This window comes from Pseudonocardia hierapolitana (assembly GCF_007994075.1).
Taxonomy (GTDB): domain Bacteria; phylum Actinomycetota; class Actinomycetes; order Mycobacteriales; family Pseudonocardiaceae; genus Pseudonocardia; species Pseudonocardia hierapolitana.
This window is the reverse complement of sequence record NZ_VIWU01000001.1, coordinates 7,274,669-7,388,608: the sequence shown is the minus strand read 5'-3', so window position 1 is coordinate 7,388,608 and position 113,940 is coordinate 7,274,669. Positions and strand designations below refer to the sequence as shown.

Annotated in this window: 107 protein-coding genes and 3 pseudogenes (1 of these 110 running past the window's edge); 40 read left to right on the top strand and 70 right to left on the bottom strand. The window is 73.3% G+C overall.

The window, feature by feature from the left end; all coding sequences use genetic code 11:
* On the bottom strand, positions 1–202 hold the start of the coding sequence (locus tag FHX44_RS34890; RefSeq protein ID WP_425469164.1) for a deoxyguanosinetriphosphate triphosphohydrolase family protein. It extends 1,340 nt beyond the left edge of the window; 202 of the gene's 1,542 nt are visible here — the first part of the coding sequence; the start codon lies at positions 200–202; the stop codon falls past the left edge of the window.
* Between the two features lie 140 nt (positions 203–342).
* Between FHX44_RS34890 and FHX44_RS34885 the strand changes: the two genes are divergently transcribed.
* The 3 genes from FHX44_RS34885 (at position 343) to FHX44_RS34875 (ending at position 3,043) form a co-directional block, all read left to right on the top strand.
* Positions 343–1,542, top strand: coding sequence for a lycopene cyclase family protein (locus tag FHX44_RS34885; RefSeq protein WP_246170752.1), 1,200 nt, complete (start codon positions 343–345; stop codon positions 1,540–1,542).
* A gap of 69 nt (positions 1,543–1,611) precedes the next feature.
* A complete protein-coding gene (locus tag FHX44_RS34880; protein ID WP_147259669.1) occupies positions 1,612–2,061 on the top strand; it encodes a universal stress protein in 450 nt (149 codons plus the stop codon).
* Between the two features lies 1 nt (position 2,062).
* Positions 2,063–3,043, top strand: a complete 981-nt coding sequence (locus FHX44_RS34875; protein WP_147259668.1) for an adenylate/guanylate cyclase domain-containing protein — start codon at positions 2,063–2,065, stop codon at positions 3,041–3,043.
* On the opposite strand, the gene FHX44_RS34870 is transcribed toward FHX44_RS34875, so the two are convergent.
* The gene (locus FHX44_RS34870; protein ID WP_147259667.1) at positions 3,027–3,761 is read right to left on the bottom strand and encodes a glycoside hydrolase family 16 protein; all 735 of its coding nucleotides are present in this window, start codon (positions 3,759–3,761) and stop codon (positions 3,027–3,029) included. The two genes, FHX44_RS34875 and FHX44_RS34870, sit on opposite strands and share 17 nt — an antisense overlap.
* Positions 3,758–4,267 (bottom strand): VOC family protein, encoded by a 510-nt coding sequence (locus tag FHX44_RS34865; RefSeq protein ID WP_147259666.1) that lies wholly within the window; start codon positions 4,265–4,267, stop codon positions 3,758–3,760. The genes FHX44_RS34870 and FHX44_RS34865 overlap by 4 nt, the downstream gene beginning before the upstream one ends.
* Before the next feature lie 62 nt (positions 4,268–4,329).
* Here FHX44_RS34865 and FHX44_RS34860 point away from each other — a divergent pair.
* Positions 4,330–5,320: pseudogene (locus FHX44_RS34860) on the top strand (helix-turn-helix transcriptional regulator).
* Here FHX44_RS34860 and FHX44_RS34855 read toward each other — a convergent pair.
* Complete coding sequence (locus FHX44_RS34855; protein ID WP_147259665.1) at positions 5,246–6,472, bottom strand: GntR family transcriptional regulator; 1,227 nt, start codon at positions 6,470–6,472, stop codon at positions 5,246–5,248. The pseudogene FHX44_RS34860 and the gene FHX44_RS34855 sit on opposite strands and share 75 nt — an antisense overlap.
* Before the next feature lie 110 nt (positions 6,473–6,582).
* Between FHX44_RS34855 and FHX44_RS34850 the strand changes: the two genes are divergently transcribed.
* From FHX44_RS34850 to FHX44_RS34835, 4 genes are all read left to right on the top strand, one after another.
* Positions 6,583–9,615: an alpha-mannosidase gene (locus FHX44_RS34850; protein ID WP_147259664.1), complete on the top strand. Its 3,033-nt coding sequence runs from the start codon at positions 6,583–6,585 to the stop codon at positions 9,613–9,615.
* A 61-nt stretch (positions 9,616–9,676) separates the two neighbouring features.
* A complete protein-coding gene (locus FHX44_RS34845; RefSeq protein ID WP_212612786.1) occupies positions 9,677–11,050 on the top strand; it encodes an extracellular solute-binding protein in 1,374 nt (457 codons plus the stop codon).
* Positions 11,047–11,979, top strand: a complete 933-nt coding sequence (locus tag FHX44_RS34840) for a carbohydrate ABC transporter permease (protein WP_147259663.1) — start codon at positions 11,047–11,049, stop codon at positions 11,977–11,979. Before FHX44_RS34845 ends, FHX44_RS34840 begins: the two co-directional genes overlap by 4 nt.
* Positions 11,976–12,881, top strand: a complete 906-nt coding sequence (locus tag FHX44_RS34835; protein ID WP_147259662.1) for a carbohydrate ABC transporter permease — start codon at positions 11,976–11,978, stop codon at positions 12,879–12,881. The genes FHX44_RS34840 and FHX44_RS34835 overlap by 4 nt, the downstream gene beginning before the upstream one ends.
* A 31-nt stretch (positions 12,882–12,912) precedes the next feature.
* On the opposite strand, the gene FHX44_RS34830 is transcribed toward FHX44_RS34835, so the two are convergent.
* Positions 12,913–13,818, bottom strand: a complete 906-nt coding sequence (locus FHX44_RS34830; protein WP_147259661.1) for a LysR family transcriptional regulator — start codon at positions 13,816–13,818, stop codon at positions 12,913–12,915.
* A 77-nt stretch (positions 13,819–13,895) separates the two neighbouring features.
* Between FHX44_RS34830 and FHX44_RS34825 the strand changes: the two genes are divergently transcribed.
* On the top strand, positions 13,896–14,645 hold the full coding sequence (locus FHX44_RS34825; protein ID WP_147259660.1) for an aspartate/glutamate racemase family protein: 750 nt from the start codon (positions 13,896–13,898) through the stop codon (positions 14,643–14,645).
* 73 nt (positions 14,646–14,718) lie between these two features.
* Here the strand turns inward: FHX44_RS34825 and FHX44_RS34820 are convergent, their stop codons facing one another.
* Positions 14,719–15,705 (bottom strand): AraC family transcriptional regulator, encoded by a 987-nt coding sequence (locus FHX44_RS34820; RefSeq protein WP_147259659.1) that lies wholly within the window; start codon positions 15,703–15,705, stop codon positions 14,719–14,721.
* A 112-nt stretch (positions 15,706–15,817) separates the two neighbouring features.
* Between FHX44_RS34820 and FHX44_RS34815 the strand changes: the two genes are divergently transcribed.
* The gene (locus FHX44_RS34815) at positions 15,818–16,222 is read left to right on the top strand and encodes a VOC family protein (protein ID WP_147259658.1); all 405 of its coding nucleotides are present in this window, start codon (positions 15,818–15,820) and stop codon (positions 16,220–16,222) included.
* Positions 16,223–16,588: 366 nt separating this feature from the next.
* On the opposite strand, the gene FHX44_RS34810 is transcribed toward FHX44_RS34815, so the two are convergent.
* Genes FHX44_RS34810 through FHX44_RS34780 form a run of 7 tightly spaced genes read right to left on the bottom strand, consistent with a single transcriptional unit; the run spans position 16,589 to position 22,891 of the window.
* Entirely contained in the window at positions 16,589–16,972 is a 384-nt protein-coding gene (locus FHX44_RS34810; RefSeq protein WP_147259657.1) for a metal-sulfur cluster assembly factor, read from the bottom strand.
* Positions 16,969–17,454: a Fe-S cluster assembly sulfur transfer protein SufU gene (sufU, locus tag FHX44_RS34805; protein ID WP_147259656.1), complete on the bottom strand. Its 486-nt coding sequence runs from the start codon at positions 17,452–17,454 to the stop codon at positions 16,969–16,971. Before sufU ends, FHX44_RS34810 begins: the two co-directional genes overlap by 4 nt.
* A complete protein-coding gene (locus FHX44_RS34800; RefSeq protein ID WP_147259655.1) occupies positions 17,454–18,746 on the bottom strand; it encodes a cysteine desulfurase in 1,293 nt (430 codons plus the stop codon). The genes sufU and FHX44_RS34800 overlap by 1 nt, the downstream gene beginning before the upstream one ends.
* Positions 18,746–19,516: a Fe-S cluster assembly ATPase SufC gene (gene sufC, locus FHX44_RS34795; protein WP_147259654.1), complete on the bottom strand. Its 771-nt coding sequence runs from the start codon at positions 19,514–19,516 to the stop codon at positions 18,746–18,748. The genes FHX44_RS34800 and sufC overlap by 1 nt, the downstream gene beginning before the upstream one ends.
* Positions 19,517–19,545: 29 nt before the next feature.
* Positions 19,546–20,724, bottom strand: coding sequence for a Fe-S cluster assembly protein SufD (sufD, locus tag FHX44_RS34790; RefSeq protein WP_147259653.1), 1,179 nt, complete (start codon positions 20,722–20,724; stop codon positions 19,546–19,548).
* A complete protein-coding gene (gene sufB, locus FHX44_RS34785; protein WP_147259652.1) occupies positions 20,721–22,148 on the bottom strand; it encodes a Fe-S cluster assembly protein SufB in 1,428 nt (475 codons plus the stop codon). Before sufB ends, sufD begins: the two co-directional genes overlap by 4 nt.
* Positions 22,145–22,891 (bottom strand): helix-turn-helix transcriptional regulator, encoded by a 747-nt coding sequence (locus FHX44_RS34780; protein WP_212612785.1) that lies wholly within the window; start codon positions 22,889–22,891, stop codon positions 22,145–22,147. Before FHX44_RS34780 ends, sufB begins: the two co-directional genes overlap by 4 nt.
* A 309-nt stretch (positions 22,892–23,200) precedes the next feature.
* Here FHX44_RS34780 and mptB point away from each other — a divergent pair, with 309 nt between their 5' ends.
* From mptB to FHX44_RS34765, 3 genes are all read left to right on the top strand, one after another.
* The gene (gene mptB, locus FHX44_RS34775) at positions 23,201–24,787 is read left to right on the top strand and encodes a polyprenol phosphomannose-dependent alpha 1,6 mannosyltransferase MptB (RefSeq protein ID WP_170309158.1); all 1,587 of its coding nucleotides are present in this window, start codon (positions 23,201–23,203) and stop codon (positions 24,785–24,787) included.
* Positions 24,788–24,851: 64 nt separating this feature from the next.
* Positions 24,852–25,757 carry an ABC transporter ATP-binding protein gene (locus tag FHX44_RS34770; protein WP_147261699.1) on the top strand — a complete coding sequence of 302 codons (906 nt, stop codon included), beginning with the start codon at positions 24,852–24,854 and terminating at the stop codon, positions 25,755–25,757.
* On the top strand, positions 25,754–26,536 hold the full coding sequence (locus FHX44_RS34765) for an ABC transporter permease (RefSeq protein ID WP_147259651.1): 783 nt from the start codon (positions 25,754–25,756) through the stop codon (positions 26,534–26,536). Before FHX44_RS34770 ends, FHX44_RS34765 begins: the two co-directional genes overlap by 4 nt.
* Positions 26,537–26,584: 48 nt before the next feature.
* Here FHX44_RS34765 and FHX44_RS34760 read toward each other — a convergent pair whose 3' ends face one another.
* A complete protein-coding gene (locus FHX44_RS34760) occupies positions 26,585–28,051 on the bottom strand; it encodes an amidohydrolase family protein (protein WP_147259650.1) in 1,467 nt (488 codons plus the stop codon).
* A complete protein-coding gene (locus FHX44_RS34755; protein WP_246170751.1) occupies positions 28,051–29,367 on the bottom strand; it encodes an MFS transporter in 1,317 nt (438 codons plus the stop codon). The genes FHX44_RS34760 and FHX44_RS34755 overlap by 1 nt, the downstream gene beginning before the upstream one ends.
* A gap of 173 nt (positions 29,368–29,540) precedes the next feature.
* Here FHX44_RS34755 and FHX44_RS34750 point away from each other — a divergent pair, with 173 nt between their 5' ends.
* Together FHX44_RS34750 and FHX44_RS34745 are read left to right on the top strand one after the other, a co-directional pair.
* Positions 29,541–31,172 carry a PucR family transcriptional regulator gene (locus FHX44_RS34750; protein ID WP_147259649.1) on the top strand — a complete coding sequence of 544 codons (1,632 nt, stop codon included), beginning with the start codon at positions 29,541–29,543 and terminating at the stop codon, positions 31,170–31,172.
* A 1-nt stretch (position 31,173) separates the two neighbouring features.
* Entirely contained in the window at positions 31,174–32,439 is a 1,266-nt protein-coding gene (locus tag FHX44_RS34745) for an NAD(P)/FAD-dependent oxidoreductase (RefSeq protein WP_147259648.1), read from the top strand.
* A 9-nt stretch (positions 32,440–32,448) separates the two neighbouring features.
* Here FHX44_RS34745 and ctaD read toward each other — a convergent pair whose 3' ends face one another.
* Positions 32,449–34,197, bottom strand: coding sequence for an aa3-type cytochrome oxidase subunit I (ctaD, locus tag FHX44_RS34740; protein ID WP_147259647.1), 1,749 nt, complete (start codon positions 34,195–34,197; stop codon positions 32,449–32,451).
* Between the two features lie 131 nt (positions 34,198–34,328).
* On the opposite strand from ctaD, the gene FHX44_RS34735 reads away from it, so the two are divergent.
* From FHX44_RS34735 to fdhA, 3 genes are all read left to right on the top strand, one after another.
* A complete protein-coding gene (locus tag FHX44_RS34735) occupies positions 34,329–35,294 on the top strand; it encodes a COX15/CtaA family protein (RefSeq protein ID WP_147259646.1) in 966 nt (321 codons plus the stop codon).
* Positions 35,295–35,301: 7 nt separating this feature from the next.
* On the top strand, positions 35,302–36,273 hold the full coding sequence (locus FHX44_RS34730; RefSeq protein WP_147259645.1) for a quinone oxidoreductase family protein: 972 nt from the start codon (positions 35,302–35,304) through the stop codon (positions 36,271–36,273).
* 202 nt (positions 36,274–36,475) lie between these two features.
* A complete protein-coding gene (gene fdhA / locus FHX44_RS34725) occupies positions 36,476–37,696 on the top strand; it encodes a formaldehyde dehydrogenase, glutathione-independent (protein ID WP_147259644.1) in 1,221 nt (406 codons plus the stop codon).
* 287 nt (positions 37,697–37,983) lie between these two features.
* Here fdhA and FHX44_RS34720 read toward each other — a convergent pair whose 3' ends face one another.
* Complete coding sequence (locus tag FHX44_RS34720) at positions 37,984–38,937, bottom strand: heme o synthase (protein ID WP_425469210.1); 954 nt, start codon at positions 38,935–38,937, stop codon at positions 37,984–37,986.
* Positions 38,938–39,189: 252 nt separating this feature from the next.
* On the opposite strand from FHX44_RS34720, the gene tkt reads away from it, so the two are divergent.
* The 7 genes from tkt to FHX44_RS34685 are packed head-to-tail and all read left to right on the top strand — an operon-like array spanning position 39,190 to position 47,741.
* Complete coding sequence (gene tkt / locus FHX44_RS34715) at positions 39,190–41,277, top strand: transketolase (RefSeq protein ID WP_147259643.1); 2,088 nt, start codon at positions 39,190–39,192, stop codon at positions 41,275–41,277.
* Positions 41,278–41,302: 25 nt separating this feature from the next.
* Positions 41,303–42,412, top strand: a complete 1,110-nt coding sequence (gene tal / locus FHX44_RS34710) for a transaldolase (RefSeq protein WP_147259642.1) — start codon at positions 41,303–41,305, stop codon at positions 42,410–42,412.
* Between the two features lie 28 nt (positions 42,413–42,440).
* Entirely contained in the window at positions 42,441–43,943 is a 1,503-nt protein-coding gene (locus tag FHX44_RS34705) for a glucose-6-phosphate isomerase (RefSeq protein ID WP_147259641.1), read from the top strand.
* Between the two features lie 58 nt (positions 43,944–44,001).
* The gene (gene zwf, locus FHX44_RS34700) at positions 44,002–45,552 is read left to right on the top strand and encodes a glucose-6-phosphate dehydrogenase (RefSeq protein ID WP_147259640.1); all 1,551 of its coding nucleotides are present in this window, start codon (positions 44,002–44,004) and stop codon (positions 45,550–45,552) included.
* 27 nt (positions 45,553–45,579) lie between these two features.
* Positions 45,580–46,542, top strand: coding sequence for a glucose-6-phosphate dehydrogenase assembly protein OpcA (opcA, locus tag FHX44_RS34695; protein ID WP_147259639.1), 963 nt, complete (start codon positions 45,580–45,582; stop codon positions 46,540–46,542).
* Positions 46,542–47,321 (top strand): 6-phosphogluconolactonase, encoded by a 780-nt coding sequence (pgl, locus tag FHX44_RS34690; protein ID WP_147259638.1) that lies wholly within the window; start codon positions 46,542–46,544, stop codon positions 47,319–47,321. Before opcA ends, pgl begins: the two co-directional genes overlap by 1 nt.
* Positions 47,322–47,327: 6 nt before the next feature.
* A complete protein-coding gene (locus FHX44_RS34685; RefSeq protein ID WP_246170750.1) occupies positions 47,328–47,741 on the top strand; it encodes a hypothetical protein in 414 nt (137 codons plus the stop codon).
* Positions 47,742–47,756: 15 nt separating this feature from the next.
* On the opposite strand, the gene FHX44_RS34680 is transcribed toward FHX44_RS34685, so the two are convergent.
* Positions 47,757–48,254 (bottom strand): Lrp/AsnC family transcriptional regulator, encoded by a 498-nt coding sequence (locus tag FHX44_RS34680; RefSeq protein ID WP_147259636.1) that lies wholly within the window; start codon positions 48,252–48,254, stop codon positions 47,757–47,759.
* 62 nt (positions 48,255–48,316) lie between these two features.
* Between FHX44_RS34680 and FHX44_RS34675 the strand changes: the two genes are divergently transcribed.
* Positions 48,317–48,742: a rhodanese-like domain-containing protein gene (locus FHX44_RS34675; RefSeq protein ID WP_147259635.1), complete on the top strand. Its 426-nt coding sequence runs from the start codon at positions 48,317–48,319 to the stop codon at positions 48,740–48,742.
* A gap of 45 nt (positions 48,743–48,787) precedes the next feature.
* Here FHX44_RS34675 and FHX44_RS34670 read toward each other — a convergent pair whose 3' ends face one another.
* Entirely contained in the window at positions 48,788–50,047 is a 1,260-nt protein-coding gene (locus FHX44_RS34670) for a TrpB-like pyridoxal phosphate-dependent enzyme (protein WP_147259634.1), read from the bottom strand.
* Between the two features lie 79 nt (positions 50,048–50,126).
* Here FHX44_RS34670 and FHX44_RS34665 point away from each other — a divergent pair, with 79 nt between their 5' ends.
* Positions 50,127–50,621 carry a hypothetical protein gene (locus FHX44_RS34665; protein WP_147259633.1) on the top strand — a complete coding sequence of 165 codons (495 nt, stop codon included), beginning with the start codon at positions 50,127–50,129 and terminating at the stop codon, positions 50,619–50,621.
* Between the two features lie 161 nt (positions 50,622–50,782).
* Here the strand turns inward: FHX44_RS34665 and FHX44_RS34660 are convergent, their stop codons facing one another.
* The 6 genes from FHX44_RS34660 to FHX44_RS34635 form a co-directional block, all read right to left on the bottom strand.
* A complete protein-coding gene (locus tag FHX44_RS34660) occupies positions 50,783–51,127 on the bottom strand; it encodes an RNA polymerase-binding protein RbpA (protein WP_142101529.1) in 345 nt (114 codons plus the stop codon).
* Between the two features lie 13 nt (positions 51,128–51,140).
* Complete coding sequence (gene secG, locus FHX44_RS34655; RefSeq protein WP_147259632.1) at positions 51,141–51,377, bottom strand: preprotein translocase subunit SecG; 237 nt, start codon at positions 51,375–51,377, stop codon at positions 51,141–51,143.
* A gap of 140 nt (positions 51,378–51,517) precedes the next feature.
* Positions 51,518–52,306 carry a triose-phosphate isomerase gene (gene tpiA, locus FHX44_RS34650; RefSeq protein ID WP_147259631.1) on the bottom strand — a complete coding sequence of 263 codons (789 nt, stop codon included), beginning with the start codon at positions 52,304–52,306 and terminating at the stop codon, positions 51,518–51,520.
* A complete protein-coding gene (locus FHX44_RS34645) occupies positions 52,307–53,491 on the bottom strand; it encodes a phosphoglycerate kinase (protein WP_147259630.1) in 1,185 nt (394 codons plus the stop codon).
* Positions 53,488–54,504, bottom strand: a complete 1,017-nt coding sequence (gap, locus tag FHX44_RS34640; RefSeq protein WP_147259629.1) for a type I glyceraldehyde-3-phosphate dehydrogenase — start codon at positions 54,502–54,504, stop codon at positions 53,488–53,490. Before gap ends, FHX44_RS34645 begins: the two co-directional genes overlap by 4 nt.
* 116 nt (positions 54,505–54,620) lie before the next feature.
* Positions 54,621–55,202: an O-methyltransferase gene (locus FHX44_RS34635; protein WP_212612784.1), complete on the bottom strand. Its 582-nt coding sequence runs from the start codon at positions 55,200–55,202 to the stop codon at positions 54,621–54,623.
* A 66-nt stretch (positions 55,203–55,268) separates the two neighbouring features.
* On the opposite strand from FHX44_RS34635, the gene FHX44_RS34630 reads away from it, so the two are divergent.
* The 4 genes from FHX44_RS34630 to FHX44_RS34615 all read left to right on the top strand — a co-directional run bounded on the left by FHX44_RS34630 (position 55,269) and on the right by FHX44_RS34615 (position 58,966).
* Positions 55,269–56,132 carry a helix-turn-helix domain-containing protein gene (locus FHX44_RS34630; RefSeq protein ID WP_147259628.1) on the top strand — a complete coding sequence of 288 codons (864 nt, stop codon included), beginning with the start codon at positions 55,269–55,271 and terminating at the stop codon, positions 56,130–56,132.
* 10 nt (positions 56,133–56,142) lie between these two features.
* Positions 56,143–57,489: an FAD-binding oxidoreductase gene (locus FHX44_RS34625; RefSeq protein WP_147259627.1), complete on the top strand. Its 1,347-nt coding sequence runs from the start codon at positions 56,143–56,145 to the stop codon at positions 57,487–57,489.
* Complete coding sequence (locus FHX44_RS34620; RefSeq protein WP_147259626.1) at positions 57,486–58,085, top strand: dihydrofolate reductase family protein; 600 nt, start codon at positions 57,486–57,488, stop codon at positions 58,083–58,085. Before FHX44_RS34625 ends, FHX44_RS34620 begins: the two co-directional genes overlap by 4 nt.
* Positions 58,086–58,162: 77 nt before the next feature.
* Complete coding sequence (locus FHX44_RS34615) at positions 58,163–58,966, top strand: methyltransferase domain-containing protein (RefSeq protein ID WP_147259625.1); 804 nt, start codon at positions 58,163–58,165, stop codon at positions 58,964–58,966.
* Here FHX44_RS34615 and whiA read toward each other — a convergent pair.
* The 4 genes and pseudogenes from whiA to uvrC all read right to left on the bottom strand — a co-directional run bounded on the left by whiA (position 58,938) and on the right by uvrC (position 64,049).
* Positions 58,938–59,921: a DNA-binding protein WhiA gene (gene whiA / locus FHX44_RS34610; RefSeq protein ID WP_147259624.1), complete on the bottom strand. Its 984-nt coding sequence runs from the start codon at positions 59,919–59,921 to the stop codon at positions 58,938–58,940. The genes FHX44_RS34615 and whiA overlap by 29 nt on opposite strands.
* Positions 59,922–60,115: 194 nt before the next feature.
* A pseudogene (locus FHX44_RS34605) lies at positions 60,116–61,063 on the bottom strand (gluconeogenesis factor YvcK family protein); the annotation flags it as partial.
* Positions 61,060–61,944, bottom strand: a complete 885-nt coding sequence (gene rapZ, locus FHX44_RS34600) for an RNase adapter RapZ (protein ID WP_147261695.1) — start codon at positions 61,942–61,944, stop codon at positions 61,060–61,062. The gene rapZ and the pseudogene FHX44_RS34605, both read right to left, overlap by 4 nt.
* 68 nt (positions 61,945–62,012) lie before the next feature.
* Positions 62,013–64,049 (bottom strand): excinuclease ABC subunit UvrC, encoded by a 2,037-nt coding sequence (gene uvrC / locus FHX44_RS34595; RefSeq protein WP_147259622.1) that lies wholly within the window; start codon positions 64,047–64,049, stop codon positions 62,013–62,015.
* 152 nt (positions 64,050–64,201) lie between these two features.
* Here uvrC and FHX44_RS34590 point away from each other — a divergent pair, with 152 nt between their 5' ends.
* The gene (locus FHX44_RS34590; protein WP_147259621.1) at positions 64,202–64,933 is read left to right on the top strand and encodes a DUF2786 domain-containing protein; all 732 of its coding nucleotides are present in this window, start codon (positions 64,202–64,204) and stop codon (positions 64,931–64,933) included.
* A gap of 169 nt (positions 64,934–65,102) precedes the next feature.
* On the opposite strand, the gene FHX44_RS34585 is transcribed toward FHX44_RS34590, so the two are convergent.
* The 13 genes from FHX44_RS34585 to metK all read right to left on the bottom strand — a co-directional run bounded on the left by FHX44_RS34585 (position 65,103) and on the right by metK (position 78,226).
* The gene (locus FHX44_RS34585) at positions 65,103–65,819 is read right to left on the bottom strand and encodes an HAD-IA family hydrolase (protein ID WP_147259620.1); all 717 of its coding nucleotides are present in this window, start codon (positions 65,817–65,819) and stop codon (positions 65,103–65,105) included.
* A 59-nt stretch (positions 65,820–65,878) separates the two neighbouring features.
* Positions 65,879–66,904 (bottom strand): beta/alpha barrel domain-containing protein, encoded by a 1,026-nt coding sequence (locus tag FHX44_RS34580; RefSeq protein ID WP_246170749.1) that lies wholly within the window; start codon positions 66,902–66,904, stop codon positions 65,879–65,881.
* 59 nt (positions 66,905–66,963) lie between these two features.
* Complete coding sequence (locus FHX44_RS34575; RefSeq protein ID WP_425469209.1) at positions 66,964–67,422, bottom strand: PH domain-containing protein; 459 nt, start codon at positions 67,420–67,422, stop codon at positions 66,964–66,966.
* Positions 67,423–67,472: 50 nt separating this feature from the next.
* The gene (gene ribH / locus FHX44_RS34570) at positions 67,473–67,952 is read right to left on the bottom strand and encodes a 6,7-dimethyl-8-ribityllumazine synthase (RefSeq protein WP_147259619.1); all 480 of its coding nucleotides are present in this window, start codon (positions 67,950–67,952) and stop codon (positions 67,473–67,475) included.
* Between the two features lie 13 nt (positions 67,953–67,965).
* Positions 67,966–69,279, bottom strand: coding sequence for a bifunctional 3,4-dihydroxy-2-butanone-4-phosphate synthase/GTP cyclohydrolase II (locus tag FHX44_RS34565; protein ID WP_246170748.1), 1,314 nt, complete (start codon positions 69,277–69,279; stop codon positions 67,966–67,968).
* Entirely contained in the window at positions 69,276–69,926 is a 651-nt protein-coding gene (locus FHX44_RS34560; RefSeq protein WP_147259618.1) for a riboflavin synthase, read from the bottom strand. The genes FHX44_RS34565 and FHX44_RS34560 overlap by 4 nt, the downstream gene beginning before the upstream one ends.
* 71 nt (positions 69,927–69,997) lie before the next feature.
* Positions 69,998–70,681 (bottom strand): ribulose-phosphate 3-epimerase, encoded by a 684-nt coding sequence (gene rpe / locus FHX44_RS34555; protein WP_147261691.1) that lies wholly within the window; start codon positions 70,679–70,681, stop codon positions 69,998–70,000.
* A gap of 74 nt (positions 70,682–70,755) precedes the next feature.
* On the bottom strand, positions 70,756–71,799 hold the full coding sequence (locus FHX44_RS34550; protein ID WP_147259617.1) for a CobW family GTP-binding protein: 1,044 nt from the start codon (positions 71,797–71,799) through the stop codon (positions 70,756–70,758).
* Positions 71,800–71,835: 36 nt separating this feature from the next.
* On the bottom strand, positions 71,836–73,311 hold the full coding sequence (locus FHX44_RS34545) for an RsmB/NOP family class I SAM-dependent RNA methyltransferase (RefSeq protein ID WP_147259616.1): 1,476 nt from the start codon (positions 73,309–73,311) through the stop codon (positions 71,836–71,838).
* On the bottom strand, positions 73,308–74,237 hold the full coding sequence (gene fmt, locus FHX44_RS34540) for a methionyl-tRNA formyltransferase (RefSeq protein ID WP_147259615.1): 930 nt from the start codon (positions 74,235–74,237) through the stop codon (positions 73,308–73,310). Before fmt ends, FHX44_RS34545 begins: the two co-directional genes overlap by 4 nt.
* Positions 74,237–74,785 (bottom strand): peptide deformylase, encoded by a 549-nt coding sequence (gene def / locus FHX44_RS34535; protein WP_147259614.1) that lies wholly within the window; start codon positions 74,783–74,785, stop codon positions 74,237–74,239. The genes fmt and def overlap by 1 nt, the downstream gene beginning before the upstream one ends.
* Before the next feature lie 118 nt (positions 74,786–74,903).
* Entirely contained in the window at positions 74,904–76,940 is a 2,037-nt protein-coding gene (locus tag FHX44_RS34530) for a primosomal protein N' (protein WP_147259613.1), read from the bottom strand.
* Between the two features lie 65 nt (positions 76,941–77,005).
* Positions 77,006–78,226, bottom strand: a complete 1,221-nt coding sequence (gene metK / locus FHX44_RS34525; RefSeq protein WP_170309157.1) for a methionine adenosyltransferase — start codon at positions 78,224–78,226, stop codon at positions 77,006–77,008.
* A 237-nt stretch (positions 78,227–78,463) separates the two neighbouring features.
* Here metK and FHX44_RS34520 point away from each other — a divergent pair, with 237 nt between their 5' ends.
* Positions 78,464–79,102: an SH3 domain-containing protein gene (locus FHX44_RS34520; protein WP_147259611.1), complete on the top strand. Its 639-nt coding sequence runs from the start codon at positions 78,464–78,466 to the stop codon at positions 79,100–79,102.
* Positions 79,103–80,228: 1,126 nt separating this feature from the next.
* Here FHX44_RS34520 and coaBC read toward each other — a convergent pair.
* The 10 genes from coaBC to pyrR form a co-directional block, all read right to left on the bottom strand.
* Positions 80,229–81,443 (bottom strand): bifunctional phosphopantothenoylcysteine decarboxylase/phosphopantothenate--cysteine ligase CoaBC, encoded by a 1,215-nt coding sequence (coaBC, locus tag FHX44_RS34515; RefSeq protein ID WP_212612783.1) that lies wholly within the window; start codon positions 81,441–81,443, stop codon positions 80,229–80,231.
* Between the two features lie 2 nt (positions 81,444–81,445).
* Complete coding sequence (rpoZ, locus tag FHX44_RS34510) at positions 81,446–81,721, bottom strand: DNA-directed RNA polymerase subunit omega (RefSeq protein WP_147261689.1); 276 nt, start codon at positions 81,719–81,721, stop codon at positions 81,446–81,448.
* A gap of 2 nt (positions 81,722–81,723) precedes the next feature.
* Positions 81,724–82,338 (bottom strand): guanylate kinase, encoded by a 615-nt coding sequence (gene gmk / locus FHX44_RS34505; protein WP_246170747.1) that lies wholly within the window; start codon positions 82,336–82,338, stop codon positions 81,724–81,726.
* 38 nt (positions 82,339–82,376) lie between these two features.
* Positions 82,377–82,691 carry an integration host factor, actinobacterial type gene (gene mihF / locus FHX44_RS34500; RefSeq protein ID WP_142101581.1) on the bottom strand — a complete coding sequence of 105 codons (315 nt, stop codon included), beginning with the start codon at positions 82,689–82,691 and terminating at the stop codon, positions 82,377–82,379.
* A gap of 518 nt (positions 82,692–83,209) precedes the next feature.
* The gene (pyrF, locus tag FHX44_RS34495; RefSeq protein ID WP_147259610.1) at positions 83,210–84,046 is read right to left on the bottom strand and encodes an orotidine-5'-phosphate decarboxylase; all 837 of its coding nucleotides are present in this window, start codon (positions 84,044–84,046) and stop codon (positions 83,210–83,212) included.
* A complete protein-coding gene (gene carB / locus FHX44_RS34490; protein WP_147259609.1) occupies positions 84,043–87,330 on the bottom strand; it encodes a carbamoyl-phosphate synthase large subunit in 3,288 nt (1,095 codons plus the stop codon). The genes pyrF and carB overlap by 4 nt, the downstream gene beginning before the upstream one ends.
* Positions 87,330–88,439 (bottom strand): glutamine-hydrolyzing carbamoyl-phosphate synthase small subunit, encoded by a 1,110-nt coding sequence (gene carA / locus FHX44_RS34485; RefSeq protein WP_147259608.1) that lies wholly within the window; start codon positions 88,437–88,439, stop codon positions 87,330–87,332. Before carA ends, carB begins: the two co-directional genes overlap by 1 nt.
* Positions 88,436–89,728, bottom strand: a complete 1,293-nt coding sequence (locus FHX44_RS34480) for a dihydroorotase (protein ID WP_147259607.1) — start codon at positions 89,726–89,728, stop codon at positions 88,436–88,438. The genes carA and FHX44_RS34480 overlap by 4 nt, the downstream gene beginning before the upstream one ends.
* Before the next feature lie 148 nt (positions 89,729–89,876).
* A complete protein-coding gene (locus tag FHX44_RS34475; protein ID WP_147259606.1) occupies positions 89,877–90,821 on the bottom strand; it encodes an aspartate carbamoyltransferase catalytic subunit in 945 nt (314 codons plus the stop codon).
* The gene (gene pyrR, locus FHX44_RS34470) at positions 90,818–91,411 is read right to left on the bottom strand and encodes a bifunctional pyr operon transcriptional regulator/uracil phosphoribosyltransferase PyrR (RefSeq protein ID WP_147259605.1); all 594 of its coding nucleotides are present in this window, start codon (positions 91,409–91,411) and stop codon (positions 90,818–90,820) included. Before pyrR ends, FHX44_RS34475 begins: the two co-directional genes overlap by 4 nt.
* A 476-nt stretch (positions 91,412–91,887) precedes the next feature.
* Between pyrR and bldD the strand changes: the two genes are divergently transcribed.
* Positions 91,888–92,370, top strand: a complete 483-nt coding sequence (bldD, locus tag FHX44_RS34465) for a transcriptional regulator BldD (RefSeq protein ID WP_075952821.1) — start codon at positions 91,888–91,890, stop codon at positions 92,368–92,370.
* A gap of 86 nt (positions 92,371–92,456) precedes the next feature.
* Here the strand turns inward: bldD and FHX44_RS34460 are convergent, their stop codons facing one another.
* The 8 genes and pseudogenes from FHX44_RS34460 to FHX44_RS34430 form a co-directional block, all read right to left on the bottom strand.
* Positions 92,457–93,209: an SDR family NAD(P)-dependent oxidoreductase gene (locus tag FHX44_RS34460; protein ID WP_147259604.1), complete on the bottom strand. Its 753-nt coding sequence runs from the start codon at positions 93,207–93,209 to the stop codon at positions 92,457–92,459.
* The gene (locus tag FHX44_RS34455; RefSeq protein WP_147259603.1) at positions 93,209–94,246 is read right to left on the bottom strand and encodes an alcohol dehydrogenase catalytic domain-containing protein; all 1,038 of its coding nucleotides are present in this window, start codon (positions 94,244–94,246) and stop codon (positions 93,209–93,211) included. The genes FHX44_RS34460 and FHX44_RS34455 overlap by 1 nt, the downstream gene beginning before the upstream one ends.
* A complete protein-coding gene (locus tag FHX44_RS34450) occupies positions 94,246–95,295 on the bottom strand; it encodes a branched-chain amino acid ABC transporter permease (protein ID WP_147259602.1) in 1,050 nt (349 codons plus the stop codon). Before FHX44_RS34450 ends, FHX44_RS34455 begins: the two co-directional genes overlap by 1 nt.
* On the bottom strand, positions 95,292–96,152 hold the full coding sequence (locus FHX44_RS34445; RefSeq protein ID WP_147259601.1) for a branched-chain amino acid ABC transporter permease: 861 nt from the start codon (positions 96,150–96,152) through the stop codon (positions 95,292–95,294). Before FHX44_RS34445 ends, FHX44_RS34450 begins: the two co-directional genes overlap by 4 nt.
* On the bottom strand, positions 96,149–96,862 hold the full coding sequence (locus FHX44_RS34440; protein WP_212612782.1) for an ABC transporter ATP-binding protein: 714 nt from the start codon (positions 96,860–96,862) through the stop codon (positions 96,149–96,151). The genes FHX44_RS34445 and FHX44_RS34440 overlap by 4 nt, the downstream gene beginning before the upstream one ends.
* Positions 96,859–96,984, bottom strand: a complete 126-nt coding sequence (locus FHX44_RS44355) for an ABC transporter ATP-binding protein C-terminal domain-containing protein (protein WP_425469208.1) — start codon at positions 96,982–96,984, stop codon at positions 96,859–96,861. The genes FHX44_RS34440 and FHX44_RS44355 overlap by 4 nt, the downstream gene beginning before the upstream one ends.
* A gap of 129 nt (positions 96,985–97,113) precedes the next feature.
* Positions 97,114–97,524 (bottom strand): annotated as a pseudogene (locus tag FHX44_RS44350) (ATP-binding cassette domain-containing protein); the annotation flags it as partial.
* A 68-nt stretch (positions 97,525–97,592) separates the two neighbouring features.
* On the bottom strand, positions 97,593–98,924 hold the full coding sequence (locus tag FHX44_RS34430; RefSeq protein ID WP_147259599.1) for an ABC transporter substrate-binding protein: 1,332 nt from the start codon (positions 98,922–98,924) through the stop codon (positions 97,593–97,595).
* Positions 98,925–99,184: 260 nt separating this feature from the next.
* Between FHX44_RS34430 and FHX44_RS34425 the strand changes: the two genes are divergently transcribed.
* From FHX44_RS34425 to FHX44_RS34415, 3 genes are all read left to right on the top strand, one after another.
* The gene (locus FHX44_RS34425) at positions 99,185–100,240 is read left to right on the top strand and encodes an AraC-like ligand-binding domain-containing protein (protein WP_170309156.1); all 1,056 of its coding nucleotides are present in this window, start codon (positions 99,185–99,187) and stop codon (positions 100,238–100,240) included.
* Positions 100,237–100,755 (top strand): 2,4'-dihydroxyacetophenone dioxygenase family protein, encoded by a 519-nt coding sequence (locus FHX44_RS34420; protein WP_147259597.1) that lies wholly within the window; start codon positions 100,237–100,239, stop codon positions 100,753–100,755. Before FHX44_RS34425 ends, FHX44_RS34420 begins: the two co-directional genes overlap by 4 nt.
* Before the next feature lie 134 nt (positions 100,756–100,889).
* Positions 100,890–101,909 (top strand): prenyltransferase, encoded by a 1,020-nt coding sequence (locus FHX44_RS34415; RefSeq protein ID WP_147259596.1) that lies wholly within the window; start codon positions 100,890–100,892, stop codon positions 101,907–101,909.
* Here FHX44_RS34415 and nusB read toward each other — a convergent pair.
* From nusB to FHX44_RS34400, 3 genes are all read right to left on the bottom strand, one after another.
* Complete coding sequence (gene nusB / locus FHX44_RS34410) at positions 101,906–102,340, bottom strand: transcription antitermination factor NusB (RefSeq protein ID WP_147259595.1); 435 nt, start codon at positions 102,338–102,340, stop codon at positions 101,906–101,908. The genes FHX44_RS34415 and nusB overlap by 4 nt on opposite strands.
* Positions 102,340–102,903: an elongation factor P gene (gene efp, locus FHX44_RS34405; protein ID WP_147259594.1), complete on the bottom strand. Its 564-nt coding sequence runs from the start codon at positions 102,901–102,903 to the stop codon at positions 102,340–102,342. The genes nusB and efp overlap by 1 nt, the downstream gene beginning before the upstream one ends.
* Positions 102,904–103,026: 123 nt before the next feature.
* The gene (locus tag FHX44_RS34400) at positions 103,027–104,109 is read right to left on the bottom strand and encodes a M24 family metallopeptidase (protein WP_147259593.1); all 1,083 of its coding nucleotides are present in this window, start codon (positions 104,107–104,109) and stop codon (positions 103,027–103,029) included.
* Positions 104,110–104,157: 48 nt separating this feature from the next.
* Between FHX44_RS34400 and FHX44_RS34395 the strand changes: the two genes are divergently transcribed.
* A complete protein-coding gene (locus FHX44_RS34395; protein WP_147259592.1) occupies positions 104,158–104,388 on the top strand; it encodes a DUF6458 family protein in 231 nt (76 codons plus the stop codon).
* A 490-nt stretch (positions 104,389–104,878) separates the two neighbouring features.
* Here FHX44_RS34395 and FHX44_RS34390 read toward each other — a convergent pair whose 3' ends face one another.
* The 4 genes from FHX44_RS34390 to FHX44_RS34375 all read right to left on the bottom strand — a co-directional run bounded on the left by FHX44_RS34390 (position 104,879) and on the right by FHX44_RS34375 (position 108,681).
* Positions 104,879–105,922 (bottom strand): IS110 family RNA-guided transposase, encoded by a 1,044-nt coding sequence (locus tag FHX44_RS34390; RefSeq protein WP_147259591.1) that lies wholly within the window; start codon positions 105,920–105,922, stop codon positions 104,879–104,881.
* Between the two features lie 590 nt (positions 105,923–106,512).
* A complete protein-coding gene (gene aroQ, locus FHX44_RS34385; protein ID WP_147259590.1) occupies positions 106,513–106,956 on the bottom strand; it encodes a type II 3-dehydroquinate dehydratase in 444 nt (147 codons plus the stop codon).
* On the bottom strand, positions 106,953–108,035 hold the full coding sequence (gene aroB, locus FHX44_RS34380) for a 3-dehydroquinate synthase (RefSeq protein ID WP_147259589.1): 1,083 nt from the start codon (positions 108,033–108,035) through the stop codon (positions 106,953–106,955). Before aroB ends, aroQ begins: the two co-directional genes overlap by 4 nt.
* 25 nt (positions 108,036–108,060) lie before the next feature.
* Complete coding sequence (locus FHX44_RS34375; RefSeq protein WP_281287933.1) at positions 108,061–108,681, bottom strand: shikimate kinase; 621 nt, start codon at positions 108,679–108,681, stop codon at positions 108,061–108,063.
* 166 nt (positions 108,682–108,847) lie between these two features.
* On the opposite strand from FHX44_RS34375, the gene FHX44_RS34370 reads away from it, so the two are divergent.
* The gene (locus FHX44_RS34370) at positions 108,848–109,138 is read left to right on the top strand and encodes a hypothetical protein (RefSeq protein WP_147259587.1); all 291 of its coding nucleotides are present in this window, start codon (positions 108,848–108,850) and stop codon (positions 109,136–109,138) included.
* 117 nt (positions 109,139–109,255) lie between these two features.
* Here the strand turns inward: FHX44_RS34370 and aroC are convergent, their stop codons facing one another.
* Positions 109,256–110,425, bottom strand: a complete 1,170-nt coding sequence (aroC, locus tag FHX44_RS34365; RefSeq protein ID WP_147259586.1) for a chorismate synthase — start codon at positions 110,423–110,425, stop codon at positions 109,256–109,258.
* Positions 110,426–110,450: 25 nt separating this feature from the next.
* Positions 110,451–111,236 carry a prepilin peptidase gene (locus tag FHX44_RS34360; RefSeq protein ID WP_246170746.1) on the bottom strand — a complete coding sequence of 262 codons (786 nt, stop codon included), beginning with the start codon at positions 111,234–111,236 and terminating at the stop codon, positions 110,451–110,453.
* A gap of 199 nt (positions 111,237–111,435) precedes the next feature.
* Between FHX44_RS34360 and FHX44_RS34355 the strand changes: the two genes are divergently transcribed.
* On the top strand, positions 111,436–112,299 hold the full coding sequence (locus tag FHX44_RS34355) for a spermidine synthase (protein ID WP_147259585.1): 864 nt from the start codon (positions 111,436–111,438) through the stop codon (positions 112,297–112,299).
* Positions 112,300–112,329: 30 nt separating this feature from the next.
* Here FHX44_RS34355 and FHX44_RS34350 read toward each other — a convergent pair whose 3' ends face one another.
* Entirely contained in the window at positions 112,330–113,751 is a 1,422-nt protein-coding gene (locus FHX44_RS34350; protein ID WP_246170745.1) for an endolytic transglycosylase MltG, read from the bottom strand.
* Between the last annotated feature and the right edge of the window lie 189 nt (positions 113,752–113,940).

Below are 113,940 nucleotides of genomic sequence, written 5' to 3'. Positions count from 1 at the left end.
GCAGCAGCAGACCGTTGCCGGTCGGGCTCACCACCTGCGTGACGCCGGCGAGGCGGGCGAAGTACGGCGACGCCGCGATCCGGTCCCGGTCGACCCGGAACGGGCTCGCGGCCAGGCCCACCCCGCTCTCCCCCACGCCCGACCGCCGGGCCGCCCGCGCGGACGGGCGGACGGGTTGGTCGAGCACGGAGCGATCCGCCACGCACGCAGGCTAATGCGCGCGGCGACGCGTGCTGCGGAGCGACCCGGGAAGTTCAGGAAGGCCACATTCCGGAACGTGCAGGACAGCAATGTGGCTTTCCTGAACGTCGCCGGACGGCCTCGGCGGGCAGGATGCTGGGCGTGTTCCGCGACCCCGACGTGCTCGTCGTCGGCGGCGGGCCCGCCGGGAGGGCACTCGCCGCCGCCACCGCCGAGCGCGGGTTGCGCACCACGCTGGTCGATCCGGCACCGGAGGCGCCGTGGCGGGCCACCTACGGCTGCTGGGCCGACGAACTGCCGGACGACCTGCCACCGTCGGTGATCGCGGCCCGGGCCACGGGACGGGCGATCGCGCTCTCCGAGCACCGGCTCGGCTGGGAGTACGCCGTCCTGGACGTCCCCGCCCTGCGCGCCCACCTCGACGGCGAGCTCGCCCGCCGCGGGGTGCAGGTCCGCGCGGGCCGCGCGGCCGCCTGGGCATCCGGCGCCGTCCACCTCAGCGGTGCCGAGGAGCTGCGGGCCGCGGTCGTCGTGGACGCGGGCGGCCACCGCCAGCCGCTGCGCGCCGCGCCCCGGCGCCGGCCGTCCGCCGAGCAGACGGCGGCGGGCGTGGTCGTCGACGAGGCGATCGCCGCGCCGCTCGTCGCGCCCGGTGAGGCGCTGTTCATGGACTGGCGGCCCGACCACGGCGAGCCGGGCTGGCCCACCTTCCTCTACGGCGTCCCGCTCGGCGGCGGCGCCGTGCTGCTGGAGGAGACCTCGCTCGCCCGCCGCCCCGGCCTGCCGCTGCCGGTGCTGCGCAGGCGGCTGCGCGCACGGCTCGCCCGGCACGGCATCACCCCTCCCCCGGACGCCGCCACCGAGGCCGTCCGCTTCCCGGTCGACTCCCCGCGCCACCGCACCCCCGGTGTCCTCGCCTTCGGCGCCGCGGCCCCGCTCGTGCACCCGGCGAGCGGGTTCTCGGTGGCCACGTCGCTGCGGCTCGCGCCGGCGGTCGCCGACGCGATCGCCGCCGGGCCCGACCGGGCCCTCGCCGCAGCGCACGCGGTGGTCTGGCCGCGCGGAGCGGGTGCCGTGCACCGGTTCCGCCGGATCGGGCTCGAGGCGCTGCTGCGGATGCCGCCCGCCGAGGTCCCGGCGTTCTTCGAGACGTTCTTCGCGCTGCCGCCGCGGCACCGCTGGTGCTACCTGGTGGGGCGCGCCGACGTGCGCGGCACCGCGGCCACCATGCGCGCCCTGTGGGCAGGCGCAGGCTGGCGCATGCGCGCCCGGCTGATCGCACCCGCGGTGCTCCCACCCGCTGTGCTCCCACCGACCGTCCTTCCGCCCACGGGGGTGTGACGGCGTGCGCGGCTCGATTCCTACCAGCGGTAACCTGCCCCTCACGTTCCCCGATGCCGGAGGCTTCCGATGTCCGCCTACCGCACGATCGTCGTCGGCACCGACGGCTCCGCCACGTCGTTCAACGCCGTCGACCGCGCCGCAGCCGTCGCCGCCGACAGCGACGCCGAGCTCGTCATCGTCTGCGCCTTCACGCCCCCGTCCCGGGAGGACACCGCCGAGGCAGAGGACGCGCTCAAGGACGAGGCCTACCTCGTGGTCGGCTGGACGCCTGCCGAGGAGACCCTGCGCAGCGCCGAGGAGCGCGCCGCGGCCGCGGGGGCGCGCACGATCCGGACGCTCGCCGTCGACGGCCCGCCCGTCGACGTGCTGCGCAAGGCGGTGCGGGACACCGGCGCCGACCTGCTCGTCGTCGGCAACCGGGGCCTCAACACGCTCAGCGGGCGGCTGCTCGGCTCGGTGCCGTCCGACGTGGCGCGCCGCGCCGGGATCGACGTCCTGATCGTCCACACGACCTGACGTGACCACACCGGAGGACGCCCTCGAAGAGCTCATCCTCGGTGCCCCGCGGCGCTACACGCGTCAGCAGATCGCCGAGACAGCCGGGCTCGACCTCGAGACCGGTCGCCGGCTGTGGCGCGCCCTCGGGTTCGCCGAGACGGCCGACGACGAGGTCCTCTTCACCGAGCGCGACCTCGACGCCGTGCGCCTGATGACCCGCCTCACCGACGCCGGGGTGCTCGCCCCCGACGTGCGCGAGGCCGTGGCGCGGGCGATGGCCCAGTCGCTGTCGCGGCTCGCGGAGTGGCAGGTCGGGATGCTCATCCGCGTGATCGAGGACCAGGGCGGCGAGGTCACACCGCAAGGTTCGCGCGAGATCGCCGCCGCCGTCCTGCCCGCGCTGGAGGACCTGCAGAGCTACGTCTGGCGCCGGCATGTGGCCGCGGCCGTCCGCCGGATGGTCGTGACGGCGGGCCCCGGCGACGAGCCCGGAACCTGGCCGCTCGTCGTCGGCTTCGCCGACATGGTCGGCTTCACGCGCACCACGAGGCGCCGCTCCACCGCCGAGCTGAGCGAGATGATCGAGCGCTTCGGCTCGACGACCACCGAGGTGATCGCGGACGGGCACGGGCGGATCGTCAAGACGGTCGGGGACGAGGTGCTCTTCGTCGCCGACGACGTCGCCGATGGCGCGGGCATCGCGCTCGCGCTGCAGGACCGCGTGCGGGCCGAGCCCGCGCTGCCCGAGCTGCGCATCGGCCTGGCCGCGGGCCCGGTGCTGGTGCGCTACGGCGACGTCTACGGCGAGGTCGTCAACATCGCCGCGCGGCTCACGGCGCACGCCCGGCCGGGCAGCGTGCTGGCCGACCGCGGGGTGGCCGACGCGCTGGCGGGCGACCCGCGCTTCGCCCTGCGTCCGCTTCGCTCGGTGGCCGTGCGCGGCTACCGCCACCTGCACCCGTGGCTGCTGGAACGAGCCCGAGTCAGGGCCGACCGGTGACGTGCGAGACCACCAGCTCCGGCACCGGCTCGTCGGCGCCGGTCGCCTTCGCGGGGAAGTCGAAGACACCGATCATCAGCTGCATCGGGTAGGACGGGCTCTGCCGCACCCGCCGCACCACGGTGCCATCGATCGAGAACGTGAGCCCGTCCGGGCGCCAGTCGACCCCGTACCGGTGGAACTCGCTGACGTCGAGGTCGAACCGCTCGGCCGAGAACTCCTCGACCAGCTCCGGGTCGCGGAAGCGGTGCAGCCCGATGCCCACCGCCGCCCCTTCGCCGTCGACGGTGTCGCCGAACACCTCGGCCACGCAGATCTCCCCGCTGCGCCGCGGCTCGTCCTCGATGCCCGACATCCAGAACGCGAACATCGACCGCGGCGAGACGGTGGCCCGCATCCGCACCTCCACCGCCCCGTAGCAGGGGGTGTAGCCCCAGAACGTGGGCTGCTCCTCGCGCACCACCAGGCCGTCGGCGAACGGCTGCTGCCCGGTGAGGCTCCCCGTCTGCACGCAGGACACGCGCAGCGGCTCCGGGTGCAGGTCGGGGCACCACAGCGGCTGATCCGGCGGGATGGTCAGGTGCAGCGCACTGTCGCGCACCTCCCACGTGGCCGCGGACTCCGCGCGCGAGCTCCAGTGCGGCAGGTAGTAGGGGAACCAGACCGACCGGTCCAGGTCGTGGCCCGGGAACCGCTCGTCGAGGTGGGTCCGCGTCACGCCGGGATCGTATGCGCGCCGACGACCAGCTCCCCGCTCTGCATGTACTCCATCGCCGCCACGAACTCCGGCGCCACCATCCGGCGCGCGATCTCGTCCGGCTCCAGCTCGGCCACCCGGGTCTGGATCCAGTAGACGTTGCCGAACGGGTCACGGACGCGGCCCACGCGGTCGCCCCAGAACATCTCCGTCATCCGGTGCAGAGGTGTAGCACCCGCGTCCACGGCCCGCTGGTGGGCCGCGTCGCCGTCGGGCAGGTAGAGCCGCAGGAAGCACGGGGTGTACGGCCAGTCGGGGTTGAGCACGTCGAACATCATCACGACGGCGTCCCCGATCCGGACCTCCGCGTGGCCGATGCCGGGACCGTCGGGGTTCTCCACCCGCGCCAGCTCCTCTGCGCCGAACGCCCGCGTCAGGAAGTCGATGAGGCCCGCGGTGTCCTTCGAGATCATCCAGGGCGTCACCGTGGTGTAGCCGTCGGGCACAGGCTTGATCGTCTGCGTCATGACGGAAACGCTACGGCGGATGTAGGTCGGCTCCTGGCACACATCGCTGGCATTCTTCCGTCGTGACCGACACGCCTGCCCGCCTGCTCACGCTGCTCTCCCTGCTGCAGACGCCCCGCGAGTGGCCGGGGAGCGAGCTCGCCCGGCGGCTCGGCGTGAGCCTGCGGACGGTGCGGCGCGACGTCGACCGGCTGCGCGATCTCGGTTACCCCGTCGAGGCCACCATGGGCGCCCTCGGCGGGTACCGCCTCGTCGCGGGCACGGCGATGCCACCGCTCCTGCTCGACGACGAGGAGGCGGTCGCCATCGCCGTCGGGCTCCGGACGGCGGCCGGGCAGGCCGTCACCGGCATCGACGAGGCCGCCGTCCGCGCGCTGGCGAAGCTGGAGCAGGTGCTGCCGTCCCGGCTGCGCTACCGGGTGAGCGCGCTCGGCGCCGCCACCGTGCCCGCACCGGACGCCTACGCCACCCCCGTCGACCCCGCGCACCTCACCGCGCTCGCCGCCGCGATCGCGAACCGCGAGCGGGTGCGGCTGCGCTACACCGCGGCCGACGGCAGCGGGTCGCGGCGGCACGTGGAGCCGCATCGGCTCGTCCCCGCCGGGCGGCGCTGGTACCTGGTGGCCTACGACCTCGACCGCGACGGCTGGCGGATCTTCCGCGTCGACCGCATCGACGCGCCGCAGCCGACCGGTGCACGAGTGGCACCCCGCGAGCTGCCCGCCCCCGACGCCGCCGCGTACGTCACCGACAAGCTGTACTCGGGTGTGCCCGTCCACACGGCGGTGGCCTACGCTGCGCGCCCCCGTCGAGCGGGTGCGCGGCCGGATCGGGGACGGGCCCGCCGATCTGGAGCCGATCGACGACGAGACCTGCCGCCTGCGCAGCCACACCGACACCCTCGAGTGGCTGGCCTTCGCGCTGCTGCGGCTGGGGTGCGAGTTCGAGGTGCACGAGCCGCCGGAGCTGCGCGAGCACCTACGCACGCTGGCCGGACGCCTCGGTCGGGCTGTCGGCGCTGTCGGCGTTGTCGGCGCTGTCGGCACCGAGTGACGTGCGCACGCGGTGCATGGCGTCGTCCGCGCCGCTGACCACGAGGGTGTTCCGCCCCGGCGCCGCCACCTGCACCTCGGCCGGCAGCACCACGTGGCGGGCCGGCTCCGCCGAGCCCTGCAGGCGCTCGTGCACGAGCCGCGCCGCCCGCCTGCCCATCTCCCGGGTCGGCAGCCGGGCCGAGACGACGGACAGCGGCCCGTTGCCGTCCGGACTGGACTGGTCCATGCTCGCCAGCTCCACCGAGCCCGGGAAGCCGACGTCCATGGCCAGCAGGTCCGACACGGCCTGCCCGAGCGTGGGGGCGTTGCCGAAGAGGAGCGCGGTGAGCGGGTCGTCGGACGTCAGCAGGGCACGCAGCCTGCGCTGGCGCGCGGCGGGGTCGAGACCGGTGAAGGGCCGCAGCGCCGACCGCTCGGGGAGCTCGGGCAGCCCGCGGTCGCGCAGCGCCCGGCGATGGCCGGCGAGCCGGTCCCGCACGCTCGTCACGTCGGTCTCGCTCCAGAGCACGGCCATGGAGCGGTGCCCGCGGTCGATCATCGCGGTGGTGACGTCGTACCCGACGGCGAAGTCGTCGAAGAGCACCGCGTCGGTGGGGAGGCCGGGGAGGTACCGGTCGACCAGCACCGTCACGACGCCGGCGAGCCGCAGTTCCTCCACCACGCCCGCGGCGGTGGACCGGTCGTGCGCGAAGAGCACCACGGCCTGCGCCCAGCCGGCCGCGACGGTGCGCAGCACCTGCTCCTCGTGCGCCGTGCTCCGGGTGTGCGCGACGGTGAGCTGGTACCCGAGCGCCTCCGTCTCGACGGAGAGCCCGGCGAGCAGATCGGAGTCGTGCATGCCCGCCCGCCGGTCCGGGCTGACGTAGGCGATGACGGGGGGACCGGACGGTGTCACCGGGCGGGCGGTGGCGCGTTCGGCGACGAAGGTGCCCCGGCCGCGTCGCCGCACGACCACTCCGTCGGCGACCAGCTCGTTCAACGCCCGAACGGCGGTGGTCGTGGAGACCCCGAAGCGTTCGACTATCTCGCGCTGCGTGACGAACGGCTCGTCGGGGGAGAACTCGCCGCGGGCGATGGAGTCGAGCAGCTCCTGCTTGACCCACGCGAACAACGCGACGCCGGAAGGCGGTCCGTCCGTCCCAGATGCCATCCCTTGCACGTCCTCCTCGTCGCCCGCCGCTCCAGTATTGACGCATTAAAGCGTTGAATCTAGGTTCCTCATCCAAACGATGGACTAAAGGCTCGCCGAGGAGTCCCTGCATGCACGACGACCGCGTCCTGATCGAGCAGCGCATCGAGCGCATCCTGCGCGAGCGGCTACGACCGGCGGTCCACGGCGCGAACGTCCCCCTCGCCGTCGAGGTCTGGCACACCCCGGGCGAGCCGGTCGCCGTCGCCGACGCGCTGCAGGCGCCCTACCGGCCGGCGCGGGCGGGCGAGGCGTGGGGCCCGGCCTGGGGCACGAGCTGGTTCCACCTCACCGGGTCGGTCCCGGCGGCGTGGGCCGGCCACCCGGTGGAGGCCGTGATCGACCTCGGCTTCGCCACCGACCGCCCCGGGTTCTCCGCCGAGGCGCTCGTCCACCGGCCCGACGGCACGGCCGTCAAAGGGCTCAACCCGATGAACACGTGGTTGCGCATCGCCGACAGCGCCGCGGGCGGCGAGCCCGTCGACCTCTACGTCGAGGCGGCGGCCAACCCGCTCGTCCACGGGGTGGGCACGCCGCTGGGCGAGGTGCACACGGCCGGGAGGGACCCGCTCTACCACGTGCGCCGGGTCGTCCTCGCGGTGTTCGACGAGCCGGTGTGGGAGCTCGTGCAGGACGTCGAGGTGCTCACCGAGCTCATGCACGAGCTGTCCGTCGGCGACCCCCGGCGCTGGAACATCCTGCGCACCCTCCAGCGCGCCTTCGACGTGCTCGACCTCCAGGACGTCGCCGGCAGCGCGGCCGCGGTCCGCGCGGCGCTGGCGCCCGCCCTCGCCGTCCCGGCGACCGCGAGCGCACACCGGGTGAGCGCGATCGGGCACGCCCACATCGACTCCGCGTGGCTGTGGCCGCTGCGCGAGACGGTCCGCAAGGTGGCGCGCACGGCGTCGAACGTCCTGACGCTGATGGACGACGACCCCGACTTCGTCTTCGCGATGTCTTCGGCCCAGCAGTGGGCCTGGATGGAGGAGCACCGCCCCGACGTGTGGGAGCGGATGCGCAAGAAGGTGGCGGAGGGCCAGCTCGTGCCGGTGGGCGGCATGTGGGTGGAGTCCGACACCAACATGCCCGGCGGGGAGGCGCTCGCCCGCCAGTTCGTGCACGGCAAGCGGTTCTTCCTCGACAAGCTCGGTGTGGAGACCGAGGAGGTGTGGCTGCCCGACTCCTTCGGCTACACCGCGGCACTCCCCCAGCTCGTGCGCCTCTCGGGCTCCCGCTGGTTCCTCACCCAGAAGATCTCGTGGAGCCAGTTCAACCGGTTCCCCCACCACACCTTCCGGTGGGAGGGCCTCGACGGGACCCAGGTCTTCACCCACTTCCCGCCGGTCGACACCTACAACGCGACGCTCTCCGGCGCCGAGATGGCCCACCTCGTGCGCAACTTCTCCGACAAGGGCGTGGCCAACCGCTCCCTCGTGCCGTTCGGGCACGGCGACGGGGGCGGCGGACCCACCCGCGAGATGCTGGCCAGGGCCGCGCGGCTGCGCGACCTGGAGGGCTCGCCGCGGGTCGAGGTCGAGCCACCCGCCCGGTTCTTCGCGAAGGCGTTCGCGGACTACCCGCAACCGCCGGTGTGGGTCGGCGAGCTGTACCTGGAGACCCACCGCGGCACCTACACCAGCCAGGCGGGGAACAAGCAGGGCAACCGGCGCAGCGAGCACCTGCTGTACGAGGCCGAGCTGTGGGCGGCCACCGCGGCCGTGCGCGCCGGGCACCCGTACCCGTACGAGGACCTGGACCGCATCTGGAAGTCGGTGCTCCTGCACCAGTTCCACGACATCCTGCCCGGGTCCTCGATCGCCTGGGTGCACCGCGAGAGCCGCGAGACCTACGCGCGGCTGACCGCCGAGCTCGAGGTGATCATCGCGGCGGCGCAGCGGGCGCTCGCCGGCGACGCCGGGTCCGGCGGTGAGGTCGTGTTCAACGCGGCCCCGCACGCGCGCGACGGCGTCCCCGCCCGCGGGGCGACACGTGCGCCCGCACCGCCCGCTCCCGCCACCCGCACCGCGGCGGACGGCGGCGGGTACGTGCTGGACAACGGCCTGGTCCGGGCCACCGTCGACCCGCTGGGCCTGCTCGTGTCGGTCGTCGACCTGGCCACCGGGCGCGAGGCCATCGCCCCCGGCAGCCCCGCCAACCTGCTGCAGCTGCACCCGGACCTGCCCGCGCACTACGACGCGTGGGACGTCGACCACGCGTACCGCCGCACCGTGACCGACGTGACCGACGTCGAGACGCTGGAGCCGGCAGCGGACTCGGCCGTGCGGGTGGTGCGACGGTTCGGCCGTTCCCGGGTGACCCAGGTGATCTCCCTTCCGCCCGGAGCGGGACGCGTGGACATCGCCACCGAGGTCGACTGGCACGAGACCGAGACGTTCCTCAAGGCGGCCTTCCCCCTCGACGTGCGGGCGGAACGCTCCGCGGCGGAGACCCAGTTCGGCTACGTCCACCGGGCGACCGACACCAACACGAGCTGGGAGGCCGCCAAGTACGAGATCTGCGCCCACCGCTACCTGCACGTCACCGAGCCCGGCTTCGGCGTCGCGCTCGTCAACGACTCGACCTACGGCCACGACGTCACCCGCGCCGTGCGTCCCGCCACGAACGGCTGCGCAGGCGGCACGACCACCACGGTGCGCCTGTCGCTGTTGCGCGCGCCGCGGTTCCCGGACCCGGAGACCGACCAGGGCGTGCACCGGATGCGCTTCGCGCTCGTGCCGGGGGCCGACCTCGCCGACGCCACGCGCGAGGGCTACCGGCTCAACGTGCCCGAGCGGCGGGTGCCGGGTGACGCCGAGGTGGAGCCGCTCGTGCGGACCGATCACGACGGGGTCGTGATCTCGGCGGTGAAGCTCGCCGACGACGGTTCGGGCGACGTGGTCGTGCGCCTGTACGAGGCCATCGGGGCGCGGGCGGCAGTACGGCTGGAGCTCGGCTTCCCCGCCACCTCCTGCAGCGAGACGGACCTGCTCGAGCGGCCGCTCGCCGGGGATCACCCGCTCGACGAGGGCGAGCTCGCACTCACCCTGCGACCGTTCCAGGTCGTGACCCTGAGGTTCTCCCACCCGGGCGGGGATCAGCAGTGACGCCCGGACACGCAGTAGGCGAAACCACGTCACCAACGGCGGGAAGACGGAGGTAGCTCCAGTGGCAACGAGTGCAGGGCAGCGATGGCGGAGGGCGGGCGCGGTCGCCGCGGCGGGACTGATGGCGGTCAGCCTCGCGGCGTGCGGCGGCGGTGACGAGGGCGACGGGTCGACCGTGACGGTCACCTTCCGGCAGTTCGGCAACGACCGCGTGATGGAGAACTTCCTCAAGGACGCCAAGGGCGAGTTCGAGCAGGCGCACCCGGGCACCACGATCGACCTCCAGCCCATCGTGGCGGCCAACGACGACTACACGACGAAGCTGCAACTGCAGATGCGCAGCCCGCGCACGTCCCCGGACCTCGTCTACGAGGACACCTTCCTCATCAACTCCGACATCGAGGCCGGCTACCTGCGTCCGCTGGACGAGTACATCGCCGGGTGGCCCGATTGGAACCAGTTCGCGGAAACCGCCAAGGGTGCCGGGCGGGCCCTCGACGGGAAGACCTACGGCATCCCGACCGGCACCGACACCCGCGGCATCTGGTTCAACAAGGAGATCCTCGCCCAGGCGGGACTGCCCGCCGAGTGGCAGCCCACCACGTGGAACGACCTGCTCACCGCCGCCCGGGCGATCAAGGCGGCCGTGCCCGGGGTCATCCCGTTCAGCATCTACGCCGGCACGCCGCTGGGTGAGGCCGCGTCGATGCAGGGCTTCGAGATGCTGCTCTACGGCACGGGCGACACGCTCTACGACCACGCCACGCAGAAGTGGCAGGTCGGCACCCAGGGCTTCCGCGACGCCCTGCAGTTCCTCCAGACCGTGTACTCGGAGGGCCTGAGCGCGACCCCGCAGCAGGTGTTGAGCCCGAACTGGAACGACACGGTCGCCCAGGAGCTCATCCCGCAGGGCAAGGTCGCGATCGCCGTCGAGGGCTCGTGGCTGTCGAACAACTGGCTGGACAGCGGCGCGAACCCGTGGCCGCAGTGGAGCAGCGTCATGGGCTGGACCGGCATGCCGACGCAATCGGGCCAGGCGCCCGGGAAGGTGAGCATGTCCGGCGGCTGGACGTGGGCGATCCCGCAGAACGCCGACAACCCCGACATGGCGTGGGAGTTCAGCAAGCTGCTGAACGACAAGGAGCACCAGCTGAAGTTCGCGATCGACGAGGTGCAGATCCCCGTGCGCACGGACGTCGCCGACGACCCCAGCTACGCCCAGGCCAACCCGTCGAACGAGTTCTTCGCCTCGCTCGTGCCGATCACGAACTACCGGCCCGCGTACTCGGTGTACCCGCGCATCTCCAACGAGATCCAGGTCGCCACGGAGTCGGTGATCACGGGCTCGGCCGACGTCGCGGCGGCGGCGACGAACTTCGACAACCAGGTCCGGACCATCGCGGGCGACGCGGACGTCGCCGCAGCGGGGTCATGAGCACGCTCGCAGTGGGCCCGGGGCGCGGCGGTTCCCGCCGTGCCCCGGGCCCGCCCGGCTCGATCAGCAGGGGCCTGCTGCGCGGTCTGCCGCTGGCGCCCGCCGTCGTCCTGCTCGGGGTGTTCCTCGCATGGCCGGTCGTCTACTGCGTGTGGGCTGCGTTCACGGACATGGCCCTGACCGGGGCGTCCGGGGCGGACTTCGTCGGGTTCGAGAACTTCACACGCGCGTTCACGAGCGCCGAGTTCCACCGGTCGGTGTTCCTGACCGTGGTCTTCACGGTGCTGTCGGCGATCATCGGCCAGAACGTGCTCGGGATGGTGCTCGCCCTGCTCATGCGGTCGGGGCACCAGGTGGTGCGCGCCGTCGTCAGCGCGATCGTGATCGGCGCGTGGGTGCTGCCCGAGGTGGTGGCCGGCTACCTCTGGTCGGCGTACCTCGGCGACGGCGGATCGCTCAACGTGGCGCTCGCCGCGGTGGGCCTGCCGGCGCAGAACTGGCTCTACACCGCACCGATCCTCGCGGTGGCGATCGCGAACGTCTGGCGGGGCACGGCGTTCTCGATGCTCGTGTACTCGGCCGCACTGTCGGAGGTACCGAAGGAGATCGAGGAGGCCGCCACCGTCGACGGGGCCGGCACCTGGCGCAGGCTGTTCTCGGTGACCCTGCCGATGGTGCGCCGGTCGATCGCGACGAACCTCATGCTCATCACGCTGCAGACGCTCTCGGTGTTCGGCCTGATCTGGACGATGACCCGAGGCGGCCCGAGCGGCCAGAGCGCCACGCTGCCCGTCTACGCCTACCAGCAGGCCTTCCAGTTCTCCGACCTCGGCTACGGCACCGCGCTGGCGCTGGTCCTGCTGCTCATCGGTGGGATCTTCTCGTTGATCTACCTTCGTGCCCTGCGACTCGGGGAGACCATGTCATGAGCGCGGAAGCCCCCACCCTGTCCGCGCCGCCCGAGCCGGCGGCACGCGGCAGGGCCCATCGGTCCGGAGGTGCCCGGCGTTCGTCGCACGTGGTGAGCAAGCTGACGGTCAACCTCGTCCTGCTGCTGATCGCGGCCTGCTTCGTGGTGCCCCTGCTGTGGGTGGTGCTGGCCGCGTTCGACGAGTCGGCGGGGTTGTCGGTCTCGTTGCCGCAGCAGTGGTCGCTGGGCAACTTCGAGGCGGTCCTCAACACCGACACGACCTACCGGCCGATGCTCAACGGGTTCATCCTGTGCGGCGGGGCCACGATCATCACCCTCGCGGCGTCGGTGTTCGCGGCCTACCCGCTCTCGCGGTACCAGTCCCGGTACAAGCGGCCGTTCATGCTCACGATCCTGTTCACGACCGGGCTCCCGATCACCGCGATCATGGTGCCGGTCTACGGCTTCTTCGTGCAGATCGACCTGATCGACACGTTCGTCGGCACGATCCTGTTCATGGCGACCACCTCGTTGCCGATCGCGATCTGGCTCACGAAGAACTTTATGGACGCCGTGCCGATCGAGCTTGAGGAGGCGGCCTGGACCGACGGCGCCTCCCCCATGCAGGCGCTGCGCACGATCGTGATGCCGCTGATGTGGCCGGGGATGTCGGTGGTGGCGATCTACACGTTCATCCACCTGTGGGGGAACTTCTTCGTCCCCTTCATCCTGCTGCTGTCCAACGACCAGCTGCCCGCCTCGGTCAGCATCTTCACGTTCTTCAGCCAGTACGGCAACGTGGTGTACGGCCAGCTCGCGGCGTACTCGGTGATCTACTCACTGCCCGCCCTGCTGCTGTACCTGGTGCTGTCGCGCCGCCTCGGCGGGGCCTTCGCGTTCGGCGGCGCAGTGAAGGGCTGAGCCGGCAGGCGGACGTTCAGGAAAGCCACGTTCAGGGCTTTGCAGGCCCTGAATGTGGCTTTCCTGAACCGGCCGGGCCTTCGGCCAGTGCGGCCAGCACCGCCGCGACCGCAGGCACGCGTTCCACCCCGGCGCGGTGGAGCACGCCCACCGTCCGCGGGACGAGCGCGGGATCGTGGTGGACGCGGACGCCGTCCACGGCGGCGGCGTGCAGGGCCATCTCGGGGAGGAGCGACACCGCGAGCCCGCGGGCGACGAGCGCCTGCACGGCGACGTAGTCGTCGGTGACGTGCCGGATGTCGGGCGCGAAGCCGGCGTCCACGCAGGCGGCCACGAGGTTGGCGCGGCAGCGTTCACACCCGGCGACCCAGGCCTCGTCGCGCAAGTCGGCGAGCTTCGCGACGCCCGGGTGCGCCGCAGGGAGCACGATCCGCACCGGGTCCGTGCCGAGGGGAAGCCAGCCGAGGTCCGGCTCCGCGGCCTGCCCCGGGTAGCGGAATGCCAGCGCGAGGTGCACGGCGTTGGACCGCACGAGCGCGGCGGCCTCGGGCGGCTCGGCCTCCTCCACGCGCAGCTGCATGCTGGGAGCGCGTTCGCGCAGCTCCGCGGCGAGCGCCGGCACGACGACGGCCCCGGCCGACGGGAACGCGGCCATCCGGACCGTCCCCGCGCCGAGTCCGACCAGGTCGTCGAGCTCCTCGCGGGCCGAGCGCAGGGCGGCGTCGACGGCGTCCGCGTGGCGCAGCACCGCGGCCCCGGCCTCGGTCGGGACCACGCCCGTCGGCCCGCGCACCAGGAGCGGCGTGCCCGCCTCGCGCTCCAGCGCGGCGAGCTGCTGGCTCACCGCAGGCTGCGTCCAGCCGAGGCCGCGGGCACCCGCGCTGATCGAGCCCGCGCGCACGACCGCGCGGAAGGTGAGAAGCCGCCGAGGATCCACGCCATAAGCATGACTGATGGATTACCCAAGCAGAACACGGCTTCCTATGGCTTCGCCCCGCGCCACACGATGTCCCCATGCGACGAATCGGCGTGATCGGTGGGATGAGCTGGTACTCGACCGCGGAGTACTACCGGGTGATCAACGAGCGGGTGCAGGAGCGGCTGGGCGGCCACCACAGCGCCGACCTGCTGGTGCACTCGCTCGACTTCGACGAGATCCGGCAGTGCCAGATCGACGGCGACTGGGAGCGGGCCGGGAAGATCATGGCGACGAGCGCCGCCGGGCTCGTCGGTGCGGGCGCGCAGCTGGTCGTGCTCGCCACGAACCTCATGCACAAGTCGGCTGGGGCGATCGAGGACGCGATTCCGGTTCCGTTCCTGCACATCGCGGATGCGGTGGCGCAGGAGGCGGCGCGGCTGGGCGCGCGCCGGATCGGCCTGCTCGGGGCCCGCCCAGTGCTGGAGGACGACTTCTACGCCGAGCGGCTGGCCCGCCACGGCATCGAGACGGTCGTGCCCGACGCGCCCACCCGCGCCCGGCTCGACGAGATCATCTTCGGCGAGCTCACGGTCGGCAACGTCAGGCCCGAGTCACGCGCAGAGTTGCTGGCAGCGATCGAGGGCCTCGCCGGCGGGGGCGCCGAGGCCGTGGCGCTCGCATGCACCGAGCTCGAGCTGGCAGTCACGGCCGAGGACTCCCCCATGCCGCTGATCGCCACCGCTCGCACCCACGCCCGCCACGCGGCCGACCTCGCCCTCGCGCCAACAAGCGGCGCGACGAACGGCACCCTCGTCGGTACCCGTCGAACCGGACCCGCACGATGACCGCGCCGTCCAGTACCGACCCGATCCGGTTCCTGCACGAGCAGCTGGGGTCCAAGTGTGTCGTCGGCCTCCATCACGCAGACGGCGGATCGCCGCGGTCACGCCGGAGGGCCGCCCGCCAGTGGCTGGGCGACATGCCTCGTTCGCGCTTGAACGCCCGGCTGAACGCCTCCTCGGAGAGGTACCCGACCCGCCGGGCGATCGTGAACACCGCCAGCTCGGTCGTTGCCAGCAGCTCCACGGCCAGGTGCATGCGCCACCCGGTGAGGTAGCGGATCGGCGACTGCCCGAGGACCTGGCGGAAGCGCTCGTCCAGCGCGGACCGCGACGTGGCCACCGCGGCTGCCAGGCCGGCGACGGTCCACCTGCGCTCGGGCTCCTGATGCAGCACGGCGAGGGCCGGCGCGAGCACCGGATCACGCAGGGCGGCGATCCACCCGTGGTCGATCGCAGGCGCTGTCGCCAGGTGGGTGCGCAGCACCTCGATCAGGACGAGCTCAGGAAGGCGCGTCGCGATCACGCTCGGCGACCGGTTCGACGGGGGTACGGCATCAGCCATGGCGTAGTCGATGCTCGCCCTGACCCAGCCGGCCGCGGGTGCGCTCATCAGGCGCACCACGAACACCGCGGGCAGGGCCCGCATCGCGGGATCGAACAGCGGATCGGTGCTGTGCAGGAAGCCGCAGACGATCTCGGTACGCCGGCCACCGCCGCCGAGGTGGAGCATCGGCATCACCTCCCACGGCAGTGGGTCGAGCAGGGAGAGGATCGATACGCACTCGGCGGCACCCTCTCCGCCCATCACGTAGTGGTCGCCGTACGGCATGACGATCACGTCGCCGGCCTCGGCGCGGTAGCGCACTCCGTCATCGACGGCGACCCAACACGATCCGGAAGCGACGATGTGGAACAGGGTCAGCCGATCGGCGCCCGGAACCAGCGCGTCGGCCAGGGCGAGCGGGCTCGACTCCAACTCGAACGGCTCGGTGAGCTCGGTACGGAAGAACAACGCGCCTTCCAGGCGCAGATGCTCGAGCGCCGAGGACAACGCGTCGTTCATCGCAACGATCTCGGGGTGCCGGCTAGCACGGGCGGTGTCCTGGTCATGGGTTTTCCCTCCTCCTCCACCCACGATCAGAGTCGACCCTAGACACCGACGAAGGAGAACCCAGGTGACCGAGTTCCCCCCACTGACGCACATCGCCGTGACCGTGCGCGAGCTGAACGTGAGCGTCCCGTGGTACGAAGCCCTCTTCGACGCCCGACCGGTGATCGACGAGGACACCGACCCGGACATGCACCACACCGTGTTCGTGCTCGGCAACGGCACCCTGCTCGGCCTGCACCAGCACCAGGGCCGCGGAGCGGCGGCGCGCTTCAGCGAGTTCCAGGTCGGCCTCGACCACGTCGCCTTCGGCTGCGCCACCCGCGGTGAGCTGGAGAAGTGGTCTCGCAAGCTTGACGAGCTGGGCATCGAGCACGGCGTGATCAAGGACGCGCCCTACGGATCCGGTCTTGCCTTCCGCGACCCGGACGGCATCGCCCTGGAGTTCTTCGCTCCACCCGCGGAGGCCTGAGCCGCCGCACCGCGCCCGCGCGTGGTCGCGGGCGCGGTGCGGCTCCGGATCGATCCTCGAGAGGATCCACGCCGGTGAACCCCGGTCGGCGCATCACGCCACGCGTAGGTCGATCTCCACCGGCCGGTGGACGCAGCGTTCAGCGCCCGAGAACAGCGCTCACCGCGCGGGTGCCGGTCAGCCGGTGAACACCGCGCGGTGGTCGCCGGCGAACTCCGCGAGAAGCACGGAGATGCGACATGGCTGGCCGTCCGACGAGAAACGCGACCGGCTCGCGTGGATCACGCTGAAACCGACCCGAGACCAAGACCACGGCCGATCCCGCCGGCACACCTCGACCACAACCAGGCGGGCAGTCGTCGGGTGCTACACGCGGAAGCCCAGGGCTCGGAGTTGTTCCCGGCCCTCGTCGGTGATCTTGTCGGGGCCCCAGGGGGGCATCCAGACCCAGTTGATCTTGATGTCGTCCACCAGGCCGGGCCCGATGAGGGCGCCTCGCGCCTGCTCCTCGATGACGTCGGTCAGCGGGCAGGCTGCCGACGTGAGCGTCATGTCGATCGTGGCGACGCCGTTCTCGGCCTGGATGCCGTAGACGAGCCCGAGGTCGACGACGTTGATGCCGAGCTCCGGGTCGACCACGTCCTTCATGGCCTCCTCGAGGTCGTCGATCGACACCGCGTCCGCGTCCGACGGCGGGGGCGGCTCGGGCATCCCGGCCGCGCCACGCACGACCTCTTCCGTCTCACTCATGTGGTTGCCTCCTCCGCCACGACGGTACCCGCCGTGCCGTTCGCGGGACCGGTCTCGGCACGGGCAACGGCATCCTTGAACGCCATCCACCCGAGCAGTGCGCACTTCACCCGCGCCGGGTAGCGGGCGACGCCCGCGAACGCCACGCCGTCGCCGAGCACGTCCTCGTCCGGCTCGACCTGGCCGCGGCCCTGTGCCATCTCCTGGAACGCGGCGAGGACCTCGCGGGACTCCCCGACCGACCGCCCGACGACGAGGTCGGTGAGCACCGACGCCGACGCCTGGCTGATCGAGCACCCGAGGGTCTCGTAGGAGACGTCGGCGATCTTCTCGCCGTCCAGCTTGACGCGCAGGGTGATCTCGTCGCCGCAGGTCGGGTTGATCTGGAAGGACTCGGCGTCGAACGGTTCGCGCAGGCCAGCACCGTGCGGCGACCTGTAGTGGTCCAGGATGATCTCCTGGTACATCTGCTCCAACTGCACTAGCTCACCCCGAAGAACTCGCGGGCCGCGCCCACACCGTCGATCAGCGCGCCGACCTCGTCCGGGGTGTTGTACACCGCGAAGGACGCCCGCACGGTGGCCGCCACGCCGAACCGGCGGTGCAACGGCCATGCGCAGTGGTGTCCCACCCGAACGGCGACGCCGCGGTCGTCGAGCACCTGGCCGACGTCGTGGGCGTGCACCCCGTCCACGACGAACGCCACCGCGCCGCCACGCTGCTCCAGCGACCGCGGGCCGATGACCCGCACGCCGGGCACCCCGGCCAGGCCGTCGAGCGCCAGCCGGGTGAGCGCGAGTTCGTGGGCGTGCACGCGGTCCATGCCGATGTCCGACAGGTAGTCCACCGCGGCGCCCAGGCCCACGGCCTGCGACGTCATCGGCACGCCCGCCTCGAACCGCTGCGGAGGTGGGGCGTAGGTGGAGCCCTCCATCCGCACCAGCTCGATCATCGACCCGCCGGTGAGGAACGGCGGCATCGCGGCCAGGAGCTCCGCGCGCCCGTAGAGCACGCCGATGCCGGACGGGCCGAGCATCTTGTGCCCGGAGAACGCGGCGAAGTCGATGCCCAGGTTCGTCAGGTGCACCGGCATGTGCGGCACGGACTGGCACGCGTCGAGCAGCGTGAGCGCACCGACCGCCTGCGCCCGCCGCACCAGCTCCGCGATCGGCAGGATCGTGCCGAGCACGTTGGACTGGTGGGCGAACGCCACCAGCTTCGTGCGCTCGGACAGCTCGATCGAGTCGAGGTCGAGCCGACCCTCGTCGTCGACGGAGTACCAGCGCAGCGTGGCACCGGTACGGCGGCAGAGCTCCTGCCACGGCACCAGGTTGGCGTGGTGCTCCAGCTCGGTGATCACGATCTCGTCGCCGGGGCCGATGGCGAACCGCTCGGTCTCGGGGCCGAGGCCGGCGCGCACCGCGGAGTTGCTCATCGCGTAGGCGACGAGGTTGATCGCCTCGGTGGCGTTCTTCGTGAACACCACCTCACCGGCACCGGCGCCGACGAACGCGGCGATCCGCGCCCGGGCCGACTCGTAGGCGTCGGTGGCCTCCTCCGCGAGCTGGTGGGCACCGCGGTGCACGGCCGCGTTGTGCTGCTCGAGGAACGCGCGCTCGGCGTCGAGCACCTGCCGCGGCCGCTGCGACGTGGCCCCCGAGTCGAGGTAGACCAGGGGCCGCCCGTCGCGGACGGTGCGGGTGAGGATCGGGAAGTCCGACCGGAGCGTCCCGACGTCCAGCCCTGCGAGCTGGGGAGCCTCGAGCGCGGTCATCAGACCGCCGCCTCGGCCTTCCCGCCCGTGAACCGCACGTACCCGCTGCGCTCCAGCTCGTCGGCGAGCTCGGGGCCGCCGGACTCGACGACCCGCCCCCCGGCGAACACGTGCACGCGGTCGGGGCGGATGTGCTGCAGGATCCGGGTGTAGTGCGTGATCAGCAGCACGCCGGTGTCGTGGCCCTCGCGGTAGCGGTTGACGCCCTCCGACACGACGCGCAGCGCGTCGACGTCGAGGCCGGAGTCGGTCTCGTCGAGGATGGCGAACTTGGGCTTGAGCAGCGCGAGCTGCAGCACCTCGTGGCGCTTCTTCTCGCCGCCGGAAAAGCCCTCGTTGACCGAGCGCTCCGCGAAGTCGGGGTCGATGTCGAGGTCGGCCATCGCGCCCTTGACCTCCTTGACCCACGTGCGCAGCTTCGGCGCCTCGCCGCGGATCGCGGTGGCCGCGGACCGCAGGAAGTTGGCCATCGACACGCCGGGCACCTCGACCGGGTACTGCATGGCGAGGAAGAGGCCCGCGCGGGCGCGCTCGTCGACCGCGAGGTCCAGGAGGTCCTGGCCGTCGAGGGTGACGCTGCCCGAGGTGATCTCGTACTTCGGGTGGCCCGCGATCGCGTAGGCGAGGGTGGACTTGCCGGACCCGTTGGGACCCATGATCGCGTGCGTCTCGCCGGTGCGGACCGTGAGGTCGACGCCCTTCAGGATCTCCTTGGCGCCGTCGTCGGTCGCGATCGAGACGCGCAGGTCCTTGATCTCCAAGGTGGACATGTTCTGTGACTGCTCCGTGGTGGTGGGGTTCAGGCGCCTGCGACTGCCAGCTCGGCTTCGATCGCCGCTTCCAGGCGTTCGCGCAGCTCGGGCAGTGTGAGCTTGGACAGGATCTCGCCGAAGAAGCCGCGGACGACGAGCCTGCGCGCGACGTCCTCGGGGATGCCGCGGCTCTGCAGGTAGAACAGCTGCTCGTCGTCGAACCGGCCGGTGGCGCTGGCGTGGCCGGCACCGGTGATCTCGCCGGTCTCGATCTCCAGGTTGGGAACGGAGTCGGCGCGGGCGCGCTGGGTGAGCACCAGGTTGCGGTTGAACTCGAACGTCTCGGTGGCCTCTGCGGCGGCCCGGATCACGACGTCACCGATCCAGACGGTGTGCGCCCCGTCGCCCTGCAGCGCGTTCTTGTACAGGACATCGGAGCGGCAGTGCGGCACCGAGTGGTCGACGAGCAGCCGCTGCTCCAGGTGCTGGCCGGCGTCGGCGTAGCCCAGCCCGCGCAGCTCGGCGTCACCGCCGGGGCCTGCGTAGCTGACGGTCTCGCTGACCCGCACCAGGTCGCCGCCGAGCGACACCGACGTGGAGCGCAATGTGGCGTCGCGGCCCACCGAGTAGTGGCGGGCGCCCACGTGCACGGCGTCGTCGGCCCACTCCTCGGTGACGACGAGCTCCAGGCGCGAGCCATCGGCGAGCACGACCTCGAGGTTGTCGGCGACGGTGCCCGAGCCGCGGTGCTCGATCACCACGGTGGCCTCGGCGTGCCGGGCGGTGCGCAGCTGCAGGTGACCCGTGGCGGTGCGCCCCTCCCCCGGCCCGGTGACCGTGATCGTGACCGGGCCCGGGGTGCCGTCGAGCGTGACGACGACGGCCTCACGGAACGCCGACCACGCCGCTGCGGCGACCCGGTCGGCGGGAACGCCGCCCTCGCCGATGCGCGGGTCGTCGCGACCGACGGTCTCGACGGTGACGCCGTCTGCGCCCGATACGTCGACCTTGGTGGCGGTGTCCAGGGACGCCGTGCCGTCGTGCAGACCGCGCAGCCGCCGCAGCGGGGTGAACCGCCAGTTCTCCTCGCGGCCGCCGGGCACCTCGAAGGCCTCGACGTCGTAGGAGGTGAAGCGCTCGCTCGCCGATGCGATCGGCGCCTCACCCTGGCCCTTCTTCGCGCCCTTCAGCTCGGGTGCGAGGCCGGCAACTTCTGGAGCCGTCATCCGACAGCGCCCTCCATCTGCAGCTCGATCAGTCGGTTCAGCTCCAGCGCGTACTCCATGGGGAGCTCGCGCGCGATGGGCTCGACGAACCCGCGCACGACCATGGCCATCGCCTCGTCCTCGGTGAGACCACGGCTCATCAGGTAGAAGAGCTGGTCGTCGCTCACCTTGGACACGGTGGCCTCGTGGCCCATCGTGACGTCGTCGGTGCGCACGTCGACGTACGGGTAGGTGTCGGAGCGGCTGATCGTGTCGACCAGCAGCGCGTCGCACTTCACCGTGGAGCGGCTGTGGTGGGCCCGCGGGTTGACCTGCACGAGGCCGCGGTAGGACGTGCGGCCACCGCCACGCGCCACCGACTTCGAGATGATCGTCGAGGACGTGTGCGGCGCCAGGTGCACCATCTTCGCGCCCGCGTCCTGGTGCTGGCCCTCGCCCGCGAACGCGATCGAGAGCACCTCGCCCTTGGCGTGCTCGCCCATGAGCCAGACGGCCGGGTACTTCATGGTGACCTTGGAGCCGAGGTTGCCGTCGACCCACTCCATGGTGGCGCCCTCTTCGGCCTTGGCCCGCTTCGTCACCAGGTTGTAGACGTTGTTCGACCAGTTCTGGATGGTCGTGTAGCGGCAGCGGCCGCCCTTCTTCACGATGATCTCGACGACCGCGGAGTGCAGCGAGTCGGTCTTGTAGATCGGCGCGGTGCAGCCCTCGACGTAGTGCACGTAGGCACCCTCGTCGACGATGATCAGCGTGCGCTCGAACTGGCCCATGTTCTCGGTGTTGATCCGGAAGTAGGCCTGCAGCGGGATGTCGACGTGCACGCCCGGCGGCACGTAGATGAACGACCCGCCCGACCACACGGCCGAGTTGAGCGCGGAGAACTTGTTGTCGCCGGCCGGGATGACCGAACCGAAGTACTCCTTGAACAGCTCCGGGTGCTCGCGCAGGCCGGTGTCGGTGTCCAGGAAGATGACGCCCTGGGCCTCGAGGTCCTCACGGATCTGGTGGTACACGACCTCGGACTCGTACTGCGCCGCGACGCCCGCGACCAGCCGGGCCTTCTCCGCCTCGGGGATGCCCAGCTTGTCGTAGGTGTTCTTGATGTCCTCCGGCAGCTCCTCCCACGAGGTGGCCTGCTTCTCGGTGGACCGCACGAAGTACTTGATGTTGTCGAAGTCGATGCCCGACAGGTCGGCACCCCACCGCGGCATCGGCTTGCGCTCGAACAGGTCGAGCGCCTTGAGCCGGAAGTCGAGCATCCACTTCGGCTCGTTCTTCATGCCGGAGATGTCTGCGACGACGTCCGCCGACAGCCCACGGCGGGCGGAGGCGCCTGCGACGTCGGGATCTGCCCAGCCGAAGTCGTAGCGGCCGAGTGTCGCGAGCGTCTCCTCCTGGGTGAGTGCCTCAGGAGTGGTGGTCATGCGTCCTCCCTGCGGACGGTTGTGGTGGGCTCGTGCAACCGCTGGAAGTCGGGAGCGTCCAACGGAACGTGCGTGGTGCACGCGGAGTCGCCGCGCGCGATGGTGGCAAGCCGCTGCACGTGGGTGCCGAGCAGGGCGGCGAAGGCCTGGGTCTCGGCCTCGCACAGCTCGGGGAACGCCGCGGCGACGTGGGCTACCGGGCAGTGGTGCTGGCACAGCTGCACGCCGGTGCGCGACTCGCGGGCCTGCGCCGCGTAGCCGCGCGCCGTGAGCAGCGCGGCGAGGGCTTCCGCCTTCGCGTCGGGCCGGGGCGCCGCCGCGACCTGCTGGGCCCCGGACGCGAGCAGCGCGTCGACCCGGGTGCGGGCGAAGCCGCGCACCGCGGCCTCGCCGCCGTGCTCCGCGAGGTACTGCAGCGCGGCGACCGCCAGCTCGTCGTAGCCGTGGCCGAACCGGGCCCGGCCCGCGTCGGTGAGCAGGTACTGCCGAGCCGGGCGGCCCCGCCCGCGCGGGCCCCGCCGGGGCGCCTCGCGGGCCTCGGCCTCGCCGTCGACGATCAGCGCGTCGAGGTGGCGCCGGACGGCAGCGGCCGACAGCTCCAGCTCCGCGGCGACCGCCGCCGCCGTGATCGGGCCCTGCTCCATCAGCAGCCGGGCCACGGCTTCGCGCGTGCGGCCCTCACCGGTCGACGCGCCCTCCGGGAGGCGGACGTCGACCGGCACGGCAGGCCGGGCGCTTTTCACAACACCAGTCTTGCGTATATCGCCCCCGGGGGCAAAGGCGCCCCCACCCGAGGTGAGGACGCTCACTCTCGGGCCCGCCGACGGGCTGCCCAGCGCCTTCGGCGGAAGCACCCGACAGCGGCGGATCAGCACGGCGATCAAGGGCTCACGGTCGCTGTTGAAGATCAACCAGCGACCGTCTCGCCTTGATCAGCGAGGCTCCGGGGGGACGGAGGTCGGGGCGTCCCCCGCCCGGCCTTCCGCCGCTCATCAGACACCTTCGGACACGGGGTGGCCGGCCCGCGTGCGGCACTGGATACGCTTCCCCCCATGGTCGCCCGGGAGCTCGACACCTCCGCGGCGGACGCGCAGCCCGGCCCGTCCGCCGTCCGCGACCCGAGCCGGATGGCCCGGCTCGTCGGGCTCACCGGCACGCTCCTCATGGCGATCGGCGGCCTCGGAGCCGGGGCGCTGCCGGTGCCCAACCCGGTGTTCGGGCTGCGGTTGCTCGGCCTGCCCAGCCGCAACACCACGATCGCGATCGCCGTCACCTACACCGGCATCTGCCTGCTCGTGCTCGCGTGGCTGTGGGTCGGCAAGATGCTGCGCGCCCGCGGCGCCGTGCCGCCCGCGCCCACCCCGGCGCAGCTCGCGCGCACCGCCGTGATGTGGGCCGTGCCGCTGGCCCTCGCCCCGCCGCTCTTCTCCCGCGACGTCTACAGCTACCTCGCCCAGAGCGCCACCCTCGCGCGCGGGCTCGACCCGTACGTGCTCGGACCTGCCGAGGCTCTCGGCGTCGACGACCCGCTCACCCGCAGCATCCCCAACATCTGGCGCGACACCCCCGCGCCCTACGGCCCGCTCTTCCTGATCATGGGCCGCGGGATCACGGCGCTGTCGGGCAACGACATCGTGCTCGGCATCTTCGAGTACCGGCTGCTCGCGTTCGCCGGCCTCGGCCTGATCATCTGGGCTCTGCCGAAGCTGGCCCGGCGCTGCGGGCTCGACACCGGCCTCGCGATGTGGCTGGGCCTGGCCAACCCGCTCGTCCTGTTCCACCTCGTGAGCGGCATCCACAACGAGGCGCTCATGGTGGGCCTGATGCTCGCGGGCTTCGAGATCGGCCTGCGCGCGGGCGACAAGTTGCTCGACCGCGACCTCCTGGCCGGCGCGCTGCTCATCGTGGCGGCATCGGCGATCAAGCTCCCCGCCATCCTCGCGCTGGGTTTCCTCGGCATGGAGTGGGCCCGCCGCCGGGGCGGGCGGATCACCGACGTCCTCCCGGTCGCCGGCCTGTTCAGCCTGCTCGCGGTGGTGTGCTACCTCCCGCTGTCGCTGGGCACGGGCGTCGGGATCGGCTGGTTGAAGACACTCGACATCCCCCAGCTCATCCGCAGCTGGATGTCGGTCACCACCGATCTCGGCATGATCGGCGGGCAGGTCGGTGTCCTCGCCCGGCTGGGCGACCACACCGACGCCGTGCTCGCCGTGTCCCGCAACATCGGCCTCGCGGCGTCGGCCGTGCTCGTCGTGCTGCTGCTCTTCGCCGTGCTGCGTGGCCGCGTCGAGCCCATCACCGGCATGGGCACCGCGCTCGGCGCCGTGGTGCTCCTCGGACCCGTCGTGCACCCCTGGTACCTGCTGTGGGCCGCCATCCCGCTCGCCGCCACCCGCGGCCTGCCGCGCTACCGGCGCGCCGCGCTCGCCGCATCGGCCGTGCTCGCGCTCCTCGTGCCGCCCACCGGAGCCGACTTCCAGTTCCGCGCGTTCCAGCTCCCCCTGTCCATCATCGCGGGGATCGGGATCCTGCTGGTCTTCCTGCTCGTGCTGCGCCGCCACCTCGCCGGTCAGAGCGGCCCCGACATCGACGTGCTGCCCGGCCGCGCCCCCGTCCCCGTGCCCGAGACCAGCGCCTAGGCGCGTCGCCTTAAGCTCGACCATCGTGAGTACCGTGCGGTCGACGGACGGGCCGCCAGCCGTCATGGTTCGGGGCCTGGTGAAACGCTACGGCCGCACCACCGCGGTCGACGGGCTCGACCTCGAGCTGCCCACCGGTTCCGTCCTCGCGCTGCTCGGGCCCAACGGCGCAGGCAAGACCACCACCGTCGAGGTCTGCGAGGGCTTCCTGCGCGCCGACGCGGGCGAGGTGCGGGTGCTCGGCGTCGATCCCACGGGCGCACCCGACGCCCTCCGGGCCCGCATCGGCGTGATGCCGCAGGGCGGCGGCGCCTACCCCGGCGTGCACGCCGCCGAGATGCTCCGGCTGGTCGCCGCCTGCTCCGCACACCCGCTCGACGTCGGGTGGCTCGCCTCCGTGCTCGGGCTCGACGGCTGCGGACGCACCCCGTACAAGCGGCTGTCGGGCGGCCAGCAGCAGCGGCTCGCGCTCGCCTGCGCCATCGTCGGCCGCCCCGAACTGGTGTTCCTCGACGAACCCACGGCCGGGATGGACCCGCAGGGCCGTCGGCTGGTCTGGGAGCTCATCCGCGCGCTGCGCCGCGACGGCGTGTCCGTGCTGCTCACCACGCACCTGATGGAGGAGGCGGAGGCGCTGGCCGACCACGTCGTGATCGTCGACGGCGGACGGGTCGTCGCGCAGGGCTCACCCGCCGCGCTCACCGCCACCGGCGGCCAGCAGGAGCTGCGCTTCCGCGCCCGGCCCGGCATGGACGTGGCCGAGCTCACCGCGGCGCTCCCGGCCGGCTACGGCGCGGACGAGCCCGTGGCCGGCCGCTACGTGGTGCAGGGCCGCATCGATCCCCAGGTGCTGTCCACGATCACCTCCTGGTGCGCGGCCAACGGCGCGCTCGCCGACGACGTGCAGGTCGCGCGCCGCAGCCTGGAGGACGTGTTCCTCGAGCTCACGGGCCGGGAGTTGCGCTCATGACCCCACCCCTGTTCCCGGCCGGCACCTTCACCCCCCGCCCGGGCGCCGGATCGCCGCTTTCGATGCTCGCCACCCAGTCGGTCACCGAGTTGCGGCTCGCGCTGCGCCACGGCGAGCAGGTGCTGCTCACCGTGCTGATCCCGATCGTCCTGCTGGTGGGGCTCACCCTGCTCTCGGTGGTGCCGCTGCCCGAGCCGCGGATCGCCACCGTGACGCCCGGGGTGCTCGCGCTCGCCGTGATGTCCACCGCGTTCACCGGGCAGGCGATCGCCCTCGGCTTCGACCGCCGCTACGGGGTGGTGCGCAGGCTCGCCGCCACCGCGCTCCCCCGCTGGCTGCTCGTGGCCGGACGCCTCGTCGCCGTGCTGGGCGTCGTCGTCGTCCAGATCGTGCTGCTCGGCGCGATCGCAGCCGGGCTGGGCTGGCGGCCCGAGCCCGCGGGCGTCGGCTGGGGGTTGCTGCTGGTGCTGCTGGGCTGCGCCGCCTTCGCCGCGCTCGGGATCCTGCTCGGCGGGTCGCTGCGCGCCGAGATCACCCTCGCCGTGGCCAACCTCGTGTGGTTCGTGCTGCTCCTCGCGGGCGGCATCGTGATCCCGCCGGAGCAGCTGCCCGGCCCGCTCGCCACGGTGACCGCCGCCCTGCCGTCGGGCGCGCTGGCGGAGGGTCTGCGCGACACCCTCGCCACCGGCGCGCCCCCGGCTGCCGCCCCGGTGCTGGTGTTGCTCGCGTGGACGGCGGCCGCGAGCGCCCTGGCCATCCGCACCGTCCGCCTCCGGTAGCCCGCGCCGGGTCCTCGCCCCCTGCGACCGCCACAAGCGCGCTGTGGCTCAGGCCCGCACCGGGCGCCCCGGGAGCGCGGTCTCGTCGAGCTCCCCGTCCCGGACGACCGCGCGCCCGTTGACCAGGACGTGGCGGAAGCCGGTGCTCGGGCGGGTGGTGTCGGTGTAGGTGGCGCGGTCGGTGACCGTCTCCGGGTCGAACACGACGACGTCGGCGTCCGCGCCGGGGTGCAGTCGCCCCTTGCGCGCCATCGCAGGCGCCACGGAGGCCACGATCTGCGCCGGCACCAGGCTGGCGCGCCGCACCGCCTCCGCGATGTTCAGCGCGCCGGTCTCCCGCACGAGCACCCGCAGCGTGCGCGCGAACGTCCCCGCCGTGCGCGGGTGCGTCACCGCGTCCGGGGGCAACGGCCAGCGCATCGGGTCGTACGCCGTCGTGCGCCAGATCGGCGACGCCGCGTCGCTCGCGACCGCGGTGTCGGGGAAGACCAGCGCGCGCTGCAGCACCGCGCGGGCCGAGGGATCGGACTCGTCGAGCAGGTGCACCAGCACCCAGTCCCCCTCGTTCGAGCTGCGCATGCGCCGCAGCTCGGCCTCGTCGGCCATGCGCCGACCGGTGGCGAGGTGCTGGATGGCCGACGGGCCGATGTCGCGCCGGTGCAGCACCTCGGGCGCCAGGAACGCGGCCCCGATGCCCGTCATGCCCGTCCCGTACGGGTAGGCCTCGGTGGTCACGGTCGCCCCGTTCGCCCTGGCCCGCTCCACCAGCGCGTGCACCCGGTCGACGTGACGCAGCGACGTGCTGTTCACGTGGCAGTAGTGCATGTGGGCGCCTGTCTCGCCGGCCGCCCGCACGATCTCCTCGGCGCCGTCGATCGGGGTGTCCGGGTCCTGTTCCACCAGCTCGCGCGCGTGGGTGTAGGTCGGCACCCCGTGCCGCGCGGCGAGGCCGGCGACGGCGACGTACTCGTCGGGGCCCACGCGCGGCGCGTACCCGACGAGGATGCCGATGCCGAGCGCGCCGGCGGCGAGGTCGTCCTCCAGCAGCGCGAGGATCCGGTCGACCTGGCCCTGGCCCGCCTCCCGCTGCCACTCCGGGACGCCCATGTTGCCGATCACGTCGTGCGCAGAGCCGGTGGTGGGCACCCCGGCGAGCACGTTCAGGCGGGCCGCGGCCCAGCAGGTAGAGAACCCGTAGTTGACCGGGCGGCCCTCGGCCGCCGCCCGGTCGTACGCGGCCGCGACCGGGTGGACACCCGCCTCCAGCTCGAGCGTGGTGGTGACGCCGTCGAGCACCTGCAGGCGCTGCCCGGGGATGTCGTCGCAGTGGCTGTGCAGGTCGATGAAGCCCGGCGCGACGACGAGCCCGCGCACGTCGAGGACCTCCCGCCCGTTGAGCTCGTCGGTGCTCACCGCGACCACCGTGTCGCCGTCGATCGCGACGTCGCGCACGGCGTCCGTGCCGGACTCCGGGTCGATCACCCGGCCGCCGCGCAGCACCAGGTCGTGGGGCATTAGGGAGCCACCTCCGCTGTGGGGGCGCCCAGCCGCAGGTCGGCCGGGCGCGAGGACGTGAACAGGGCGAGCAGGGCCGCCGCGACGGTCGAGGCGACGAGGAACGCGAACGCAGCGCCGAAGTCGAACTCCTCGGCGAGCCAGCCCATCACCAGCGGGGCGAGCACGCCCGCGAGCTGCCCACCGGTGTTCACCAGCCCCATGCCGGACCCGATCATCTCCCGCGGGAGCGCCCGGATCGGCATGCCGAGGATGCCCATCGTCGCGAGGCCGCTGAACGCCATGGCGAGCGACTGGTACACGGTGAACGCCGTGACGCTCTCCGCCATCAGCATGAGGACGAGCAGCACCGCCGAGACGGCGAGGACCGGGACGACGAGCAGGCGGGCCCGGTCGTCGAACCAGCGGCTCATCAGCCATCCGCCGACCACCGCGCTCACCGCCGTGATCAGCAGGGGCACCGCGGAGGACAGCCCGGCCGCGACGAGCGAGAGACCCCTCGCCTCGTACAGGTAGCTGGGGACCCAGGTGATCATCCCGTAGTTCAGCATGTTGAAGCACGCGAAGAGCGCCGCGTACCGCCACACGATGCCGCTGCGCAGCACCTGCCCCGGCCCCGCCTGTGCGGCGGCCGCTGCCGTCGCCCGGTCCGGCCCGGCCCCGTCCAGCTCCGTCACCTCGCGCGGCAGCGGCCGCGGGAGGCAGAGCCACATCAGCAGGCCGACCACCACCCCGCCGAGTGCGACGACCCAGAACGCGTGCCGCCATCCGATCGCGACGATGATCGGTGCCACCAGCAGCGGGGCGATGCCCGCGCCCAGGAAGTTCGAGGCGAGCATCAACCCGGCGCTGCGGTTGCGGGTCTGCGGGGTCGTGCGTTCCGCCAGCGCCTTGAACGACGCGCCCGGGAACAGCGCCTGCGCCACCCCGAACAGGGCGCGGACGGCCAGCAGCGCCACGAGCCCACCGACGAACCCGGTGGCGGCCGTGAACACCGACCAGGCCACGAGCGAGACCACCAGGAGCGGGCGCGCGCCGAACCGGTCGGCCAGCAGCCCGCCCGGCACCTGGAAGACCATGTAGGCGATCGCGAACGCGGAGACGACAAGTCCCTGCTGCGTCTTGTCGATGCCCAGGTCGCCACCCAGGAACGGCAGCGCCACGCCGATCATGACGCGATCGATGTAGTCGATCACGTACACCCCCATGAGGAGAGCGATCGTGACCGTCGAGGTCCGGCGGACGGCGTCATCGGGACCAGCGGCGGCGGGAACAGCGGCGGCGGGAACAGCGGTGGCGTCGAGCTCTCGGTTCACCGGCGGTCCTCCGTAGCGATCGGTTCCGGCGATTGTGTGGGCTGCGCCACCTGCACCTGCTTTGTCGATCCGTGAGAATCTGAGGCTCTGGATCTGGACGATCCTGCAACCACGACGCTGGCCTGCGCGCACCACGATCGGAATCCGACGGGGCGAGCAGGGAGGGGGAACGGATGACACCGCTTCCCGGCGTGCCGCTCTCCCACGTGCTCGACGAGGTGGGCAGCACGCTGTTGACGCTCGCGAGCGGTCGGGGGCGCGACCCGGTCGTCACCGGCGTCGCGATCCACGATCCCGCCGAGCAGGACGGCGGCACGCCTCCCCGCGGTGCCCTCGTGCTCGGTGTCGGCATCGCGGACGCGGAGCAGGCGAGCGCGCTGCTCGCCGCGCTGGGCCACGCGGGCGCCGCCGGGCTCGTGCTGCGGACCCACCTGCCGGCAGAGCAGGTCGACGCCGTCGCCGACGCAGCCGGGGTACCGGTCCTCGTCGCCGCTGCGGTGCCCTGGTCGCAGCTCGTCCAGCTGCTGCGTGGGGTCATCGACCCGGCGACGGCAGGGGGCGGGCCGGGCGGCCACCCCCTCGGCGATCTCTTCGCACTCTCCAACGGCCTCGCCGCGGCGCTGGGCGGAGCCGTCACCATCGAGGACCGCGCCTCGCGCGTACTGGCGTTCTCCGGTAACCAGGCGGTGGCGGACGCCGCACGCGTCGCGACGGTGCTGGGCCGCCAGGTGCCCGCCGAGTGGCGGGACCGACTCACCGCGGCGGGGGTGTTCGACCGCCTGTACTCCTCGAGCGAGCCCATCGACGTCGTGCTGCCCGTGCCCGGCCTGCACCCCCGCGCCGCGGTCGCCGTGCGGGCGGGCGAGGAGATCCTCGGCTCGATCTGGGCGACCACGGACGGCCCGCTCGACGCCGAACAGCGCCGGACGCTCGTCGCGGCGGCGCGTACGGCCGCGTTGCACATCCTCGAGGAGCGCGCCGTCGAGTCGGCCGGTCGCCGCAGGCGGGCCGAGCTGACCGCCCGCCTGCTCGACAGCGGTTCACCGGCGGCCGACACCGCTCGTCGGCTCGGTATGCCGAGCGGTCCCTTCGCCGTGGTGGCGGCCCGACTCGACGGCGGTCCGGGACTCGCCGCCGACCGGCAGGCGGGCCTGCAGCGCACCGCCGACGCGCTCGGCCTGCACCTCGCGCCGGTGAGCCCCGGCGTCGTGACCACCGTCCTGGACGACACCGCCTACGCGGTGCTGCCGCTGGCACCCCCCAGCACGCTCCGGCTCCCCGCCCCGGTGCGGCAGACGCTCGAACGGCTCGCCGGACGCCGGGACCCGCCGATCGCGATCGGCGTGAGCCGCCCGGTGGACGGTCCCGCCGGGCTGGGCGCGGCCCGGGACGACGCCGACGCCGTGCTCACGGTCCTGCCGGGCCGCGACCCGCGCACCGGCTTGCGCGTCGCGGAGCTCACCGACGTGTGGGCACAGGTGGTACTCGCACATCTCCCGGTCTCCGCCCGGCTACGGGGCTACTTCCGCACCGGCCCGCTCGCCGACGTGGCCCGCTACGACGCCGAGCACCGGACGCCGCTGCTGGAGTCGCTGCGCGTCCACCTGGAGTCCTTCGGCGACGTGGTCGGCGCCGCGGCGCGGCTGCACGTCCACCCGAACACCCTGCGCTACCGCCTCCGCCGCATCCGCGAGCTCACCGGCCTCGATCTCGAGGACGCCGACGCCCGGCTCGCCGTGGGCCTGCAGCTGCGCCTCGTCACGCTCCCGGCGCAGGTGCCACCCCACGATCCCGACGAGGAGTGAGATGCACGTCCCGCCCCACCCACCCCGCCGAGTCGTCGTCGCAGGTGCAGGCATGGTCGGCCTCGCCACGGCGTGGTTCCTGCAGGAGCACGGCGCCGAGGTCACCGTGCTCGACCGCTCGGACGTCGGCGCGGGGGCGTCCTGGGGCAACGCCGGCTACCTCACCCCGGTCATGGCGGTGCCGCTGCCCGAGCCGGGCCTGCTGCGCGAGGGGTTGCGCGGCCTGCTCGACCCGGCCTCGCCGCTACACGTGACGCCGCGGCCGACGCCCGCGACGCTCGCGTTCCTCCTCCGGTTCGCCGCCCGCTCCACCTCGGGGACCTGGCGGGCGGGGCTCGCCGCGCTCACCCCGCTGGACCGCGGCGCGCTCGCCGCCTTCGACGAGCTGGCCGCCGGCGGGGTCGCGGCGCCGACGCACGAGGCGCCCGTCCTCATCGGGTTCCCGGACCCGGGCGACGACGCCGGCCTGCGGCACGAGCTCGCCGCGGTGCGGGCGGCGGGCCAGGACGTCCGCCTGACCGCGATGGCCGACGTCGGCCCGCCGTTCTCCGAGCGGATCCGCTCGGTCCTGCGCCTCGACGGCCAGCGCCACGTCGACCCGGGCCGGTTCCTCTCGGCCCTCGCCGACTCCGTCCGGTCCCGCGGCGGCCGGATCGTCGCGGGCGCCCGGGTGCGGGCGGTGCGGTTCGGCCCCGCCGGGTTGCAGGTGGACACGTGGACCGACCGGCCGGAGCCCGCCGACGCGGTCGTCCTCGCCACCGGCGCGTGGCTGCCCGAGCTCGCGCGCACGGTGGGCGTGCGGCTGCCGGTCCAGGCCGGGCGCGGCTACTCGTTCAGCGCCGCGGCCGACCGGCCGTTGCCCCAGCCGGTCTACCTGCCGGCGGCGCGGGTCGCACTCACGCCGCTCGGGGAGCGGGTCCGCGTGGCCGGCACGATGGAGATCGCGGATCGCGACGCGCCGTTCGACGGCAGGCGCGTCGCCGCGATCGTCCGCTCGGTCGCGCCCTACCTGCGCGGCGTCGACCTCGCCGACGTCCGCGACCCGTGGGTCGGCCCCCGCCCGCTCACGCCCGACGGGCTCCCCCTCATCGGGCCGACCCGGATGCCGGGAGTGCACGTCGCTGGCGGCCACGGGATGTGGGGGGTCACGCTCGGGCCGGTGACCGGCAAGCTCCTCGCCCGCACGGTGATGACCTCGCACCCCGTGCCGGAACTGGGCCCGTTCGACCCCCTGCGGTTCGGTTCGCCGGGGCGCCGGCCGGGCTGACCCGGCCCGTCACCGCGACTTGGGCTCCTCCGATGGCTGCTCCTCGCTACCGACCTGCTGGGCCAGCCGCTCGCCCGGGTCGGCGCGGCCGAGGTGCGCCTCGGCGCGGAAGCGCTCCACCAGGTGCGGGTAGTGCAGCTCGAACGCCGGGCGCTCCGACCGGATCCGGGGCAGCTCGGTGAAGTTGTGCCGCGGCGGCGGGCAGGACGTGGCCCACTCCAGGGAGTTGCCGAAGCCCCACGGGTCGTCCACGGTGACCACCCGCCCGTAGCGGTAGCTGCGGAACACGTTCCAGATGAACGGCAGCACCGACGCCCCCAGCACGAACGCCCCGATCGATGAGAGCGCGTTCAGGACCGTGAATCCGTCGACGGGCAGGTAGTCGGCGTAGCGGCGCGGGAAGCCCTCGTTGCCCAGCCAGTGCTGCACCAGGAACGTCAGGTGGAACCCGACGAACGTGAGCCAGAAGTGGACCTTGCCCCAGGTCTCGTCCAGCATCCGGCCGGTCATCTTCGGGAACCAGAAGTAGAGGCCGGCGTACGTGGCGAACACGATCGTGCCGAACAGCACGTAGTGGAAGTGCGCCACCACGAAGTAGGTGTCGGAGACGTGGAAATCCAGCGGCGGGGACGCCAGCAGGATGCCGGTCAGCCCGCCGAACAGGAACGTGATCAGAAAGCCGACGCTGAACAGCATCGGCGTCTCGAACGTGACCGACCCCCGCCACATCGTGCCGATCCAGTTCACGAACTTGATGCCAGTGGGGATCGCGATCAGGAACGTGGTGAGAGAGAAGAACGCGAGCAGCACCGCGCCGGTGGCGAACATGTGGTGCGCCCACACCGCGGCCGACAGCACACCGATCGCGATCGTGGCGAACACCAGCGTCTTGTACCCGAAGATCGGCTTGCGGCTGAACACCGGGATGACCTCGGTGATGATGCCGAAGAACGGCAGCGCGACGATGTAGACCTCGGGGTGGCCGAAGTACCAGAACAGGTGCTGCCACAGGATCGCCCCACCGTTGGCCGGGTCGAACACGTGGGAGCCGAGGTGCCGGTCGGCCAGTATCCCGAACAGCCCCGCCGTGAGCACCGGGAAGGCGATCAGCACGAGGATCATCGTGACCAGGATGTTCCAGGTGAAGATCGGCACCCGGAACATCGTCATGCCCGGGGCCCGCATGCAGACGATCGTGGTGGTGAAGTTGACGCCGCCGAGGATCGTGCCGAGACCGGACACGATGAGGCCCACCGCCCACAGGTCGCCACCCGCGCCCGGCGAGAACGTGGCGTTGTGCAGGGGCGCATAGGCGAACCAGCCGAAGTCGGCCGCCCCGCCCGGCGTGAGGAAGCCGGACATCACGGTGAGCCCGCCGAACAGGAACAGCCAGTACGAAAACGCGTTCAAGCGCGGGAACGCCACGTCCGGCGAGCCGATCTGCAGCGGCACGATGTAGTTCGCGAAGCCGAACAGGATCGGCGTCGCGTACAGCAGCAGCATGATCGTGCCGTGCACGGTGAACAGCTGGTTGTACTGCTCGTTCGACAGGAACTGCAGGCCCGGCACGGCCAGCTCGCCGCGCATCAGCAGGGCCATCGCGCCACCGACGAGGAAGAACGCGAACGACGTGACCAGGTAGAGGATCGCGATGTCCTTGGGGTCCGTCGTCCGCAGCATCCTGGCGAACGTCGAACCCTTCGGCGTTCTGCGGACCGGATACGGCGGCGTGATCGGCTTCGGCTCGACGGCGGTCATCGGTGCCTCCCTGCGTTGGGCTGCATGAATGACGGTAGGACCCGGCGACCGGCCTGTCAGCCCCCCGATCGACGGGTGCCCCGTCGAGCGCCGCTCCATGCTCGGGGAATGCGGTCTTCTACGATGTGTCGGTGACCCGACCCGCCTTCCTCGATCGCCTGCCGGACACCTCCCCGTCGGTGATGCGGGTGCTCGCGGTCGCCGCGGTGGTGGCGCAGGCCGGTATCGCGGTCACCGGGTCGGTCGTGCGCGTTACCGGTTCGGGGCTGGGCTGCCCGACCTGGCCGGAGTGCTTCCCCGGCAGCCTCGTGCCCACCCCGCACCCCGAGGTGGAACCCCTCACCCAGTGGATCGAGTTCGGCAATCGGCTGCTCACCGGTGTCGTCGTGCTGGTCGCGGGCGCGTGCTTCCTCGCGGCGCTCGGCACGCGCCCGCGGCGGGCCCGGCTCACCCGGCTCGCCCTCGTGCAGCCGCTCGGGGTGATCGCCCAGGCCGTGATCGGCGGGGGCGTGGTGCTGCTGGGGCTGGTGTGGTGGAGCGTCAGCGTCCACCTGCTCGTGTCGATGATCCTCGTCTGGCTCGCGATGCAGCTGGTCGCGGCCGCATCCGACGGTGCAGGCCCGCCGCGCAGGTTCGTCCCCGGGCCCGTCCGCGGGCTGGTGGCCACCAGCACCGCCGTCCTCGCCGCCGTGCTCGTCGCAGGCTCGTTCGTCACCGCGGCGGGACCCCACGCCGGCGACGCGCAGACCCCGCGGTTGCAGGTCGGCGTCGAGACCGTCGCGCAGGTGCACGCCGAGCTACTGGTCGGCTACCTCGGCCTGCTGGTCGGGCTGGGCTTCGCGCTGCGCGCCGTCGCCGCGCCGGCCCGGGTGCTGCGCCGGTACGCCGTACTGGTGGCGGTCGTCCTCGCGCAGGGATTGCTCGGCGGCATCCAGTACGCGCTCGGCGTGCCCGAGGTGCTCGTGTCGCTGCACGTGCTCGGGGCCGCGCTCGTCACGGTCGCGGCCGCGGCGATGTGGGCCGCGCTCACCGAGCGACCGGCGGTCCCCGCGCCCGCTCCGGCCCGCGCGCCCGCCCTCACCGACAGCGGGGCATGATCGGTCCGTGCGCGCGATCCAGATCAGCTCGGCAGGTGGCCCCGACGTCCTGACGCCGGTGGAGCTGCCGGACCCGCAGGCGGGGCCCGGCGAGCTCCTCGTCGAGGTGGCGGCCGCCGGCATCAACTACATCGACACCTACCAGCGCGAAGGCATCTACCCGATGCCCCTGCCCTACGTGCCCGGCCTGGAGGGCGCGGGTCGGGTGCGGGCCGTCGGCGAGGGCGTCGCCGGGTTCGCGGTGGGCGACCGCGTCGCGTGGGCGGAGAACCTGGGCAGCTACGCCGAGCTGGTGGCCATCGCCGCCGACAAGGCGGTCGCCGTGCCCGACGCGGTGTCCGACGACGTGGCCGTCGGCGCGCTGCTGCAGGGCATGACCGCCCACTTCCTCGTCACCGACTGCCACCCGGTGCAGGCCGGCGAGAACCTGCTCGTGCACGCGGCGGCCGGTGGCGTCGGGTTGTTGCTCACCCAGCTCGCCGCGGCGCGCGGAGGTCGGGTGATCGCGACGGTGTCCACCGCGGAGAAGGAGGAGCTGGCGCGTGGCGCAGGCGCTGCCGAGGTGATCCGCTACACCGAGGTGGACGACCTCGCCGCCGCGGTCCGCGAGCTCACCGGCGGCGACGGTGTGCACGTGGCCTACGACAGCGTGGGCGCCACGACGTTCGACGCGAGCCTCGCCTCCCTGCGCCGCCGGGGCATGCTGGTGCTGTTCGGAGCCAGCAGCGGGCCCGTGCCGCCGGTCGACCCGCAGCGGCTCAACGCCGCGGGCTCGGTGTTCCTCACCCGCCCCAAGCTGTTCGACTACAACGCCACCCGCGACGAGCTCACCGCCCGCGCAGCGGCCGTCTACTCGGCCGTGGCCGACGGCACCCTCGACGTGCGGATCGGCCACCGCTACCCGCTCGCCGAGGCCCGCACCGCCCACGAGGACCTGCAGGCCCGGCGGACGACGGGCAAGCTGCTGCTGATCCCGTGACGTGCCGGCCCGCGCCCGCCCACGCAACAGCCGGATCGAGCTGAAGTCCACCACCGAGACCCCGCGGTTGTCGGCGATCGCCCGGCGACGTCGACGGCCCGGGGTGAACGCCACACACCCGCGAGGGGCCTGATGGCCCCCTTGTGGCCTCGCCCGACCCGGAGTAGACCCGGGGTCGGAACCGGAGTGAGGTGGATCACAAATGGGTGGAAACAAGATCGTCGTCTACAAGGAGCCCGGCCGGGTCGTCGTCGAGGACCACGACCCACCGAAGCTCGAGGTGCCCGCCGACGTGTCGAAGAGCAAGGGCCTGACCCAGAAGGCCGTGCACGGGGTCATCCTGCGCAACGTCGCCACGAACATCTGCGGATCCGATCAGCACATGGTGCGCGGCCGCACCACCGCGCCGCCCGGGCAGACGCTCGGCCACGAGATCACCGGGGAGATCGTCGAGAAGGGCGAGGACGTCCAGTTCCTCGACGTCGGCGACATCGTCTCCGTGCCGTTCAACATCGCGTGCGGGCGCTGCCGCAACTGCCACGAGGGGCAGACCGGCGTCTGCCTCAACGTCAACCCGGCCCGCGCCGGATCGGCGTACGGCTACGTCGACATGGGCGGCTGGGCAGGCGGGCAGGCCGAGTACGTCATGGTCCCGTTCGCCGACTTCAACTGCCTGAAGTTCCCCGACCGGAACCAGGCGCTGGAGAAGATCCTCGACCTGACGATGCTGTCGGACATCTTCCCCACCGGCTACCACGGCGCCCACACGGCCGGCGTGACCACCGGCTCGACGGTCTACGTCGCGGGGGCGGGGCCGGTCGGGCTGGCCGCCGCCCACTCGGCGCAGTTGCTCGGCGCCGCCGTCGTCATCGTCGGGGACCTCAACAAACAGCGCCTGGAGCAGGCACGCTCGTTCGGCTGCGAGACCGTGGACATCTCCCTCGACGCCACGCTGGAGGACCAGATCGCGGAGATCCTCGGCACGAACGAGGTCGACTGCGCGGTCGACGCCGTGGGGTTCGAGGCGTCCGGGCACGGCGCGGATGCCGGCGAACAACCGGCCGCCGTGCTGAACTCGGTCATGTCGATCACGCGGGCCGGTGGCCGGCTCGGCATCCCGGGCCTCTACGTCACGGGCGACCCGGGCGCCCCCGACCCCGACGCCAAGGAGGGCACGCTCAAGGTCCGTCTCGGGCTCGGCTGGGCGAAGAGCCACGCGTTCACCACCGGCCAGTGCCCGGTTCTCAGGTACAACCGCGGGCTGATGATGAGCATCCTGCACGGCAAGGCCCAGATCGCGAAGGCGGTCAACGCCACCGTCATCCCGCTCGACGACGCCCCGCGCGGGTACCAGGAGTTCGACAAGGGCGCCGCCCGCAAGTACGTGATCGACCCGCACGGGATGATCCCGAAGGCAGCCTGAGCTGCGGTCGCGCATGACCTGCGGTTTCGGGTGCACATGGTCGTGCGTGAGGGTGTTGCCGGATCGGGCGTGTTGGCGCCCGATCATCAGCCTGTCACCGGGCCTTGATCGGTGTTTCGGTGCATTCGCGGCGGGATTCGGCCGTTTCCGCTCCGAAGCGTTGATCATGTCCGCCACACCGGCCTTCGGTGGCGCCGCACGATGCGCGGCGCCACCGAAGGCCCGACTGCCGTGGGCAACCGAAGCCTCGGATCATGCCCCCACGGCAGCGGAGCCGACGCGCCGGATCAGAAGGAGAGGACCGGCAGGCCGATCGCGGCATCCACGGCGATCGCCGCGAAGAGGCAGCAGAGGTAGATGTTCGAGAGGTGGAACAGGCGCATCGGGCGCGCCTCCACCCCGGCCAGCACGCCCCGGTGCAGGCGGTGGGCCTGCAGGACGAACCAGGTGCCGCCCAGCGCGGCGACGGCGGCGTAGATCCAGGAGGTGGCCGGGAGCAGCAGGAGCGACCAAGCGGCCATCACCCACGAGTACATGACGATGCGCCGCGACACCTGCTCCGGCGGCACCACCACGGGCAGCATCGGGACCTTCGCCGCGGCGTAGTCATCGCGGTAGCGCATGGCGAGCGCCCAGAAGTGCGGCGGCGTCCAGAAGAAGATCACACCGAACATCACCAGCGCCGGCCATTCGACCGATCCGGTGACCGCGGCCCAGCCGATCACCACCGGCATGCAGCCGGCCGCTCCGCCCCACACGATGTTCTGCGAGGTGCGCCGCTTCAGCAGGAGCGTGTAGACGAGCACGTAGAACGCGATGGCGGCCACCGAGAGGCCTGCGGCCAGCCAGTTGGTGGTGAGCCCGAGCCACACCGCGGAGAGCACGCCGAGCACGAGGCCGAACACCAGTGCGTGCCGCGTGGGCACCTGCCCCTTCGCGAGTGGCCTACGGCTGGTGCGCTTCATCACGGCGTCGATGTCGGCGTCGACCACGCAGTTGAGGGCGTGTGCGCTCGCCGCGGCCATCGCGCCGCCGAGCAGCGTGGCGACGATCAGCCACACCGACGGCACCCCGCGCTCGGCGAGGAACATGGCCGGCACGGTGACGACGAGCAGCTGCTCGATGATCCGGGTCTTCGTGAGCCCGAGGTAGGCGCGCACGGTGTCCCGCAACCGCTCCCAGCCGGACCGCGCGGCGCCGGGGACGCCCTGCGTCGGGTGGCCCGAGCGGGACACGGGCAGAGTCACCGGCACAACCTCGATCCGCGTGGTGGGGAACTCGCGGGCGCGAGTTCGCGGTCTATTTCTACGGCTTGTCGATGGTAGCCCGGGGCATGCCGACCCCCTCCGCCGGGTAGACCCCTGCCGAGGCGGGCGGCGCGTGATCACACACCGCACCCGGACGCGACTAGGCTGGTCGCTGAGCGAGTCAGCGCTGAGCGGTCGCGTCGAGGCGTACCGCGTGCACATCCCATCCGAACCGAGGGAAGAGCTGTGGCCGATACCGACATCGAGACTCTCACCCGCGCGAGCGTCCCCGACGACTGGACCGACCTGGACCGCCGGGCCGTCGACACGGTCCGGGTGCTGGCCGCCGACGCCGTGCAGAAGGTGGGCAACGGCCACCCCGGCACCGCCATGAGCCTCGCGCCGCTGGCCTACACGCTCTTCCAGCGCGTCATGCGGCACGACCCCTCCGACGCCGACTGGGTCGGCCGCGACCGGTTCGTGCTGTCCGCCGGGCATTCCAGCCTCACGCTCTACATCCAGCTGTTCCTCTCCGGCTACGGCCTGGAGCTCGACGACCTGAAGGCGCTGCGCACGTGGGGGTCGCGCACCCCTGGTCACCCCGAGCACCGCCACACGCCAGGGGTCGAGACCACCACCGGCCCGCTCGGCCAGGGCCTGGCCAACGCGGTCGGCATGGCGATGGCGGCCCGCCGCGAGCGCGGCCTGTTCGACCCGGACGCCGCCCCCGGCGAGAGCCCGTTCGACCACCACATCTACGTGATCGCCTCCGACGGGGACATCGAGGAGGGCATCTCCTCCGAGGCGTCATCGCTGGCCGGGCACCAGCAGCTCGGCAACCTCACGGTGATCTACGACGACAACAAGATCTCCATCGAGGACGACACCACGATCGCGCTGTCGGAGGACACCGCCAAGCGCTACGAGGCCTACGGCTGGCACGTCCAGGTCGTCGAGGGCGGGGAGAACGTCACCGGCCTGCTGTCCGCGCTCGAGAACGCGCGCGCGGAGACCACGCGCCCCTCCTTCATCGTGCTGCGCACGGTGATCGGCTTCCCCGCGCCGAACAAGATGAACACCGGCAAGGCCCACGGCTCGGCGCTGGGCGCCGACGAGGTCGCCGAGGTCAAGAAGATCCTCGGCTTCGACCCGGAACAGACGTTCCAGGTCGACGACGACGTCCTCGCCCACGCCCGCAGGGTGGTCGACCGCGGCCGCGAGGCGCACGAGGCCTGGACGCAGACCTACGACGCGTGGGTGGCCCGCGAGCCGGAGCGCAAGGAGCTCTTCGAGCGCGTGCTCGGCCGGGACCTGCCCGTCGGCTGGGAGAAGGCGCTGCCGAGCTGGGAGCCCGACGCCAAGGGCATCGCCACCCGCAAGGCCTCGGGCGAGGTGCTCACCGCGCTCAAGGACGTGCTGCCCGAGCTGTGGGGCGGCTCCGCCGACCTCGCGGAGAGCAACAACACCACGATGGAGGGCGCCGACTCGTTCGGGCCCACCTCCACCGCCACGAAGATGTGGAACGCCAACCCGTACGGCCGCACCCTGCACTTCGGGGTCCGCGAGCACGCGATGGGCGCGATCCTCAACGGCATCGCGCTGCACGGCCCCACCCGCCCCTACGGCGGCACGTTCCTCGTGTTCAGCGACTACATGCGCCCCGCGGTGCGCCTCGCCGCGCTGATGCGGTCGAGCGTGGTCTACGTCTGGACGCACGACTCGATCGGCCTCGGCGAGGACGGTCCCACCCACCAGCCCGTCGAGCACCTCGCCGCGCTCCGCGCGATCCCCGGCCTCGACGTCATCCGGCCCGGTGACGCCAACGAGACCGCCCACGCGTGGCGCGCCGCGCTGGAGCGGCCCGAGGGCCCGAAGGGGCTCGCGCTCACCCGGCAGAACCTCCCGGTGCTGGAGGGCACCTCGGCCGAGGGCGTCGCCCGCGGCGGCTACGTGCTGGCGGACGCCTCCTCCGGCGCCCCGCAGGTGATCGTCATCGCCACCGGCTCGGAGCTGCAGATCGCGGCCGAGGCCCGGAAGGTGCTCGAGGCCGACGGCGTTGCCACGAGGGTGGTGTCCATGCCGTGCGTCGAGTGGTTCGAGCAGCAGGACGAGGCCTACCGCGAGTCGGTGCTGCCGGCGGCCGTCCGGGCGCGGGTGAGCGTCGAGGCCGGCATCGCCCAGCCGTGGTACCGCTTCACCGGCGACGCCGGTGAGAACGTCTCGATCGAGCACTTCGGCGCCAGCGCCGACTACCAGACGCTGTTCCGCGAGTACGGCTTCACCACGGAGAACGTGGTCGCCGCCGCGAAGCGCAGCCTGGCCAAGACATCCTGAGCTGTTTCGGAGGAGTGAACAGACCATGAGCAACGATCGACTCGGGCAGCTGGCCGGGGCCGGGGTGTCCATCTGGCTGGACGACCTGTCCCGTGAGCGCCTGAGCAGCGGCAGCCTCCAGGAGCTGATCACCGACAAGCACGTCGTCGGGGTCACCACCAACCCCACGATCTTCGCCTCCGCGCTGTCCAAGGGCGAGGCCTACGACGCGCAGATCCGCGAGCTCGCCGGGCGCGGGGCGTCGGTCGAGGATGCGGTCCGCGAGATCACCGTGTCCGACGTCCAGCAGGCCTGCGACGTCTTCAGCGGCACGTGGGAGACCACGAACGGCGTCGACGGGCGCGTCTCGCTGGAGGTCGACCCCGGCCTCGCCCGCGACACCGAGGCCACCGTGGCCCAGGCCCTCGACCTGTGGAAGGCCGTCGACCGGCCCAACCTGCTCGTCAAGATCCCGGCCACCGAGCAGGGCCTGCCCGCGATCACGCGCGCGATCGCCGAGGGCGTCAGCGTGAACGTCACGCTCATCTTCTCCGTCGAGCGCTACCGCGCCGTGATGGACGCCTACCTCGACGGCCTCGATCAGGCCGCGGCCAACGGGCACCCGCTCGCGGGCATCGCCTCCGTGGCGAGCTTCTTCGTCTCCCGCGTCGACACCGAGATCGACAAGCGGCTGGAGGCGATCGGCTCCGACGAGGCCCTCTCCCTGCGCGGCAAGGCCGCCGTCGCCAACTCCCGGCTGGCCTACGCCGCCTTCCAGGAGGTCTTCACCTCCGAGCGGTGGAAGGCCCTCGAGGCGAAGGGCGCCCGGCCCCAGCGTCCGCTGTGGGCGTCCACCGGCGTGAAGAACCCGGACTACCCCGACACCCTCTACATCACCGAGCTCGTCGTCGCCGACACCGTCAACACCATGCCGGAGAAGTCGCTGCTGGCCTTCGCCGACCACGGCGAGGTGCACGGCGACCGTGTCACCGGCACCGCCGCCGAGGCGCAGCAGGTGTTCGACGCGCTGGAGCGGGTCGGCGTCGACCTGCCCGACGTGTTCCGGGTGCTGGAGGACGAGGGCGTCGACAAGTTCGAGAAGTCCTGGACCGAGCTCGGCGACACCGTCACCGGGCAGCTGCAGCAGGCCCGCTAGCAGCAGCGATCCGGAGGGAGCGCCCGCGGTGACCGCGCGACCGGTGCCATCCGAGGCGGAGATGCTCGCGCGCCTCGTCGAGGACGGAGTCGCCGCCCGCATCGCGGACGGCGACACGGCCCTGTGGCCGCGGGTCACCCGGCCCGGGTGGACGGGCGCGGTCCGCGCTGCGCGGCCGCTGGTCGGCGAGATCGCGGCGCTGGCCGAGCAACGCCGGGTGGCAGGCCAGGTCCGCGTGCTGCTCGCCGCCACAGGCGGCGCCGGAGTCGCCGCCGAGGCGCTGACCGGGTCGGATCCGCGGCTCGTCGTCCTGGACACCACCGATCCCCCGCAGGTCGCGGACGCCCTCGCCGGGGAGCTCGCCGCCACGGTGCTCGTCCTGTCGGTACCGCCCGGGGAGGACCCGGAACCGGTGCGGCTGCTGCGGGACACGGTGCACGCCGCCTTCCGGGCCGAAGGCCTGGACCCCGGCGCGCACACCGTCGTCGTGACGCCGCCGGACGGGCCGCTGCTGCCGGCGGCCGCGAGCCCCGACGGCACCATCACCGACGGCACAGTCGTGGTGCTCGGACCCGACGACGTCGACGGCCCCTGGGCCGCGTTCACCGCGTTCGCGCTCGTGCCCGCCGGACTCGCCGGCGTCGACGCCGGAGCGGTGCTCGCCGAGGCGGGCGAGATCCGGGCCGAACTCGACACCGCCGGCGGCGACGCGCTGGGCCTCGGTGCGTTGCTCGCCTCCGCCACCGCGGTCGCGCTCGCCGCGCCGGACGCGCCCGCACTCGCCGAGTGGGCGGCGCAGCTCGTGGCCGGCGGTCTCGGCAAGGACTGCCAGGGCCCGCTGCCGGTGGTGGTGGAGGGCCCGGATGCCCCGGAATGGGGCACGCTGCCCGCCGTCGGGTTGGGGGACGTGCCCGGAGCGGCGTTCGCCACCCGCGGATCGGTGGCCGAGCAGATGGCCACCTGGCAACACGCCGTCGCGGCGGCGGCGCACGTGCTCGGCGTCGACCCCACCGACCGGCCCGACGCGCTCGCCGAACCCGCTGCCGGCGCCGACGGCGGACCGGTGTTCAGCGAAGCGGGCGTCGACGTCCACGCCGGTGACTGGCTGCCTGCGGGCACCACCACCGTCGCCGACGCGCTGCGCGCCCTGGCGGGCGACGGGGCCCGCCACCTCGCGGTGCACGCCTACCTCGACCGCATCGAGGACGCCTCCGCCGCCGTCCTGCGCGCCGAGCTGACCCGCCGCACCGGCCTCCCCACGACGTTCGGGTGGGCGCCGCGCTGCCTGGCCGGCAGCGGCCAGCACGCCAAGGGCGGCCCGCCCGACACCCGCGTCTGCCAGATCACCGCCGACCCCGACGACCCAGGCCTGCGCCCGGAGGCCGCCGCCGCACTCGACGCCGTTCAGCAGGGGCTCGCGGAGGCCGACGCCGCCGCGCTCACCGCCCGCGGCCGCCCCGTACTGCGGCTGCACTTCACCGACCGGGTGGCCGGCCTGGTCACCCTGGCGCGCGCCGTGCAGCAGCTGTAGGAGACCTGGGATGATCCCCGCAACCCGAGTTCTCGACCACAGTCCACCGAGGAGTGAGATGAGCACCGCCACGTCCGCGGCCGCGGGGTGGACCAACCCGCTGCGCGATCCGCGGGACAAGCGCCTCCCGCGGATCGCGGGACCGTGCAGCCTGGTCATCTTCGGGGTCACCGGCGACCTGTCGCGCAAGAAGCTCATGCCCGCCATCTACGACCTCGCGAACCGCGGCCTGCTCCCGCCGGGCTTCGCCCTCACCGGTTTCGCCCGCCGCGACTGGGCCGACCAGGACTTCGGTCAGGTCGTCTACAACGCGGTGAAGGAACACGCCCGCACCCCGTTCCGCCAGCACGTGTGGGACCGGCTCGCCGAGGGCTTCCGGTTCGTGTCCGGCACCTTCGACGACGACGACGCGTTCGACCGGCTCGAGCAGACCGTCCAGGCGCTCGACCGGGAGCGCGGCACGGCAGGCAACCACGCGTTCTACCTGTCCATCCCGCCCGGCGCGTTCCCGGTGGTGCTCAAGCAGCTCGCCCGGTCCGGCCTGGCGAGGCAGGACGGCGATGGCTGGCGCCGGGTGGTCATCGAGAAGCCGTTCGGGCACGACCTGCGCTCGGCCATCGAGCTCAACGAGATCGTCAACGACGTCTTCCCCGAGGACTCGGTCTTCCGGATCGATCACTACCTCGGCAAGGAGACGGTGCAGAACATCCTGGCGCTGCGGTTCGCCAACCAGCTGTTCGAGCCGATCTGGAACAGCAACTACGTCGACAGCGTGCAGATCACGATGGCCGAGGACATCGGCCTGGGCGGGCGCGCCGGCTACTACGACGGCATCGGCGCCGCCCGCGACGTCATCCAGAACCACCTGCTGCAACTGCTCGCGTTCACCGCGATGGAGGAGCCGGTCTCGTTCTCCTCCGACGAGCTGCGCATCGAGAAGATCAAGATCCTCAATGCGACGAAGCTCGTCGGGCCGCTCGGCGAGACCACCGCGCGCGGGCAGTACACCGGCGGCTGGCAGGGCGGCGAGCTCGTCCGCGGCCTCACCGAGGAGGAGGGGTTCGACCCCAACTCGCGCACCGAGACGTTCGCGGCCATCACCTGCGAGGTCGACACCCGGCGCTGGGCGGGGGTGCCGTTCTACCTGCGCACCGGCAAGCGCCTGGGCCGGCGCGTCACCGAGATCGCGGTGATCTTCAAGCGGGCCCCGCACCTGCCGTTCGACGCCACGATGACCGAGGAGCTCGGTCAGAACGCGCTCGTCATCCGCGTGCAGCCGGACGAGGGCGTGACCCTGCGGTTCGGCTCGAAGGTGCCGGGCAGCCAGATGGAGGTCCGGGACGTGTCCATGGACTTCGGCTACGGCTCTGCGTTCACCGAGGCCTCCCCCGAGGCGTACGAGCGGCTCATCCTCGACGTGCTGCTCGGCGAGCCGTCACTGTTCCCGGTGAACGCCGAGGTCGAGCGCTCCTGGCAGATCCTCGACCCGGTGATCGAGCACTGGGCGCAGCAGGAGAAGGGTCCCGCCCCCTACCCGGCGGGGAGCTGGGGGCCGGACCCGGCCAACGCGATGCTCGACCGAACCGGCCGCAAGTGGCGCCGGCCGTGAGGAGGATGCAGTGAGGAGAACACGGCCATGATCGTCGATCTTCCCTCGAGCAACACGTCGGCCGTCAACCGCAAGCTGGTCGAGATGCGGGCCAGCGGCGGCGCGCTGACGATGGGCCGCGTGCTCACGCTGGTGATCGTCACCGAGGACGGTGCCGGGATCGAGGACTCGATCGCCGCCGCCAACTCCGCCAGCCACGAGCACCCGTGCCGGATCATCGTGCTGGCACGCGGGCAGCGGAAGGCGGCGCCGCGGCTGGACGCCCAGATCCGCGTCGGCGGCGACGCCGGTGCCAGCGAGGTCGTCGTGCTGCGCGGCTACGGCCCGCTCGCCGCGGACGAGGCGGGCGCCGGCATGGTGATGCCGCTGCTGCTGCCGGACGCGCCCGTCGTGGCGTGGTGGCCGGAGGAGGCTCCGGCCATCCCCTCGGAGGACCCGGTGGGCAAGCTGGCGACGCGCCGCATCACCGACGCGCTGTCGGCGAGGAACCCGATGAAGGCGTTCGAGCAGCGCCGGGCCAACTACGTCGACGGCGACACCGACCTCACCTGGACCCGCCTCACGCCGTGGCGCGCACTGCTCGCCACCGCGCTCGACGCCCCGCCGTTCGAGCCGGTCACCAACGTGGTCGTGGCAGGCGAAGCCGTCTCCCCGTCCACGGAGCTGCTCGCGGGCTGGCTCGCGGTGCGGCTGGACTCCAAGGTCAAGCGTTCGCCGGCGGCGTCCGGTCCCGGGGTGGTGTCGGTGCGGCTGGAGCGCCGCTCCGGGCCCGTCGAGCTCATCCGACCGGACGGGAAGGTGGGCACCCTGCGCCAGCCGGGGCAGCCGGACCGGCTGGTCGCGCTCGCCCGCAGGGAGGTGCGCGACTGCCTCGCCGAGGAGCTGCGCAGGCTCGACGCCGACGAGATCTACGGCGACGCGCTCGCCGGCGTCGGCCGCGTCGCGCGCGGTCGCACGCCGGTGAAGGTGCCGACGCTGGCGGGCGCGTGATGCCGGCCCCCGACATCGCGGTCCACGCGAATCCGGACGTGCTCGCCGCAGCGGTGGCGGCCCGGCTGGTCACCAAGCTCGTCGACCTGCAGGCGTCCGGCACCACGCCGAAGATCGTGCTCACCGGGGGCGGCACCGGCATCGGGGTGCTGGAGCAGCTGCGCGCCTCCGTCGCCCGCGACGCCGTCGACTGGGGCAAAGTCGAGTTCTACTGGGGCGACGAGCGGTTCGTGCCGCCCGACGACCCGGAGCGCAACGAGAAGCAGGCCCGGGAGGCGCTGCTCGACCACGTCCCCGTGGACCCGGCGAAGGTGTTCCCGATGGGCGCCGACACCGGCACCGGCCCTGGGGGCGCCGAGGCCGCGGCCGAGGCGTACGCGGAGGTCCTCCGGCAGGCCGCGCGACCGGAGGACCACGGGCCGGTGCCGTCGTTCGACGTGCTCATGCTCGGCATGGGCGGCGAGGGCCACACCGCCTCGGTGTTCCCGCACTCCCCCGCCGTCTACGAGACCGAGCGCACGGTCGTGGCCGTGCACGGCTGCCCGAAGCCGCCGCCCACGCGGGTGTCCCTCACGCTGCCGGCGATCCGCCGCGCCGCCGAGGTCTGGATCATGACGACCGGCGAGTCGAAGGCCGCGGCCGTCGCGATGGCCCTCGGCGGGGCCGGCGAGGTCGCGATCCCGGTGGCCGGGGCGCAGGGCAGGCGGCGCACCCGCTGGCTGCTCGACCGCACCGCGGCGGCCAAGCTCCCGCGCGACCTCGTGCCACCCATCGGCTAGTCGCTGGTGCTCCACGTGATCGTCGACGGCGCCAACGTCGTCGGCTCGCGGCCCGATGGCTGGTGGCGGGACCGGCCGGGCGCGGCCCGGCGGCTGGCCGGCCGGCTCGCCGCGGCGCTCACCGTCGACCCGGCCCGGCTCGCCGACGGCCTCGGACACCCCGGGGCCGATCTGCAGCTGCACCTGGTTCTGGAAGGTGCCGCCGCCGGCGTCGAGGACCTGCCCACGCACCCCCGCCTCGCCGTCGTGCGCGCCGAGGCGGACGGCGACACGGCGATCGCGGCTCTCGCCGCCGACCTGGTCGCGGAAGCCCAGGTCCTGGTGGTGACGGCCGACCGCGCGCTCCGCGAGCAGGTGCGCGACGCGGGCGCGACGACGCTGGGCCCGGGCACGTTCCTGAACGCCCTCCCCGCCCTCTAGCGGAAATGGGGCCGCTCAGGTGCGGCGGCGGCTCACGTTCGCGGCCGCCGCGCTCGCGCCGACCGCGCTCGTCACCGCCGACCGCCTCGGGAGCGGGGTGCTGTAGACCACGCTCGTCGTCACCTGGCCCAGGCCGGCGATGCGGCCCGTCACCTGCTCCAGGTGGCGCATGGAGCGGGCCCGCACGCTGAGCACGAAGCAGTCCTCGCCGGTGACGTGGTGGGCCTCGGTGACCTCGGGCGTCGTGGCGAGCAGGTCCCGGAACGGCTTGTAGTTCCCGTGCGGGTAGCGCAGGCGGACCAGCGCCATGATCGGCAGGCCCAGCTTCTCCGCGTCGACCTCGCAGCGGTAGCCGGTGATCACGCCGCTCTCCTCGAGCCGGCGTACCCGCTCGGTGACGGCGCTGGGCGAGAGGCCGACCAGCCGCCCCAGGTCGGCGTAGCTGGCCCGCCCGTCGCGCTGCAGTGCTTCCAACAGGCGCCAGTCCAGATCGTCCAGGGAATCCACGGCCACATGCCGAAACTACCGGGCATTCCACCTTCCAGCAGTGACGACGCGCTCCTAGCGTCGCGCACATGACCCTTTCGGTGAGCCCCGACGCCATCGCCTTCTTCGCCTCCCGCCTGGCCTTCCAGACCGACGTCGCCGACGTCCACGCCGCGTTCGCGAGCGGAGATCCCGGGTTCGTCCTCGTCGACTCGCGCGGCTCCGCCGCGTGGGTGCAGGGCCGGATCCCCGGCTCCGTCCACCTGCCCACCCCCGAGATCCCCGAGCGCGCGGCCGCCCTCCTCGACCCCGGCCTGCCGGTCGTCACGTACTGCTGGGGCCCGGGGTGCAACGGCGCCACCCGCGCTGCGCTCGCCCTCACGCGCCTCGGCTACGTCGTGCGGGAGATGCTGGGTGGTATCGAGTACTGGACGCGCGAGGGCTTCCCGGTGGAGGTGGACGGAGACATCGTCTGCTCCACGCCGGACCCGCTCACCGCTCCCTGCGGCTGCTGACCCGTTCGTCGTACCGAAGAGCAGCCGAGCACCCCCATGCAGGGCTCACCCCTGCTCGTCGGGAAGGCGGCCGTGAAGGTGGTCGTCGTACGCCGCCAGGTCCAGGAAGCCGTGGCCGCAGTAGTTGAACAGGATCACCCGCTCCTCGCCCGCCTCCTTCGCCGCGAGGGCCTCGTCGATCACGGCCCGGATCGCGTGGGCGGCCTCCGGGGCCGCGATCTTGCCCTCGGCCCGGGCGAACTGCACGGCCGCCTCGAACACCTTCCCCTGCGGGTACGCGACGGCCTCCATCCGGCCGTCGCGCACGAGCGCGGAGACCAGCGGCGAGTCACCGTGGTAGCGCAGCCCACCGGCATGGATCGACGGCGGTATGAAGTCGTGCCCCAGCGTGTACATGCGCAGCAGCGGGGTGAGGCCCGCGGTGTCGCCGAAGTCGTAGTCGAACCGTCCCTGGGTCAGCGTCGGGCACGACGTCGGCTCGACAGCCACGAGCCGCACCGCCGCGTGGGGTACGAACGGAAAGGCGATGCCCCCGAGGTTCGAACCGCCGCCGCACGGCGCGATCACCACGTCCGGCGTCCGCTCCCCCGCGAGCTCCAGCTGCTCCCTGGCCTCCAGCCCGATGACGGTCTGGTGCAGCAGCACGTGGTTGAGGACGGAGCCGAGGGCGTAGTGCGTGTCCTCGCGCGAGACGCAGTCCCGGACGGCGTCCGAGATCGCCGTGCCCAGCGACCCGGGGTGGTCCGGGTCGTCCACCGGTGAGGGGACCACCGAGCCGCCCCAGGTCTCCATCGCGACCCGGCGGTACGGCTTCTGCTCGTACGAGGCCCGCACCATGTACACCTGCAGGTCGAGGCCGAACTGCGCGCAGGCGAACGCGAGGGCGGTGCCCCACTGCCCTGCGCCGGTCTCGGTGGAGAGCCGCGTGATGCCCTCCTGGGCGTTGAAGAAGGCCTGCGCCACCGCCGTGTTGGGCTTGTGGCTGCCGGCGGGGGACACGGACTCGTCCTTGAAGTAGATGCGCGCCGGCGTGCCGAGGGCGCGCTCCAGCCGCACCGCCCGCACGAGCGGGGTGGGCCGCCAGAGCCGCAGGATGTCGAGCACCTCACCGGGCACGTCGATCCACGGCTCGGTGGAGACCTCCTGCTCGATCAGCGCCATCGGGAAGAGCGGGGCCAGGTCGTCCGGCCCGACGGGCTGGCGCGTACCCGGGTGCAGCGGCGGATCAACCGGCTTCGGCAGGTGCGGCGCGACGTTGAACCACGCGCTCGGGATTTTTTCGGGCGGCAACGTCCACCGGGTCATCACGACCTCCAGGCACTGTGGATCGGGCCCCAGCAGTATGGCTCCACGGTGCCCGCAGGCCACGTGGGAGAGTGGACGCGTGCGGCGGTTCGTGGGTGCGGTGGTCCTGGTGGCGGCCCTCGGTGGTTGCTCGGCCGCCGAGACGCCCACCCCGTCCGCGCCGCCACCTCCTCCTCCGCCGCCGCCTGCGGCGTGCCTGCTCGACACCGCCGCGCTCGGGGCGGCCACGGGCCTGTCCTGGACACCGGACGCGAACACGGCGAGCGACACCCGCTGCGTCTACGACCCGCCCGGCGCCCAGCGCCCGGTCGAGGGCCCGGCATTCGTGACGGTGGACGTCACCCAGGACCCGCCGACGGCGCTCGGCACGGTGGCCGAGCTCTGCGAGGACGGCTCCCGAGCGCCGGTCGGCACCGCCGGCTTCGTGTGCCGCTACCAGGGCGGCAACGTGTTCGCCGCCGTGGTGCACGACGGCAGGCTCGTGACCCTCTCCGCCTCCGCCGTACCGACCGGCACCACCGCAGCCCAGCTCGTCGTGGCGTTCGACCAGCAGGTGGCCGCGCTGAGCGGCTAGGAGGGTCCTGAACAACTCCGGCCGTAGCGAGCGGCGTCCAGGTGGTGCCATCGCAAGGCGGACGATCGGGCCGATACCGCTGTTGTATCGGTGCGATCGTCCAACGCGGCGAGGGCGCCGCCTGGACGCCGCGCAGTAGGTCGGAGTTGTTCAGGGCGCTCCTAGGGCAGCTCGCGCGAGGCGCGGAGGCGGTTGAGCGCCTCCTCGAGGATGGCCGCGCCGTCGGCGTCGCTACGGCGCTCCTTCACGTACGCGAGGTGCGTCTTGTACGGCTCCGTACGCGGCGGCGCGGGCGGGTTCTCCCCGTCCCGGCCGGCGGGCAGGCCGCAGCGCGGGCAGTCCCACGACTCGGGGATGTCCGCCTCGTTGGCGAACGACGGGGTGGTGACGTGGCCGTTCGCGCAGAAGTAGGGGATGCGCGAGCGCGGCGCCGTCTCGCCCCGCTCGGACTCACCCATCGGACCGGCCCCCACACGGGTGCCGCGGATCGCGTTGCCGCCGGACATCCCTTTGCCTCCCTCAGACCCCGACCCGGACCAGCAGCCCGGTGCCGATGATCGCGATCACCCAGATCGAACCGACGAACAGCGTGAGCCGGTCGAGGTTCTTCTCGACCACGCTCGACCCGGACAGGCTGGACTGCACCCCACCGCCGAACAGGCTGGAGAGCCCACCACCACGACCACGGTGGAGCAGGATCAGCAGCACGAGCAGCACGCTGGAGATGATCAGCACGATCTGCAGGGCCAGTTCCATCCGATCCTCATTCCCGAATTGCTCGCGCGCTCCGACAGCTGTGCCGGGGAACACCGAGGGTACCGTGATGGCGCTCGGCCCCCGCCGGGGGTCGTGGGTGGATACGCGTGCTGAGGCACTCGTATCCACCCACGACACGGTTACGGAAGAGGACCGCCCGCCGCGATCGCGCAGAGCTGCGCGAATTCGTCGGCGTCCAGGCTGGCGCCGCCGACGAGCGCCCCGTCGACGTCGGACTCGGCCACGATCTCGCCGACGTTCTTCGCCTTGACCGAGCCCCCGTAGAGGACGCGGACGCTGCCGGCGATGGCCTCGCCGTACTTCGCCGCCACCGCCTCGCGGATCGCCGCGCACACCTCCTGCGCGTCGGCCGCGCTCGCCACGCGGCCGGTGCCGATCGCCCACACCGGCTCGTAGGCGATCACGAGGGTCTGCGCGTGCTGGCTCTGAACCTTCTCCAGCGCCGCGGTGACCTGGCGGGTGGTGTGGGCGACGTGCTCGCCGGCCTCCCGCACCTCGAGGTTCTCCCCGACGCACAGGATCGGCACGATCCCGTGCTTGACCGCCGCGTGCACCTTCCGGTTGACCAGCGCGTCGTCCTCGCCGTGGTGCTCGCGGCGCTCGGAGTGCCCGACCACCACATATCGGCAGCCGAGTTTCGCGAGCATCGCTCCCGAGACCTCGCCGGTGTAGGCACCTGACTCGTGCGGCGACAGGTCCTGGGCGCCGTGCACCAGCCTGAGCCTGTCGCCGTCGATGAGGGTCTGCACCGATCGGATGTCGGTGAACGGCGGCAGCACCGCCACCTCGACCTTGTCGAAGTACTTCTCCGGCAATGCGAAGGCGATCTTCTGCACCAGCGCGAGCGCCTCGAGGTGGTTGCAGTTCATCTTCCAGTTGCCGGCGATGAGCGGCATTCGGACGGGCATCTACTTCTCCAGGACGGCGATGCCGGGGAGGGTCTTGCCCTCCAGGTACTCCAGGGACGCGCCGCCGCCCGTGGAGATGTGCGAGAACCCGTCCTCGGGCAGGCCGAGCGCCCGCACCGCGGCGGCCGAGTCGCCGCCGCCCACCACGCTGTACGCGCCCGAGTCGACGATCGCCTGCGCCACCCCTCGGGTGCCCTCGGCGAACGGGGCCAGCTCGAACACGCCCATCGGACCGTTCCAGAACACGGTGGCCGCGCCGGCGAGCACCTCCGCGAAGGCCGCCACGGAGGCGGGCCCGATGTCGAGGCCCTTCCACCCGTCGGGGATCGCGTCGGCCGCGACGGTCTGCGTCTTGGCCTCGGCGGAGAAGTCGTCGGCCACCACCACGTCGGACGGCAGCACGATCTTCCCGGTCTCGAGGAGCTTGCGGCAGGTGTCGATCTGCTCGCGCTCCAGCAGCGAGTCGCCGACGCCGTAGCCCTGGGCCGCGAGGAACGTGAAACACATGCCCCCGCCGACGAGCAGCGCGTCGACCTTCGGCAGCAGCGCCTCGATCACCGCGAGCTTGTCGGAGACCTTCGAGCCGCCCAGCACGACCGAGTAGGGCCGCTCCGGGGTCTCGGTGAGCCTGCGCAGCACCTCGACCTCGGACAGCACCAGCCCGCCCGCGTACGCCGGCAGGTCCTGCGCCACGTCGTAGACCGAGGCCTGCTTGCGGTGCACCACCCCGAACCCGTCGGAGACGAACGCGCCGCCCGGACCGGTCAACGCGGCGAGCTCGTGGGCGAGCGCCGCGCGCTCGTCGTCGTTCTTGGACGTCTCGCGCGGGTCGAACCGGATGTTCTCCAGCAGCACGACCCCGCCGTCGGCCAGGGCGCCGACGGCGGCCTGCGCCTCCTCGCCGTGATCGGCGAGGGTGACCTCGGCGCCGAGCAGCTCGCCGAGCCGCCCGGCGACCGGGCCGAGGGAGTACTTCGGATCCGGACCGCCCTTCGGGCGGCCCAGGTGCGCGGTGACCACCACCCGCGCCCCGGCCTCCCGCAGCTTCGCCACGGTGGGCACCGAGGCGCGGATCCGGCCGTCGTCGGTGATCGTCGTGCCGTCGAGCGGGACGTTGAGGTCCGAGCGGACCAGGACGGTCCGCCCGGACACGCCCTCGGCGAGGAGGTCGTCGAGCGTCTTCACAGCTTGGAAGCCACCAGGTCGGTGATGTCGACGAGGCGGTTCGAGTAGCCCCACTCGTTGTCGTACCAGCCGAAGACCTTGACCTGGTTGCCGATCACCTTGGTGAGCGGCGCGTCGTAGATGCAGGACGCCGGGTCGGTGACGATGTCGGAGGAGACGATCGGGTCGTCGCTGTAGCGCAGGTAGCCCTTCAGCGGGCCGCTCTCCGCCGCCGCCTTGTACGCCGCGTTGACCTCGTCGACCGAGACCTCCTTGCGCAGGTCGACGGTGAGGTCGGTGATCGAGCCGGTGGGCACCGGGACGCGCAGCGAGTAGCCGTCGAGCTTGCCGTTGAGGTGCGGCAGCACGAGGCCGATCGCCTTCGCGGCACCCGTGGAGGTGGGCACCACGTTCAGGGCGGCGGCGCGGGCGCGGCGCTTGTCCTTGTGCGGGCCGTCCTGCAGGTTCTGGTCCTGCGTGTACGCGTGGATCGTGGTCATCAGACCCTTCTCGATCCCGAACGCGTCGTCGATCACCTTCGCGAGCGGCGCGAGGCAGTTCGTGGTGCAGGACGCGTTGGAGATGATGGTCTGCGAGCCGTCGTAGGCGTCGTCGTTCACGCCCATGACGACGGTGAGGTCGGGCTCCGTCGCGGGGGCGGAGATGACCACCTTCTTCGCGCCGGCGTCCAGGTGCTTGCTGGCGCCCTCGCGCTTGGTGAAGATGCCGGTCGACTCGACCACGACGTCGACGCCGAGGTCCTTCCAGGGCAGCTCGGCGGGGTCGCGCACGGCGAGGCCCTTGAAGCCCTTGCCGTCGACGATGATCTCGTCGTCGGTGTGGCTCACCTCGTAGGGCAGCCTGCCGAGGATCGAGTCGTACTTGAGCAGCCCCGCCAGCGTGGCGTTGTCGGTGATGTCGTTCACCGCGACGATCTCGATGTCGGTGGTGCCGGCCGCCCGCTGGGCGTCCACCGCTCGCCAGAAGTTGCGGCCGATGCGACCGAACCCGTTCACGCCCACCCGCACGGTCATGTGCGCCTCCTGTACCGCTCTCGCGTGTCTGGAACCGGCATCAACCCTAGTCGCTGGTCACGGGACGGATACGCCCAGGCCCTGTATCGATTCTGACGGCATCGATTCCGCCGAACCTACGGCCGACGCGCGACGAGCTCCCCCTTGCCGACCGGGATCGTCGTCACCGCGGTCAGATCGCGGCGCAGCAGAGCCTCCAGGGGAGCGATCTCGCCCGGGTGCGACAGCGCGTTGTCTGCGACGAGCACGCCGCCCGCGCGCAGTACGCGGACCGGATGCGGCCACCAGGACGGGTACTCGGTGCGCTCCGCGTCGAGGAACAGCATGTCGACCTCGCCGTCGCCGAGCCCGGCGAGCCCCGCGCCCCCGTCCTCGAGCCGGAGGTCGACGTAGCCGGCCAGACCCGCTTCGGCGAGGCTCGCGGCAGCGTCCGCCTGGGCCGCGGGGTCGGTGTCGAAGCTGGCCACCCGGCCGCCGGTGGCGCGGGCGGCGTCGGCCAGCCAGAGCGTGGAGACGCCGCGAGAGGTGCCGATCTCCACGATGTTCCGCGCGCCGACGGCCTGGGTGAGGAACCAGAGGAAGCGACCCGCGTCCGGTTCCAGCACACGCCACCGGTTCAGCCTGTCCTCCTGGGTGGCGTCGTGCCGCGCCGCGGCGTCGGCCACCCTGTCCATCACCGCCCGAACCGCGTCATCCACGCCGTGATCGTGCCACTGATCCGGATGCGGCTTGGCCGCCCGCCCGCCCTGCAGCACGATGCGTTCATGTCGCCCGCAGGCCCCACGGGGCCGAGCTACGTCGAGCGGCCGCCGATCTCCGCGCTCGCCGACGTCGTCTCGACCGTGTGGGTCCAGCAGATCGCGGCCGGCGCGCCCGCCTACGCGCACCGGAACCTGCCGCACGGCGGCACGGAGGTCGTCTGCGCGATCGGGGCGCCGCCGCACGTGGTCGGACCCTTGACGGGCGCGCAGGTCGAGGTGCTCGCCCCTGGCACGACCGTGGTCGGGATGCGGCTGCGGCCCGGGGCCGGTGGGGCGCTGCTGGGGGTACCGCCGTCCGAGCTGGTGGACCTCACCGTGCCCGCCGACGCGATCTGGGGCCGCGCCGGCATCGCGCTCGGCGACCGGGTGGGTGCCGGCGGGTCTCCCGGGGAAGCGCTCGCCGCCTTGCAGGCCGGCGTGCTCGCCCGCCGGCTCACCGACGCACACCCGGATCCGCTCGTCACGGAGGCCGTCCGGCGGCTGATGCCCGGCCGGACCAGCGCGATCGCCGCACTCCCCCGCCTGCTCGCCGTCTCCGAGCGCAACCTGCGCCGGCGCTGCCAGGCCTCCGTCGGCCTCGGGCCCAAGACGCTGCACCGCACCCTGCGCTTCCAGGGATTCCTCGCCCGGGCCCAGCTGGCGATCGCCGCCGGCCGCTCGCCGGACGGGCTGGCCGAGCTCGCCGTCCTGTCCGGCTACACCGACCAGGCCCACCTCACCCGCGAGTGCGTGCGGCTCACCGGCACGACGCCCCGCGCGTTCCTCGCCGAGACCACCGACGCCTGCGCGTGCGGGCACGACCACGCGGCGTCCTACCAGCCGATGCTGGCCGCTTCGTTCAAGAACGCCACCGCGCAGGCGTCCTAGCGTCACCCCCGTGACCGCGATCGACCGTGAGCTCGCCGCCCTGCAGGGTGCGATCGCAGGCGAGGTGGTGCGACCCGGGTCGCCGGACTACGACACGGCCCGGCGGCCCGCGATCGCCCGCTTCCACCACGTCCGCCCGCGGGCGGTCGTGCGCTGTGCCACGACGGAGGACGTCGCCGAAACCCTCGCCGTCGCCCGCCTCCTGCGGGTGCCGGTGGCGGTCCGCGGCGGCGGGCACTGCTTCGCCGGCCGCTCGTCGACCACCGGGATCGTCCTCGACGTCTCCCCGATGGACACCGTCGGCGTCCGGCACGGGGTGGTCGTCGTGGGCGCGGGCACGCGGCTCGGCGCGCTCTACGACGCGCTCGACGCACACGGTCTCGCCCTGCCCGCGGGCTGCGGGCCCACCGTCGGGATCACCGGGCTCACCCTCGGCGGCGGGTTCGGGGCGCTGGGCCGGCGGCACGGGCTCACCTGCGACCGGCTCGTCGGCGCGCGCGTCGTGCGCGGCGACGGCAGGATCGTCGACTGCGACGCGCACCGCGAACCCGATCTCTTCTGGGCGCTACGCGGTGGAGGACCGGGCGGTGGGGTCGTCACCAGCCTGCTGTTCCGCCCGGTCCCGGCGCCGCCGACCACCGTGTTCCGGCTGACGTGGGCGGCCAGGGCCGCCGCGGCGGTCGTCGCGGCCTGGCCGCGATGGGCACCCGGCGCGCCCGACGAGCTCACCGCCACCCTGCGCGTGGTCGCGCCCGCCGACCCCGACCTGCCGGCCCAGGTGACGCTGGTCGGGACCATGCTCGAGAGCGACCCCGCGCCCCTGCTGGACGAGTTCGTCCGCCGCGCCGACGTGGAGCCGGCGGGCGCGTCGCTCGCGCCCGGGTCGTTCCGGGAGGCGAAGCGGTCCCTGTCCGGGCTCGGCGGGGGCGGGGCGGAGTCACCGGGCGTCCGGTACAGCCGGTCCGGGTTCTTCCGCCGCCCGTTGCCCCCGGACGCGGCGGCGGCGCTCGCACGCACCGTCCTCGCCGACCGGGTACCGGGGCAGGCCCACGAGGTGGACCTCACCCCGTGGGGCGGCGCCTACAACCGCACGCCGCCCGACGCCACGGCGTTCGCGCACCGCGCGGAGGCCTACCTGGTGGAGAACACCATCGTGACCAGCGGAGACGACCCGGCCGCCCGGTACCGCGCGGAGCGCTCGTGGGCGACGATCGCCCCCTTCGGGACCGGTCGGGTCTACCCGAACTTCCCGGATCCCGACCGCACCCTGCCTGCCACGGCCTACCACGGCGGCAACCACGAACGGCTGCGGCGGATCCACGCTGCAGCCGATCCACCTGCCACCAGCTTCGTATGAACCCCACCAGCTCGGAGGACCCCGTGCCCGAACTCGTGCTGTACATGTCCATGTCCCTCGACGGGTTCATCGCCGGCCCGGACGACCGCCCGGGTCAGGAGCTCGGCCGGGGCGGCGGGCGGCTGTTCGACTGGCTGGACGACCGGATGTCCGACGGCCCGAACGGGCAGGTGTTCCGCGAGGCCCTGGCCACCGGCGCGGTGGTCTCGGGCCGCCGCACCTTCGAGCTGGCCGGGCGCTGGAACGGTGATCACCACGACGGCGTGCCGATCTTCGTCCTCACCCGTCACGTCGACGACGGCGACGTCCCACCGGGCAGCGCCCGGTTCGTCACCGACGTCCGGGAGTGCGCGGAGCTGGCCCGCGCCGCGGCGGGCGACCGTGACGTGCTGGTGCACGGCGCCGGTGCGGCGCAGGCGTTGCTGCGGGCGGGGCAGCTCGACGCGATGGAGATCCATCTCGTGCAGGTCCTGCTCGGGGAAGGGCGGCGCCTCTTCGAGGCGCTCGGCCCCGACCCCATCGAGCTCGAACCGGTCCGGGTCCTGCGCGGACGCGACGTGACGCATCTGAGGTACCGGGTGCGGACGCGCGCGTGATCCGCGGTTCCGGGGGACACCGATACCCGCCATCATGAGCGGGTCGCCATCGCGCCGAGGAGGTCGTCCTGTCCGGGATGTTGTCGTTCGACGAGGCCGGCGCCCGCCGGCTGGAAGCCATCTACACCACACCGGACGTCGTCGGCCAGCGGCGCGAGGTGCTGCGCATCCTCGCGCTGCGCCCGGGCGAGCACGTCGTGGACATCGGCGCCGGGCCCGGCCTGCTCGCCGTCGAGATCGCTGCCGCGGTGGGTCCCGACGGCCGGGTGCACGCCGTCGAGCCCAGCGAGAGCATGCGCGCGCTCGCGGCCGGGCGAACGCGGCCGCCGGGCGTTGCGACGGTCGAGATATCGGCGGGGTCGGTGGCCGCGCTCCCCCTGCCGGACGCGAGCGTCGACGTGGCCGTCTCCACGCAGGTCTTCGAGTACGTCGAGGACGTTCCCGGCGCGCTGGCCGAGGCGCACCGCGTGCTGCGGCCGGGCGGGCGGCTGCTGCTGCTCGACACCGACTGGGACTCCATCGTCTGGCACTCCCGCGACCAGGCCCGCACCGCCCGCATCCTGGCCGCGTGGGACGAGCACCTCGTGGACCCGCACCTGCCGCGGACCCTCGCCCCCGCGCTGCGCGCCGCCGGGTTCACCGCGGTGCAGACACAGGTCCTCCCGCTGCTCAACGTCGGGTACGACCCGAACACCTACAGCGCCATGAACGCATCGACGATCGGGGAGTTCGTCACGGGCCGGGCCGGCATCAGCGCCGCCGATGTCCAGGCCTGGATCGACGACCTCACGTCGCTGGGCGAGGCCGCCTTCTTCAGCCTGAACCGCTACGTGTTCCTTGCGACCAAACCGGTCAGGCCTCTTCCAGCATCTCCGGGGTGACGGCGGAGTCGGTGTCCGGGATGCCGAGGTCGGCGGCGCGCTTGTCGGCCATGTGCAGCAGCCGGCGGATCCGCCCGGCCACGGCGTCCTTCGTCATGGGCGGGTCGGCCAGCTGGCCCAGCTCCTCGAGGGAGGCCTGGGTGTGCTCGACGCGCAGCTTGCCGGCCGCCAGGAGGTGGCCCGGGACGTCGTCACCGAGGATCTCGAGGGCCCGCTGCACGCGGGCCGCGGCGGCCACGGCGGCACGGGCCGAGCGGCGGAGGTTGGCGTCGTCGAAGTTGGCCAGCCGGTTGGCGGTGGCACGGACCTCGCGGCGCATCCGCCGCTCCTCCCACGCCATCACGGACTCGTGCCCGCCCATGCGGGTGAGCAGCGCGCCGATCGCGTCGCCGTCGCGCACCACCACCCGGTCGGCGCCGCGCACCTCCCGCCACTTCGCCGTGACGCCGAGCCGGCGCGCGGCCCCGACCAGCGCCATCGCCGCCTCCTGGCCCGGGCAGGTCACCTCGAGGGCGGAGCTGCGGCCGGGTTCGGTGAGCGAGCCGTGCGCGAGGAACGCGCCGCGCCATGCGGACTCCGCGTCGCACACCCCGCCGGAGACGACGGGCGGCGGCAGGCCCCGCACCGGGCGGCCACGGACGTCGAGCAGGCCGGTCTGGCGGGCGAGCCCCTCACCGTCGCGCACCACCCGCAGCACGTAGCGCGCCCCGCGGCGCAACCCGCCCGCGCTGATCACGTGCGCCTCGCAGGTGTGCCCGTAGAGGTCGTGGATCTCGCGGCGCAGCCGCCGCGCCACCGACCCGGTGTCGACCTCGGCCTCCACCACCACGCGGCCACCGACGATGTGCAGCCCACCGGCGAAGCGCAGCAGCGCCGCGACCTCCGACCGGCGGCAGCACGGCTTCGTGACGACGAGCCTCGAGAGCTCGTCCTTGACCGCCGCGGTCATCGCCATGGGTTCGACCTCCTCGTTTCCTGCCCCCCGGGTGCGGGACCGTGCGGCGCCGACCCGGCGTGCGCGTCGGGCCCGGTGTGCGTCTCCGGCCCCGTGCCGTCGAGCCCTGTGTTCTCGAGCCCCGTGCTGTCGAGCCCTGCGTTGTCGAGCTCTGCGTTGACGAGCCCTGTGCTGTCGAGCCCTGTGCTGTCGAGCTCTGTGCTGTCGAGCTCTGCGAGCACGACGCCGAGGGCGTCGGCCAGCGCGGCCGGGTCGTGACGCGGTACCGCGGGGTCGGCGGCGGCGACCGGCGCGAGGTGCACCCGGCCTCCGGGGACGAGCATCGCGGCCGCCGTGCGGTGCAGCCGTTCGGGCACCGGGACGGCGGCGACGTCGGCGATCACCGCGTCGACCCGCAGCTCCGGGGCGTGCTGTGAGAGTACGGCGAGGTGCTGTTCGGGGGAGAACCCGGCGGTCTCCCCCGGTTCGGGGGCCAGGTTGAGCACGACGATGCGGCGCGCAGGGGACGTGATCAGCGCTTCTCTCAGTTCCGGCACCAGCAGGTGCGGGATCACGCTCGTGAACCACGAGCCCGGACCGAGCAGCAGGACGTCCGCAGCTTTCACCGCATCGAGTGCCTCCGTGCAGGCCCTCGGGCGGTCCGGGCGCAGCCACACCCGCTGCACCCGCCCGGGCGTGGAGGCCACGGCGACCTGGCCGCGGATGAGCGCGCCGTTGGATCCGAGGCCGGTGACCTCGGCCTCGATGTCGAGCGGGTCGCGGCTCATGGGCAGCACCCGGCCGCGCAGCCCCAGCAGGGCGGCGACCTCGTCGAGGGCGGCGACCGGGTCGCCGAGCACCTCCATCAACCCGGCGAGCAGCAGGTTGCCGACCGCGTGCCCGGCGAGCGCCCCGGTGCCGCCGAAGCGGTGCTGCACGAGCGCGCCCCACCGGCGCCCCGATTCGTCGTCGGCGGCGAGCGCGGCGAGCGCCATCCGCAGGTCGCCGGGCGGGAGCAGGCCGAGCTCGCGGCGCAGCCTGCCGGACGAGCCGCCGTCGTCGGCGACCGTGACGACGGCGGTGACGTCGTCGGTGAGCCGCCGCAACGCCGACAGCGTGGCGTGCAGCCCGTGCCCGCCCCCGAGTGCGACCGCCGTTCTCATTCGCGCCCCAGGTCTCGGTGGGCCACGTTCACGATGACCCCTTCTGAGCCGGCGAGCCTGCTGGCCATCTCCTCGCTGATCGCGACGCTGCGGTGCTTCCCGCCGGTGCACCCGACCGCCACCGTCAGGTACCGCTTGCCCTCGCGCCGGTAGCCGGCGCCGACCAGCCGCAGCAGCTCCAGGTACCGGCTGATGAACTCCTCGGCGCCGTCCTGGCTGAGGACGTAGTCGCGCACGGTCTCGTCCCGGCCGGTGAAGTCGCGCAGCTCCGGGATCCAGTAGGGGTTGGGCAGGAAGCGGACGTCGACGACGAGGTCGGAGTCCATCGGCAGGCCGTACTTGTAGCCGAACGACACCAGCGTGACGCGGGTGACGTGCGCGGCCTCCGTGCCGAACGCCCGCTCCAGCGTGGCTCGCAGCTGCGGCACGGCCACCGTGGAGGTGTCGACGACGAGGTCGGCGCTCTCCCGCAGCGGCGCGAGCAGCTCCCGCTCGGCCGCGATCCCGTCGACGAGGCGGCCGTCGCCCTGCAGCGGGTGGCTGCGGCGCACCTGCTCGAAGCGGCGCACCAGCACGGCGTCGGAGGCCTCGAGGAACAGCAGCCGCGGCTTGTAGCCGCGGGCGTCCAGGTCCTTGATGACGGCACCGAGGTCGGCGGTGAAGGCCCGGCTGCGGACGTCCATGACCACGGCGATCCGGGTGATCTCGCCGCGGGCTCTGGCGCCGAGCTCGACCATCGTGGCGATCAGTTCGGGGGGCAGGTTGTCGACGACGAACCAGCCGAGGTCCTCGAGGACCTTCGCCGCGGTGCTGCGTCCCGCCCCGGACAGCCCGCTGACCAGGGTGACCTCGATGCCCGGGGGCTCCGAACCGGCGATCACGCCCCCGCCCGCCGCACCGCCGGTCGCCGCGCCACCACCCGTCACGCTCCCGCTCACCGTGCCCTCGTTCACTGGACCCCCTGTCCGGCCTTCGCCGGCTCCGTGCCGGGCTGGCCGTGGAGCGCGGCGAGCACCGCCGCCGCCGTACGCGGGCCGAAGCCCGGGAGGGCGGCGATCTCGTCCACCCCGGCGGCCTTGATCTTGCGCACCGAGCCGAAGTGCTTCAGCAGCGCCGCGCGCCGGGCCGGGCCCAGCCCGGGCACGCCGTCCAGCTCCGAGGCGATCATGCTCTGCGAACGACGCTGCCGGTGGTAGGTGATCGCGAAGCGGTGTGCCTCGTCGCGGACGCGTTGCAGCAGGTAGAGGCCTTCACTGGTGCGCGAGAGGATCACCGGGTCGGGTTCGGCGGGCAACCACACCTCCTCCAGCCGCTTCGCGAGCCCGCAGACCGCGACGTCGGTGACGCCCAGCCCGGCGAGCACATCGGCGGCGGCCTCCACCTGTGGCTGGCCCCCGTCGACGACGAGCAGGTTCGGGGGGTAGGCGAACTTGCGAGGGCGACCCGTCTCCGGGTCGATGCCCGGGCGGTGCTCGGTGTCTCCGGCGGGCACCTCTCCGGACTCGCCCGCGTCCGGGTCGTCGTTACCCGCTCGCGTCTCGGTGTTGGTCTCGGCGAGGTAGCGGCGGAACCGGCGCCGCACCACCTCCGCGATGGCGGCGACGTCCCCACCCTCGGCCCCGCCGCGGATCTCGAACCGGCGGTACTCGGACTTGCGGGCGAGCCCGTCCTCGAACACGACCAGCGACGCGACGACGTTGCTGCCCTGCACGTGGCTCACGTCGACGCACTCGATGCGCAGGGGCGCGCTGTCGAGCCCGAGAGCGTCCTGGATCTCCTGCAGAGCCGCTGAGCGCGCGGTGAGGTCGCCTGCGCGGCGCAGCTTGTGCTGGGTGAACGCCTCCGCGGCGTTGCGCGCCACCGTCTCCGCCAGCGCACGTTTGTCCCCCCGCTGCGGCACCCGCAGGTGCACCCGCGACCCGCGCAGCCCGGAGAGCCACTCGACGAGGGAATCGGCCTCCGGCGGGAGCTCCGGCACGAGGATCTCGCGCGGTACGGGCTGGGTGGCGTCGTCGGCCGACCCGGCGAGCGCGGCCTGCTCGCCGTAGAACTGGGTGAGGAACCGCTCGACGAGCTGCGCGGTGTCGGTGGGCTCGACCTTGTCGATCACCCAGCCGCGCTGGCCCCGGACCCGCCCGCCGCGCACGTGGAAGACCTGCACCGCGGCCTCGAGCTCGTCCTCGGCGAACGCCACGACGTCGGCATCGGTGCCGTCGCCCAGGACCACGGCCTGCTTCTCCATGGCGCGGCGCAGCGCCCCGATGTCGTCGCGAAGGCGCGCCGCCCGCTCGAACTCCAGCTGCTCGGACGCGTCGGCCATCTTCCGCTCGAGCTGGCGCACGAGGTGGTCGGTGCGGCCCGCGAGGAAGTCGCAGAAGTCCTCGACGATGCCGCGGTGCTCGTCGGCGTCGACCCGGCCGACGCACGGCGCAGAGCACTTGTCGATGTAGCCCAGCAGGCAGGGCCGCCCGATCTGGCCGTGGCGCTTGAAGACCCCGGCGCTGCACGTACGAGCAGGGAACACCCGCAGCAGCAGGTCCAGGGTCTCCCGGATGGCCCACGCGTGTGCGTACGGACCGAAGTAGCGCACGCCCTTGCGCCGCGGCCCGCGGTAGACGTGCAGCCGGGGGAACTCCTCGTTCATCGTGGCCGCGAGCACCGGGTACGTCTTGTCGTCGCGGTATCGGACGTTGAACCGCGGGTCGAACTCCTTGATCCAGTTGTACTCGAGCTGCAGCGCCTCGACCTCGGTGGTGACGACGGTCCACTCGACCTTGGCGGCGGTGGTGACCATCTGCCGCGTGCGCGGGTGCAGGCCGGTGAGGTCGGCGAAGTAGGAGTTGAGCCGTTGCCGCAGGCTCTTGGCCTTGCCGACGTAGATCACGCGCCCGTGCGGATCGGAGAACCGGTACACCCCGGGCGCCTCCGGAATGGATCCGGGCGCCGGGCGGTACCGGGAGGGGTCGTTCGACACGGGATCGCGCATGGCTCCTCCAGGGTAGGACCGTGGTGCGACACGCCCGGGCGGGGCCGCCTGCCCGGCGCGTCGCGGGCGTGGTGTAGGCGCTCCGTGAAACTGTCGCCACCCCGTGATTACATCTCCCACTGCGAACACACGTTCGATCGGAGGGGGTCATCATGGGTGCCGAGAAGCTCGCTACCGTCCGCAAGCTGCTCGCCAAGGCCGAGCGTGCGGCCACCGCGGCCGAGTCGGAGATCTACACCGCCAAGGCCGTGGAGCTGATGGCCCGCCACGGCATCGACGCCGCCCTCCTCGCCGCGGCCGACCCCGGCAGCGACGAGATCGGCCCGCTGCGGATCGCGATGCAGGACCCCTACAGCGCCGGCAAGGCCCGCCTGCTGGGCTGGACGGCCGCAGCCCTGGGTTGCCGGTGGGTGCTGCACGGCGCGTGGGGCGGCAAGGTCGCCGCCGTCACCGTGTTCGGGCACGCCTCCGACCGCGAACGGGTGGAGGTGCTCTACACGTCTCTACTCCTGCAAGCCACCGCGCAGCTCGTACGTGTGCGACCGCCCTGGCCGGGCGAATCCGTTGCCGCCTACCGGCGGTCCTGGCTCGAGGGGTTCGCCGCGCAGATCCACCGCCGTCTCGTCGAGGCCGAGCAGCGCGCCGCCGGCCACGCCACCTCCCGCGCCGCGGCGAGCGCGCACACGGGGGTCGCCGTGGTGCTGGCCGACCGGCGCCGCCGCGTCGCGGAGCAGTTCGCCGCCACCTACCCCCGCCTGGCCACGCTCCGCCCCAGCGCCCTGTCCGGCTCCGGCCGCGCCGCGGGCGCGCTGGCCGGGCAGCGCGCCGATCTCGGTGGGGGCGGCGGGCTCGGGGCCGGGAGGTGGCGGGCGCTGGGGGCGTAGGTCGGCCGGGTCGGCCGGGTCGGCCGGGTCGGCCGCGACGAGCAGCACGCCACTGCGACCGTCGCGGCGGTGGAGTACTGGTGATCACCGCACGGCGCAGCCCGCGGCCGGTCGGTGACGCCTCGGCTCGGCCACCTGGCGGCGTGCAACCCGGCCGACGCGCTCCGGGTCAGACCGGGAGGGCGATGAGCCGCTCCACCACCGTGTCCAGACGCTCCGCCGCAATGTGCGGGCGCTCCACCACGTCGGGCACGACGCCTTCGAGGCGCGTGGCCAGGCCGCCGATGAGCCCGGCCCGCACGGCGCCGTGCACGTCCCAGGAGTGCACCGCCACGAGCGCCACCTTCTCCGGCGCGAGCTCCACGCGCTGGCAGGCCCAGTGGTACACGCGCGCCGGTGGCTTGAAGGAGCCGATCCGCTCCGTGGAGAACGTGTCGCGCAGGTAGGTGCGCAGGCCGGCCTTGTCGAGGGCGTCGCAGGCCACGGTCTCGGTGCCGTGGGTGAACCCGAACGCGGGGATCCGGGCGCGGGCGAGCGCCATCAGTGCCGGCTCGACGTCCGGGTGCGGCGGGAGCTCGCGGAACCCGGCGATGACGTGCTCCACCGCCTCGGCGGAGAGCGTGTGGCCGGTGGTGGTGCGCAGGGCCGCGCGGGCCACCTCCCCGAAGGGGCGCACCGCGCCGGCCAGCGTGTGGGCCATCCCGTCGCGCAGGGTGCGGGTGAAGAACAGCTCCCATTCGTGCTCGGGGCGCCCGACGTCCACGAACCGCGAACGCAGGGCGTCGACGCGCAGCATGGTCTCGAACACGTCGAAGAGCACGGCACGCGGCCGACGTTCGGGAGCACGCAGCCCCACCGTCGTGGCCGCACCCGACGCGATCGTCATCGGACCCCTCCCCGGGATTGCCTCGGCTGCGGGCACCCCATTCGGGTGAAGATCGTCGCTCAGCGCAACGCGCTGTCGCGATTCGGCAGCGTTGAGTAGCGCCGAACGGCACGCAACACGCGCCGAACGCGCAGCGCCCGCAACGGTGCGAGAGCGTACCCCGGATAGCTCGCCAACCACGTCGCGCTGCCGAGACTCACGGCGTCGGCGCCGGCCCAGAAGTACTCGCGGCAGTCGTCGACCGTGCGGATGCCGCCGGTGGCGATGATCGGAAGCGTCACACCCGCGTCGCGCAGCTCGCTCACCACGCGCAGGCCGATCGGCTTGATCGCCCGGCCCGAGAGGCCGCCGTAGCGGTTCGCGAGCCACGGCGTGCCCGTGCGCGGGTCGAGCCGCAGCGCCTTCACCGTGTTGATCGCGGTCAGGGCCGACACGCCCGCCTTCACGGCCTGCTGGGCGTTGCGCAGGTAGTCGTAGTCGGGCGAGAGCTTGAGGATCACCGGGTGGTTGCTGCGGGGCACGGCCTCGTCGAGCACGTCCTGCAGGATCGTCGAGAAGTCGAAGTTGACGTTGTGGCAGCTCACGTTGAACTCGACGGCGGCGATGTCACCCGCGGGGACGGCTGCGTTCACCCGGTCCACGAGCGTGACGAACTCCTCGGCCGAGAACCCGCCGAGGGAGATGATCGTGCGCTGGTCGCGGGTGCGGGGGTAGTAGTCGCGCAGGTAGGCGTCGATGCCGATGTTGCACCAGCCGAACGCGTTGAGGAACCCGGCGTCGGTGCCGCGCAGCACGGTGCCGTACCGCTTCAGCAGCGCGGGCAGCTCCTGCAGCGCCCAGTCGTCGCGGGTGGTGAAGTGACCCTCCCGCGGCTCGACGGTGAGCGTGCGCGTGGTGACGGCGCCGAACTCCGACAGCGGCACGAACAGCGATACCGGGCTCATGCCGTACGGCAGGAGCGGCGAGTTGGCCACGCCGTACCCGAGGAGGCTCGACGAGGTGACGAGGCGGTTGCGGAGGACGATGTCGCCCAGCCGCACGCTCTCGGCGGCAGGGGCGGGGCTCGTCTCGCGGGAGCGCAGCACGGCCCCGATGCTACGTCCGGAGCGGCGGTGCACCGGGAGCCCGGCGGGTGACGTGCGCTTCAGGAGGACCGGGACCGGGCGTGCAGCGCGCGCACGCGGGTGATCGCGTCCACCGCGCGCTGGCCGTCGACGGCCTGGATGGCGAGCACGGGCAGGTACTCGTCGTCGGGCAGGTCCAGCCGGGCCCAGGAGGCACCGTCCGGGAACGCCACCCGCAGCACGAGCGACCACGGCAGCCGCCGCGTGACGAGGATGTTGCGCACCTCGATGCCCTCGGCGTCGGCGCGCACCCGCGGGCGGGCGAGCAGGAGGAGGCCGCCTGCGATGAACAGGCCGAGCAGGACGAGCGCCACCTGGTCGGCGAACCGGAAGTACACCCCGGTCTGGACGGTGCGCAGCACGACGGCGATCGCCACGAAGAGCGCCACCGTGACGACCGCGCCCACCCAGGACGCGATCAGCACCTTCCGCGGGCGCACGACCACGACATCGTGATCCGGGGCGGCCACGGCGTCCACGGCGTCCACGGTACCGCGCGCTCCCCCGGTGCCGGCGTCCGTCGAGGCGCTCACCGTCCGGTCCTCAGGTCGCGCAGCACGAGCGCGGTCTGCAGCGCGGCGACGCACGCCTCGTTGCCCTTGTCCTCGGCCGACCCGGGCGCGCCGGACCGGTCCACGGCCTGCTGGCGGGTGTCGCAGGTGAGCACGCCGTTGCCGATCGGGGTGCGCTCGTCGAGCGCCACGCGGGTGAGGCCTGCGGTCACGGCGTCGCACACGTACTCGAAGTGCGGGGTGCCGCCGCGGATCACGACGCCGAGCGCCACCACGGCGTCGTGCCGCACGGCGAGCTCCTGGCAGACGACCGGCAGCTCCACGGTGCCGGGCACCCGCACCACCGTCGGCGACTCCACGCCCGCCTTCACCGCCGTGGCGACCGCCCGCTCCAGCAGCACGTCCACGATGTCGGCGTGCCAGGTGGTGGCCGCGATGGCCAGACGCAGGCCCGACGCGTCGGGCAGCTGCGCCGCCGGACGCCCCTCGCCACTCATGACGTCTCCCCCTCTACGTTCCCGTGCTGTCGGCGAGCGCGTCGCCGCGCCCGAGCGTGTCCAGATCGGGCAGATCATGCCCCATCCGGTCGCGCTTGGTGCGCAGGTACCGCAGGTTCTCGCGGTGGGCACGCACCGGCAGCGGCACGCGGCCGGTGACCGTCAGGCCGTAGCCCTCGAGGCCCGCGCGCTTGTCGGGGTTGTTGGTGAGCAGCCGCATGGACTTGATGCCGAGGTCGGCGAGGATCTGCGCGCCGGTGCCGTAGTCGCGGGCGTCGGCGGGCAGGCCCAGCGCGAGGTTGGCGTCGACGGTGTCGGCCCCGGCCTCCTGCAGCTGGTAGGCCTGCAGCTTGTGCAGCAGGCCGATCCCCCGGCCCTCGTGCCCGCGCATGTAGAGCACGACCCCGCGGCCCTCGGCGGCCACGGCGGCGAGTGCGGCGTCCAGCTGCGGCCCGCAGTCGCACCGCAGGGAACCCATGACGTCGCCGGTGAGGCACTCGGAGTGCACGCGCACGAGCACGTCCTCGCCCGTGCCTTCGGGGGTGGCGACATCGCCGCGCACCATCGCGATGTGCTCGATGCCGTCGAGGAGGGAGTCGTACCCGTACGCGATGAAGTCGCCGTGCGCGGTGGGGATGCGCGCCTGCGCCACCCGCACGACGTGCTTCTCGAAGCGGCGCCGGTAGGCGATCAGGTCGGCGATCGTGATCAGGGTGAGGTCGTGCTCCTCGGCGAACACCCGCAGCTCGTCGCCGCGGGCCATGCCGCCGACGTCCTTCTGCGACACGATCTCGCACAGCACGCCCGCAGGCCGGAGCCCGGCGAGGCGGGCCAGGTCGACCGCGGCCTCGGTGTGGCCGGGCCTGCGCAGCACGCCGCCCTCGCGGGCCCGGAGCGGCAGGATGTGGCCGGGGCGCACGAGGTCGCCGGGGCCGGTGCCCGGGTCGGCGAGGAGCCGGATCGTGTGGGCGCGGTCGGCCGCCGAGATGCCCGTGGTGACGCCCACCTTCGCGTCCACCGTGACCGTGAACGCGGTGCGGAAGCTGTCGGAGTTGGTGTGGTGCATGGGGGGCAGGTCGAGCCGGTCGCACTCGCTCTCGGTGAGCGGGACGCAGATGTACCCGGACGTGTAGCGCACCATGAACGACACGAGCTCCGGCGTGGCCATCTCGGCCGCGAAGATCAGGTCGCCCTCGTTCTCGCGGTCCTCGTCGTCGACCACGACGATCGCCTTGCCTGCCCGCAGGTCGGCCACCGCGCGCTCGATCGACTCGAACCCGCCCGGTGTCACCGGCCGCGCCGACTCACCATCCACACCCGCACTCACCGAGCCCTGGCCTCCTCGTGTGCCGGCGGGACGCCCCCGGCAATGGCGCCGTATCCCGCCGTCAGCCGCTCGACGTACTTCGCGACGACGTCGACCTCCAGGTTCACGGTATCCCCCGGCTGCCGGAATCCGAGTGTGGTGTGTGACAACGTCGTGGGGATCAGCGCGACGGTGAAGGTGTCGGCCGACACACCCGCGACGGTGAGCGACACCCCGTCCACGGTGATCGAGCCCTTCTCCACGACGTAGCGGGCCAGGTCGGGGGCGAGGCTGAAGCGCAGCTCGTCGGTGCGCTCGCCGGGCGAGCGGGAGAGCAGGGTGGCCACGCCGTCGACGTGGCCCTGCACGATGTGACCGCCGAGCCTCCCGTTCACCGGGACGGCCCGCTCCAGGTTCACCTTCGTGCCCGGTACGACGGCCGCCAGGCTGGAGCGCTTGAGCGTCTCGGGCACCAGCTCGACCGTGAACGTGCCGTCGGTGCTGCCGTCGGGATCCACCACGGTGAGGCAGACCCCGTTGACCGCGATCGAGTCGCCGTGGCGGGCGTCGGAGGTGACCGTCCGCCCCCGCACGGTGAACACCACCGTGTCCGCGCTCTCCTGCACCGCCGTGACCTCGCCGATCTCCTCGACGATCCCGGTGAACATCCCGCATCTCCCCTTCCGCCGCCGGCACTGCCGGGTGCAACCCGACGGCCGGGCCGTACGTTCCCGCCCGATCAGGTCCAGCCGCGGTGCGCCGACGCGCGCCGCACCTGCTCGCGCAACGCCTCGATGGCACGGGCCGGGTCGGCGGCGCCGTACACGGCGGAGCCGGCCACGAAGCAGTCGACACCGGCCTCGGCCGCCGCCTCGATCGTGTCGGTGTTGATGCCGCCGTCGATCTCGACCAGCAGCGTGAGGTGGCCCGTGTCGACGAGGCGGCGCGCGGTGCGCACCTTCTCCAGCACGTCCGCGATGAACTCCTGCCCGCCGAACCCGGGCTCGACGCTCATGACGAGCAGCGTGTCGTAGTGGCGCAGGGTCTCCAGGTGCGGCTCGAGCGGCGTCCCCGGCTTGATCGACAGGCCGGCGCGGGCACCGGCGGCGCGCAGGTCCTTCGCGAGCGCGACCGGCTCGCGGGAGGCCTCGACGTGCACCGTGACGTTGTGGGCGCCTGCCTCGGCGTAGCCCACGGCCCAGCGCTCCGGGTCCTCGATCATCAGGTGGCAGTCGAGCGGCACGTCCGTGGCCTTGCGCAGCGCCTGCACCACCGGCAGGCCGAGCGTCAGGTTCGGCACGAAGTGGGCATCCATCACGTCGACGTGCAGCCAGTCGGCACCGCGGCCGGGTGGGCCCGCCACCGCGGCTGCCTCGTCCGCGAGCCGGGCGAAGTCGGCCGCGAGGATGCTCGGCGCGATCATGGGGTGCACTCAAGGAGGGTACGCCGCGGGCGGGCGGCCCTCCGCACGCGTTCGTCCCCGGTCAGTCTCGCCGGTCAGTCATCGCCGGTGGCGGAACCGGCGGGCACGGTGGCGGGTGTGTACCGGTGGACCGCGAACATCGTGTCGGGATCGGCGGGTTCGTCGCGTTCGCACGCGCGTAGCTCGGCACTCAGCGCGTCTCGGTCGATGCCGCACCCGATCACCACGAGGCTGGTGCCGCGGCGGTGCCCCGCGGGCCAGGAGCTCACCTCGAACCGCAGGTGCTGACCGACGGCGTGGAGCACGTACCGCTGCCGGTGACCGCTGACGCCGAAGTGCAGGAACCCCTTGATCCGGTAGGCGGCAGCCGGACGGCGGTGCAGGAAGTCGACGAACCGGCGCGGATCGACCGGCCGGTCCGTCGCGAACGTCAAGGCGTCGTAGGCGGCATGGAGATGGTCGTGGTGCTGGTCGGCGGGACGCTCGGCGTCGACCTGGCCGAGCATGAGCTGCCGGCCCGGCACCACATCGACGTCCAACAGCATCCGGGCGTCCACCCCGCCGTGCCGGGTGACCAGCAGCGGGGCCCGGTCGTTGAGGGATCGGCACAGCTCCTGCACCTGCGTCAGGCGGCCGGCGTCCACCAGGTCGGCCTTGTTGAGGACCACGACGTCGGCGAGCCGGACGTGCCGGTCGAGGGCCGGGTGCCTGCCGCGGGCACCCTCGAACTCGGCGGCGTCGACGACCTCGACCAGCCCGCCGAAGCTGATGTTCGGGTTCCCGGCACCGAGCACGAGCCGAACCATGGCCCCAGGTTCGGCGATCCCGCTGGCCTCGATGACGATCGCGTCGATGTCGGAACCCGGTCCGGTGAGCTGGTCGAGCAGCGGCCCTACACCGGCCTCGTCGCTGGTGCAGCACAGGCACCCGTTGCCGACGGGGACGACGCCCGCGGCGCTCCCGCCCACGAGCATGGCGTCGACGGGGATGCTGCCGAAGTCGTTGACGATCACCCCGATGCGCAGGTCGAGGCTGTGGGCGAGCAGGTGGTTGAGGACGGTGGTCTTCCCCGAACCGAGGAAGCCCGCGAGCACGATCACCGGGATTCGTCGGCGCATCGGCAAGACCTATCACGGCCGGCGTGAGCGCCGGCGCTACCCTTCGCGGCGCAGGAGCGCGAGGAACATCGCGTCGGTGCCGTGCCGGTGCGGCCAGAGCTGCACGGTGGGCCCGTCGCCCAGATCGGGAACGCCGGGCAGGTACTCGCGCGCGTCGAGCTGCTGCATCTCCGGGTGGGCGCGGCGCACCCTGGCGAGCACGCCCGCGGTCTCGGCGAGGTGCGGCGAGCAGGTCACGTAGGCCACCACGCCACCGGGGCGCACGTGGCGCAGGGCGGCGGTGAGCAGCTCCCGCTGCAGCGCCGTGAGCCCTGCCACGTCCGATGGCTGCCGCCGCCACCGGGCCTCCGGACGGCGGCGCAGCGCCCCGAGGCCGGTGCACGGCGCGTCCACGAGCACGCGGTCGTACGCGGCGTCGGGGAGCGGCGCGGCGCGGCCGTCGGCCTGGTGGACGGTCACCGGGAGCCCGTCGGTGGCCCGGCGCACCAGGCCGGCGCGGTGCTCGCTGGGTTCCACGGCGTCGAGTGCGCCGCCGTCGAGGGCCACGATGCCGCCGAGCAGGGCGGCCTTGCCACCGGGGCCGGAGCACAGGTCGAGCCAGCGGCCCGCGTCGTCGCCCACCAGCGGGGCACGGGTGAGGGCGAGCGCCACCAGCTGGCTGCCCTCGTCCTGCACGATCGCGAGCCCTTCGGCCACCGCGTCGATCTCGCCGACGTCGCCGCCACCCGGCCCGAGGTGCACGCCGTAGGGCGAGTACGGCGCCTCCTCGCCGCCGGTCACGAGCGCGAGCTCGGCTGCGGTGATCTCCCCGGGGCGGGCGAGCAGGTGTACGGCGGGGCGCGCGTCGTCGGCCGCGAGCGCGGCGTCCAGCTCGGCGGCCGGGTCGGCCGAGCGGCCCAGCGCGTCGGCGAAGGCCTGTGCGATCCACCGGGGGTGGGAGTGGGCGAACGCGGAGTGCCCCACCGGGTCCTCGTCGGCGGGCGGGGCGAGCGCCGCCACCCAGGCCGGCTCGTCGCGCTCGCCGACGCGGCGCAGCACCGCGTTGACGAACCCGCCCGCCCGGCTTCCCGCCTCGGCGCGCACCAGCTCCACGGTGGTGGCCACGGCGGCGTGCGGCGGGATCCGGGTGCGCAGCAGCTGGTAGGCGCCCAGGCGCAGCGCGTCGAGCAGGCCGGGCTCCACCCGGGACAGCGGACGGTCGGTGCACTCGTCGATCACGGCGTCGAGCAGGCCCTGCGCGCGCAGGGTGCCGTAGCCCAGCTCGGTGACGAGTGCGGCGTCGCGGTCGCGCAGGCGGTGCCTGCGCAGGATCGCGGGCAGGGCGAGGTTGGCGTAGGCGTCCCTGGTGCGCACGGCGGTGAGCAGCTCGAGGGCGGCGAGGCGCGCGGGGTCCGGTTCCGGCGGCCGGGGCGGGCCCTGCCGGCCGCGCGGCGGCCCGGACTGCCGCGGGCCGGCGCCGCGGTCGCGCCGGGGTCGGCGCGGCCCTTCCCGGCGCGGGCCCGTTCCGGTCATGTCAGCCGCTCCGCCGCCGCGATCCGAACGCCGCGGGCCCAGTCCGGGGCGGGCATGGCCCGCTTGCCGACGGGTCGCACCTCGCCCAGCTGCACCGGCGCCCCGGCCGTGCCGACGAGAACGCGTCGCTTCTCCGCCCGCAGCTCCCCCGGCTCCAGTACCGGCGCGTCCTCGACGCGGGCGACCGGGCCGAGACCGAGCCGTTCCTCCCGGAACGTGGTCCAGGCCCCTGGCTCCGGGGTGACGGAGCGGATCAGCCGGTCGATCGCGACGGGAGGGGCGCCCCAGTCCACGCGAGCGTCGGCGGTGGTGACCTTCGGGGCGAGCGAGACACCGTCGGCCGGCTGCGGCCGGGCCTCGAGGGTGCCCTCCTCGATCCCGTCGAGCGTGGCCACCAGCAGCCCGGCACCCGACGTCGCGAGCCTCCCGAGGAGATCGCCCGCCGTGTCGGTGGGGCGCACCTCCTCGGTGACGACCCCGAAGACCGGCCCGGTGTCGAGCCCCTCCTCGAGCCGGAAGGTGGTGGCGCCGGTGATCTCGTCGCCGTGGCGCAGCGCCGCCTGCACGGGTGCGGCACCCCGCCACGCGGGCAGGAGCGAGAAGTGCAGGTTCACCCAGCCGTGCCGCGGCACGTCGAGGGCCTCGCGGGGCACGAGCGCGCCGTAGGCGACCACGGGGCAGCAGTCCGGCGCGAGCTCGGCGAGCTGCGAGAGGAATTCCGGCTCGGACGGCCGCGCGGGGGTGAGCACGGGGATGCCGGCGTCGTCCGCGACCCGGCCCACGGGGGAGCGCACCAGCTTGCGGCCGCGGCCCGCGGGCGCGTCCGGGCGCGTGACGACGGCCACGACCTCGTGGCGCGGGGACTCCAGCAGCGCCCGCAGGGACGGGACCGCGGGATCGGGGGTGCCGGCGAAGACGAGCCGCACTACCTGACCTTCCCGAACAGCGGGTGCGGGCTCAGCCGCACCTCGGGCACCGGTTCCCCGAACCATTCCGCCGCCCGTATCTCGGCCATCGCCTGGCGACGCGTCTCCGGGTCGAGGCGGTCGACGAACAACACGCCGTCCAGGTGGTCGGTCTCGTGCTGGATGCAGCGGGCGAGCAGCTCGCTGCCCTCGACGACGACCGGCTCGCCGTGCATGTTCCAGCCCCGCGCGACGACGTGCAGGTGCCGGCGGCAGTCCCAGCGCAGGCCCGGGATCGACAGGCATCCCTCGGGCCCGACCTGCTCCTCGTCGCCGACGACGTCCCAGGTGGGGTTGACCAGGTGCCCGGCGAATCCGTCGCAGTCGTAGGTGAACACCCGCAGCCCCACGCCCAGCTGCGGAGCGGCCAGGCCCGCGCCGCCCTCGGCGTGCATCGTGTCGGTGAGGTCGGCCACGAGCTTGCGCAGCTCGGCGTCGAACGTGGTGACCTCGGCGGCGCGGGTGCGCAGCACCGGGTCGCCGAACAGGCGGACGGGTAGGACGGACACGCAACTTCCTCCAGGAGGGCGCCGCGCAGGCGATCGGGCGGTTCGGGAGCGGGACGCGCGGCGGCGAGGGGTCGATTCTGCCACGCAGCGGGCACGGCGCAGGCCCGGCGTCGGTCCCTCAGCCGATCTCGACGGGGTCGAGCCGGACGCGGACCGGGTCGGTCGCCTTGCGGGCGGTGCGGACGGCCTGCGCGGCGTGCAGGGCGGCGGCCAGCGCCTTGCCCTGGGCGCGCGGCACCCGCACCAGCGCGCGCTCGCGCATCTCCGCGTCCCCGGGTCGCTCGGGTTCGATCTCCACCGGACCGAGCACCTCGGCCGCGGGCAGGTCGGCGAGCACCCCGTCGACCACCTCGGCGACCGCGGTGGGCCCGCCCTCGACCGACGCCATCCGGACGGCGGGCGGGAAGCCGACCTCGGCCCGGCCGGCGAGCTCGGCGCCCGCGTGCCCGGCGGGGTCCCAGCGCACCAACGCCTGCACCACGGGCAGCTCGGGATCGGCCATCACGACCACGCGCCCGCCTGCGCCGTGCGGCACCACCAACCCGGCCGCGGCGAGCCAGCGGCGCAGGGTCTCCTCGGCCACGCGCAGGTCGGGCCGGGACAGCAGCGCCCACCCGTCCAGCAGCAGTGCGGCGCCGTAGCCACCGGGGACGCGCGGCTCCGCACCCGGTGTGGCGACCACCAGCTCCGGCAGCTGCGCCGCCGTGGCGAGGACCGGGGCGCCGCCCCCGGACGCGCGGACCGTGGTGCCGGGGAACGCCCGGCCGAGCTCGTCCGCGGTGCGCCCGGCGCCCACGACCCCGGCCCGCAGCCGTCGCGACCCGCACCCCGGGCAGCGGAACGCCGTCTCGGGCCGCCCGCACCAGCGGCAGTGCGGCAGCTCCGCGCCACCCGAGTCCCCGGCAGGCCTTCCGGTGAAGCCCAGCGGCCCCGCGCAGTGCCGGCACCGGGCGGTCTCCCGGCAGGAGCCGCACGCGAGCCACGGCAGGTACCCGGAACGCGGGACCTGCACGAGCACCGGGCGCCCGGCGGCGAGCGCCGTCCGCGCCGCCTCGAACGCGACGTGCGGCAACCGCGCCGCCCGCGCGTCCGGGTCGCGGACGAGATGGGCATCGGACTCGCCGACCGGAGCGATCCGCGGCATCGCGTCCCGGACGACGATCCGGTCGGCCACGACCTCGCGCGCCCAGCCGGACTCGACGAGCAGGTGCGCCTCGGCGGTGCGCGCGAACCCGGCCACGAGCAACGCCGCGCCCACCGCGTGGGCGCGCAGCACGAGCACGTCGCGGACGTGCGGGTACGGCGCGCGCGGCTCGGCGTGCAGGTCGTCGCCGTCGTCCCACACCGCGAGCAGCCCGAGCCGCTGCACGGGGGCGAACGCGGCCGACCGCGTGCCGACGACCACTCCGACCTGCCCGCGCCGGACGGCGAGCCACCGCCGGTACCGCTCGGCGGGACCCAGGTCCGCGGTCAGCGCGACCACGCCACCGGCACCGAGCAGCTGGGCGCACGCGGCGTGCAGGGCGTCGACGTCGCGCTGGTCCGGTACCACGACGAGCGCCCCGCGCCCGGCGGCGACGGTGGCGGCGACCGCTTCCGCCAGCCGCTGCGGCCAGTCCTCCCCCGGCAGCGCCTGCCAGACCGCGTGCGCCGCCCGCCCGCCGGCGAGCGCGTCGAGCAGTGCGGAGCCGCGGGCGTAGCGGGCCCACCCGGCAGGGGCGATCTCCGCGGGCGGGGCCGGCTCCGGCTCCTTCGGGGTCTCCGCCTCGACCCGGGCGTGCCGCGGCGGGACGGCGAGGCGCAGCACGTCGTAGAGCACACCCGCGTACCGGTCGGCCACGGCCCGGCACAGCGCCGCCACCTCCGCGGTGAGCACCGGCTCGGCCGACACGACCTTGTCCACCCACGCCAGCCGCCCCGCATGCGCGGACTCGGCGACCCGTTCGAGCAGGAAGCCGTCGACCTGGCGTCCGGCGAACCGCACCCGCACCCGCACGCCCGGCACCGCGTCGGCGTCGAGGTGGTCGGGCACCCGGTAGTCGAAGGGACGGTCGAGGTGTGCGAGCGGGACGTCGACGACGACCCGGGCCACGGGCAGGTCCGCGGCAGGCCGCCACTCGCCGCGGTTGCGACCCCGTCGGGCCACGGTGCTCACCGAATCGTGCTCACTCCGCCTCCGGCGGCCGTGAGTGGACACCAGGTTCCACTCACGGGCGGTGGTCAGGCGCCGGCCGCGGCCTTCAGCGCGGCGGCGCGGTCGGTGCTCTCCCAGGGCAGGTCGATGTCGGTACGGCCGAAGTGCCCGTACGCGGCGGTCTGGGCGTAGATCGGGCGCAGCAGGTCGAGGTCGCGGATGATCGCGGCCGGGCGCAGGTCGAAGACCTCGGTGATCGCCGACTGGATCTTCACCGGGTCGACGTGCTCGGTGCCGAACGTCTCGACGAACAGGCCCACCGGAGCCGCCTTGCCGATCGCGTACGCGACCTGCACCTCGATGCGCTCGGCGAGCCCGGCCGCCACCGCGTTCTTCGCGACCCAGCGCATGGCGTAGGCCGCGGAGCGGTCCACCTTCGACGGGTCCTTGCCGGAGAACGCGCCGCCGCCGTGGCGCGCGAAGCCGCCGTACGTGTCGACGATGATCTTGCGGCCGGTGAGGCCCGCGTCGCCCATCGGGCCACCGACGACGAAGCGACCGGTGGGGTTGACCAGCAGCCGGACGTCCGAGACGTCCAGGCCGAGCTCGGCGATCTCCGGGCCGACCACCTGCTCGCGGATGTCGGGCGCCAGCAGGCCGTCCAGGTCGATGTCGGCGGCGTGCTGGGTGGAGACGACCACCGTGTCGAGCCGGACGGCCTTGTCGCCGTCGTACTCGATCGTGACCTGCGTCTTGCCGTCCGGACGCAGGTAGGGCAGGAGCCCGGACTTGCGGGCGTCGGTGAGGCGGCGGGCCAGGCGGTGCGCGAGCGCGATCGGCAGCGGCAGCAGCTCGGGAGTGTCGGTGTTGGCGTAGCCGAACATCAGACCCTGGTCACCGGCGCCCTGGCGGGCGATCTCGTCCTCGGAGGCCTCCACCCGGCTCTCGTACGCCGTGTCGACGCCCTGGGCGATGTCCGCCGACTGCGCGCCGATCGCGACGTTCACGCCGCAGGAGGCGCCGTCGAAGCCCTTCGCGGAGGAGTCGTAACCGATCTCGAGGACCTTGTCCCGCACGAGCGTGGGGATGTCGGCATAGGCGCTGGTGGTGACCTCGCCGGCCACGTGCACCTGCCCGGTGGTCACGAGTGTCTCCACCGCCACGCGGCTGCGCGGGTCCTGCGCCAGCAGCGCATCGAGGATCGTGTCGCTGATGGCGTCGCACATCTTGTCGGGATGACCCTCGGTCACCGACTCGCTGGTGAACAGCCGCCGCCCTGGTGTCGCCACGCCGTACTCCGTCCGCATCTCTCTCGCTCGGGTCCCCACGCGCACCCGATGTCCGACCGGCGAGCGTAGTCGACGCACCCATCGGGCCACGGAGGCGCCGTGTGTAGTCGCCCGCCGAGCACGGAACGTCACATCGCGCACGACACGCCCCCAGCCCGTCAGTCCATCCAGTGATGTTGCGTTCGGTAGCGAATCGGTAACGGAGACGCTCGTTGATCCCCTGCGAAGGCCCACTTCTACGGAGGAAACCTGATCATGAAGGCCCCCAAGTCGCTGTTCGACCGACCCGGCCGCGCCACCGCCGTCGTCGGTGCGGTGATCGCGGTCAGCGCGACCGCGGCCGTCGCCCTGCTCTCCGGCACCGCCACCGCCACCCCCAGCGCCGAGCAGCCCGGCAGGTGCACCAAGAACGTCAACGTCCGCGCCGAGCCCGACACGACCTCCCGGATCGTCGCGCTCTGCGAGGAGGGCACCGCGGTGAAGGTCGCCGAGGCCCGCGACGGCTTCCTGCGGCTCGCCAACCTCGGTGGCTGGGCGGCGCAGGAGTACATCTCCGTGAACGGGCGCGCCCCTGCCCCCGCCGCGCGGGCCACCAACTCGGAGGACGACGACACCGAGGACTCCGACGACCGTCGCGCGCGCCGCTCGGCCGACGACGCCAGGGAGAGCAGCCGGGGAACGCAGGGCTCCGGCTCCGACGGCGGCGACTCCGACGGCAGCGACTCCCGGGGTGGGAGCTCCGGCGGCAGCGGCGCCGGTGGCAGCGCGGCGGACGAGAGCAGCGACTCGCCCGACTCCGCCGACCCGGCCGAGACCGAGGACCCCGAGGAGTCCGAGGAGCCCGGCCGGCAGCAGGCGCCCCGTTCCGGCGGCATCGGCGGCCTGCTCGGCTGAGTCGCCGGTCGAGCCGCCGGCCGCACAGCCTGCGGCGGCCACCAACCCCGTGCTCCGCGGGGCGGGCTGCGCCGGGTACCCCCGGACCCGCAGCCGCGCCCGCCCCGCGGATTCGCCGTCCATGCGCGGACGGCTTCGCGCCCTTGGCGCCCTCGTGGTCGGGAAGGTCAGCAGCGACCAAGGGGACGTGTCGTGCTTGAACACGACGTCCATCTCGCGGTGATCGTCGAAGGGTTGCTGGCTCTCGGTCGGTCCTGCTGGCGGAAGGCCTGATGGCGACAGGCCTGATGGCGACAGGCCTGCTGGCGGCGCCACGCATCGTGCGGGGCAGCAGTTGCGGGCAGGCCGGGGGCCTGCCCGATGGGGCGCGCGGCGCCGCCAGCAGGCCGGTCCCACGGGCACGTCATGGGCATCTCCCCGCCCGTCACGCACCCGGTGTGCACTCTTGCGCCCCGTCGCGGCCCACGCACCTGGTCGACGGGGCGCATGAGCCGAGAACGGGCGCGTGAGCGGCGCAGATCGCTCCGATCAGCACACCACGGACCTCGGCGGAGACGCTGATGTACACCTCGGGCCGATCACCAGAGCCCTCGCCCCCGCCGACAGCCACTTCACACACCCAGTGGCCACTTCACACAAGGCCGGCCTTGTGTGAAGTCCGTACTGGGTGTGTGAAGTCGGCTGTTGGCGGCGCCACGGGCGGCATGATCGGCGGTTCGGCGCGTTCCCGTGTCGTTTTCGACCGTTGTCGCGCCGAGGCCTCGATCATGCCCGTCGGGCCGCCTTCGGTGGCGCCGCGCGCCCTCCGGGCAGGCCCCCGGCCTGCCCGCGTAGTGCTGCCCGGAGGGGTCGCAGAGGCTCAGCGGTCAAGGGTCGCGCAGCGATCGCGCAGCGACGCCGCAGGCGCCCTTGAGCTCTGAGGGGCGGCCCCGCAGAATGCGCGGCGCCACCGAAGGCCCTGGTCGAGGGGTGCGACCGAAGGCCCTGCCCCAGCATTTGCAGGGCCCGCACGATGCGCGGCGCCACCGCTCCAACCGCCGGTCGCCCTCAGCCGACAGACTTCCGCGGGAACCACTGATCACGGACGCGGGTGCGTTCCGCGGAACGCCGGCGGCCGGAGCGGCTGCTAGGCGAGACGGGTGGCCACCGCGTCCCACACCCGGGACGCCAGCAGCGCCTTCGAGCCGGACTCGAGCTCCAGCTCCGTGCCGTCGGCACCCAGGAGCCACCCGGCGTTGTCGGGTACCTCGAACGCACGCCCGTCGCCGACGGCGTTGACGACGAGCAGGTCGCAACCCTTGCGGGAGAGCTTCGCCCGGCCGTGGTGCAGCGGGTCGCCGGTCTCGTCGCCGGTCTCGGCGGCGAAGCCCACGACGACCTGCCCGGGCTCCCGCGCGGCGACGAGCTCGACGAGGATGTCCGGGTTCAGCGCGAGCCGTAGCGGCGGCGGCTCCGAACCGTCCTTCTTGATCTTGTGTGCCGCGAGCGCGTCCGGCCTGAAGTCGGCCACCGCGGCGGCCATCACCACCGCGTCGGCGCCCTTGGCCGCGGCGTGCATCGCGTCGCGCAGCTCCAACGCCGACCCGACCCGCACCACGTCGACGGCGGCCGGGTCGCCCAGGTCGGCGGTGTGCGCCGCCACGAGCGTGACGTGCGCGCCCCGCTGCGCCGCCACCCGCGCAAGCGCGTAGCCCTGCCGCCCCGACGAGCGGTTGCCCAGGTAGCGCACCGGGTCGAGGGCTTCTCGCGTGCCACCCGCCGACACCACGACGCGGCGGCCTGCGAGATCGCGCGGCAGCGCGTCGCCGCGTTCCAGCAGCAGCCGGGCCAGCTCGGCGATCTCGGCGGGGTCGGGCAACCGGCCGGGGCCGGTGTCGGCCCCGGTCAGCCGGCCCGAGGCCGGTTCCATGACGACCACGCCGCGGGAGCGCAACAGCTCCACGTTGGCGCGCGTGGCCGGGTGCTCCCACATCTCGGTGTGCATGGCCGGCGCGAACAGCACCGGACACCGGGCGGTGAGCAGAGATGCGGTGAGCAGGTCGTCGGCGCGACCTGCGGCGGCGCGGGCCATCAGGTCGGCGGTGGCCGGCGCGACGATGACGAGCTCGGCCTCCTTGCCGAGCCGCACGTGCGGCACGTGCGGCACGTCGACGAAGACGCCGGTGTGCACCGGCTGACCTGACAGCGCCTCGAAGGTGGCTGCGCCGACGAACTCCAACGCGGACGGTGTGGGGAGCACCCGCACGGAGTGGCCGGTCTCGGTGAGCCGGCGGAGCAGCTCCGCGCTCTTGTAGGCCGCGATGCCGCCGGCCACCCCGAGCAGGACCCGGGGCAGCGGCATGCTTACTGCTCGCCCTCGGTGTGCTCGAGCAGGCCGGCCTGGATCTCACGCATCGCGATCGACAGCGGCTTCTCGCGCGGGCCCGGCTCCACGAGCGGGCCGACGTACTCCAGCAGACCCTCGCCGAGCTGGGAGTAGTAGTCGTTGATCTGGCGGGCGCGCTTGGCGGCGTAGATCACCAGCGCGTACTTGGAACTGACCTGGTTCAGCAGGTCGTCGATCGGGGGGTTGGTGATGCCCTCGGGCGTGGAACCGGCGACAACACCGGTCAGCGGCATGCTCACGAAGAAGACTCCTGGGGGAAGGGCCGTGCAGCGGGATCGCCCGCACCGACCAGCAAGTCTACCAACCGGGAAACGACGTCCTGCAGATCGGCGTTGACAATGACCACGTCGAACTCGTCGCAGGCCGCGAGCTCCTCGCGGGCGGTCTGCAGGCGGCGCCGGAACTGGGACTCCGACTCGGTGCCGCGACCGCGCAGACGCCGTTCCAGCTCGGCGAGCGACGGCGGCGCCAGGAACACCGTGACCGACTCCGGGAGCACCGCCTTGATCGTGCGGGCACCGGCCAGGTCGACCTCGACGAGCACCGGCCTCCCGGCGGAGAGGGCCTGTTCCACGGGCTCGCGCGGGGTGCCGGACCGCTGCAGGCCGCCGTGGATCTCGGCCCACTCGAGCAGTTCGCCGCGCGCGATGAGCTCCTCGAAACCGGCCGGGCCGACGAAGCGGTAGTGCACGCCGTCGACCTCGCCCGGACGGGGGTCGCGCGTGGTGGCCGAGACGCTGAAGAACAACTCCGGCAACCGGCCGCGAAGCGCGTCGACCACGCTGGACTTGCCGACGCCGGAGGGGCCGGCCAGCACGACCAGCCGTCCCCTCCGCACGCCTTCCGACACGGTGTTCAGTCTCTCAAAGCCCGGAACTGTCGCCGATCTCAGGACTCGAAGTCGGCCAGCAGTGCCTTGCGCTGCCGGTCGCCCAGCCCACGCAGCCGGCGCGACGGCGCGATCTCCAGCCGCTCCATGATCTGAGCCGCCCGGACCTTGCCGACACCCGGCATGGCCTCGAGCAGCGCCGAGACCTTCATCTTGCCCAGCACCTCGTCGGTATCCGACTGCTTCAGGACCTCCCCGATGGTCGTCCCGCCGCGCTTGAGCCGGTCCTTCAGCTCGGCCCGGGCCCGGCGCGCCGCAGCCGCCTTCTCCAGGGCGGCAGCACGCTGTTCCTCGGTCAGCTGGGGAAGGGCCACGGTCTCCTCCGTCTTTCTCCGTGCGGCCTGTAATCAGGCGCATCCTCACCACCGTCGCGGGCCCCGGCCCGCGGCTCCCACCGAACGTACTCACGCCCGGCCATGAAAGGGAAACGGGGGTCCACCTGCCGGTTCTCCCACGGACCCCACCCGTCCGGGTGATACCACGCGAAAGCGCCCGAACGTGGATTCGACCCGCCCGCTCGGCGCACCGGGCCGACCGTCGCCTGCGTGCTCCCGCGGCGCGAACCCCCGGGGGGCGGCCGCCGGCCCCGATCCGCCCCTCCGGGTGAGCGGAGAGCACTCGCGACGATCAGTAGTCCGGGCGCGCCGAGCTGCGCAGTACCGCTGTCGGCGGGTGCCTGGACGCGCCGAATGATCCGCCCACCGGCGCAGCACACCCGCACGCAGCCCGGTCGGCGGGGGCACGTCGACGGACGCGGGGTCAGCGCGCTCCTCGTGGGCCGAACGGACGAGTTCACACACCCAGCAGCGACGGCTGGTGGTGTGAAGGGACGTCAGACCGCCGCGGCCAGCTCGTCGCGCAACGACTCTGCCGCGCCTCGAAGGGCCACGGCTGCCGGGCCTGCCGCCAGTACCGAGCGTGCCGCCGCCGGGAGGACGAGGCCGCGGACGCCCGCGAAGATCGCGGCGATGTCCCCCGGGCCTGCGCCCTGGGCGCCGAGGCCCGGCGCCAGCACGGGGCCGTTCAGGGTGGAGAGATCGAGGCCGTGCTCGCGGGTCGCGCCCACCACCACCCCGATGTCGCCGAGCGGAGCCCCCGTGCTGTCGATACCGGCTGCGTTGCGGGCCGCTGCGCCGTCCACCACCGCCTGGGCCGTGCTCCGCCCACCGAACTCGGCCAGCTGCACCTCGGAGCCCTCCGGGTTGGACGTCCGAGCGAGCACGAACGCCCCGCGCCCGGCGTCCGCGGCCGTGTCGAGGGCCGACGACAGCGACCCGAACCCGAGGTACGGCGAGAGCGTCACGGCGTCGGCCCCGAGCGGCGCGCCGACGCCGAGGTAGGCGTCGGAGTAGCCGTCCATGGTCGAGCCGATGTCGCCCCGCTTGACGTCGAGGATCGTGAGCGTCGGCGTGCCGGCGAACGCGGAGAGGAGCTCCTCCAGCACCGCGATGCCGCGCGACCCGTGCCGCTCGAAGAACGCCGACTGCGGCTTGACGACGGCGATGTGCCCCGCGAACGCGGCGACGCAGGCCTCGGTGAACCGGGCCAGCCCGTCGGCGTCGTCGGTGAGCCCCCATGAGGCGAGCAGGGCCGGGTGCGGGTCGATCCCCACGCACAGCGGCCCACGCTCCCCCACCGCGGCGGCCAGCCGGGCGCCGAAGGGGGTCACGACCGCGCCTTCTGCAGCGACGCGTGGGCGTCCTGCAGCGAGCGCACGCCGATCCGGCCGGCCTTCATCGCCTCGATGCCCTGCACGGCCGCGCCTGCGCCCTGCACCGTGGTGATGCACGGGACGCCGCGGGCGACGGCGGCGGAACGGATCTCGTAGCCGTCCACGCGGGGCCCCGAGTTGCCGTACGGCGTGTTGATGATCAGATCGACGTCGCCTGCCAGGATCCGGTCGACGATCGTCTCCCCGCCCTCGTAGTGCTTGCGCACGACGGTGGCGGACACGCCGTGCCGGCGCAGCACGTCGGCCGTGCCGGTGGTGGCGAGCACCTCGAACCCGAGGTCGGCCAGGCGCAGCACGGGGAAGACCATCGCACGCTTGTCCCGGTCGGCGATCGAGACGAACACCTTCCCGGACGTCGGCAGCGGCCCGTACGCCCCGGCCTGCGACTTGGCGAACGCCGCGCCGAACGAGCTGTCGAAGCCCATGACCTCGCCGGTGGACTTCATCTCCGGCCCGAGCAGCGGGTCGACGCCGTGGCCCTCGACGGTGCGGAACCGGTGGAACGGCAGCACCGCCTCCTTGACCGCGATCGGCGCGTCGGGCGGCAGCTCGCCGCCGTCGCCGTCGGCCGGGAGCAGGCCCTCTGCGCGCAGCTCGGGGATCGTGGCACCCAGCATGATCCGCGCCGCCGCCTTGGCCAGCGGCACCGCCGTGGCCTTGGAGACGAACGGCACGGTGCGCGAGGCGCGCGGGTTGGCCTCCAGCACGTAGAGCGTCTCGCCGTGCAGCGCGTACTGGACGTTCAGCAGGCCGCGCACGCCCACGCCGTGGGCGATCGCCTCGGTGGAGCGGCGCACCTGCTCCAGCACCGAGTGCCCGAGCGTGATCGGCGGCAGGGCGCACGAGGAGTCGCCGGAGTGCACCCCGGCCTCCTCGATGTGCTCCATGACGCCGCCGATGAACACCTCGGTGCCGTCGCACAGCGCGTCGACGTCGATTTCGATCGCGTCGTCGAGGAACCGGTCGACCAGCACCGGCCGGTCCTCGCTGATCGTCGTGGCGCGCGAGATGTAGCCGGCGAGGGTCTCGTCGTCGTAGACGATCTCCATGCCGCGCCCGCCGAGCACGTACGAGGGCCGCACGAGCACCGGGTAGCCGATGCGCGCGGCGATCTCGCGGGCCTCGTCGAACGAGGTGGCCATGCCGAACGCCGGCGCCGGCAGCCCTGCCTTCCGGAGCACCTCGCCGAAGGCGCCGCGGTCCTCGGCGAGGTCGATCGCCGCGGCGGACGTACCCACGACGGGCACACCGGCCGCGGTGAGCCGCTGCGCGAGCCCGAGCGGGGTCTGCCCGCCCAGCTGCACGATCACGCCGGCGACCGTGCCGGACTCCTGCTCGGCGTGCACCACCTCGAGCACGTCCTCGAACGTGAGCGGCTCGAAGTACAGGCGGTCGGCCGTGTCGTAGTCGGTGGAGACGGTCTCCGGGTTGCAGTTGACCATCACGGTCTCGAACCCGGCCTCGCGCAGCGCCATCACCGCGTGCACGCACGAGTAGTCGAACTCGATGCCCTGCCCGATGCGGTTCGGACCCGATCCGAGGATGAGCACCTTCGGCTTCTCGGTCTGCGGCGCGATCTCCGACTCGGCGGCGGGGTCGGTCTCGTAGGCGCTGTAGTGGTACGGCGTCTTCGCCGCGAACTCCGCGGCGCAGGTGTCCACGGTCTTGTAGACCGGCCGGATGCCGAGCCGGTGCCGCAGGGTGCGCACCCCGTCCTCGCCGGCGAACTCCGGGCGCAGCACGGCGATCTGGCGGTCCGACAGGCCTGCCCGCTTGGCGCGGCGCAGCAGGGCGCCGTCGAGCACGGCGGCGTCGGAGATCTCCTGGCGCAGCTCGGTGAGCGCCGCGATCTGGTCGAGGAACCACGGGTCGATCCCGGACGCCTCGGCCACGTCGGCCACGCTCCGGCCCGTCCGCAGCGCCCGCTCGACGGCGTAGATCCGCCCGTCCCGGGCGGCCGCGACGTCCGGCTCACCGTCCGGGTCGGGCGCGGTCCAGAACCCGGCGCGGGAGGTCTCCATGGACCGCAGCGCCTTGCCCAGCGCCTCCGGGAACGAGCGGCCCAGCGCCATCGCCTCGCCGACGCTCTTCATGGTGGTGGTGAGCTCGGGGTCGGCGCCGGGGAACTTCTCGAACGCGAACCGCGGGATCTTCACGACCACGTAGTCCAGCGTCGGCTCGAACGCGGCCGGGGTCTCGCCGGTGATGTCGTTGCGGATCTCGTCGAGCGTGTAACCGATCGCGAGCCGCGCGGCGATCTTCGCGATCGGGAAGCCGGTGGCCTTCGACGCGAGCGCCGACGAGCGCGACACCCGCGGGTTCATCTCGATGACGACGAGCCGGCCCGTGTCCGGGTCCACCGCGAACTGGATGTTGCAGCCACCGGTGTCGACGCCGACGGCGCGCAGCACGGCGATGCCGACGTCGCGCATGTGCTGGTACTCGCGGTCGGTGAGCGTCATCGCCGGGGCGACGGTGATCGAGTCGCCGGTGTGCACGCCCATCGGGTCGAGGTTCTCGATCGAGCAGACGACCACGACGTTGTCGTGCTTGTCGCGCATCAGCTCGAGCTCGTACTCCTTCCACCCGAGCACGGACTCCTCGATGAGCACCTCGGTGACCGGGGAGGCGGCCAGGCCTGCGCCGGCGAGCCGCTCGAGGTCCGCGGGCGTGTGGGCCATACCCGAGCCGAGGCCGCCCATCGTGAACGACGGCCGGATCACCACCGGCAGGCCCAGCTCGGCGGCCGCGGCCCGCACCTCGTCCATCGAGTGGCAGACGGCGCTGCGCGGCACGTCGCCGCCGACCGACTGCACGATCTCCTTGAACTTCAGCCGGTCCTCGCCGCGCTGGATGGCGTCGACGTCGGCGCCGATCAGCTCCACGCCGTAGCGCTCCAGCACCCCGTTCTCGTGCAGCGCGATCGCCGCGTTCAGCGCGGTCTGCCCGCCCAGCGTCGGCAGGATCGCGTCCGGGCGCTCCGCCGCGATCACCTGCTCCAGGAACTCCGGGGTGACCGGCTCGACGTAGGTGGCGTCGGCGAACTCGGGATCGGTCATGATCGTGGCCGGGTTCGAGTTCACCAGCGAGACGCGGATGCCCTCGGCCCGCAGCACGCGGCAGGCCTGCGTGCCGGAGTAGTCGAACTCGGCGGCCTGGCCGATGACGATCGGCCCGGAGCCGATCACCATGACGTGCCGGATGTCGTCGCGCCTTGGCATCAGCGGTTCTCCCTCATCAGCTCGACGAACCGGTCGAACAGGTCCGCGGCGTCGTGCGGGCCGGCCGCCGCCTCGGGGTGGTACTGCACGCTGAACGCCGGGACGTCCAGGGCCCGCAGTCCCTCGACGCAGCCGTCGTTCGGGCAGGTGTGGGTGATCTCGGCCGCGCCGAACGGCGTGTCGAACCGCTCCCCCGCCTCGCCCTCGACGGCGAAACCGTGGTTCTGCGACGTGATCGACACGCGGCCGGTGGCGTGCTCGACCACCGGGATGTTGATGCCGCGGTGGCCGTAGCGCAGCTTGTAGGTGCCGCGGCCGAGCGCGCGGGCGAGGATCTGGTTGCCGAAGCAGATCCCGAACGTCGGGATCCGCCGGCGCAGGACCTGCTGCGTCAACTCGACGGGTGCGTCGGCGGTGGCCGGGTCGCCGGGGCCGTTGGCGACGAAGAACCCGTCCGGCGCCAGCTCCTCGATCTGTCCGATCGACGTGTGCGCAGGCAGCACGTGCACCTCGATGCCGCGCGCGGCCATCATGCGCGGGGTGTTGAACTTGATCCCGACGTCCAGGGCGGCCACGCGGAACCGCCGCTCGCCGTCGGCGGGCACCACGTACGGCTCGCGGGTGGTCACCGCGCCGTAGAGGTCGGCGCCTTCCATGGGCGGGCTCGCGAGCACGCGCTGGACGAGCTCCTCGTCGGCAGCGAGCGCGGCCCCGGAGAAGATCCCGGCGCGCATGGCGCCCCGCTCGCGCAGGTGGCGCACCAGGGCCCGGGTGTCGATCCCCGCGATCCCGACGATCCCCTGCTCCCGCAGCGCGTCCTCGAGGGAGCGGCGGGAGCGCCAGTTCGACGGGGTGCGGGCCGGGTCGCGCACGGCGTAGCCGGCCACCTGGATGCCGCGGGACTCGTCGTCCTCGTCGTTCCAGCCGGTGTTGCCGATCTGCGGCGCGGTCTGCACCACGATCTGGCGGTGGTAGGACGGGTCGGTGAGCGTCTCCTGGTAGCCGGTCATGCCGGTGGTGAACACCGCCTCGCCGAGACCCTCGCCGCGGGCGCCGTACGCCTCGCCGCGGAAGATCCGCCCGTCTTCCAGGACCAGAATCGCCGTCATGCCTGCACCTCCCCGTTCCGCATCGTGATCCGCCCGCGCAGCACGGTGGCCGTGACCGCGGCGGGGAGCCGCATCCCCTCGAAGGGGGTGTTGGTCGCCTTGCTCTGCAGAGCCGTGCCGCGGACCGTCCAGACCGCGTCCGGGTCGACGAGCGCGAACGTGGCGGGCTCGCCCTCCGCGATCGGCCGCCCGTGGTCGGGCAGGCCGGCGATCTCCGCGGGGCGCTCCGAGAGCACCCGCGCCACGCCGCGCCAATCGAGCAGGCCCGGCTCGACCATCGTGTGCACCACCACCGACAGCGCCGTCTCCAGGCCGAGCATCCCCGGCTTCGCCGCGGCCCACTCGGTGTCCTTGTACTGCGCGGCGTGCGGGGCGTGGTCGGTGCCGACCACGTCGATCACGCCCTCGGCCAGCGCCGCCCGCATCGCCTTCGTGTCCTCGCCGGTGCGCAGCGGCGGGTTGACCTTGTTGACCGGGTCGTAGCCCGCGATCGCCGCGTCGGTGAGCAGCAGGTGGTGCGGCGTGACCTCGGCCGACACCCGCACGCCCTGCGCCTTCGCCGCGCGCAGCACCTCCACGGTGCGCGCCGAGGAGACGTGGCAGACGTGCAGCGCCGCCCCCGCCTCCCGGGCGAGCGCGCAGTCGCGCGCCACGATCGTCTCCTCGGCGGTGGCCGGCCAGCCGGCGAGCCCGAGCCTCGATGCGACCACACCCTCGTGCGCCTGCGCGCCGACGGTGAGCCGGTGGTCCTCCGCGTGCTGCGCGATCACGACGTCGAGGGCGGACGCGTACTCCAGGGCCCGGCGCATGAGCACGGGATCGTGCACGCAGCGGCCGTCGTCGGAGAACATCCGCACCCGCGCGCGCGAACGCGCCATCGTGCCCAGCTCGGCCATCTTGACGCCCTCGAGCCCGACGGTGACCGCGCCGACCGGGTGCACGTCGACCAGGCCGACCTCCTCGCCGCGGCGCCGCACGTGCTCCACCACGACCGCGGTGTCGGCGACGGGGTCGGTGTTCGGCATCGCGAAGACCGCGGTGTAGCCGCCGCGGGCGGCCGCGCGCGAGCCGGTCTCGATCGTCTCGGACTCCTCGCCGCCCGGCTCCCGCAGGTGGGTGTGCAGGTCGACGAAGCCGGGCAGCAGCACGGCGCCGTCGGCGTCGAGGACCTCGACACCGTCGGCCGCGCCCAGGTCGCTCCCGATCTCGGTGACGACCCCGTCGCGCACGAGCAGGTCGACCGCCTCCTCGCCGTACGGCCGCGCGTTCGTGATCAGCAGGTCGGTCACAGGATCTCCGTTCCGGTTGCAGCCCAGACGCACTTCCGGGGAGCCACCGCCGCGGCGGAGCAAGGCGGGGGCTCGCCGGGGAAAGCACAGTCACCTTCATGCCACCTCGTTGCGTGGAGGTGGCCTTGCTGCAATGGGGTGCAGCGGTTCATTCGGGCGCCCCCGCGAGCAGGTGGTACAGCACCGCCATGCGGACGTGCACGCCGTTGGAGACCTGCGCCAGGATCGTCGAGGCCGGGCTGTCGGCCACCGCGGGCGAGATCTCCATGCCGCGCACCATCGGCCCCGGGTGCATCACCACGGCGTGGTCGGGCAGCAGCCGTGCCCGGTCGTCGGACAGGCCGTAGCCGATCGCGTACTCGCGCGCCGACGGGAAGAAGGCGCCGTGCATGCGCTCGGCCTGCACGCGCAGCACCATCACCGCGTCCAGGGCGGGCAGCTCGGCGTCCAGATCGGGGCTCACGCGGCACGGCCACTGCTCGACGCCCACCGGCAGCAGCGTCGGCGGCGCGACCACCACCACCTCCGCGCCCAGCGTGGCCAGCAGGAAGACATTGGAGCGCGCGACGCGGCTGTGCAGCACGTCGCCGACGATCCCGATCCGGCGCCCGGCGACACCGCCGAGCCGGTCGCGCAGGGTGGCGGCGTCCAGCAGGGCCTGGGTGGGGTGCTCGTGCGTGCCGTCGCCCGCGTTGACGATCGAGGTGTGGGTGCCGGTCTTCCCGGCGTCCCGGTCGACCCAGCCGGCGAGCCGGTGCGCCGCACCGGAGGCCGGGTGGCGCACGATCACGCAGTCGGCGCCGACGGCCGACAGCGTGAGCGCGGTGTCGCGCAGCGACTCGCCCTTGCCCACCGACGACCCGGAGGCGCTGACGTTCACGGTGTCGGCGCTCATCCACTTGCCGGCGACCTCGAACGAGACGCGAGTGCGCGTGGAGTTCTCGTAGAACATCGTGATCACGGTCCGGCCGCGCAGCGTGGGCAGCTTGCGCACCTCCCGACCCAGCAGCGCCTGCTTGAGCCGGTCGGCGGTGTCGAGCAGGCCGGTGGCGGCTGCCGCGTCGAGGTCGGTCACCGAGAGCAGGTGCTTCACTCCCGCACCGCCTTCCGCAAGCGCACGGCGTCCGCCCCGTCGATCTCCTCGAGCAGCACCAGCACCTGCTCGTCGCGGGCGGTGGGCACGTTCTTGCCGACGTAGTCGGCCCGGATCGGCAGCTCCCGGTGCCCGCGGTCGACGAGCACGGCCAGCTGCACCGCGCGCGGGCGGCCGTGGTCGGACAGCGCGTCGAGCGCGGCGCGGACCGTGCGGCCCGACATCAGCACGTCGTCGACGAGCACGACGAGCGCGTCGTCGAGCCCGCCCTCGGGCACCGCGGTGTCCTCCAGCGCGCGGGCCGGGCGCCGCCGCAGGTCGTCGCGGTAGAGGGTGGGGTCCACCGAGCCGACCCGGACCTGCGTGCCCTCGAACTCGGCGATCGCGGAGGCGAGCCGCCTCGCGAGGACGGCACCGCGGGTGGGGATGCCGATCAGCACGACGTCGGCCATGCCGCCGGCCCCCGTGGCCGTCTTCTCGATGATCTGGTGCGCGATCCGCGCGATGGTGCGGGCGACGTCGGCGGCGCCGAGCAGCTCCCGTGCGGGAGTGCTCGCGCCTGCCGGGTCCCCGCGGCGGTCTTCCGCCACAGAGATTCTCCTTCCCCGCCTCACCGGACGGGCTTAAAGGAACCGGTCGCCTGGACGCTACCAGCGGTAGGTCCGTAGACCTTTGCTCGCGCGCCGCGGCATCGCGGATGTCACACCCCGTACCCTCCGCCGACACCCACACCTACCCCACCCGTCACACCGTCATGGTGCGGCTGACACCATCACGAAGCACAGGCACTCGCCGCGGGGGGCGTAACGCCTGGCGGGGGACGCTCGATCAGCCGTTCGAGTGGTCTCGGTCCACTGTGGTACCGGGAGAGGGACGACAACTTGACCGATTGTCGGGGCGAGCGCATGATTACTCTCCGTATCTAGACATTGTTCCCTGGGTGGCCGCGGTAGCGGGGGGTCCACTCGGGGCGCGAGGGCCGGCGCCGACCGCGTGCCGGGTCTGCAGCACCACCGGAACAGCTCGGTCCCGCGGCCGAGCGAGCAGCAAGTGAGGAGGTCGCCAGATGGGCGACTACGCCAAGGCGCTCGGCGGGAAGCTCCGCGCCATCCGGCAGCAGCAGGGGTTGTCGCTGCACGGCGTCGAGCAGAAGTCCGGCGGTCGCTGGAAGGCGGTCGTCGTGGGCTCCTACGAGCGCGGCGACCGCGCCGTCACCGTGCAGAAGCTCGCCGAGCTGGCCGACTTCTACGGTGTGCCCGTCGCCGAGCTGCTCCCCGAGGGCCGCATCCCGTCCGGGTCGGAGCCTGCCACCAAGATCGTGATCAACCTGGAGCGGCTGCAGCAGCTCCCGGCCGACAAGGTGGGCCCGCTGGCCCGCTACGCCGCGGCGATCCAGAGCCAGCGTGGCGACTACAACGGCAAGGTGCTCTCGATCCGCTCCGAGGACCTGCGGTCGCTGTCGATCATCTACGACATGACGCCCGGCGAGCTCACCGACCAGCTGATCGACTGGGGCGTCCTGCCACCCGAGGCCCGGCCGAGCGCCTGACCGTCAGCGCGCCTGACCGTCAGGGCGCCTGACCGTCAGCGCGCCTGACCGTCAGGGCGCCTGACCGTCAGGGCGCCTGATCGCGGTCAGGCCGCGTAGCCGCCGTCCACCGGCAGCGCCACGCCGGTCACGAACGCGGCACGGTCCGAGCACAGATACGCCACGGCGAACCCGACCTCCTCGGGCTCGCCGACCCGCGGGATCGCCTGCGGGCGGATCAGCTCGGCCACGAAGTCCGGCGGCGATGCGTCCATCAGCGGGGTGCGGATGGCGTTGGGGCACACCGCGTTCACGCGGACCCCGGCCGTCCCGTACTCCATCGCCGCGTTGCGGGTGAGCCCGATGATCCCGTGCTTGCTCGCGGTGTAGGGGCTGATCAGCGGCACGGCCATCAGGCCTGCCACCGACGCGACGTTGACGATCGCGCCGCCGCCGCGCTCGACCATCGCCGGGATCTGGGCCCGCATGCCGAGGAACACGCCCTTGAGATTGACCGCGAGGACGCGGTCGTACTCCTCCTCGGTCACCTCCGCCAGGGGTTTGTGCACGGCGATCCCGGCGTTGTTGACCGCGCAGTCGAGCCTGCCGAACCGCGCCAGGGCGGTGTCCACGAGGGCGGCGCAGTCCCGCGCCGACGTCACGTCGCACGGGGTGAAGGCGGCCGTACCGCCCTCGGCCGCGATCAGCGCGACGGTCTCCTCACCGCCCGCGCTCGCCCCGGCCAGGTCGGAGACCAGGACGGCCGCGCCCTCGCGCGCCAGCTCCAGCGCGACGCCTCGGCCGATCCCACCCGCGGCCCCGGTCACCACCGCTGTCTTGCCCACCAGCAGGTCGCCCATCACTCCCCCGTCCGGATCACGAGCTTGAGCACCTCGCCGGGGTGCCGCAGCGCGTGTTCCACCGCGGCGGGAGCCTCGGCCAGGGGCGCCTGGTGCGTGACGAGGCGCGCCACGTGTGCGCGGTGCCGCCCGACCAGCCGAACGGCCTCGGCGAAGTCGGCCGCGGTGCACACCGTGGATCCGAGCAGGTCGAGCTCCTTCTGCGTGAACGCGTTCACGGGGAGCGCCACCTGCTGGTGGGAGATCCCGACGACGACCACCCGGCCCGCGGGCGCGACCATCGTCACGCCGTCGGCGATGGCTGCCGGTGCCCCGGTGCAGTCGACGACGACCGCGGGGCCTTCCCCGTCCGACCAGTCCCCGGCCGCCGCCACCGCGCCGGACTCGCCGACGTGGAGCACATCCGCGCCGGCGGCGGCCGCCGGAGCGAGCCGTCCACCGGCCACGTCGGTGATCAGGACCCGGGCGCCGCGGTCGAGCGCGCCGATCGTCACGGCCTGGCCGATCGGTCCCGCACCGAGCACGACGACCCGCTCCCCGGCCGCCACCCTCCCCCGTTCCAGCGCCCGCACGGCGATCGACATCGGCTCGCAGAACGCGGCGACGGTCGCCGGCAGGTCGCCGACCCCGAACACCTGGTCGGCCGCCACCGTGACGCGGTCGGCGAGCGCGCCGTCGACGTGCACCCCGACGAGCCGGAAGTCCGGGCACGCGTTCTCCCGCCCGATCCGGCACGCCCGGCACCGCCCGCACGAGGACAGCGGGTGCACGGCCACGCGCTGCCCGAGGGAGAGCTCCGGCGGGCAGCCGGGGCCCAGCGCCTCGACGACACCGGCGAACTCGTGCCCCTGCACGCGCGGGAACTGCGGGCCGAACTCCGGCGGCGTGGCCAGCTCGCCGGTGAAGAAGTGCAGGTCCGACCCGCAGATCCCCACCGCCTCCGGCCGCACCAGCACCTGCCCGGCGCCGGGCTCGCCGGGGTCGGCCACCTCGCCGACCTCCATCGCCCCGGCCCGACGGGTCACCACCGCCCGCATCACGACTCTCCTTCTCCTGGCTTCCGGACTCGTTGTCTCCGGGCCGGGCGCACCCGGTATCCGATCGGGAACAGCACCACGCCCGTCCACCGCGAGAACCGGCCCCACAGCCCTTCCGGCGCCACCAGCATCACGACGATCGCGAGCACGCCGAGCAGCACGAGGTAGGCGGCCCCGAGGTCGGCGAGGAAGAACTGCAGCCCGTAGAAGACCAGCGCCCCGACCACCGGCCCCTCGATGGTGCCGACGCCGCCGATCAGCGCCATGAAGAACGCGTTCGCGCTGTAGTTCACGTTGAAGATCGACGCCGGCTCGAGCCGCAGGTTGGCGAGGAACAGCACGGCGCCGGCCGCGCCGAACCCGGCCGCGGACACCAGGTAGGGCACCCGGCGGGCCCGGCTCGCACGCACGCCCACGGCGACCGCGGCCTGCTCGTCGTCGCGCACCGCGGCCGCGTCGAGGCCGATCCGGGAGCGCAGCAGCAGCCAGATCCCCAGCAGCGAGACCGTCACCACGGCGAGGGCCGTCCAGTAGGTCAGGGCGGTGCGGAGCACGGGGTCCAGACCGGTCGGCGGCAGCGTGGCCCCCTCGCCACCGCCGAGCGCGGGGACGGTGATCACGAGCAGCCGGAACGCCTCGGCGACCGCCCACGTCGCGATCGCGAAATAGGCGCCGCGCGTGCGGAAGAGCCCGTACGACAGCGGCACCGCGACGGCGAGCGACACCACCGCGGCGATCGGCACGGCCGCGAAGGGGTTCACCCCGGCCCTCACGGCCACGAGCAGCGTGTAGGCCCCGACGCCGAGGAACGCCTGCTGGCCGAACGACACCAGGCCGGCGTAACCGGCGAGCAGGTTCCACATCGACGCCATCGTGGCCAGCAGGAACACCGTGGTCAGGGCGTTCTGGACCGGCCCGGCGAACACGAAGGGCAGCACGGCGAGGGCCACGAACAGCGCTGCGGCGCCTGCGAGGGCCGCGATCGAGACCCGGTCCAGCCGCACGACCGGGGCCACGGGGGTTGCGGTCCGCTCCTGGATAACCGTCATTGCCAGGTCCCGGGAAAGATGCCGCGCGGGCGCACGAACAGGAACGCCAGGAACACGAGGTGGCCGGCGAGAAGGGAGTACTGCACGTCGACCGCCGCGGCGAGCGTCTGGCTCACCCCGAGCACGATCCCGCCGACGAGCGTGCCCCACAGCGACCCGAGCCCGCCGATCACGATCGTCTCGAACGCGAACAGCAGGAGCAGCACGCCGGCGTGCGGGTCGAAGCTCGACTGCACGCCGAACGCGACCCCCGCGATCGTCGCGGTGACCAGGCCGAACGCCGTCACGGCCGAGAACACCACGCGGTGGTCCACGCCCATGAGGGCGGCCGTCGCGCTGTCGTCGGCGGCCGCCCGTACCACCCGGCCCGCCACCGTGCGGTGCAGGAACAGCTGCACCCCGCCGAGGATCACGACCGCCGCAGCGAACACCAGCACGCTGATCCAGCCGACGGACAGCGTGGCCGTGATCGGCACGCTCGCGGTCTCCAGCCCGGCGAGCGCGATCGACCGCACGTCCGAGCCGAAGACCATCAGCAGCACGTTCCCGATGACGACCGACAGTGCGAACGTCACCAGCGGCGTCGTGAACTCGCCCGACCGCATCGTCCGCTCCAGCACCAGCTGCTGCAGCCCCCAGCCGACGCCGGCCATGACGACGAGCGCGAGCAGGATCGCGACCGGCGCCGGCACGCCGAGCGCCACGATCGCGGTGCTGGCGAGGTACGCCCCGGCCACGGCGAGCGCGCCGTGCGCGAGGTTGACGATGCGCATCACGCCGAACATCAGCGACAACCCCGCGGCGAAGAGCGCGTACTGCCCGCCGACGAGGACGCCCTGGACGAGTGCCTGCGTCATGACGCGCTCCGCAGCCCGAAGTACGCGGCCACCACGTCGTCACGGCTCAGTTCCCCCGGCCGCCCTGCGAGCACGATCCGGCCCTCGAGCAGGCAGTACATGCGGTCGCAGACCTCCATCGCGCGCTGCAGGTCCTGCTCGACCAGCAGGAGACCGGTGCCCTCCTCGCGGATCACGGCGAGGGAGTCGTAGAGCTGGTCGACGATCACCGGGGCGAGCCCGAGCGACACCTCGTCGAGCAGCAGCACGCGCGGGTTCGCGAGCAGCGAGCGGGCGATCGCCACGGCTTGGCGCTCCCCGCCGGACAGCGCATCGGCCCGCCGGTCACGCACACCGGCCACGAGCGGGAAGGCCTCGTAGACGCGCGCGACGTCCCACGCCCCCGGTCGTCCCACCCAACCGCCGACCTGCAGGTTCTCCTCCACGGTGAGGCTCGGGAAGAGGCGGCGCCCCTCCGGGGTGAGCGACATGCCGAGCCGGACGCGGCGATGGGCCGGCAGCGCGGTGACGTCCCGCCCCGCCCACCGGACGGCACCGTTGCGGGGTCGGTGCGCCCCGGCGAGCGTGCTGAGCAGCGTCGACTTCCCGGCCCCGTTCGCGCCGACGAGCGCCACCGTCTCGCCCTCGTCGACGCCGATCGAGACGCTGTGCAGCGCCTGCAGGTGCCCGTGGAGGACGTCGAGGCCGTCGGCCTCCAGCAGTGCGCTCACAGGAGTACCGCCCCCGGTCGGCCGAGGTAGGCCTCGACCACCCGCGGGTCCGCCATCACCGCGTCCGGCGGCCCGTCGGCGATGATCTCGCCGACCGCGAGGCAGGCGACGCGCGTGACCACCCGGGTCAGCGCGCGCAGCACGTGCTCGACCCAGACGATCGTGGTGCCGTCCGTGTGCAGCTCGCGCAGCAGGGCGATGAGCGACTCCGTCTCGGGGGCGGTGAGACCGCCCGCGATCTCGTCGAGCAGCAGCACGTCCGGGCCGGTGGCGAGCGCCCTGGCGAGCTCGAGGCGCTTGCGGTCGAGCAGCCCGAGGTCGCCCGCCTGCTGGTCGGCACGGTCGGCGAGGCCGGTGCGCTCGAGCGCGGCGAGACCCGCCCGGTAGGCCGCGCGGCGCCGCAGCCCGGCCCCGCGGAAGGCCCCGACCAGCACGTTCTCCAGCACGGTCAGGCCGGTGAACGGTCGCGGGATCTGATGGGTGCGCCCCAGCCCGAGCAGGCAGCGCCGGCGCGCAGGTTCCCGGCCGATGTCGCTGCCGTACAGCCGCACCCGGCCGCCGTCCGGACGCCGCTCCCCGGTGACGACGTCGAGCAGGGTCGACTTCCCCGCACCGTTCGGCCCGACGATCCCGACCGCCTCGCCGGGGGCGACGGCCAGCGAGACGTCGCGCAGCACCGTCTGCGCGCCGAACGCCAGCGCGACGTGCTCCACCTCGAAGGCCGGCGCGATCATGCGGCTCCGGATCCCGGGAGCGGCTTCACGTCCCCGGTGATCGCGACGTCCGGGGCGAGCGTGTTGTCCACGATCACCAGCTCGTACGGGTACGGCCCGGTGCCGCGCTGCCACTGGGTGGGGAACACGGGCGTGAACGCGACGTTCGGGGCCGGCCCGGCGCCGAAGTCGAGCGGGCCCACGATCGTCTCGGTCCGCAGCGTCCGCAGCGCGCCTGCGAGCGCCTCGCGGTCCTTCGGGTCGGCGGCCGCCTTGATCCCGGCCATCGCCACCTCGAAGAGCGCGTAGGTGAACCCCATCGGCTGCATCCACTGTTGGCCGCTGCGCTGCTGGTACCCCTCGGCGAGCGCCTTCGCGGTCGTCCCGTCGAGGGACGAGGTGTAGGGGAGGTCGGGCGTCCACCAGGCGCTCGTCATCAGATTCTCGCCGAGGTCACCGAGCGCCTCGACCGCCGCCGGGAACAGGATCGCCTTGTGCACGTAGGCGTAGGGCGGCACGAACCCGTTCTGCCGGCACTGGCGCCAGAAGGTCGCGAAGTCCGGCGGGGCGGGCACGCCGGTGAGGATCTGCACGTCGTCGGCCCGGAACCGGCCGATCTGCGCGCTGTAGTCGCTCGCCGGCTCGGCGTACGGGCCGGGATCGGACAGCCGGAACCCGATCTGCTCGATCGCAGGCGTGAACGCGGCGCGGAACGTGTCACCGTCGACGTTGTTGGGCCAGAGCGCCCCGATCACGTGGTTGGAGTCGAGCCGCTGCCACACCGGGGGGACCGCCCGGATCTCCCCGCTCGCGCCCGTGAAGAAGCAGACCGTGTACCGGAACCCCGTGGAAGGGTCGCCACCCCGGCCGGTGAACCAGCTCTCCCACGGCACCAGCGAGGCGATGCACGGTATGCCCGAGGCCTCTGCCTGGTCGGAGACGGGGTTGGCGACGGTCGGCGTGACGCCGGTGAGGATGAGGTCCACCTGGTCGTGCAGGATCGCCTCGCGGGCCGCCTCCGCCGCCCGGCTCGAATCCGACGCGGCGTCCTTCGTGATGATCTCCAGCTGGTAGGTCGTGCCCCCGACCTGCACGCCCTCGCCGTAAGCGGCGCGGACGAGGTCCAGCAGGTAGCCGTCCGGCGCGGTGAAACCCGCCAGGGGGCCGGTCTGCGGGGTGATGTGGGCGATCCGGATCGTCGTACCGCCGCTGCCGCCCGACGCTTCCGAGCCCGCGAGGCCGCCGCACGCTGCGAGCAGGCCGGACGTCGAGGCCACGGCGCCCGCGGCGGCCGCACCTCGCAGGAAGTCGCGCCTGCCGAACCCGGCAGCACTCGGGGGAACGGCCATGGCCCCGCCTTTCGGTCTGCGTCGCGATCGGGTGCGGCGGGACGCTAATGACGCGGGGGAAGCACGGTGTGCGGCCGCGAGGACTTGTGCGCGGGACCGCGGGAGCAGTGCACACCTGCGCGGATGCCGATCGCGCTGAGCGACATCCGCTCACCCGGCGTCACACTTTGATGATGTTTCCACGACACGGCATCGCCTTGACACCGCGAAGGGCCCCCGTCTGTGATTGCCCTGGACGACCGCGAGGAGGCGGATCGACGATGGCCGTTCTTGTCGACACGCGCAGCGTCCCGCCCGGCGAACGGTTCGAGTGCTGGCACGAAGCCGCGTCGAAGATCTTCTTCCCGCTCCAGATCGAGCGATCGCTGGCCGCGCCCTTCTTCGGCCGGGTGCTCGGGCACCGGCTCGGGCCGATCCAGGCGTTCCGGGTGACCGGGGACCCGAACACCTGCATCCGCACGCCCCGCGGCATCCGCCAGGGCGATCCGGAGGAGCTGCAGCTGCACCTCGTCCGCCGCGGGAACTGCCGCGTCAGCCAGCAGGACCGGGCGAGCGCGCTCGTACCCGGCGACCTGACCACCCAGGACACCTCGCGGCCCTACACGATCGACATCGACGAGCCCTTCGAGTTGATCGTCTTCAACTTCCCGAAGTACCTGCTCGGCCCGCACGCCGACCACATCAGGGCGCGCACGGCCATGCGCATCGCGGGCGACTCCGGGCTGGCGGCGCGGGTCGGGCCGTTCCTCACCGGGCTCCTCGACGGGCTCGACGAGGGGTCCATCGCCGAGTCGGACGCGCTGACCGACAGCATGGTCGGCCTGCTGCGGTCCCTGTTCAGCAGCGGGCGGCCCGCGGTGCCGAGCGACCCGACGGCGCTGCTGCTGCGCCGCATCCACGACTACATCGAGCAGCACCTGGCCGATCCGGGCCTCGGACCGGAGCAGATCGCGGGCGCGCACTTCATCTCGGTGCGCTACGTGCACAAGCTCTTCCAGCGCGAGGGAGCCTCGGTGTCGCGGTTCGTGCAGCAGCGGCGGCTGGAGCGCTGCAGGCGCGACCTGGGCGACCCGACGCTCGCCGGGCACACGATCGAGTCGATCTGCAGCGCGTGGGGGATGACGAACCCCGACCACTTCAGCCGGGTGTTCCGGGCCGCCTACGGCTGCCCGCCCCGGGAGTGGCGGGCCCACGCGCTCGGCACCGGTTCCGGGGTGCACGCGCGGTCGGGCCCGCGCGCAGTGCGCGCAGGATCGGGCACCGTGCACGCTGGGAAAGGCCCGAACCGTCCCGCCGGCGGATCGTGGCCGCCATGACCGAGTTCTGGCGCGAGATCAAGCCGATCGACAACGTCTTCCGGCCGGGCGCCCTGCCCGACCTGCACGTCTCCGACGGCCCCATCGACGACGACCGCTACTACATCCCGCTGTCGGAGACGGTCGGCTCGCGGCCGCTGTTCATCTCGACCAGCCAGAACCGCTGGTGCGACGTGCTCATGGCGCGCGGCGCGGGCCTGGTGAACCGGCACTACCACCCGCACCAGGTGTTCGCGTACACGATCTCGGGCAGGTGGGGCTATCTGGAGCACGACTGGGTCGCCACCGCGGGCGACTTCGTCTACGAGGCCCCCGGCGAGGGCCACACGCTCGTCACCTACGAGTCCGCGGAGCCGACCCGCATCACCTTCAACGTGACCGGCCCGCTCATCTGGCTCGACGAGGACGGCAAGCCGGACGGCACGTTCGACGTCTTCGACTACATCGACCTGTGCCGCGAGCACTACGAGAAGGTCGGGCTCGGTGCAGGCTTCGTCGACCAGTTCATCCGGTAATCGGGTGCGCCGCTCCCGGCCGGTCCGCTCGCCCGGTCACACGGCTGTTCGGCCGGGACAGCCCGGGCCGGACTTCGACCGGTAGGTGGCCGCGCGATCCCCCACCGGGCGGTCGACCGACGTACGCTCCCCGGGTGAGCGAGGCCACCACCGGCCCGCAGGAGCGGTCGCGGCTGTCCTCCTGGGCCTACGCGCTGCGCACCACCAATCCGCCGCCGGACGGCCGCGTGGATGTGATCACCCGCTGGATCGTGGTCACGCGCGCAGCCGTACTGCCGATGACCCTGGTCTCGGGGCTGGTGGCGGCGCTGCTCGCCGTCGGCGAACCGGGGCCGGCGTTCGACGGACGCTGGCTCGCGCTCGCCGTCGTCGGGATCGTGCTCGCGCACGTCGCGAACAACCTGATGAACGACCTGTACGACACGCAGGCCGGCAGCGACACGGCGAGCTACCCCCGCGCCCTGTACGCGCCGCACCCCGTGCTCTCCGGCCTCGTGTCGCGGCGCACGCTGATCACCGCGATCGTGCTGGTCAACCTCGCCGACCTGGTGATCCTCGTGGTGCTGGCGTTCGCGCGGGGCTGGCCGGTGGTGGCGTTCGCGCTGGCCGGGCTCGTGCTGAGCGTGGCCTACACCGCGCCGCCGCTGCGGCTGAAGAAGCGCGGTCTCGGCGAACCGGACGTGCTCCTGGTGTGGGGCCCGCTCATGGTCGGCGGCACCTTCTACGCGGCGACGGGATCGATCGGCTGGCCCGTGCTGCTCGCGTCGCTGCCCTACGGACTGCTGTGCACCACGGTGCTGATGGGCAAGCACATCGACAAGATCCCGTTCGACGCGCCGCTGGGGATCAGGACGCTGCCGGTGATCCTCGGCGAGCGCCGCGCCCGCGCGGTGACGCTCGGGATGATGGCAGCCTTCTACGTTCTGGTGGTCCTGTGCGTGCTGGTGGGGGCCATGCCGTGGCCGGCGCTCGCCGTGGTGCTCGCTCTGCCGCGGCTGGCGAAGGTGTGGCCCCGGTTCCGCCGCCCGCCCCCGGACGGGCCGCCGCCCGGCTTCCCGGTCTGGCCGCTGTGGTACGCGGCGCTCGCCTGGGTGCACGTGCGCCAGGCCGGCGCGCTGCTGGTGCTCGGCCTGGCGGTCGGAGCGGTGCTCTAACGGGTGGCGCGCAGGTGCTCGGCGATGTCGGCGATGCGGCCGAGCACGCCGTTGAGGAAGCGCGGGCTGTCGTCGGTGGACAGGGCCCGCGCCAGCTCCACGGCCTCGGTGATCGCCACCGGGTCGTCGATCTCGTCGACCCAGAGCAGCTCGAACACGCCGATCCGCAGCAGGGTGCGGTCGACCGCCGGCATCCGCGCGACCGTCCAGCCCTCGGCGTGCTCGGCGAGGAGCTGGTCGATGCGCTCGCGGTGGGCCACCACGCCCTCGACGAGCATCGCGGCGTAGTCCGACACCGGCGGGGCGTCGTCGGTCTCGCGGCGGTGCGCGAGGACGGCCAGGGCGTCATCGCCCCTGGCTTCGGACTCGAAGAGGATGTCGAGGGCCCGCTTCCGTGCCCTCGTGCGCGCCCGTTGCAGCCGCTCGGGCATCAGCCGGATACGCGGCCGAGGTAGCGCCCGTCGCGGGTGTCCACCTTGACCTTCTCGCCGGTGGTGACGAAGAGCGGCACCTGGATCTCGGCGCCGGTCTCCAGCGTGGCGGGCTTGGTGCCACCGGTGGATCGGTCGCCCTGCAGGCCCGGGTCGGTGTGGGAGATCACCAGCTCCACCGACGTGGGCAGCTCGACGTACAGCGGGGTGCCCTCGTGGAGGGCCACCATCGCGCTCTGGTTCTCGAGCATGTAGTTGGCGGAGTCGCCGACCACCGTCTCCGGGATCGGGATCTGGTCGTAGGTGTCGCCGTCCATGAACACGAAGTCGGCGCCGTCGCGGTAGAGGAAGGTCATGTCCCGCCGGTCGACGGTGGCGGTGTCGACCTTGGTGCCGGCGTTGAAGGTCTTGTCGACGACCTTGCCGGTGAGCACGTTCTTCAGCGTGGTGCGCACGAAGGCGCCGCCCTTGCCGGGCTTCACGTGCTGGAACGCCGTGACCGACCACAACTGGCCGTCCAGGTTGAGCACCAGACCGTTCTTGAGGTCGTTCGTCGTGGCCACGTGCGCCTGACTCCTTGCGTCTGTCGCGGGGCGCGCAGGATTCGCGGGTGCTGTCGCGCGCCGGGGTTGCTCCATGAAGCGGCGCGCTGCAGCGGCGCCGTCGTCCGCGGTCCAGGATACCCGTCAGACTTCGAGCAGCTCGCGCGTGGTGTGGGTGAGGAGCTCGGGGCCCGAGTCGCGCACCACGACCGTGTCCTCGATGCGCACGCCACCCGCGCCGGCGACGTAGACGCCCGGTTCCACGGTCACCACCATCCCTGCGGAGAGGGCGCCGGTCCCGGTCTGGCCCACGTACGGCGCCTCGTGGATCTGCAGCCCGACCCCGTGGCCCAAGCCGTGCACGAACTCCTCACCGCGCCCGGCCCGCTCGACCACCCCGCGGGCGGCGGCGTCGACCGCCACGACCTCCGCACCGGGGGCGAGCGCGGCGCGCCCGGCCGCCTGCGCCTCCGCGACGAGCGCATGCAGCTCGCGCTGCCAGTCGGCCGCGCTGCCGAGCACGACGGTCCGGGTCATGTCGGAGTGGTAGCCGTCGACGAGCGCGCCGAAGTCGAGCTTCACCAGATCACCCCGCTGCAGCACCGTGTCCGTGGGCCGGTGGTGCGGCACGGCCGAGTGCGGTCCCGCGGCGAGGATCGTCTCGAACGCGGGCGCGCTCGCGCCGTGGGCGCGCATCCGGTTCTCCAGGTCGAGCGCGACCTCCCGCTCGGTGCGCCCGGGCCGCAGCCCGCCCGCCTCGAGCAGCTCGGCGAGGGCGGCGTCGCCCACCGCGCAGGCGCGACGCAGCGCCTCCACCTCGCCTGCGTCCTTCACCGCCCGCAGCCGCTGGACGAGGCCGGGAGCGCGGACCAGCGGAATGCCCGCGGCCTCCGTCAGCGCGTCGTGCGCGTCGACCGAGACCGTGTCCGACTCGAATCCCAGCCGTTCGACGCCCAGCGCCGCCGCCTGCTTCGCCAGCTCGACCGCGCAGGCGCGTTCGATCACCGTCTCCAGATCGGGCACCTCGGCCGCCGCCTGCGTGCGGTACCGGCCGTCGGTGCAGAAGCGGCTCGCACCGTCACCGCCCGCGTGCACCAGCAGTGCCGCGTTCGACCCGGTGAAGCCGGTCAGGTAGCGGACGTTGACCAGATCGGTGACGAGCAGGGCGTCGACTCCCGCGCCGTGCAGCAGCGCGCGCAGGGCCGCCCGCCGGGCGGAGCAGGACATGTCTTCACCCTATGTGTCCACAAGGGTGCAAGCGGGGTAGTCGGGAGTATGAGAATCGGTACGAGCATCGGGCTACTCGCGCTCGGGCTGATCCTCGCCCTCGCCGTACGCGTGGACCTGGGCGGGATCGACCTCGAGCTCATCGGCTGGATCCTGACCGTCGTCGGCCTCATCGGCCTGGTCGCGAGCCTCGTGCTGGCCCGCCAGGCCCGGCCCGTCGTGCGGCGGGAGGCGGAGTACCCGCCCCCGCACACCCACCCGACGGACCCGCGCTACTAGAGCTGTTCGACCTGGCCTTGCTCGCGCAACCCGTGTCGGCCCACGCACCCGGTTGACGGGGTGCGTGGGCCGAGAACGGGCGCGTGAGCTGCGGAGATCATTCCGATCAGCACACCACGGACTCGGCGGAGACGCTGATGCACTCCTCGGGCCGATCACCAGAGCCCTGTCTCCCCACCGACAGTCACTTCACACACCCAATGGCCACTTCACACAAGGCCGGCCTTGTGTGAAGTCCGTACTGGGTGTGTGAAGTCGCCTGTGGCGGCGCCACGGGCGGCATGATCGGCAGTTCGGCGCGTTCCCGTGTCGTTTTCGCCCGTTTCGGGCCGAAGCCTCGATCACGGCCGTCGGACCGCCTTCGGTGTCGCCGCGCGCCCTCCGGGCAGGCCCCTGGCCTGCCCGCGTCGTGCTGCCCGGAGGGGCCGCAGAGGCTCACGGGTCAAGGGTCGCGCAGCGATCGCGCAGCGACGCCGCAGAAGCTTCTATGTCAAGCGGTCGCTGGGAGTTGGCGGCGGTGGTCGGTGAGCAGGGCGTGGTAGACGACGTCGGCGAGGTGGCGTTTGAGGGCGCGCAGCGCCGCCTTGCCGGTGGCGTTGGGTCGGCGCTGGGTCCAGCGTTCGCGCCAGGCCCGCGCCTCGGGTTTGTGGCTGAGCTGGGCGATGACGATGCGATGCAGGCAGGCGTTGAGTTGCCGGTTGCCGCCGCGGTTGAGCCGCACCTGGGGCCGGTTGCTGCTCCAGACCGGGATCGGGGCGGCACCGGCGTGCATGGCAAACGCGGCCGCGGACCGGAACCGGGAGATCCCAGCGACCTCACCGATGATCTTCGCGGCGGTGACCACGTTGACCCCGACGATGGCCAGCAGGGTCGGGGCCAGCGGGACGACCAGCTCGCCCAGCTGCTTGTCCAACCGGCGGATCTGTTCGCGCAGCCGACGGATCTCGCCGACCAGCTCCAGCGCCAGGTCGCGGCGCACGCTCGCCGGCAGCGCCTCCAGCCCGGCGGTCAGCCGGTCCAGCTGACGGGCACTGTTCAACCGCCCGGCGCCGGGGTCCAGGCCGGGGTCCAGGTCGTGCAGGTGCCAGCGCAGCTGGTTGATCGTCTGGGTGCGCCACTTGACCAGCTGCTCGCGCCGGTCGGTCAGCAGCCGCAGATCAGCGGCCACCTCATCCAGGTGCGCGGCCGGCAAGTCCGGCTCGCGCAGCGCGGCGCGGGCGATGGCCAGCGCGTCGATCGGGTCGGACTTGCCGCGCGTGCGCGCGCTGGCCCGGCTCTGGGCCATCAGCTTGGGCGGCACCCACACCACGCTCGCGCCGTGCCCGATCAGGGTGCGCACCAGCCGCCCGGCCACCCCGCGGCCGTCCTCGACCGCCCACCGCCGGTCCGGCCCAAACCCGCCCGCCCACGCCCACAACCGCAACCACCCCTCCGGGGTGGAGGCGACCGTCACCTGGCCCAGCTTGCGCCCCACCTCGTCGACGGCGACCGCGGTGTGGGTCCGCTTGTGCGGATCGATCCCAATGACCACCATGAACGTCCGGGTGTCCTTCCTTCCAGATCAGGAGACAGGCATCCGGATCGGGTCGGCTGGTCGGACACACCTCAGTCGAGGGGATGGCGTCTAGCCCACGCTTCTATCAAGTCAGGCCAGCCGGCCCGAACCCTGACCACGCTCGACAGTTCTGCGGCAAGCCAACCAACGGTGGCAGCGCCCTTGAGAGTCACCACGTGATCAGGGCCGGACCCTAACCGCTGCCGATCAACAGCAGCAGCCCTCAGCCTGACACTGAGGCGCCCTTGAGGCGTGAGGGGCGGCCCCGCACGATGCGCGGCGCCACCGAAGGCGCCGCCCCAGCATTTGCAGGGCCCGCACAATGTGCGGCGCCACCGAAGGCCCATCGGCCCGGGGCTCGCACCAAACCGGCCGTGGCCCCTTGATCGATCTGAGCTCGCGCTGTGCACCCTGGAGAGCGCTTGGCTGCGGCGCGGGAACGATCAGCGATTGACGCGAGCCGGGCGAGTCGCCCCCGGCGGAGGCACTCGGCCCACCCTCGCATCGATCATTTCGCCCGGACCACCGGCCGCCGTCGGCAACGGTCCGAGCACCCGGCCGGCCCCGGGCTAGACGGTCGCCTCGGTGCGGGTGGCGATCCAGCGCAGAGCGAGCGGGTAGCCGTCCACACCGAGCCCGACGATCACTCCGGTGGCGACGCCGGAGATGTAGGAGTGGTGTCGGAACTCTTCGCGCCGGTGCACGTTCGTGATGTGCACCTCGATCAGCGGCGCCGTGAGCTGGGCGCACGCGTCGCGCACCGCAACCGAGGTGTGGGTCCAGGCGGCCGCATTCAGCACCACCGGCGCGCCCGCGTCGGCGGCCTCGTGCAGCCAGCCCAGTAGCTCGCCCTCGTGGTCGGTCTGGCGCACATCGACCTGCAGGCCCAGCTCGGCCCCCGTGCGCTCGCAGAGCGCCACGAGGTCGGCGTAGGTGGTGCGGCCGTAGACGGCCGGCTCCCGGGTGCCGAGCCGGCCCAGGTTCGGCCCGTTGAGCACCAGAACCCGGGTCACGCCGACACCGCCGCGTACGCGCGCTCCAGGAGCTCCGGCTCCGGGCCCTCCAGCCGGCCGGGCTTCGCCAGCCCGTCGAGCACCACGAACCGCAACGTGCCTGCCCTGGCCTTCTTGTCCCCGCGCATCGACTCGACCAACTCGGGCAGCACGCCCGGCACGTAGGCGACCGGCAGGCCGAGGGAGGAGAGCACCGCCCGGTGCCGTTCGGCCGTGGCGTCGTCGAGCCGGCCCGCCGCCCGCGCCAGCTCGGCCGCGAACACCAGCCCGACGCTCACCGCGGCGCCGTGGCGCCAGCGGTACTGCTCGCGGCGCTCGATGGCGTGCCCCAGCGTGTGGCCGTAGTTGAGGATCTCCCGCAGGTGCGACTCGCGCAGGTCGGCCGCCACGACGTCGGCCTTGACCCGGATCGAACGCTCCACCAGTTCGGGCAGCACCGGGCCCGCCGGGTCGAGCGCCACCTGCGGGTCCGCCTCGATGCGCTCCAGGATCACCGGGTCGGCGATGAAGCCGGTCTTGACGATCTCCGCGCTACCCGCCACCAGCTCCGGTGCCGGCAGCGTGTCGAGCACCGCGAGGTCGACGAGCACCGCGGACGGCTCGTGGAACGCCCCGACGAGGTTCTTGCCCGCCGCCGTGTTGATGCCGGTCTTCCCGCCGACCGCCGCGTCGACCATCGCGAGCAGGGTGGTGGGCACGTGCACCACCCGCACACCCCGCATCCACGTGGCCGCGACGAACCCGGCGAGGTCGGTGACCGCGCCCCCGCCGAGCGACACGACGACGTCGCCGCGGGTGAGGCCGATCTGCCCGCAGACCTCCCAGCAGAAGCCGGCCACGGCCAGCGCCTTGCCGTCCTCTGCGTCGGGAACCTCCACGCGGTGCGCGTCGACGCCGGCACCCTCCAGCTCGGCCCGAACCGCCTCCGCGACGTCGGCGAGCGCCGGCTGGTGCACGATCAGCGCGGCGGCCGCGCCGAGCCCGGTGACGGTGGCCGCCAGCTCGGCGCGGACCCCGCGGCCCACGAGCACCGGATAGGGCCGCTCCGTGGCCACATCGATCCGCACCGTCGCATTCACGGAGATCACCCTATGACCGCTCGGCTCAGAGCCGGACGCTCGGGTCCGGCAGCGGCGCGCCCCCTCGCGGCGTGGGCCGGTCGAGCGGATCGTCCGGGTCGATCGGGTCGTCGGGGGCCGCGGCGGGGATCTCCCCGAGAGCCTCCAGCACCGCCCGGGCGACCTGGTTGGCGCTGCGGCGGTCGGTGGCGACCTGCACGGTGGCGACCTCCCGGTACAGCGGCGCCCGGGCGTCGAGCAGCGCCTTGAACGTGGCGCGCGGGTTGACGCCCGCCAGCAGCGGCCGCGCCGTGGACATGCCCGTGCGTCGCAGGCCGTCGGCCAGCCCGACGCTCAGGTGCACGACCCGGTGGGCCCGCAACAGCGCGCGGGTCTCCGCGGCCAGCACGGCTCCCCCGCCGAGCGCGAGCACGCCGTCGTGGCTCGTCAGCGCCTCCGCGACGATCTCGCGCTCGAGGCGCCGGAACCCGTCCTCGCCGTCCTCGAGGAACAGGTCGGCGATCGCCTTGCCGGTGCGCTCCTCGATCATCGCGTCCGCGTCGGCGAAGGCGACGCCGAGCCGCCGGGCCAGCACACGGCCGACCGTGGTCTTCCCGGCCCCCGGCGGACCGACGACGACCAGCGTGGGGCGGCTCTCGACAGGCACGGGTACCAGGGTAGTGACCGCGACGGAACACCCGATGCGGGGACGTATGCAGCTCCCCGAGGCGGGCCCACCGGGCATCGGATATCGTGCGCAGGGACCCCGATTCCGCATGATCGGAGCAGCCGGTGACCCACCGCGAGAGCGAACCGCGCAGCGAGGGCGATCGGTGACCAACCCGGACGACCCGCCCGCGCCGCCGGACGGCCCCACGCCCGCCCGCGAGCAGCTCCCGCTCCCCCGCCGGCGCCGCCAGTCGCACATCGAACCGCAGCTGCGCACGCCCGGCGGCACCGGCAGCGGCACACCGTTCGCCGCGTTCGGCGCCGAGGCGGCTCCCGAGCCCACCAGAACCGCCTCGGCGGATCGCTGCGAACTCAGCAGGCAGGCCGACCGCGCCGCCGCCTTCCACGCCGGCGCCCACCGCGGCCGCGGTGGACATCACCCCGCCGAGCACTGACCGCCATCGGCCGTGATCATCGATTCGGTGCGAGAACGGCCCCATTCGACCGGTTTCGCACCAGGCTGCTGATCACAGCTCCGTCGGCCAGGCCCGGGGATCGGTCCCCGGTGTGCCTCAGCCGATCGCGTCGAGGTAGCCGCGCAGGTTGCGGCGGGTCTCGGTGAGGGAGTCGCCGCCGAACTTCTCCAGTGCGGCGTCGGCCAGCACGAGGGCGACCATCGCCTCGGCCACCACGCCCGCCGCCGGCACGGCGCAGACGTCCGACCGCTGGTGGATCGCCTGCGCGGCCTCGCCGGTGGACACGTCGACGGTGCGCAGCGCCCGCGGGACCGTGGAGATCGGCTTCATCGCGACGCGGACGCGCACCGGCTCGCCGTTGGTCATGCCGCCCTCGATGCCGCCGGCCCGGTTGGACAGGCGCCGCACCGGGTCGCCGGGCACCATCTCGTCGTGCGCGGCGCTGCCCCGCCGCCGGGCCGTGCGGAACCCGTCGCCGATCTCGACGCCCTTCATCGCCTGGATCCCCATGAGCGCGCCCGCGAGCCGCGCGTCGAGCCTGCGGTCGCTCTGGACGTACGAGCCGATGCCGACGGGGAGGCCGTAGGCGATCACCTCGACGACGCCACCGAGGGTGTCGCCGTCCTTCTGCGCGGCGTCGACCTCGGCGACCATCGCTGCGGTGGCCTCGTCCGTCCAGGCCCGCACCGGGCTCGCGTCCACCCGATCCAGGTCGCCCGGGCCGGGCGCCTCCCCCTCCGGTGCCTCGACGGCGCCGAGCGAGACCACGTGCGACACGACCGCCACGTCGAAGGCCTGGGCCAGGAACGCCTTCGCCACCGTGCCGAGCACGACCCGGGCCGCGGTCTCACGGGCGCTGGCGCGCTCCAGCACCGGCCGCGCGTCGTCGAAGCCGTACTTCGTCATGCCGGCGAGGTCGGCGTGACCGGGACGGGGGCGGGTGAGCGGAGCGTTGCGGGCCCGGTTGGCGATCAACTCCGGATCGACGGGGTCGGCCGCCATGACGGTCTCCCACTTCGGCCACTCCGTGTTGCCGATGCGGACCGCGATCGGCCCACCCTGCGTGACACCGTGCCGGACGCCCCCGATGACCTCGAGCTCGTCGGCCTCGAACTTCATCCGGGCACCCCGGCCGTGGCCCAGCCGGCGCCGGGCCAGCTCCGCGGCGAGCTCCTTGGTGGTGATCTCGACCCCGGCGACCATGCCCTCCAGCACGGCGACCAGGGCAGGACCGTGGGACTCCCCGGCGGTGATCCAGCGCAGCACGATCGCGATTCTCTCACCTCCCCGGTCAGCCGGACCCCGCACCCAGTGCCAGCAGGGCGACCGTGACGACCCAGGTGGCCGCGAGCATCGACGGCCCGTGCGGCACGGTCTGCCCGGCGAGACGCCACCGCCGCTCCGGCCCCGCCCGCGCCCGCACCTGGCTCCCCGCGGGCACCGGCGAGCCGATCGCGGCGGCCACGGCGAGCAACGCGGCGAGCAACGCGGTGAAGCACGCGGCCAGCACCGCCGCCAGCGCCAGCGCCGGCCACGCCACCGCCGCCAGCACCGCACCGAGCGGGGCGGCGAGCTTCACATCACCCGCCCCTACCGCCCGCCGGTCGACGAGGTGGAGCGCCACGTGCACCGCGACGGCCACCGCCGCACCGGCCGCGCCCCGGACCACGGCCGCAGGCCCCACCGGCAGCAGGAGCAGCAGCGCGATCGGGAACGCGGGCAGTGTGAGGGCGTTCGGCAACCGCCGCTGCCGCAGGTCGACCACGCCGGCCGCGAAGGCGAGCCAACCCAACCCGAGCACGGCGGGCACCCACACCGCGGGCACCGCACCGGCCGACCACGCCACCCCCGTGGCCGCCCACAGGGCCGCCACCCCCGCCTCGCACCTCGGCGGCGGGATCCGTGTGCCGCGGCGCAGCCGCCGCAGCAGCACCCGTGCCCCGCCACCGGCCATGACACCGGCCGCGGCGAACATCACGATCGGCAGCGCGACCCCCACCGGCGCGTTCCCCGGCAGGACGTACTCGTGGAGCGCTGTTCCCACCTGCAGCGCCGTTCCCACCTGCACCATCGCCATCAGCCCTCCAGCGCATCCGGGTGCCTGCCTCGATGCTCCGCGCCCGGCCGCCGCCGGTCGACGGGTGCCGCGGAACTGTGGACAGCCGGAACGCGAGGTGGACAACCGCGAGACCGGCGCGGGCGCCCGGCTCGGACTGTCGGGCGTGTGTGCATCCACCGGCGGGGCAGCGGCGGCGCCGACGGGGCAGGATCGGGGCGTGGAGCGGCGGGAATTGCGGGTGGCGCGGGCGGTCGTCACGGCCGAGGTGGATCACGGCATGGCCGAGCTCGTCGGCGACCCCGACCGCCCTCAGGGCTGGACCCTGCTGCTCGACGGCACCGCGCAGTCGCACGTCGACCTCGACGACCCGACGCACCTGGAGTTCGAGTACGTCCGCCGGCTGGCGCACGTCGCCGATCTCGTGGCCCCGCCCACCGCCCCGCTCCGCACGCTGCACCTCGGCGGCGGCGCCTGGACCTTGGCCCGTTACATCGCCGCCACCCGTCCCGGGTCTCCGCAGCGGGTGGTCGAGCTGGACGCGGGCCTGGTCGACCTCGTCTCCTCCCGGCTGCCCTCCGACGGCACCGGCATCGAGGTCACCGTCGGCGACGCGCGGGCCGCACTCGCCACCGTGGCCGCCGGGTCGGTCGACCTGCTGGTGCTGGACGTGTTCGCGGGCGCGCGGACGCCCGCGCACCTCACCTCGGTGGAGTTCGTCCGCGCCGCGAGCGCCGTCCTCACCGCCGGCGGGGTCTACGCCGCGAACGTCGCCGACGGCGGGTCGCTCGCCTTCGCCCGCACGCAGGTCGCCGCGGCAGAGGCGGTGTTCCCGGAGGTCGCGGTGCTCGCCGTGCCGCAGCTGCTGCACGGGCGCAGGTTCGGCAACCTCGTCCTCGTCGCGTCGGCGGCGCCGCTGCCGGTCGACGAGCTCACCCGCCGGGCCGCCGGCGACGCGTTCCCGGCCCGGGTGCTCGCCGGCTCCGACCTGCGCCAGTTCGCCCGCGACGCCACCGTTCCCGTCGACGGGTCGACGACGCCGTCCCCGCTGCCCCCACCGGGGTTCTTCGGCAGACCGGAGTGAGCCGTCCGGAGCGGGGCAGCCGGGGTGGGGTCAGAAGGCCCCGTTCTGCCGCGCGGCTCGCACGTTGGCGTTGTGGTCGTCGAGCGTCTCGGCGAAGCAGGAGGTGCCGTCGGACTGGCACCGCACGAAGTACAGCCACGGGCCGGGCTCGGGCTCCAGCGCCGCGGCGATCGCCTCCCGGCCGGGCGCCGCGATCGGGGTGGGTGGGAGGCCGGCCACCGCGTAGCTGTTGTACGGGCCCGGCCGCGCCCGATCCTCCGCGGTGGTGCGCAGCGCCTGCAGGTCGAGGGGGTAGTTCACCATCGAGTCCAGCTCGAGCCGCCTGCCGGCGCCGAGCCGGTTGTAGATCACCCGCGACACCTTCGGCATGTCCGGGTTGATCGCCTCCTTCTCCACGAGCGAGGCGATCGTCAGAACGTCGTACGGGCTGGTGCCGATGCTCTGCGCACCCGCGACCAGGCCGGCGGCCTCGAGCCGCTCCCCGGACGTGGCGAGCAGGCCGCGCAGCACGTCGACGGCGGACTCGCCGGGCGGCACGTCGTAGCGGCCGGGCACGAGCAGGCCTTCGAGCCTGCGCCGCGGCTCCGCGGCGGCGACGCCCTCGAGGGCCCACTCCGGCACGCCGAGAGCTGCCGGGTCGGTGTCGGTCATGGCGGCGCGCAGCTCGTCCGCCGAGACACACCGCTCCTGCCCGTCCAGGCGGGCGCAGGTGGCCTTCGAGATGAGGCTCAGCACCCCCGGTGCGACCGTGCCGTCGGGTGCCCGCGTGTCGTCGAGCTGCACGCCGCCTCGGATGTCGAGCTCGCCGACACGGGATTCCGGGTCCAGCATCATCGCCACGGCCGCTGCACCCGACATCTGCCGGCGCATCTGGTAGAAGCCCGGCTGCACGGCGCGGATGCGTTCCTCGTCCTCGGCCGCGCGGGTGAACGACTCCGGGGCCGCCACCACACCGTTCTCCGCGAGGACGGCGCCGATCTGCCTGGTCGAGTCGCCGTCCTCCACCTCGATCACGACATCGCCGGTGCCGGAACCCTCGAAGTCGGGCACGGCGAACCAGGTGACGAACGAGTAGACGCCGCCCGCCGCGACACCGCCGAGCAGGAGCACCGCGAGCAGGAGCACCGTGGCGCGCTTGCGCTTCTTCCGGGGGTTCTTCCCGGGCACACGATCGGGTTCCGCGACCGGGGAGGCGGCCGGTTCCTCGCGGCGGTCCACCGCCTGCTCGGGATCGGGGCGCGGGTCGGGCGGCGGCGGCAGGTCACGCCGCCCGCTCTGCGGCCGCGCCGCGCCCTCGGACGGACCGAGCCGCTGGGTGGACTCGGGCGGAACCGGCCGCTGGGCGGACTCCGGCGGACCGGGCCGCCGGGCACCACCGGGCATCCGGGGGCCCGCGACGGGCACCGGCACGGTGGGCGCGCTCGTCTCCGGGAGCGGGCCGGGACGGAGCACGGGACCCGAACCGTTCCGCTGGATCGGCGGCCTGCCCTGCTGCCGGGGCGGCGGGACCGGGTGAGAACCGGTTCGCTCGCCGGCACCCGGGGGTCGGGGCGGCCGTCGGTGGTCCCATCCGTCCGGGTTCACGACACCGGAGAGTAGCCATCGGGTGAACGCCGCCGCATCGGCGGGTCATCCGGATGA

Coding starts and splice junctions, on each gene's coding strand:
- FHX44_RS34745 (WP_147259648.1), top strand. CDS start 31,174: ATGCACGTCCCGCCCCACCCACCCCGCCGAGTCGTCGTCGCAGGTGCA.
- rpoZ (WP_147261689.1), bottom strand. CDS start 81,721: ATGCCGCTGACCGGTGTTGTCGCCGGTTCCACGCCCGAGGGCATCACC.
- opcA (WP_147259639.1), top strand. CDS start 45,580: ATGATCGTCGATCTTCCCTCGAGCAACACGTCGGCCGTCAACCGCAAG.
- pgl (WP_147259638.1), top strand. CDS start 46,542: ATGCCGGCCCCCGACATCGCGGTCCACGCGAATCCGGACGTGCTCGCC.
- carA (WP_147259608.1), bottom strand. CDS start 88,439: ATGACGGCGATTCTGGTCCTGGAAGACGGGCGGATCTTCCGCGGCGAG.
- FHX44_RS34670 (WP_147259634.1), bottom strand. CDS start 50,047: ATGACCCGGTGGACGTTGCCGCCCGAAAAAATCCCGAGCGCGTGGTTC.
- FHX44_RS34825 (WP_147259660.1), top strand. CDS start 13,896: ATGCGACGAATCGGCGTGATCGGTGGGATGAGCTGGTACTCGACCGCG.
- FHX44_RS34630 (WP_147259628.1), top strand. CDS start 55,269: ATGTCGCCCGCAGGCCCCACGGGGCCGAGCTACGTCGAGCGGCCGCCG.
- FHX44_RS34395 (WP_147259592.1), top strand. CDS start 104,158: ATGAGAATCGGTACGAGCATCGGGCTACTCGCGCTCGGGCTGATCCTC.
- whiA (WP_147259624.1), bottom strand. CDS start 59,921: ATGGCGATGACCGCGGCGGTCAAGGACGAGCTCTCGAGGCTCGTCGTC.
- FHX44_RS34450 (WP_147259602.1), bottom strand. CDS start 95,295: ATGACGGTTATCCAGGAGCGGACCGCAACCCCCGTGGCCCCGGTCGTG.
- FHX44_RS34445 (WP_147259601.1), bottom strand. CDS start 96,152: ATGACGCAGGCACTCGTCCAGGGCGTCCTCGTCGGCGGGCAGTACGCG.
- FHX44_RS34855 (WP_147259665.1), bottom strand. CDS start 6,472: ATGGCATCTGGGACGGACGGACCGCCTTCCGGCGTCGCGTTGTTCGCG.
- FHX44_RS34455 (WP_147259603.1), bottom strand. CDS start 94,246: ATGCGGGCGGTGGTGACCCGTCGGGCCGGGGCGATGGAGGTCGGCGAG.
- FHX44_RS34660 (WP_142101529.1), bottom strand. CDS start 51,127: ATGTCCGGCGGCAACGCGATCCGCGGCACCCGTGTGGGGGCCGGTCCG.
- FHX44_RS34560 (WP_147259618.1), bottom strand. CDS start 69,926: ATGTTCACCGGGATCGTCGAGGAGATCGGCGAGGTCACGGCGGTGCAG.
- FHX44_RS34850 (WP_147259664.1), top strand. CDS start 6,583: ATGCACGACGACCGCGTCCTGATCGAGCAGCGCATCGAGCGCATCCTG.
- FHX44_RS34545 (WP_147259616.1), bottom strand. CDS start 73,311: ATGACCGGAACGGGCCCGCGCCGGGAAGGGCCGCGCCGACCCCGGCGC.
- ribH (WP_147259619.1), bottom strand. CDS start 67,952: ATGAGTGGCGAGGGGCGTCCGGCGGCGCAGCTGCCCGACGCGTCGGGC.
- FHX44_RS34800 (WP_147259655.1), bottom strand. CDS start 18,746: ATGACCGCGCTCGAGGCTCCCCAGCTCGCAGGGCTGGACGTCGGGACG.
- FHX44_RS34765 (WP_147259651.1), top strand. CDS start 25,754: ATGACCCCACCCCTGTTCCCGGCCGGCACCTTCACCCCCCGCCCGGGC.
- rpe (WP_147261691.1), bottom strand. CDS start 70,681: ATGATCGCGCCGAGCATCCTCGCGGCCGACTTCGCCCGGCTCGCGGAC.
- coaBC (WP_212612783.1), bottom strand. CDS start 81,443: ATGCCGCTGCCCCGGGTCCTGCTCGGGGTGGCCGGCGGCATCGCGGCC.
- tal (WP_147259642.1), top strand. CDS start 41,303: ATGAGCAACGATCGACTCGGGCAGCTGGCCGGGGCCGGGGTGTCCATC.
- ctaD (WP_147259647.1), bottom strand. CDS start 34,197: ATGACCGCCGTCGAGCCGAAGCCGATCACGCCGCCGTATCCGGTCCGC.
- sufB (WP_147259652.1), bottom strand. CDS start 22,148: ATGACCACCACTCCTGAGGCACTCACCCAGGAGGAGACGCTCGCGACA.
- FHX44_RS34400 (WP_147259593.1), bottom strand. CDS start 104,109: ATGTCCTGCTCCGCCCGGCGGGCGGCCCTGCGCGCGCTGCTGCACGGC.
- FHX44_RS34460 (WP_147259604.1), bottom strand. CDS start 93,209: ATGGGCGACCTGCTGGTGGGCAAGACAGCGGTGGTGACCGGGGCCGCG.
- FHX44_RS34840 (WP_147259663.1), top strand. CDS start 11,047: ATGAGCACGCTCGCAGTGGGCCCGGGGCGCGGCGGTTCCCGCCGTGCC.
- FHX44_RS34810 (WP_147259657.1), bottom strand. CDS start 16,972: ATGAGTGAGACGGAAGAGGTCGTGCGTGGCGCGGCCGGGATGCCCGAG.
- FHX44_RS34675 (WP_147259635.1), top strand. CDS start 48,317: ATGACCCTTTCGGTGAGCCCCGACGCCATCGCCTTCTTCGCCTCCCGC.
- FHX44_RS34770 (WP_147261699.1), top strand. CDS start 24,852: ATGGTTCGGGGCCTGGTGAAACGCTACGGCCGCACCACCGCGGTCGAC.
- FHX44_RS34615 (WP_147259625.1), top strand. CDS start 58,163: ATGTTGTCGTTCGACGAGGCCGGCGCCCGCCGGCTGGAAGCCATCTAC.
- mptB (WP_170309158.1), top strand. CDS start 23,201: ATGGTCGCCCGGGAGCTCGACACCTCCGCGGCGGACGCGCAGCCCGGC.
- carB (WP_147259609.1), bottom strand. CDS start 87,330: ATGCCAAGGCGCGACGACATCCGGCACGTCATGGTGATCGGCTCCGGG.
- FHX44_RS34835 (WP_147259662.1), top strand. CDS start 11,976: ATGAGCGCGGAAGCCCCCACCCTGTCCGCGCCGCCCGAGCCGGCGGCA.
- FHX44_RS34820 (WP_147259659.1), bottom strand. CDS start 15,705: ATGAACGACGCGTTGTCCTCGGCGCTCGAGCATCTGCGCCTGGAAGGC.
- FHX44_RS34620 (WP_147259626.1), top strand. CDS start 57,486: ATGAACCCCACCAGCTCGGAGGACCCCGTGCCCGAACTCGTGCTGTAC.
- FHX44_RS34760 (WP_147259650.1), bottom strand. CDS start 28,051: ATGCCCCACGACCTGGTGCTGCGCGGCGGCCGGGTGATCGACCCGGAG.
- metK (WP_170309157.1), bottom strand. CDS start 78,226: ATGCGGACGGAGTACGGCGTGGCGACACCAGGGCGGCGGCTGTTCACC.
- FHX44_RS34520 (WP_147259611.1), top strand. CDS start 78,464: ATGAAGGCCCCCAAGTCGCTGTTCGACCGACCCGGCCGCGCCACCGCC.
- sufC (WP_147259654.1), bottom strand. CDS start 19,516: ATGTCCACCTTGGAGATCAAGGACCTGCGCGTCTCGATCGCGACCGAC.
- secG (WP_147259632.1), bottom strand. CDS start 51,377: ATGGAACTGGCCCTGCAGATCGTGCTGATCATCTCCAGCGTGCTGCTC.
- FHX44_RS34865 (WP_147259666.1), bottom strand. CDS start 4,267: ATGACGCAGACGATCAAGCCTGTGCCCGACGGCTACACCACGGTGACG.
- FHX44_RS34425 (WP_170309156.1), top strand. CDS start 99,185: ATGGCCGTTCTTGTCGACACGCGCAGCGTCCCGCCCGGCGAACGGTTC.
- FHX44_RS34390 (WP_147259591.1), bottom strand. CDS start 105,922: ATGGTGGTCATTGGGATCGATCCGCACAAGCGGACCCACACCGCGGTC.
- FHX44_RS34550 (WP_147259617.1), bottom strand. CDS start 71,799: ATGCGCCGACGAATCCCGGTGATCGTGCTCGCGGGCTTCCTCGGTTCG.
- uvrC (WP_147259622.1), bottom strand. CDS start 64,049: ATGCGCGATCCCGTGTCGAACGACCCCTCCCGGTACCGCCCGGCGCCC.
- bldD (WP_075952821.1), top strand. CDS start 91,888: ATGGGCGACTACGCCAAGGCGCTCGGCGGGAAGCTCCGCGCCATCCGG.
- FHX44_RS34750 (WP_147259649.1), top strand. CDS start 29,541: ATGACACCGCTTCCCGGCGTGCCGCTCTCCCACGTGCTCGACGAGGTG.
- sufD (WP_147259653.1), bottom strand. CDS start 20,724: ATGACGGCTCCAGAAGTTGCCGGCCTCGCACCCGAGCTGAAGGGCGCG.
- nusB (WP_147259595.1), bottom strand. CDS start 102,340: ATGCCCGAGCGGCTGCAACGGGCGCGCACGAGGGCACGGAAGCGGGCC.
- gap (WP_147259629.1), bottom strand. CDS start 54,504: ATGACCGTGCGGGTGGGCGTGAACGGGTTCGGTCGCATCGGCCGCAAC.
- FHX44_RS34420 (WP_147259597.1), top strand. CDS start 100,237: ATGACCGAGTTCTGGCGCGAGATCAAGCCGATCGACAACGTCTTCCGG.
- zwf (WP_147259640.1), top strand. CDS start 44,002: ATGAGCACCGCCACGTCCGCGGCCGCGGGGTGGACCAACCCGCTGCGC.
- FHX44_RS34430 (WP_147259599.1), bottom strand. CDS start 98,924: ATGGCCGTTCCCCCGAGTGCTGCCGGGTTCGGCAGGCGCGACTTCCTG.
- FHX44_RS34880 (WP_147259669.1), top strand. CDS start 1,612: ATGTCCGCCTACCGCACGATCGTCGTCGGCACCGACGGCTCCGCCACG.
- tpiA (WP_147259631.1), bottom strand. CDS start 52,306: ATGCCCGTCCGAATGCCGCTCATCGCCGGCAACTGGAAGATGAACTGC.
- FHX44_RS34360 (WP_246170746.1), bottom strand. CDS start 111,236: ATGGCGATGGTGCAGGTGGGAACGGCGCTGCAGGTGGGAACAGCGCTC.
- fdhA (WP_147259644.1), top strand. CDS start 36,476: ATGGGTGGAAACAAGATCGTCGTCTACAAGGAGCCCGGCCGGGTCGTC.
- FHX44_RS34590 (WP_147259621.1), top strand. CDS start 64,202: ATGGGTGCCGAGAAGCTCGCTACCGTCCGCAAGCTGCTCGCCAAGGCC.
- FHX44_RS34585 (WP_147259620.1), bottom strand. CDS start 65,819: ATGACGATCGCGTCGGGTGCGGCCACGACGGTGGGGCTGCGTGCTCCC.